Raw genomic sequence first — 86,685 nt, forward strand, 5'->3', positions numbered from 1 at the left:
CTCTTCGGCAGGGGCGTCGGTGGCGGCGGGCACGGGTTCCCGCGAGGTATCCAGCATCTCGGGGGGATGATGACGCACCCCGGACCCGGCGAATCCCGCAACACGCCCCGGCGCGGGGGCCCTTCACCCCTTCCCGTGGATGAGGGAACGGGGACGGACACCGGAATCGCCAGAAGTGATCAGATTCCGTGCTTCTTCAGAATCGCCTCGATGTCGCTGAAGTCCTCACCCGCGGACTGACCGGCCTGCGGCTTCGCCGTCACGGCGCGGGAGGGCGCCGAGGCCCCCGGGGCCACGGCTCTCGTCCCCGCTTCCCCGGTGGTGGTGGTGGTCACCTCACGGCCGGCCCGGCGCCGCTCCACGGCCCGCGTCGACAGGAAGAGCAGCCAGGCGACACCGAGCACGCCGAAGCCGGCCCAGGCCACCGGGCTGAAGGCCGTGTCGGCGATCCACTCGACCGCACCCGTCATCACCAGGCCGAGGGGCACCAGGGCATAGGCCGCGATCCGGGCGGCGGACAGGAACTTCTTCCGGTACGCCGAAATCGCGGCGATGCCCAGGCCCGCCGCGGACACCGCGGAACAGATGGTCTCGGCGAGCATGCGATCCTCCAGGTGCCGGGCGATACGTCCCTTCCATCCTGCACCGCCGGGCCGGTCCGGGGCCATGGGCCGGGCCCGGTCTCAGGGTGATCTCCGGGTCGCCCCCGCCGGGATCTCCTCCCCAGGTCCCAGTGGGAGACTGCTGTCATGAACGACTCCACCACCGCACCCGCCTCCTCCGTCGTCCTGGAGGCGTGGTTCGACCTCCAGTGCCCCGACTGCTTCCAGGCCCTCGACGACGTCCGCGCGCTCCGGGAGAAGTACGGCGACCGGCTCGACGTACAGCTGCGTCACTTCCCGCTGGCCAAGCACAAGCACGCGTACGCCGCCGCCCAGGCCGCCGAGGAGGCCTTCGAGCAGGGCAAGGGCTGGCCGTACACGGAGGCGCTGCTCGCCAGGACCGCCGAGCTCGGCGACCGGGGCGAGCCGGTCCTCCTGGAGGTGGCGGGCGAACTGGGCCTGGACGCCGAGGAGTTCGACACCGCCCTGATCGACGGCCGGCACCTGCTGACGGTCGACGCCGACGAGGCCGAGGGCAAGGCGATCAAGGTCACCGGCACCCCGACCTACATCATCGGCGGCGAGCGCCTGGACGGCGGCCAGAGCCAGGAGGGCCTCCGGGAGCGGATCGAGCAGATCGCCGACCGGCTTCTGGGCGCGTAGCGCGGCTCAGACCAGCGGCTTCGCGCTGTTGTAGAGGGTCGTGCGGTAGCCGAGCGACTCGTAGAGCCGGATCGCCGGGGTGTTGCCCGCGAACACGTGCAGTTCGATGAGGCGCTCCCCGGCCTCCAGGGCGATGTGCTCGGCGAGCAGCATGAGGGCCCGGCCGTACCCCTTCCCGCGCTGCCCCTCGACGACCTCGATCTCGAAGACGAAGCCCGTCGCCCTGCCGGGCTCGCGCTCCAGCCGGCCCACCCACAGATAGCCGACGACCTGTCCGTCGCACAGGGCGACGGACACGGTGACGCCCGGGGTCGCGAGGCCCTGCGGCAGGAAGCGGCGGCGGCCGTCCTCGGCCTTGGCGAGCGCCTGCTCCTCCGGGACGCCCCGGTCGATCCAGCTCTGCGCGAAGGCGGCCATGGACTTCGCCGACCACTCGGCGAACTCCGCCTCGGTCGCCGGCCGGTGCGCGAAGCCCTCCGGCAGCGGCGGCGGATCGGCCGGGAGTTCCTTGACCATGTTCCGGCTGCGCTCGGTGTACCCGAGGGAGCGTGCCATCCGCAGGGCCGCCTCGGCGTCGGCGGGCACGGAGATCTGCACCTCGCCGCACCCCCAGCTCCGCAGGACCTCCTCCGCGGCGAGCGCCGCCACCGTGCCCCGGCCACGGCCCCGGTCGGGCTCGTCGACCCGGAGGCGGTCGATCAGGCCGGAGGCGGTGCCGAAGGCCTGGTCGGTGGCGACGTGGACGGACCCGACCCGGCGGCTGTTCACGCAGATGTCGTAGCTGCGGGAACGGCCGCCATCGGCGGACTGCTGGAGCGGCTCGGACGGCCGCAGTGTGGTGGTCATCAGTGGTGTTCTACCCACGCGGCCGCCGCCCGTCATCCGGTTTTACCGGAGGCTCGGGTCCCGGTCCGCGGCCGCCCGCTCGTCGAAGATCCGCATCGCCTTGGCGGTGACGGGACCGGGCGCGCCCGCGAGCGCACGGCCGTCGACCCGGTGCACGGCCTGGACGTCGCGGAGGGTCGAGGTCAGGAAGATCTCGTCGGCGCTCTCCAGGACGTCCAGCGGCAGGTCGGTCTCCTCGGCGCCGGTCCACTCCACGGCGAGGGCCCGGGTGATGCCCGCGAGGCAGCCGGAGGAGACGGGCGGGGTGAGGATCCGGCCGTCGACCACGACGAAGACGTTGGAGCCGGTGCCCTCGCAGAGCCGCCCCACGGTGTTGGCGAAGAGCGCCTCGGAGGCCCCCTGCTCGCGCGCCCTGGCGAGGGCGACGACGTTCTCGGCGTACGAGGTGGTCTTGAGCCCGGTGAGGGCGCCCCGCTCGTTGCGCGTCCAGGGGACGGTGATCACGGCGGTGGAGTCGGGGCGGCGGCTCGTCTCGCCGAGGGCTACGACCAGGCTGGTGCCCGCGTCGCCGCGCTCCGAGCCGAGCGGGGAGAGTCCGCCGGTGTACGTGATGCGGAGCCGGCCGAGCTCCATCGGGTTGGCCTCCAGGACGGCGGCGCAGGCCCGGCGGACCTCGTCGAGGTCCGGGTCGGGCAGCCCGAGGCCGCGGGCGGAGCGGGTGAGGCGCTCCAGGTGAAGGGTGAGCGCAAACGTTTCGCCGCGCTCCGCCTTGACCGTCTCGAAGATGCCGTCGCCGACGGTCAGTCCGTGGTCCAGTACGGAGACCAGGGCGGTCTCCGCGTCGTGCAGCCCGCCGTTGACCCAGAGTTTCATCGAGAAGTGGCCTTTCCGCTCGCCTCACGGGCGCCCGCCTCATGGGCGTCCGACGTCTCGTAGGCGCCCGACGCTATCGCGACGAGCCGGGCCGCCTTCAGTTCGGTCTCCGCCCACTCGCGCTCCGGGTCGGAGCCCCAGGTGATCCCGGCGCCGGTTCCGAAGCGGAGCACACCCTCGGGGCGGTCGATCCAGAAGGTGCGGATGCCCACGGCCAGCTCGCCGGTGCCCGCGTCCGCGTCGACCCAGCCGATCCCTCCGCAGTACGGACCGCGGGGCGCGGTCTCCAAGGCCTCGATGATCCGCAGCGCGCTGGACTTGGGCGCGCCGGTGACGGAACCGGGCGGGAAGGTGGCGGCGAGCAGCTCGGGCCAGCCGGCGTCCTCGCGCAGCCGGCCGGTGACCGTGGAGACGAGGTGGACGAGGCCGGGGTGCTCCTCGACTGCGCAGAGCTCGGGGACGGCGACGGTGCCGGTCTCGCTGACGCGGCCCAGGTCGTTGCGGACCAGGTCGACGATCATCACGTTCTCCGCGTGGTCCTTCGGCAGGAGGTCGGCGGCGGTGCGGCCGGTCCCCTTGATGGGGCCGGAGGAGATCAGGGCCCCTTCCCTGCGCAGGTAGAGCTCGGGGGACGCGGTGGCGATCTCCACGCCGTGGGCGGGCAGGCGGATCGTTCCGGCATAGGGAGCGGGGTTGCCCCGGGCGAGGAGCGCGGTGAGGGCGTCGACGTCGGCGGCGGCCGGGTCGGGCAGCGGCGCGGTCAGCACCCGGCAGAGGTTCGCCTGGTAGACCTCGCCGCGCGCGATGTGCTCGCGTACGCGCCGTACGCCCGCGACGTACGCGGCGCGGTCGAGCGAGGACGTCCAGTCACCGGCGGCGGGCCCGCGCCAGGCGCCCGGGACGGGCGCGGGGACCGGGTCGGGCCGGACGTCCCCGAAGCGCGCGCAGGTGAGGCGCCCTTCGAAGTCCGCGCAGACGGCCCAGAAGCCTGCGGAGTCGAGTGCCTCGGGGTCGTGGGTGACGTCCCGGAGATCGGTCGCGACGAGGCCGCCGAAGCGGGCCAGGGGAGCAAGGTCGTGCACGCATCGAGTCTAGGTCGGGCGGGGCGGGGACACGGGGTCCTGCGCGGAGCGGGCGGGAGGGGCGCGTGGGACGGAGGCTCCGCGCCACCCCGGGGACACGGCGAGTGAACGCCACGCGAACCCTCCGGGAGGCCCGGCCGGGCACGCTGAAGGGCGCGCAGGTCAGCACGCTGCGGAAACGCGTTTTTGTACTGGCCCAGGAATCCGCTAGAGTTCAACACGTCGCCGGGACGCGCAAGCGGAACGGAAACGACAAGCGGACGTGGCTCAGTTGGTAGAGCATCACCTTGCCAAGGTGAGGGTCGCGAGTTCGAATCTCGTCGTCCGCTCGATGTGGGGGATCTTCCCGAACCCCCGTATTCACTCCTGGTGGAGTGGCCGAGAGGCGAGGCAACGGCCTGCAAAGCCGTCTACACGGGTTCAAATCCCGTCTCCACCTCCAAGGACGATTAGCTCAGCGGGAGAGCGCTTCCCTGACACGGAAGAGGTCACTGGTTCAATCCCAGTATCGTCCACTGGATCTTCGGATCCCGGGTCCTCGGATCCCCCGCGCGATTAGCTCAGCGGGAGAGCGCTTCCCTGACACGGAAGAGGTCACTGGTTCAATCCCAGTATCGCGCACCACATTTCACGCACCCTCGGGTGTGCCCGCGCGATTAGCTCAGCGGGAGAGCGCTTCCCTGACACGGAAGAGGTCACTGGTTCAATCCCAGTATCGCGCACGCAGTACGAGCACCTTCGGGTGTGCCCGCGCGATTAGCTCAGCGGGAGAGCGCTTCCCTGACACGGAAGAGGTCACTGGTTCAATCCCAGTATCGCGCACCATCGGGAAGCCCCCGGTCGCAGCTCGCGGCCGGGGGCTTCCTCTTGCCCGAACGGGACGGGGCGGGACCGGGCGGAGCCGGTCCCGTGCGGTCAGGAGGAGAAGAGCATCCGCCCGAAGCCGCCCTTGCGGTAGTGGCCGCCGTGACCACCGTGGTGGCCGCCGTGGTGCGGAGCGCCCCAGGCGGGCGCGGCGGGGGCGGGCTGCGCCGGGTAGGCCGGCGGGGCGGGCGGGGCCTGCTGGACCCACTGGGACTCCAGGCGGGTCAGGGCCTCCAGCTCGCCGTAGTCCAGGAATATGCCCCGGCAACCGCTGCACTGCTCGATCTGGACGCCGTTGCGGTTGTACGTGTGCATGGCCGCATGGCACTTGGGACACTGCATGCTCGGCTCAACTCCCTGACGTTGCCGTTCGAATGGTGGCTTCACCTTACGTGGACGCCGGAAGGGCCTACCCGGTTCGATGCCCGGCGATGCGGGCGCAGGTGTCGATCATCACTTCCTCGACCTCGTCGAGCGGCCGGCGTTCGGCGGTGGACTTCGCGAGCGCGAGCGCGGCGGTCTGAACCGTCAGCGCCCGTGCGGGCACGTCGAGCCGCTCCCATGGATCGGCGTCCACGGCGGGACCGCCCGCCTCCCGGTACGCGCCGAGGAAACGGGACCAGACCTCCGGCGGCAGGATCCCGGCCGCGAACCAGGCGGCGGGCCGGCCCAGATCCCACGCGGGGTCGCCGAGGCCCATGTCGTCCACGTCTATGAGCCGCCAGGGCCCGTGGCGCCCCGGGCGGGTGTCGCGGACCAGCTGCCCCAGGTGGAAGTCGCCGTGACAGAGGAGCCGGTACGCCGCGGGGGCCTCCGGGACCGTCCGCCAGGCGTCCAGGACGGTGGCGGCCGCCGGGTGGTCCGGGGCCGTGCGGCGCATCCGGTCCACGGCCAGGGCCGCCTTCGCGGGGGCCCGCATGTCCGGAAGCCGCTCGGCCAGGCCGGGCGGGGGCGGGGTGCGGTGCAGCAGCGCGAGGAGTCGCGCCGCCTCCTCCCACGGTGCGGCGTCGGGGTCCTCCGGGGCGACCGGCGGACCGTACGGCCAGAGCGTGACCGGGCGGCCGTCGAGCGCGTCGGGGCCGGACCGCGGCAGCGGGAGCGGCGGCAGGAAGACGCCGCCGACGTCCTGGTGCGCGGCCAGCGCGAGCCGTACGCGATGGGCGTCGGGATCCGTGCCGGGCGCGTGCGCCTTCGCGACGAGACCCCCGTGTCGTACGACGGTCCCGTCGTCCCGGTCGGCCAGCACACCGACCTGTCCGCCCGCGCAACGGCAGGGAGCGTCCGCCGGGTGGACCGCCGCGTGGGCCAGGGCGGCGAGGCGGTGGAGCGGGGGTGCGCTCGGGGTGGGGAGCTTCCGGGGTGCTGAGTCCACCCCCGGAGCGTACGGGGTGGCCCGGGTACCGCTGTCGGCCGGACCGGTCCGGGGAACGGCTCCGCGGTCGGCCGGACCGGTCCGTGGAACGGTTTTCCGGGGAACGCGCGAGGGCCGGTCAGCTCCCCAGCTGACCGGCCCCACGCTGCCGTCCGCCGCACCCCCGTCCCCACGGGGTTGATGGCCGGATGTCCCGACCCGGGCCGCTCTCCCGGGTCCGGGGCGCCGCTCAGCGCCCCAGCATCACGCCCACGGACGACGCCTGTGTGACCACCGCTTCCCAGCCGCCGAAGACGACCACGAGCAGGGCCGCGAGAGGGAGGACCATGGCCGTGGCCACCAGGGGGTGACGGCGGCTCGAGGGCCGGGTGGTCGTCCGGTGCGCCGTGTAGGCCATGGTTCCTCTCCTGTCGTGTCTGACGCGGCGGGTGCGTGACCTCGGGGGACGAGTGCTGCACCCGCCGCTTGACCTCAACACTAGGGAGCGGGAAGCGCCGGGACGTCATGCCCGCGTATCGACTTCCGGGCCTCCCGGAGGATGACGCCCCGCCGTGCGGCGTACTCCCCTGGGTGGAGACGGGCACCCGGAACCCGGGGTCTTCCCGGAAGGGTCGCCCGGAGACGGCGTGGCGACGTGACTTCGCTCACTTCCCCGGGTCCCGTGGTCGCGGGTGGGGCCGGTCCCCTCGGAGACCGCCCTCCCGGGAGTCCTGCCCGTTCTTGGACGGCTCGTCAAATGGGTTTCCGGGGGCGGGGGTTGGGGCGCTTCCGGCGAGCCGCCCCTCCCCCGGTGTCCCCCTCAGCACTGACAATCGATCCCGCTGCGAGGGCGCGGCCTATGAGCGCGTACGGGCGCCACTACGTAAGCTGTGCCACGTCGAACGGACGAGGGGACGGACATGGCGATGATGCGGCTCCGGCGCGAGGATCCGCGGATCGTCGGGTCGTTCCGGCTCCACCGCAGGCTGGGGGCCGGCGGGATGGGCGTCGTATACCTGGGATCCGACCGGCGCGGCCAGCGGGTGGCGCTGAAGGTCATCCGGCCCGACCTCGCCGAGGACCAGGAGTTCCGGTCCCGCTTCGCCCGCGAGGTGTCGGCGGCCCGGCGCATCCGGGGCGGCTGCACCGCCCGGCTCGTCGCGGCCGACCTGGAGGCCGACCGTCCCTGGTTCGCCACCCAGTACGTCCCCGGCCCCTCCCTGCACGACCGGGTCGCCGAGGAGGGCGCGCTGCGCGCCGCCGACGTGGCCTCGATCGGAGCGGCGCTCTCGGAGGGCCTCGTCGCCGTCCACGAGGCCGGGGTCGTCCACCGCGACCTCAAGCCCTCGAACATCCTGCTGTCGCCCAAGGGACCGCGGATCATCGACTTCGGCATCGCCTGGGCGACGGGCGCGAGCACCCTCACCCACGTCGGCACCGCCGTCGGATCGCCCGGCTTCCTCGCGCCCGAGCAGGTGCGCGGAGCCGCCGTCACGCCGGCCACCGACGTCTTCTCGCTCGGTGCCACCCTTGCGTACGCGGCCATGGCCGACTCCCCCTTCGGGCACGGCAGTTCCGAGGTCATGCTCTACCGCGTCGTGCACGAGGAGCCGCAGCTCCACGGGGTGCCGGACGCGCTCGCGCCGCTGATCCGGGCCTGCCTCGCCAAGGACCCGGAGGACCGTCCCAGCACCCTGCAGCTGTCCATGCGGCTCAAGGAGATCGCGGCGCGCGAGGCCCAGGGGCTGCCCGTGTCCCGGCCGCCCGTGCAGCGGGAGCGGGCCGAGGAGCGGAGCACCGTCCGGCCCACCGAGCGGTACACCGACCGCGATGTGCCCGGCGGGCGCGGGCCGGAGCGGGGATCCGAGCGCGGCGGGGAGCGCGGGCCCGAGCGGGGGTCGGGGCGTGCGCCCTCCTCCCGTCCTACGGCGGGGCCCCGGACCGGGGGTTCACGCGGGCCTCAGTCCCGGCCCGGGACCCGGCCCGGTGCGCGCTCCACGTCGACCGGCCGCAGGCCCGCCAACCCCCGGCTGCTGCGGCAGCGGCTCTTCGTGTTCGTGGTCGTGACCCTGGTCGTGGCCCTCGGCATCGCCGCCGCCCAGGCCCTCCAGGGGTAGTACCCCGAAGGTCAGGCCTCCGGGCGGCCCGTCGCCACCGCGTAGAACGCGACCGCCGCCGCCGCGCCCACGTTGAGCGAGTCGACGCCGTGGGCCATCGGGATCCGGACCCACTCGTCCGCGGCCCGCAGGGCCTGCGTGGACAGGCCGTCGCCCTCGGCGCCGAGCATCAGCGCCACCCGCTCCAGGCGGTGCGGGGCTGCCTCGTCGATCGAGGTCGCCTTCTCCGCCGGGGTCAGCGCGAGCAGCTTGAAGCCCGCCTCCCGTACCGCTTCCAGGCCTCGGGGCCAGCTGTCCAGGCGGGCGTACGGCACCGAGAACACCGCACCCATCGACACCTTCACCGAGCGGCGGTACAGCGGGTCCGCGCAGTCCGGCGACAGCAGGACCGCGTCCATGCCGAGCGCGGCGGCGCTGCGGAAGATGGCGCCGATGTTGGTGTGGTCGTTCACCGACTCCATGACCACCACCCGGCGGGCGCCGGCGAGGAGCTCGCCCGCCTCCGGGAGCGGCTTGCGCTGCATCGAGGCCAGCGCGCCCCGGTGCACGTGGTAGCCGGTGACGCGTTCCGCGAGGTCCGGCTGGATCGCGTACACCGGCGCCGGGACCTCGTCGATGACGTCCCGCATGACGTCGACCCACTTGGCGGAGAGCAGCATCGACCGCATCTCGTAACCGGCCTGCCTCGCGCGGCGGATGACCTTCTCGCCCTCCGCGATGAACAGGCCCTCGGCCGGCTCGCGCCTGCGGCGCAGCTCGACGTCGGTCAGGCCGGTGTAGTCGCGCAGGCGCGGGTCGTCGGGATCGTCGATCGTGATGAGTTCGGCCACGAGGTGATACTGCCTTGTCCGGGGTGTGGTGCCAATGTGTCCGAGGGGTTCGGTTACCCCTGGTTACGCTGTGGGGTCGTTCGGGTGGTCACTTCAGCAGCTTGTCGGGGCCCTCGGTGACCACGTCGCCGATGACGATGACCGCCGGCGGGCGGACCTCCTCCGCCTTCACGGTCTCCGCGACCGTCGCCAGCGTCGCGTCCACCCGGCGCTGCGTCGCCGTCGTGCCCTCCTGGATCAGGGCCAGGGGCGTCTCCGGGCTCTTGCCGTGGACGATCAGCGCCTCGGCGATCTTGCCGATCTTGTCCACGCCCATGAGGATCACGAGCGTGCCCGTCAGCTTCGCCAGCGACGCCCAGTCGACCAGCGAGCGCGGGTCGTCCGGAGCCACGTGGCCGCTGACCACCGTGAACTCGTGCGCCACCCCGCGGTGCGTCACCGGGATGCCGGCCGCTCCGGGGACCGAGATCGAGCTGGAGATGCCCGGGACCACCGTGCAGGCGATGCCCTCGGCCGCCAGGGCCTGGGCCTCCTCCATGCCCCGGCCGAAGACGAACGGGTCGCCGCCCTTGAGGCGCACGACCGACTTGCCCTGCTTGGCGTGCTCGATCAGGGCGTTGTTGATGGCCTCCTGCGCCATGAAGCGGCCGTACGGGATCTTCGCCGCGTCGATCACCTCGACGTGCGGCGGCAGCTCGTCCAGGAGGTCCCGGGGGCCGAGCCGGTCCGCGATGACGACGTCCGCCTCCGTGAGGAGCCTGCGTCCCCGGACGGTGATGAGGTCCGGGTCGCCGGGGCCGCCGCCCACCAGGGCGACGAAGGGGGTACGGGCGCGGTGCGCCGGCGCGGCGATCGAACCGTCGCGCAGGCCCTCGACGATCGCGTCCCGTACGGCGGCGGAGCGGCGGGGGTCGTGGCCCGTGAGCACCGCGACGGTCACGCCCGCGTCGCGGCCCGTCGCCGGGGTCCAGGCCGTCGCCGCCTCCGCGTCGTCCGCTCGTACGCACCAGGTCCTGGTGCGCTCCGCCTCGGCCGACGCCGCCGCGTTGGCGGCCGGGTCCGTCGTCGCCACCAGGGCGTACCAGGCCTCCGCCAGGTCGCCCTCCTCGTACCTGCGCTTGATCCAGGTGATCTCGCCCGTCTCCGCCATGGCGTCCACGGACGGGGTCGCGGACGGGGAGATCAGGGTGATCTCCGCGCCCGCCGCGATCAGGGCGGGCAGTCGGCGCTGGGCCACCTGGCCGCCGCCGAGCACGACGACGCGGCGGCCGGCGAGGCGCAGTCCGACGGGGTAGGCGGGGTGCTCGGCGTTCTCTGCCATGGGTGAGCGGCTCCTCGGAGAGCGTGCGGTGCGGGCGAGGGTGCCGCTGCTGCGGTGGAGCGGCTCGTTCATGGTCACGATAGCGGTGACCTGCACGTTGCTGGGTGTGACGGATGTCCCCCGGGCGGTGGTTCGGTGCGTGGGGGACGCTCCACAAGGGCGCGTCCCCCGCTCCCGTTCGTGGGCAGGGGACGCGCCGTGGTGCTACTTCTCGGTGACCCCTGCGGAGTCGAAGGTCGCGACCTCGTGCATCGCGCGGGCCGCGCTCTGTACCAGCGGGAGCGCGAGCAGCGCGCCCGTGCCCTCGCCCAGGCGGAGGTCCAGGTCGACCAGCGGGCGCAGGCCCAGCTTGTTGAGCGCCGCCACGTGGCCCGGCTCGGCGCTGCGGTGGCCCGCGATGCACGCCGCGAGCGACTCGGGCGCGATGGCGCGGGCGACGAGGGCCGCCGCGCCCGTGGACACGCCGTCGAGGATCACCGGGGTACGGAGCGAGGCCGCGCCCAGGATCAGGCCCACGAGGGCCGCGTGCTCCAGGCCGCCGATGGCCGACAGGACGCCGATCGGGTCCGCCGGGTCCGGCTTGTGCAGGTCCAGGGCGCGACGGACCACGTCCACCTTGCGGGCGTGCGTCTCGTCGTTGATGCCCGTGCCCCGGCCCGTGACCTCCGCCGGGTCGACCCCGGTGTAGACCGAGATCAGCGCGGCGGACGCCGTGGTGTTCGCGATGCCCATCTCGCCCGTGAGCAGGGCCTTGTTGCCGGCCGCCACCAGGTCGCGGGCCGTCTCGATGCCCACCTCGATCGCCGCCAGGACCTCTTCGCGGGTCATCGCCGGACCCGTGGTGAAGTCGCCCGTGCCAGGGCGGACCTTGCGCGGAAGGAGACCGGGCGTCGCCGGCAGGTCCGACGCCACGCCCACGTCGATGACGCAGACCTCGGCGCCCACCTGGTTCGCGAAGGCGTTGCAGACCGCTCCCCCGCCGAGGAAGTTGGCCACCATCTGGCCCGTGACCTCCTGCGGCCACGGGGTGACGCCCTGGGCGTGGACACCGTGGTCGCCGGCGAAGATCGCCACGGCCGCCGGCTCCGGGATCGGGGGCGGGCAGACGCGGGAGAGACCCGAGAGCTGGGCGGAGATGATCTCCAGCATGCCCAGGGCCCCGGCGGGCTTCGTCATGCGCTTCTGGCGTTCCCACGCCTCGCCGAGCGCCTTCGCGTCCAGCGGGCGGATGTTCGCGACGGTCTCCTGGAGGAGGTCGTGCGGCTCCTCGCCCGGGAGGGCGCGGCGGCCGTACGTCTCCTCGTGGACCACCCAGGCCAGCGGGCGGCGCTTCGACCAGCCCGCCTGCATCAGCTCGGGCTCGTCGGGGAACTCGTCGACGTAGCCGACACAGAGGTACGCGACCACTTCGAGGTGCTCGGGAAGTCCGAGGGCGCGGACCATCTCGCGCTCGTCGAAGAAGCTGACCCAGCCGACGCCCAGGCCTTCGGCGCGGGCCGCGAGCCAGAGGTTCTCGACGGCGAGCGCCGAGGAGTACGGGGCCATCTGCGGCTGCGTGTAGCGGCCGAGCGTGTGGCGGCCGCCCCGGGTGGGGTCGGCGGTCACGACGATGTTCACCGGGGTGTCGAGGATCGCCTCGATCTTCAGTTCCTTGAACTGCTTCGCCCGGGCCTTCGGCAGCGACTTGGCGTAGGCCTCGCGCTGACGCTGGGCCAGCTCGTGCATCGTCTGCCGGGTCTCGGCCGAGCGGATCACGACGAAGTCCCAGGGCTGGGAGTGGCCCACGCTGGGCGCCGTGTGGGCCGCCTCCAGGACGCGGAGCAGCACCTCGTGCGGGATCGGGTCGCTGCGGAAGCCGTTGCGGATGTCGCGGCGCTCGCGCATCACGCGGAGGACGGCCTCGCGCTCGGCGTCGTCGTAGCCCGGGGCCGGAGCGTCCGGGCGGGGCTCCGCCTCGCTCTCCGCGGATTCCTGCGGCTCCGTCTCGGCCTCCGGCTGTGCCTGGACCTCCGCCGGCGGGGCCTGGAGCTCCGCCTCGGGCTCCGGCTGTGCCTGGACCTGGATCTCGGGCTCGGCGTCCGGCTGGACCTGGGGCTCCGCCGCGGGGGCTGCCTCGGGCTGTGCCGCCGCGGGCTGGTCGGTGAGGTCCTCGGCCACGACCGGGACCTCCTCGGCCACGGCCTCCACGGGCGCCTCGGTCGGCGCTTCGGCCTGGGGCTGGGCGGGGGCTTCGGCCGGGGCCTCGGCGGGGACCTCCGCGTTCGCCGGCTGTTCGGGGACCGCCGCCTCCACCACGGGCTCCACGGCCTGCTCGGCCGGGGCCTCCACGGGTGCGACCTCGACGGCCTCGGCCTGCACCGGCTCCTCGACCGGCTGTGCGGCCTCGGGAGCCGCCTCGGCCTGGACGACCTCGACGGGGGCGACCTCGACCGGAGCGACCTCGACGGGCGCCGCCTCGACGGGCGCGGCCTCGACCGGTGCCTCGGCCTGCACCGGCTCCTCGACCGGCTGCGTCGGCTCGGCCGGCGCCTCGGCCACCGGCGGCTCGGCCGCCTCGACCGGCACGGCCTCCTCGGCCTCGCGCGGGGCGGGGACAGCGGCCTCGGGGGTCGTCGCCTCCTCGGGAGCCGGGGCCGGCTCCACGACGGCCTCGGGCGCCTCGGGGGCCTCCTGCGGCTCGACAGGCTCCGCCACCTCGGCGACCGGGGCCTGCTCGGCGGCCTGGGGTGCCTCCGGCGTCGGGACCGGGGCCAGGTTCGGGGTCGTCGGGACCGAGCCCTCGACCTGGACGAACTGGGCCGCCGGCGGGACGACCGTTTCTGCGGGCGCCACCTGCTCCTGCGGCTGCGCGACCCACGGCTCGGCGCCCTGCGGGGCGAGCTGCTGGTCCTGCGCGATCTCGAAGTACTCGGGGCCGGTGGTCGGCGGGCCCGGGTTCCGCACCGGCATCGGGGCGGGGGCCGTCGCCACGACCGGCTCGGGGGCGGGCGCGGGCTGCGGGGCGGGCGCCGGGGCGGCGGCCGGGCCGCGGTCGGCGAGGGAGAGCACGACGCCGCCGGTGGCGTCGGGCACCGGCGGGCCCATGTGCAGCGGGCGCCGCGGCGGGGTCGCGGCCGCGGCGGGCGGGGGCACGCGGACGCCGCCGAGGTCGACGGAGCCGGAGTCGCGGCCGGCCGCCTCGTGGGCGCCCGTGTCGAGGATGCCCGGCTCGTAGCCGTGGTCGGTGACGACCGGGACGCCGTGCGCCGGGGTGCCCAGCGGCACGCCCTGCGGCGGGGTCTGGTTCTGCGGGGCCGTCAGCACGTCGGCGAGCGCGACGCCGTCGGGGAGCGGTCCCGTGAGCGGGTCGGTGAGCGGGTCCGGCAGCGGGTCGGTGAGCGGGTCGCCCATCGGGACCTGCGTCTCCGGAACGGCCGCGTGCGGCACGCCCTGGTTCGGGACCACGGGGGCCGGCGGCGGTACGGCGACCGGCGGCGCGGGCACGACGCCCGGCGGGTGCTCGCTCCAGGCGCCCTGGGCGCCCGGCATCAGGAGCAGGTCGTCGTCCTCGGTGCTGTGCTCGGAGGGGTCCAGGAAGGTGTACGCGCCCGGAGCGGGGATGCCCGGCTGCTCGACCATGCCTGCGTTCTCCGGCAGTCCCTCGCCCGGGACCTGGCCGGTGTCCGTCATGCGTACCCCTCGCCCATCGCTTGTGCTCCTTCAGACCTGCGCCCGTCGACAAGAACGAGCGCGCGCGCCGCGCGGCACGAAGCACACGCGGACACCCACACATTGTCGCGGCCCTCGGCCATCGTGGCAGGGAGATCTGCCACGGTGCGCTGTGGACTGCGCCACGTCGCGCGGTCCCCCCTTGTCAGGTACCACATCGGCGGCACAAAGCAGCCACCAATTCGGGACATTGACGAACAGAGCGCCGAACGTCCCGGTGCGGTACAACAATCGGCCAGCCTACCCTGCCCCGGTGGGGCGACCGGGTCACGGGGCTCGGTCGATCCTGCGTCCGGACAGCAGGAACACGACCGAACGCTCGCGTTCCGACCAGTCGTCCGGGTCGAGTCCGACGGTCTGGAGGAGCAGGCTCTCGACGGCGTAGCCACCGTCGGCGAGGGCGGCGCCGATCGCCTCCGCCTCGTCGCGGGTGGAGGCGTGGGCGACGATGCGTTCCGGGCGCCGGTCGGTGCAGGCGGTGACGACGGGGACGCCGCCGGCCGCGATCCGTACGACGTCGGGCTCGGGCAGGCTCTCCAGGACGTGCGGGGCGCGGCCCTGGACGGTCTGGAGCGGTACTCCGTGGCGGCGGGCGGCCCGTTCGGTGCGGGCGCAGGCGGCCGGGTCGGTGTCGACGGCGATGACGGCGGCTCCGAAACGGGCGGCCTCGACGGCGAAGGCGCCGCCCGCGCAGCCGATGTCCCAGACGAGGTCGCCGGTGCGGGGGCCGAGACGGGCGAGTTGGGCGGCTCGGAGGGCGGGGTCCGCGCCTGCGCCCGGGTGCGCCGGTCCGGTTCCCGGGCTCTCGCCCTCGGAGTCGTACTCCTCGGTGGGAAGTCCCCAGCCGCGGACCGTGCGGGCGGCCGGGTCCTGGCCCATCAGCCAGGGGGCGGTGGGGGTGCCGCCGACCGCGCCGCCGATGACGAGGACGACGTTCGGGTCGCGCCAGGTGTGGTCGGCGGCCTTGTCGGAGGTGAGGACGGAGACCTGTTCGCGGTCGGTGCCGAGCTCCTCGCAGACGACGAAGGTGCGGTGCACGCCTTCGAGGAGGAGCGCGAGTTCGGCGGGTCCGGCGCCCGGGGAGGTGAGGACGGCGACCTTGGGGTGGGCGCGGCAGACGTTGACGGCGCGACGAAGGGTGCGCTGGTGGGCGACGACGATCCGGGCGTCCTCCCAGGGCATGCCGGCGCGGGCGAAGGCGGCGGCGACGGAGGAGACGGCCGGGACGACCTCGACCTCCAGGCCGTGTTCGGGGGCGCGCAGGGTGCGGACGACGCCGAAGAAGCCGGGGTCTCCGTCGGCGAGGACGACGGCGGTGCCGCGGTGGGTCGCGATGCGTCGGGCGGCGAGGTCGACGCTGCCCAGGCGGATGCGTTCGGCGGCGGGCGGCACCTCGGGCAGCGCCAGGTGGTGGGCGGCGCCGGCCACGAGGGTGGCGGCGGAGAGCGCGGACCGGGCCGCCGCGGTGAGGGGCGAGCCGTCCCAGCCGATCACCGTGACGCGGTCGGCCATCGTCGTCTGTCTCCCTGTGGTGTTGTCGCAGGTCGGGGGCGTGCCGAGCGTACCCCGGGATCGTTCCGGGGGGTCAGCTCCAGTCGGTGTACGAGGAGTAGCCGGCCTCGGCCATCTGGTCGGCGACGCCGTCGAGGTCCTCGGGGAGGAGGCCCCAGACGATGAAGTCGGTGCGCAGTTCGGCCCAGGTGCCGTCCTCGGTGCGGGTGCGGGCTATGCAGGCGTTGCGGAGGACGCCTTCGCTGATGCAGCCGATCTTCTGGGCGACCTGCTGGGAGGCGGTGTTGTCGGCGGCGGTGCGCAGTTCCAGGCGTTCGAACTTCTGGTCGCCGAAGAGCCACTGGGCGGTGGCGAGCGCGGCCTCGGAGGCGTAGCCCTCGCCGCGGGCCCAGGGGGCGATGATGTAGGACATCTCGGTGGAGCGGACGCGCCAGTCGGTGTTGCTGAGCTGCACGATGCCGACCAGACGCTGGGTCAGGAACTCGGTGACGGCGAGGTCGAGGCCGCGGCCCGCCGTGCGTTCGGTGGGGGCGTAGCGGGTGATCCAGCCGCGTGCGGCGTCCTCGGTGTAGGGCTGGGGCACGGCCGTCCAGGCGGCGACCATCTCGTCGTTCATCATCTCGGCGAGGGCGGGGGCGTCCGCCTCCTCGAGCGCGCGCAGCACCAACCGGTCCGTGTTGATGGAGATGTCCGGAAAGGTGGTAGTCATGCGCAGCTCCATGCCGTGGACCGTCCGAATCGACCGTGAACGCACAGCATGCAGCATGCGGGCGCCGGTGCGCATGGCCGGGTCGGGTGTGCCGGGGGTTCGGGGGGCGGGTGTGGCGAAGGCCCCGCGCACCGGACGGGATGCGGGGGCCTTCTGCTCAAGGACTGTACGGGGAAACCGGCCTGACGGTCCCTCGGACGTCTTTCGGCGGTGCTGCCTTACTTGGCGGCGCCGAAGGCCGGGGTGACCGAGCCCTTGTAGGTGTCCTCGATGTACTTCTTCACCTCGGGCGAGTTGAGGAGCTCGGCGAGCTTCTGCACGCGGGCGTCCTTCTCGTTGCCGGCCTTGACGGCGAGGAAGTTGGCGTACGGGTTGCCCTCCGCCTTCTCCAGGACGAGGGCGTCGTTCGCCGGGGAGAGCTTGGCCTCGATGGCGTAGTTGCCGTTGATGACGGCGGCGTCGACGTCGTTCAGGGCGCGGGGCACGGTGGCGGCCTCCAGCTCCTTGAACTCCAGGCCCTTCTTGTCGGTGATGTCGGCGAGCGTGGCGTCGGTGCCGACGCCGTCCTTGAGGGCGATGAGGCCGTTCTCCGCGAGGAGGTGGAGCGCGCGGCCCTCGTTGGTGGTGTCGTTCGGGACGGCGACGGTCTGGCCGGCCTTGATGTCCTTCACCGTCTTGAGGCTCTTGGAGTAGAGGCCCAGCGGCTCCAGGTGGACGTTGACCACCGGGACGATGTGCGTGTTGTTCTTCTTGTTGAAGTCGTCGAGGTACGGCTTGTGCTGGAAGAAGTTGGCGTCGACCTGGCCGGACTCGGTGGCGGTGTTCGGCAGGACGTAGTCCGTGAACTCCTTCACCTCCAGCTTCAGGCCGGCCTTCTCGGCCAGGTTGTCCTTGACGAAGTTGAGGATGTCGGCGTGCGGCGTCGGGGACGCGGCGACGACGAGGGCCTTGTCGGCGGAGCCGGCCGAGTCCTTGGAGGAGGACGGGTCCGAGGAGGTGCCGCAGGCGGTGAGGCCGAGGGCGAGGGCGGAGGTGGCGGCGATGCCGGCGGCGAGCTTGATGTTCTTACGCACGAAGAGTGCCTCTTTCCGGTGGAGCGGTGGACGCCTGGACAACAAGTCCGGGCTGTTCTTCGAAAACGAAGTCTTGGGGTGGCCGGGGGCCGTTACGCGGTACGGCCCCGGCGGGCGAGGAGTCGGACCACTCCGTCGCCGATGAGCTGGACGACGGTCACGACGGCGACCAGGACGACGACGGTGACCAGCATGAAGGTGGTGTCGAAGCGCTGGTATCCGTAGGTGACGGCCTTGGAGCCGAGGCCTTCGCCGCCGACCGCGCCGGCCATCGCCGAGTACCCGATGAGCACGATCACGGTGGTGGTGACGGCCGAGACCAGCGAGGGCAGGGCCTGCGGGAGCAGGACCTTGCGGACGATGGTCGGGATGCCGCCGCCCATGGCCTGGACGGCCTCGACGAGTCCGTGGTCGACCTCGCGGATCGCGGTCTCGACGAGGCGCGCGAAGAAGGGGATGGCGCCGATGGCGAGCGGCACGATCATCGCGGTCGGACCGATGAAGGTGCCGACGACGAAGGTCGTGAAGGGGATCAGGGCGATCAGCAGGATGATGAACGGCAGCGAACGCCCGACGTTCACGATCGCACCGACGACCTTGTTCACCGGCCGGTTCTGCAGCAGTCCGCCCTTGTCCGTGAGGACGAGGAGGATGCCGAGCGGCAGGCCGCCGACGACGGTGACGACGGTGGCCCACAGGACCATGTAGAGGGTGTCGACGGTGCCCTGCTCCAGGAGGGGCTGCATCTCCGACCAGGTCACTTGGCACCTTCCTTCACCAGCACGGGCGCGATCTCTTCCACGGTGTCCTCCACGAGCTCGACCTGCAGGCCCTGCTCGCGCAGGAAGCCGACCGGGACGACGTTCTCCTCGTACCGTCCGGGGAGTTCGATCCGCATCCGGCCGATCTGCTTCCCGCCGACGGTGTCCATCGCCGCCCCGAGGATCGAGATGTCGATGTTGTACGTGCGGGAGAGCTGCGAGATGACCGGCTGGGTCGCGGCCTCGCCGTGGAAGGTGACGTCCACGACGGTCCGGTCGGGGCCGGTGGGGGCGCCGCTGACCGGGAACAGCTCGGCCGCCAGCTGGGAGCCGGGCGTGGCGAGCAGTTCGCCGACGGTGCCGGACTCGACGACGCGCCCGTGCTGCATGAGGGCGGCGGAGTCGCAGATCGTCTTGACGACGTCCATCTCGTGCGTGATGAGCAGGACGGTGAGGCCGAGCTGCTGGTTGAGGTCGCGCAGGAGCTGGAGGATGGAGCGGGTGGTCTCCGGGTCCAGGGCGCTGGTGGCCTCGTCGGAGAGCAGGACCTTGGGCTTGCCGGCGAGGGCGCGGGCGATGCCGACGCGCTGCTTCTGGCCGCCGGAGAGCTGGCCGGGGTAGGCCTTGGCCTTGTCGGCGAGGCCGACGAGGTCGAGGAGTTCCAGGGCGCGGCGGGAGCGCTCGGCGCCGGAGACGCCGAGGATCTCCAGGGGGAGCTCGATGTTGTCCTTCACCGTGCGGGAGGACAGCAGGTTGAAGTGCTGGAAGACCATGCCGATGCTGCTGCGTGCCCGGCGCAGGTCCTTGCCCGCGCGGCGGCTCTTCCCGGCGAGGGCGGTGAGGTCGACGCCGTCGACGGTCACGGTGCCGGAGGTGGGGCGCTCCAGGAGGTTGACGCAGCGGATGAGCGAGGACTTGCCGGCGCCGCTCTGGCCGATCACGCCGAACACCTCGCCCTCGCGGACGTGGAGGTCGACGCCGTCCAGAGCGGTGACCTTCCGGCCGCGCGACTCATAGACCTTGGTCAGGCCCGAAGTGGTGATCACAGGGGTTTCCGTCACTGTCGAGTGCGCGACGCGGGGTCCGTCGTGCACGGGGCATTCGTCATTTCGGACAGTCAGGCGCACGGGGAGGCTGCTCCGGCTGGTGGCCGGGCGGCAGCGGTGCGCGGGGCAGGCACGGTCCGGCGCCGGATGGCGGTCGGATCGGCTCGGCCGTCGGGGTCTCGCTTCGGGGCGCGAGTCCCCCAGCCTTCGGCCGGGGGTGCCCCCACAGGCGGTTGCCCTCAGATGGCGCACATTCGACACATACAACGAGCACCGGGCGTCGTGTTCGCCTCGGTCGCAAGGGTGCGGCTGCTCGTCGTGGTCATGTCTGCAAGTAAAACATGCGCAGGTGCGAAGGGAAGGGAGCTGTCCGAATAGCGGACGCCGTTGAGACGCCATGCGGACGCGCCGGAGTCTGCCGCCGGCACGTGTTTCCGTGCGTGGCCTGGAGGGATCCGGCCCTCGGCCGGGCCCCGGCGGGGAGGGTGATCGGGTACGGGATGTGGCCAAGGCCACGCCGTGGGCGCCGGTGCCGAGGGGGTGGGGGTGAGCGCACCGGGCCATTCGGGCCGTAATACCCTCGGGCGCATGCTTGACGCCCTGACGGTCACGGTCTCCGTGGCCGCGCTCGCCCTCGCCGCCTGGTGCGGCTTCGCCGCCTTCCGTGACCAGTCCACCAAGGACTGGCACTTCATCGGCATGGCCGTGGTGACCTTCCTGGTCCTGGTCCAGCTGATCGTCGGCATCGTGCAGCTGGCGCGCGGCGAGAAGGCCGAGGAGGGCACGACGATCTTCGTCGCCTATCTGCTCGGCGCGCTGTGCGCGGTGCCCATCGCCGGTTTCATGTCGCTCGCGGAGCGCAGCCGGTGGGGTTCGGCGACGGTGGCGGCCGGCGCGGTCGTGCTGGCCGTGCTCGAAGTGCGTCTCTACGACATCTGGACGGTGGGCTGACCATGACCGTGACCGAGGGAACGACCCGTCTGGTCAAGGGCCCGGGCATGCTGCTCGTCTGGCTGTACGGCGTGATGTCGGTCGGCGCGGTCTCGCGCTCGATCTACCAGATCGCCACCGAGTTCGACCGCGCGCCGCTCGCATACAGCCTGTCGGCGGTGGCTGCGGTCGTCTACGTCTTCATCACGTACACGCTGGTACGCGGTGGGGAGAAGGCCCGCAGGGCGGCGCTGGTGTGCTGCGCCGCCGAGCTCGCGGGCGTGCTGATCGTGGGCACCTGGACGCTGGTGGAGCCGTCCGCCTTCCCGGACGCGACCGTCTGGTCGGACTTCGGATACGGCTACGTCTTCATTCCGGTGCTGCTGCCGCTGACCGGGATCTGGTGGCTGCGGCGGGCGGCCAAGGCCGCCTAGGCGGCCTTCTCCAGGGTCACCAGGGTGAGCCTCGGGCCCAGCTCGCGGGTGCCGACCTGCGCGTACCCCTTGCTGCGGTAGAGGCGGAGGTTGCCCTCGCTGCGGTGGCCGGTGAAGAGCTGGAAGCGCTTGGCCGACGCCGTCGCCTCGGCCTCGGAGGCGAAGTGCCGCTCGATGCCGTCGAGGAGGCGGCCGCCGAGGCCGTGCCGCTGCATGCGCGGGTGGACGATGAGCTTGGCGATCCGTACCGTGCCGTCCTCGTCGATACGGGCCCGCACGGAGGCGACGACCTCGTCACCGAGCCGGGCCACGAGCCCGTACCCCTCGTCGAGTTCGGCGCGCAGGGCGTCGAGCGACTGGGTGAGCGGTTCGATGGACCAGTCCCCGTACAGCTCCGCCTCGCTCTGGTAGCAGAGGTACTGCAGCTTCAGGATGTGCTCCGCGTCGTGCGGTTCCGCTGCTGAGATGGTCACACTCAGGCCCATGTGTGCACGCCTCCCGCTCATCTGGTCGATCATCGGTTTACCGCACCCTTCCCCGTCGGCCGGGGGCAGGAACCTCTGCAGCCAGCATTCTGCGCAGGCATCCCAGGCAACGGGAACGCATCGGCCCCAGACTGCCCTGTGAGATACCCAACTCTCCTGCGATTTCCCGGTAGGTGGGGTCCTCCGGGTCGAGCATCGCGGTCAGCACCTTCGGGCAGCGGCCGGGCGTCCTGGTGACGGCGGCGCGCAGGGTGCGGCGCCCCTCGGCGACGAGCAGGGAGTGTTCCGGGGAGCCGTGGGGCTCGGCGCCGCCCGGTTCGTGGACGGGTTCGTCCCGGTAGGGGCGTTCGCGGTCGTGGGTCCTGCGGGCCCGGCGGGCCTCGGCGCGGACGGCGCGCCGCAGCCATTCGGCGGGCCGCTCGGGGACGGTCCCGGTCTCCTGGAGCTGCTCCAGGAGGCGGAGCCAGACGGCCTGTTCGAGGTCGCCCGGGTCGACGCCGGCGGCCGGTGCCTCGGCGTCGGACTCGGCGGAGAGCAGCGGGGCGAGGGCGGCGAGGAGACCGGGGGCGTGCGCTTCCGGGGCGGGGGTGGCCTCGGGGAGCGCGTCGGGGCGGGTCTCGGAGAGGGACTCGGGGAGCGCTTCGGGAAGGGTCTCGGGGGAGGTCATGACCGGCACGATGCCGGGGTGCGCGGGCGTGGTTGCGGTACGGGGCGTAAACCACCCGGGAGGGGGTCGTACGGTCCGGCGGTGCGGCCGTACGGCCCCTTCGGTCCGGCGGTGTTCGCCCGTACGACCCCTTCCGTCCTGGTCTGTTCGTCGGTACGGCCCCTCAGGTCCGGGCCTGTTCGCCGGCACGGCCCCCGTCGGGCCGGCCGGGTCAGCCGGGGTAGCCGGGCCAGGTCAGGCGTCGACGGCAAGGTCCGCGGCGGCGAGCAGGGCGGTGTCCGGGTTGTCGGAGAAGATGCCGTCGATCCCCGTCTCCAGATAGCGCTTGAGGGCTCCGAAGGCGTCGCCGTACGCCGTCGGGTCCGTGCCCTTGCGGAAGTCCGCGGGCAGGAACGCGTTCTCGTTGCGGTGCGTGTACGGGTGGAGGATCAGCCCCGCGGCGTGCGCGTCGCGGACCAGGGTGGTCGGCGTGCCGAGCCGGCCGCTCGCGTCCTTCGGGATGACCAGGTCGAGCGTGGGGCCGATGCCCTGCGCGTACGAGGCGATCCAGCGCAGGCCCTCGGGCGTGACCAGGTCGGCGACCGTGCGCGGGTCCCCGGCTTCGACGAAGTCCCAGGGGCGGCTGCTCGCGCCGGAGAGCAGGACGACGCCCGGGGCGTCCACCAGCTTCGCCAGCCGCTGGATGCTGCTGGGCTCGAAGGACTGGAGGAAGACCGGGGAGTTCGCGCGGTGGCGTCCGTACCGGCGCAGCAGCTTCGCGAGGCGCTCCTCCAGGCCGAGGCCGAGGGAGCGGAAGTAGCTGGGGTGCTTGGTCTCGACGTGGAGCCAGATCTCGCGGCCCCGGCGGCGGCCCTCCTCCTCGGCCCACTCCAGGACCTCCTCGAAGGTGGGGACCGTCCAGCGGCCGTCGTAGAGGGTGTTCTCCTGGCGGGTGCCGGGGATGCGCTCCTTGGCCCGCAGGGTCTTGAGCTCGGCGAGCGTGAAGTCCTCGGTGAACCAGCCGGTGAGGGCGGTGCCGTCGACGGTCTTGGTGGTCTTGCGGGAGGCGAACTCGGGGTGGTCGGCGACGTCGGTGGTGCCGGTGATGTCGTTCTCGTGACGGCAGACCAGGTGGCCGTCGCGGGTGGGCACGAGGTCCTGCTCGACGACGTGGGCGCCGAGGTCGAGGGCGTGGCGGTAGGAGCCGAGGGTGTGCTCGGGGCGGTAGCCGCTGGCGCCCCGGTGGCCGATGACGGTGGGGACGGGGAGGGAGCGGTAGCCGTGGCCGCGGCCGGGCGTGCCGTCCGGGGCGGCGGCCTGCGCGGTGCCGGTGGCCGCGAGGGCCGCGGAGGCGCCGAGGACGGTGGCGCCCGCCGCTCCGAGAACCGTCCGCCGTGCCGGGGTCCGGCGTTCGCCCTGGGTCATGAGGATCCTCCTGTGTGAGCCGCGGTGTGATGTCCCGCACCTGTCAACTGTTGTCCCCGACGCTAGGCAGCGGGCCCCTACGGGCGGCAGACCTCGGCCGAACATGGCGGAAACACGCGTCAACACTGCGTATCCACTCGGTGAACCCGATGTGCGCGTGAGGGTGACCCGCGAGTATCGTCGCCAGCTGCAACCGTCGTCTCGACAACTCGACCGACCCGCGTCCCACCGGAGGAACCGTTGTCCCGTCATGCGATCATCAAGGCAGTGCTCGGGCCGGTCATGCGCCTGATGTTCCGCCCCCGCGTGGAGGGCGCCGAGAACATCCCCGGGACGGGTCCCGTGATCCTCGCCGGCAACCACCTGACCTTCATCGACTCGATGATCATGCCGATCTGCCTGGACCGTCCGGTCTACTTCATCGGCAAGGACGAGTACGTGACGGGCAAGGGCCTCAAGGGCCGCGCGATGGCCTGGTTCTTCACCAGCGTCGGCATGATCCCGGTGGACCGGGACGGCGGCCGCGGTGGTGTGGCGGCGCTGATGACGGGCCGTCGCGTCCTGGAGGAGGGCAGGATCTTCTCGATCTACCCCGAGGGCACCCGCTCCCCCGACGGCCGGCTCTACCGGGGCCGTACGGGCATCGCGCGGCTGACCCTGATGACGGGGGCGCCGGTGGTGCCGTTCGCGATGATCGGCACCGACAAGATCCAGCCGGGCGGGGCGGGCTTCCCGCGCCCGGGCCGGGTGACGGTCCGCTTCGGCGAGGCGATGGAGTTCTCGCGGTACGACGGGATGGACCGCGACCGCTATGTGCTGCGCGCGGTGACGGACTCGGTGATGGCCGAGGTCATGCGGCTCTCCGGGCAGGAGTACGTGGACATGTACGCCACCAAGGCGAAGGCGGCGTAGGCGCTCCGCTTCGGTTCGGCGGTACTCGAGGGCGGCGTCCTGGACAGGGCGCCGCCCTCGTGTTCCTACTTCTCCAGCTTCTGGCCCCTGAGGAGGAACCAGGCCGCGACCGCCGTCGCGAGGAGGACCGCCGCGCCGACGCCCGCGGCGATCCGCAGGCCGTCGACGAAGGCCTCCTGGGCGGAGGCCACCAGGGCGGTCGCCGCCTGCGGGTCGAGGCCGCCGGCGGCCTCGACCGCGCCGCCGAGGGACTCGTGGGCGGCCGACGCGACGTCCGAGGGGACACCGGCCGGGGTGGCGAAGCCGCGGTAGACGCCGGTCACGATGGAGCCGAGGACGGCGATGCCGAGCGCGGCGCCCAGTTCGTACGCGGTCTCGGAGACGGCGGAGGCGGAACCGGCCTGCTCCTTCGGGACGCTGGAGAGGATCACGTCCGCGGTCACGGTGAAGGCGAAGCCCGCGCCCACGCCGACGACGAGGAGGCTGGCGCCGAGCAGCGCGTAGCCGGTGTGCTGGTCGAGGGTCGTCAGGACGGCGAGGGAGAGGCCGACCGCGGCGAGACCGCCGGCCACCACGGAGCGTACGGAGAAGCGGCGGGCCACGACGCCGGCGACCAGACCGGCCGTCACGGCGCCGATCGCGGCGGGCAGTTCGGCGAGTCCGGCCTCCAGGGGCTGGCGGCCCTGGACCAGCTGGAAGAACTGGGACAGGAAGAACACCAGGCCGGAGAGGCCGAGGATGGTCAGCAGGTCGGCGAGGACGGCGCCGGAGAAGCCGCGGTGGCGGAAGAGCCGCATGTCCAGGAGCGGCGCGGGCAGGGTCAGCTGCCTGCGGACGAACCAGGTGAGGGCGGCGACGCCGAGGAGGGCGGCCATGCCGGCGTCCAGGGAGAGGCCGTGGGAGGCCAGTTCCTTGACGGCGTACACGACTCCGATGACGCCGACGAGGGAGAGGGCGACGCTGGGGAGGTCCCAGGGGCCGTGGTTGGGGTTCTTCGACTCGGGGATCAGCTTGATGCCGACGAGGACGAGGACGGCCATGACGGGCAGGTTGATGAGGAAGACCGAGCCCCACCAGAAGTGCTCCAGGAGGAACCCGCCGACGACGGGTCCGACGGCGGCGCCGGCCGAGGCCATGGCGCCCCAGATGCCGATGGCGAGGCTGCGCTCGCGGGGGTCGTGGAAGAGGTTCCGGATGAGCGCCAGGGTCGAGGGCATCAGGGTCGCGCCGGCGACGCCGAGGAGGGCGCGGGCGACGATCATCATCTCGGGGCTGCTCGCGTAGGCGTTCAGGACCGAGAGGGCGCCGAAGGCGGTGGCCCCGATCAGCAGGAGCTTCTTGCGGCCGATGCGGTCGCCGAGGCTGCCCATGGAGACCAGGAGTCCGGCGATGACGAAGGAGTAGACGTCGCCGATCCAGAGCAGCTGGCTGCCGGTGGGCTTGAGGTCCTCGGAGAGGAAGGGGGTGGCGAGGCCGAGCACCGTGGCGTCGACCGCCACGAGGAGGACGGCCAGGACGAGCACGGAGAGGGCGAGCCACCGGCCGGGACGGTGCGCGCCCTCGGTATGGCTCTCGGTCCTGATGCCGCTGATGGTCACTTCTCCACGCTCCTGCGCGCTCCGCCGAGCAGCAGCTCGACGATCATGTACTGGAAGTCCTTGGCGGCGACCCGGCCGTCCTGCACGGCCCAGGCGCCGGAACCGATGAGCCCGTAGAGGGCCTCGGTGAGCCAGGCGGGGGTCAGGTCGATGCGGAAGACGCCCTGTTCCTGGCCGCGCCGGAAGAGGGCGGAGACCCGGGCGTCGAGGCGTTCCCAGCCTTCGTTCTGCTGGTCGCCCTCGAAGAGCTGGTTCTCGGTGACGAGGAACGAGAGCAGCGGCGCGACGGGTTCGACCTCGGCCACGAGCCGGCGTACGGCCTCGTCGGCGGGCCCCTCCTCGGTGCGGGCCCGGTCGTGGGCCGCCTCCAGCTCCTGCAGCCCGAGCTCCTCGAGCGCCCGCACCAGCGCGTCCCGCCCGGCGAAGTGGCGGTGCAGCGTGGCCCGCCCGATCCCGGCGGCCCTGGCGACCTCGTCCATGGTGGCGGTCGCCTTGCGGGTGAGCAGGGCGGCGGCGGCGCGGAGCACCTGGGTGCGATCGACTGACATGAGACAACCATACACCCGATGAGACATCGGTGTCTCATTCGATAAATCGACGCCTCACGGGAGGCGGGAACGGAATGCTGTGGTGATGACGAAGCCGCTACTGCTGATCGACGTCGACGGGCCGCTGAATCCGTACGCGGCGCAGCGCGAGCGGCGTCCGGAGGGGTACGCGACGCACCGGATGCGTCCGGGCGGCTGGTTCGAGACGAAGCCGCTGCGGGTGTGGCTCAACCCGGACCACGGGAGCGAGCTGCTCGCGCTGGCGGAGGCGTACGAGCTGGTGTGGGCGACGACCTGGAAGGCCGAGGCGAACGAGTGGATCGGGCCACACCTCGGGCTGCCCGAACTGCCGTTCGTCGACTGGCCGAAGATGCACGGGGCCGCCCCGCGCGGGACCTTCTGGAAGACCCAGTACATCCTGGAGTACGCGGCGGGGCGGCCGTTCGCATGGGTCGACGACGACATCACGTCGTACGACCACGAGTACGTGGAGCAGAAGCACCTCGCCGCCGCCCTGTTGCTGCACGTCGACCCGCGGATCGGGCTGACCCGGCCGGACTTCGACGCGCTCGCGGAGTGGGCGGCGGCGCTGTGACGTGCTGAGGGCTACTTCTTGGCCTCGGCCCAGGCGTGCTGGATCACCAGGTCCGCCTTGACCTCGACGAGCTGGGTGGCGACCGCCGAGGGGGCGGTGCCGCCGCGGCCGTTGCGGGAGGCGAGGGCGCCGGGGACGTTGAGGACGGTGCGGACCTCGGGGGTGAGGTGCTCGGAGATCTTGCCGAACTGCTCGTCCGTGAGCTCGTCCAGCTCCTTGCCCTCGGACTCGGCGACCTTCACGCACTCGCCGGCGACCTCGTGCGCCACCCGGAACGGCACGCCCTGCTTGACCAGCCACTCGGCGATGTCGGTGGCGAGGGAGAAGCCGGCCGGGGCCAGTTCCTCCATGCGCTCCCGGTTGACGGTGAGGGTGGCCATCATGCCGGTGAAGGCCGGAAGCAGGATCTCCAGCTGGTCGCAGGAGTCGAAGACCGGCTCCTTGTCCTCCTGGAGGTCCCGGTTGTAGGCGAGCGGGAGGGCCTTCAGGGTGGCCATCAGGCCGGAGAGGTTGCCGATGAGGCGGCCGGACTTGCCACGGGCCAGCTCGGCGATGTCCGGGTTCTTCTTCTGCGGCATGATCGACGAGCCGGTGGAGAAGGCGTCGTGCAGGGTCACGAAGGAGAACTCCTTCGTGTTCCAGATGATGATCTCCTCGGCGATCCGGGAGAGGTTGACGCCGATCATCGCCGTGATGAAGGCGAACTCGGCGACGAAGTCGCGGGAGGCCGTGCCGTCGATCGAGTTGCCGGCCGAGCCCCGCTCGAAGCCGAGGTCCTTCGCGACCGCCTCCGGGTCGAGCCCGAGGGAGGAGCCGGCGAGGGCGCCTGAGCCGTACGGCGAGACGGCCGTCCGGGTGTCCCACTGGCGCAGCCGCTCGGCGTCCCGGGAGAGCGCCTGGGCGTGGGCGAGGACGTGGTGGGCGAAGAGCACCGGCTGGGCGTGCTGGAGGTGCGTACGACCGGGCATGGCGACGTCCGGGTGGGCCTCGGCGAGGCCGACGAGGGCGTCCTGGAGGTCGGCGATGAGGCCGCCGATGATCCGGGCGTGGTCGCGCAGGTACATCCGGAAGAGGGTGGCTACCTGGTCGTTCCGGGACCGGCCGGCGCGCAGCTTGCCGCCGAGCTCGGCGCCGAGGCGCTCCAGGAGGCCCCGCTCCAGGGCGGTGTGGACGTCCTCGTCGGCGATGGTGCCGACGAAGGAGCCGTCGGCGACGTCCGCCTCCAGCTGGTCGAGCCCGGCGAGCATACGGGTCAGCTCGTCCTCGGTGAGCAGGCCGGCCTTGTGCAGCACGCGCGCGTGGGCACGGGAGCCGGCGATGTCGTACGGCGCGAGCCGCCAGTCGAAGTGGACCGAAGCGGAGAGCTTCGCCAGGGCCTCGGCGGGGCCGTCGGCGAACCGTCCGCCCCAGAGCCGGACGTCACCGTTGTTGCTGCTCACTGCTGCTCCTCGATCGAACGTGGGCGGATGACGCTAGGTCGACGTTGATAGGCATAACTATGCGGATGGCCGTATGTTTTGTCAATCGCGGTCCTCGGTGCGCACGCCTTCGGTCCGTGGGCGACGAAAACCGGAGGCGTCTGCGTACACCCTGTCCCTACGCTCCGCCCATGGAAGACAGCGACACCGCCGCAGCCGCCCGACTGGCCCGGGGAACGGCGCTCGCCTCGGCGATCGACACCTCGGACGCCTCCGCCTGGACGGGTCTCGACCGCGCCGTGCGGGAGCTCGCCCGCATCCGCCCGTCCGCGCTGCCGGACCTCGCCTGGGCGACCGGCCGCCGCCTCACCTGGTCGTGGAACGCGCCGCCGCCCACCCTGCACCTCACACGCCGCGAACCCGACGAGCGTGCACTCGCCCTCGCGCTCTGCCACCCCGACGGCCGGATACGCGAGGCGGCGCTGCGCCGCGCGGCCCGACTTCCCGCGCCGGCTCTGGGGCCGCTGCTGCCCCTCGTGGCGATCCGCTGCGCGGACTGGGCGGAGCCGGTGCGCGAGCCGGCCCGCGACCTGCTGCGGGCCGCGCTCCCGGGTGTCGCGCCCGACGCCGTCGTCGTCCTGGCCGCCGTCGTCCTGCGGACGGCGGCGCGCCGGCGCGGGGACGCCGCCCTGACCCTGCTCGAAGCGGCCCTCCGGGAGTGCCCGGGACCCGTCCTCGACGCCGTCCTCGTCGGCCCGGACCGGGCGACCCGGCGCCTCGCGCACCGGATCGCGGTCGAGCGCCGGCACCTCTCCCCCGCGCGGTTCGCCTCGGCCGCGGCCGCCGACCCGGACGTGGTGGTCCAGGACGTCTGCGCGGACGGTGCGGTCGCCGGAGTCGGCCCCGAGAGCGGGGACGGGGTACTGCTCCCGCTCCTGCGCTCCCGCCACTCCCGGGTGCGCGCCGCGGGGGTGACGGCGCTGCGCCGGGCCGGGCGGCCCGGGGAGGCCGAGGCGTACCTGGCGGACCGGTCGGGCCTGGTGCGGGCCTGCGCGCGGTACGTGCTGCGGCAGCACGGCGTCGACGTCGCCCCGGTCTACCGGGACCTGTGCGCGGGGACGGCGGTGCCGCCGGCCGCGCCGCTCGGTCTCGCCGAGTGCGGCGCGGGCGAGGACGCCGCCCTGCTGTGGGATCTCACGGAGCACCCGCACCCGGGCGTGCGCGCCCACGCCGTGGCCGGGCTGCGCGTACTGGACGCGACGGACTGGGCGCGCCTGGTGCCGCTGCTCGACGACCCCGCGCCCGGGGTCGTACGGGAGACGGCGACCGCCCTCGTACCGTGGACCGATCGGCTGCCGAGGGAGGAGCTGTCGGACCGGCTCGGGACGCAGCGGCCCCGGCACGTGCGCGTGGCGGCGTTCCGGCTGCTGGTGGCGCACGGTGGTCCGGAGTTGCGGGAGGTCGCCTGGTCGCTGATCGACGACGCCGAGCCGAAGCTGCGCGCCAACTCGCGGGCGCTGCTCCGGAACTGACGCACCCCGTGCCGGGTGCCTTCCGGTCGGCGAGACGCTGCTGCGCCGGGCGCCCGCGAGGAGAAGAATCGGGCCATGGGAAAAACGTATGAGCGTATCGACGGGCGGCTTCGGGCCTTCATCGAGGAGCAGCCGGTGTTCTTCACCGCCACTGCTCCCCTGGCCGGCGACGGGCACGTCAACCTCTCCCCCAAGGGCCGCAAGGGCACGCTCGTCGTGCTCGACGAACTGACCCTGGCATACGTCGACTTCGGTGGCAGCGGCGCCGAGACGATCGTGCATCTGCGGGAGCCGGGGAACGGGCGGATCACCCTGATGTGGACCGCGTTCTCCGGGCCGCCGACCGTCGTGCGGGTGCACGGGACCGGCGAGGCCGTGCTGCGGGACGATCCGCGGTGGGCCGAGCTGTTCGCGCGGTTCCCCGCCGAGGCCGTCGAGGGGCAGGGCAGTGCCCGGGCGATCGTCCTCGTGCACGCGCGGCGGGTCAGCGACGCCTGCGGGTACGCCGTCCCGCTCATGGAGTACCGGGAGGACCGGACCCTGCACGCCGAGTACTTCAACCGGAAGACGGACGAGGAGTTCAACGCGTACTGCGCGCGCAAGGAGCACATCGCCAGCAGCCTCGACGGGCTGCCCGCGCTGCCGCTCCCGCTGCCGCCGCTGCCCGCCGAATAGCCCTTCACGACGGGCGGGGGCGTCTGGACGGCCCTAGCGTCGCGGGCATGCGTACTCTGCTCGTCCTCGGCGCCGCCCTGCTCTCCCTCGGCTCCGCGCCCGCACCCGCGCCCGTACCGCTGCCCGAGCGGATGGCCGACACCGGCGGGGGTTCCCAGCTGATCACGGCCGAGGCCCCGGACACGGACTCCACCACGGGCACGCTGACCTGGTGGGACCGGCGGGGAGGGCGTTGGGTCGTGGCCGGCTCGGCGCCCGCCCGGTTCGGGGCGAACGGGCTCGCCGAGGGCGGATCGCGCCGCCAGGGCACGAACACGACGCCCACCGGCCTCTACCGGCTGCCGTACGCCTTCGGGGTGCGGGACAGGCCGGCCGGGACCCGCTTCCCGTACGCCCGCGTCACCGAGCGCTCCTGGTGGTGCCAGGACAACGCCTCCCGCGCGTACAACCGCTGGGTCGAGGGGCTACCCCGGGACTGCCGGGCGGAGGAGGCCGAGCATCTCGCCTCGTACGGTACGCAGTACGCGTACGCGCTCGTCATCGGCTTCAACTACGAGCGTCCGGTACGCGGGCGCGGAGCCGGGATCTTCCTGCACGTCAACGGGCGCGGGGCGACCGCCGGTTGCGTCTCCGTGCCGGCCGGCACGATGCGCGCGGTCCTCGCCTGGGCGGATCCCGCGCGCCGGCCGCACATCGCCGTCGGAACGCGGGGCGGTCCGACGGCGATCACACGGTACTGAGTCCCAGGACTACTTCTGGGCCAGCTTCAGGAGGTGGTCGGCGAGCGCCTGCCCGCCGACCGGGTCGCGGCTGATGAGCAGCAGCGTGTCGTCACCCGCGATCGTGCCGAGGATGGCGTGGAGTTCGGCCTGGTCGATGGCCGACGCGAGGAACTGGGCGGCGCCCGGCGGGGTCCTCAGCACCACCAGGTTGGCCGAGGCCTCGGCGGAGATCAGCAGTTCGCCGGAGAGGCGCCGCATGCGCTCCTCCTTCGCGGACTCGCCGAGCGGCGCCTGCGGGGTGCGGAAACCGCCCTCGCTGGGCACGGCGTAGATCAGCTCGCCGCCCGTGTTGCGGATCTTCACCGCGCCGAGCTCGTCGAGGTCGCGGCTGAGCGTCGCCTGGGTGACGCTCAGTCCGTCGTCCGCGAGCAGCTTGGCGAGCTGGCTCTGCGAGCGCACCGGCTGCCGGTTGAGGATGTCGACGATCCTGCGGTGGCGTGCGGTGCGGGTCTGCGGAACGGACGGCCCTCCCCCAGGCTCCGCCTGGGGGGACCCCCAGTGCACGTTCTCCTGCGCGTCGGTCATCGTCGTCTCATTCTCCGGTTCGTCCTTGCCCGTTCGCCTCGTCCAGGACGCCGGGCAGCGCCCGGAGGAAGGCGTCCGCCTCGGCGTCGGTGAGGACCAGCGGAGGCATGATCCGTACGACGTCGGGTGCGGGCGCGTTCACCAGGAGGCCCGCGTCCTGGGCCGCCTGCTGCACCTGGGGTGCGAGGGGCCCGGTGAGCACGATACCCAGCAGGAGGCCCGCACCACGGACGTGGGAGACCAGCGGGTGGCCCAGACCCTCGATTCCCTGGCGCAGCCGCTCCCCCACCGACTTCACGTGGTCGAGGGCCGCGTCGGCGCCGAGGGTGTCCAGGACGGCGAGTCCGGCGGCGCAGGCGACCGGGTTGCCGCCGAAGGTGGTGCCGTGGTGGCCGGGCGCGAAGAGCTCCGCGGCCTCCCCGAAGGCGACGGTCGCGCCGAGCGGGAGGCCGCCGCCGAGGCCCTTGGCGAGGGTCACGACGTCGGGCTCGACGCCCTCGTGGGCCTGGTGCTCGAACCAGTGGCCGCACCGGCCGATGCCGGTCTGCACCTCGTCGAGGACGAGGAGGGTGCCGGTGGCGCGGGTGATCTCCCGGGCGGCCTTGAGGTAGCCGGCGGGCGGCACGACGACGCCGTTCTCGCCCTGGATGGGCTCGATGATGACGAAGGCGGTGTCCTCGGTGACCGCGGCCCGCAACGCCTCCACGTCCCCGTACGGCACGTGCGTGACGTCGCCGGGGAGCGGCAGGAACGGGGTCTGCTTGCCGGGCTGGCCGGTGAGCGCGAGGGAGCCCATGGTCCGGCCGTGGAAGCCGCCGTCGGTGGCGACCATGTGGGAGCGGCCGGTGAGCCGGCCGATCTTGAACGCGGCCTCGTTGGCCTCGGCGCCTGAGTTGCAGAAGAAGACCTTGCCGGGGCGGCCGAAGAGGCCGAGGAGCCGCTCGGCGAGGGCGACGGGCGGTTCGGCGACGAAGAGGTTGGAGACGTGGCCGAGGGAGGCGATCTGCCGGGACACGGCCTCGACGACGGCCGGGTGGGCGTGGCCGAGGGCGTTGACGGCGATGCCGCCGACGAAGTCCAGGTACTGCTTGCCGTCGGCGTCCCAGACCTTGGCGCCCTCACCGCGGACGAGCGGCAGCCGGGGGGTGCCGTAGTTGTTCATGAGCGATCCCTGCCACCGCTGGGTCAGCTCGGTGTTGCCGGTCATCGGTCCCCCTGTCCGTCCGGCACGACCATCGTGCCGATGCCCTCGTCGGTGAAGATCTCCAGCAGGATCGAGTGCGGGACCCGGCCGTCGATGACGCGGGCCGTGGTGACCCCGTTCCGTACGGCGTGCAGGCAGCCCTCCATCTTGGGGACCATGCCGCTGGAGAGCTCGGGCAGCAGCTTCTCCAGCTGGCTCGCGGTGAGCCTGCTGATGACCTCGTCGCTGTTCGGCCAGTCCTCGTAGAGGCCCTCGACGTCGGTGAGGACCATCAGGGTCTCGGCACCCAGCGCCGCAGCGAGTGCCGCAGCCGCCGTATCAGCATTGACGTTGTAGACATGTCCGTCGTCCTGGGAGCGGGCGATGGAGGAGATGACCGGGATCCGGCCGTCCTCCAGGAGCGCTTCGATGGCGCCGGTGTCGATGGCGGTGATCTCGCCGACGCGGCCGATGTCGATCGACTCGCCGTTGATCACCGGCTGGTGCTTGGTGGCGGTCATGGTGTGGGCGTCCTCGCCGGTGAGACCGACGGCGAGCGGGCCGTGCTGGTTGAGCAGGCCGACGAGTTCGCGCTGGACCTGGCCCGCGAGCACCATCCGGACGACGTCCATCGCCTCGGGGGTGGTGACCCGCAGGCCCGCCTTGAACTCGCTGACCAGGCCGGCCTGGTCGAGGGCGGCGTTGATCTGGGGGCCGCCGCCGTGCACGACGACCGGCTTGAGGCCGGCGTGGTGCAGGAAGACGATGTCCTGGGCGAAGGCGGCCTTGAGGTCGTCGTCGATCATGGCGTTGCCGCCGAACTTGATGACGACGGTCTTGCCGTGGTGGCGGGTGAGCCAGGGCAGTGCCTCGATGAGGATCTGGGCCTTCGGGAGGGCGGTGTGCTTCCGCGCGGTGTGGGTCATGACGAGTACGCGCTGTTCTCGTGGACGTAGTCGGCGGTGAGGTCGTTCGCCCAGATGACGGCGGACTCCGCGCCGGCCGCGAGGTCGGCGGTGATCGTGACCTCCCGGTAGCGCATGTCGACCAGGTCGCGGTCCTCGCCGACGGAGCCGCTCTTGCAGACCCAGACGCCGTTGATGGCGACGTTGAGCCGGTCGGGCTCGAAGGCGGCCTTCGTGGTGCCGATGGCGGAGAGCACCCGGCCCCAGTTGGGGTCCTCGCCGTGGATGGCGCACTTGAGGAGGTTGTTGCGGGCGATGGAGCGGCCCACCTCGACGGCGTCGTCCTCGGTCGCGGCGTTGATCACCTCGATGCGGATGTCCTTGCTGGCGCCCTCGGCGTCGCCGATGAGCTGGCGGGCGAGGTCGTCGCAGACGGTCCGTACGGCCTCGGCGAACTCGTCCTGCCCGGGGGTGACGCCGGCGGCGCCGGAGGCGAGGAGGAGGACCGTGTCGTTGGTGGACATGCAGCCGTCGGAGTCGACCCGGTCGAAGGTGAGCCGGGTGGCGGTCCGCAGGGCGGCGTCGAGGCCCTTGGCGTCGACGTCGGCGTCGGTGGTGAGGACGACGAGCATGGTGGCGAGGCCGGGGGCGAGCATGCCCGCGCCCTTGGCCATGCCGCCGACCGTCCAGCCGTCCTTGGTGACCACGGAGGTCTTGTGGACGGTGTCGGTGGTCTTGATGGCGATGGCCGCCTTCTCGCCGCCGTGCTCGGAGAGTTCGGCGGCGGCCTTCTCGACGCCGGGGAGCAGCTTGTCCATGGGGAGCAGGACGCCGATGAGGCCGGTGGAGGCGACGGCGACCTCGCCAGCGCCGATGCCGAGGACGTCGGCGACCTTCTCGGCGGTGGCGTGGGTGTCCTGGAAGCCCTGCGGGCCGGTGCAGGCGTTGGCGCCGCCCGAGTTGAGGACGACCGCGGTCAGCTCGCCGTCGGCGAGGACCTGCTGGGACCAGAGGACGGGGGCGGCCTTGACGCGGTTGGAGGTGAAGACTCCCGCGGCGGCGCGGCGGGGCCCGGTGTTGACCACGAGGGCCAGGTCCGGGTTGCCGTTCGCCTTGATCCCGGCGGCGATGCCCGCTGCCGTGAATCCCTTCGCTGCGGTGACGCTCATGGAGCGACTCCAATCGTGGAAAGTCCGGTGGCCTCGGGAAGCCCGAGGGCGATGTTCATGCTCTGCACCGCGCCGCCGGCGGTGCCCTTGGTGAGGTTGTCGATGGCGCTGATGGCGATGATCCGGTTCGCGTTGGCGTCGTACGCGACCTGCACCTGAACGGCGTTGGAACCGTAGACGGACGACGTGGCCGGCCACTGCCCCTCGGGCAGCAGGTGGACGAAGGGCTCGTCCGCGTAGGCCTTCTCGTACGCGGCCCGTACGGTCTCGGCGGTGACGCCGGGCTTCGCGGTGGCCGTGCAGGTGGCGAGGATGCCGCGGGGCATCGGCGCCAGGGTGGGCGTGAAGGAGACGGTGACCCGCTCCCCCGCCGGTCCGCTGAGGTTCTGGATCATCTCGGGCGTGTGGCGGTGGCCGCCTCCGACGCCGTACGGGGACATGTTGCCCATGACCTCGCTGCCGAGCAGGTGCGGCTTGGCGGCCTTGCCCGCGCCGGAGGTGCCGGAGGCGGCGACGATCACGGCCTCGGGCTCGGCGAGCCCCTCCGCGTACGCCGGGAAGAGCGCGAGCGAGACGGCGGTCGGGTAGCAGCCGGGGACCGCGACGCGCTTGGACCCCTCCAGGGCGGCGCGGGCGCCGGGCAGTTCGGGGAGGCCGTAGGGCCAGGTGCCGGCGTGCGGGGAGCCGTAGTACGTCTCCCAGTCGGCCGGGTCCTTGAGACGGAAGTCGGCACCCATGTCGATGACGAGGACGTCGGGCCCGAGCTGCTCGGCGACCGCGGCGGACTGGCCGTGCGGCAGCGCGAGGAAGACCACGTCGTGTCCGGCGAGCTCCTCGGCGGTGGTGGGCGCGAGGACGCGGTCGGCGAGCGGGAGCAGGTGGGGCTGGAGGGCCCCGAGTCGCTGGCCGGCGTTGGAGTGGCCGGTCAGTGTCCCGATCTCCACGTGGGGGTGGGCGACGAGGAGACGCAGGAGCTCTCCGCCCGCGTATCCGCTCGCACCCGCCACTGCTACTCGTACCGTCATCGAAACCCTCCTCATGGATGGCATGACTATACGTCTCGCCGAACTTTTATGCAACGACCTGGTCCCGGCGGCCGAGGGTCCACCTTTCAGCGCACCACATATCCGGTCGCCCGGCGCGGCACGACCCTGACAGGGTGTCCCCCATGCGTTCCGAGCCCGTACGTCCCGGACCGGCCCGTCACCACGACCACGGCATCTGGCTCGCCGGATTCACCCGAAGAGTGCTCGTCGTCTGCCCGAGGTGCGGTGGCCGCGCGCTCGTCACGCCCCGGCCCGACCTGCCGGCTCCGGGGAATCCGCTCTTCGAGCCACGCCGCCTCACCTGCGGCGGCTGCGGCGCGGTCGCCGAATGGACCGCCGAACAAAGGGGCCGCGCTCTGGTCGGAGTGGTGCCCGGCGGCACCGAGGACCCCTTCTTCCGCCGGCCGCTCTGGCTTCAGACCCGCTGCGCGGGCCGGATCCTCTGGGCCTACGACGAGGAGCACGTCGACGCGCTCGCGGCATACGCGGGGGCCCGGCTCCGCATCCGCCACGCCTCCCCGACGCTGGGGATGTTCGCCCGGCTGCCGGCCTGGATGAAGTCCGCGAACCACCGCGACGAGGTCCTGGCCGGCCTGGCGACCCTCCGGACCCTCGCCGGACTCTCGGCCCCCGCTGACCGCTCCGACGCGGCCCACGAACGGGGCGACCGGCCGCGCCACCACGGCAGTCTGATGTTCCGGGGCGGGGCGTACTAGACGGCGGGCCGTTCCGGGGGGGGGCGTACGGGACGGCAGGCCGTTCCGGGGGTGGGGCGTACGGGACGGCAGGCCGTTCCGGGGGTGGAGCGTGGGGGCGTGCCTGGGCGGAGGGCTGTGCCGGGTGGGGCGTGCCGGGCGGAGGGCCGTCCTGGGCCGCGCCGTCCAGACGTACGCTCCTGACGGACGTACGGGGAACGGTGGACGGGGGATCCCATGGCGGCGGCACATCACGCGGTGGACGGGCTCGCGAGCAACCCGGCGGCTCCGGCCGACGTCCTGCTGCGGCTTCTCGCACTGGACGGCGGCGACGAGTGGATCGCGCGGCGGCTGGCCTGGCGCACGTCGCTGCCCGACAGCGTCGCCGAGGCCATGCTCCACCACCCCGAGCGCAGGGTGCGGGCCCGGCTCGCCGAGAGCGGCGCGGCCGACCCCGAACTGCGCGCCCGGCTCCTCGACGGTGCCGCGTCGGACGCGATCCTGGTCGCCGTCGGCCCGACCCTCTACCGCACCCAGGTGCCACCCCTGCCCGATCGGGCGTACGAGCGGCTGCTGAACCACGAGCGCGGCACCGTCCGGCACGAGACCGTGGAATCGGCCAGCGTGCCGGCGCACGTCCTGGTGCCGCTCGCCGGTCATGAGGACCCGATGTTCCGGCTGGCCGCCTGCCGCCGGGTCTGGAGCGAGCTCACCGACGACACGCGCGCCGCACTCCTCGCGGACCCCGACCCGGCGGTGCGCACCGCCGCGTCCCTGCAGGTCATGCACGAGGACGAGGAGCGCACGGCCGAGCTCGTCGAGACGCTGGACCAGAGCTGGCGTCTCGGGGAGGTGATGGAGCGCGGCCGACTGGGGCGAGCCCTCGCCGGACGCCTGCTCGCCGAGGGGACGCGGCTCGCGCAGCTCGTACGGAACCCGACCTTTCCCGCCGATCTGGCGGCGGGGCTCGCCTCCCACGAGGACCCCGCGGTGCGGCTCGCCGTCTCCGCCCGCCCCGAGCTGTCGGAGGAGGAAAGGGCCGCGATCGACTGGGAGGTCGCCCCCGAGGACCGGCTCGACACCCTGCGGTGGGTGTGGGACGCGCGCGAGGACCCGGACGTCCTGCGCCGCTGCGCGAGGTCGGCGCACACCTGGCTGCGGCGGAGCGCCGCGGTGTGCAGGGGGCTGCCGGAGGACTGCGTGGAGCTGCTGGCGGGGGACGAGGACTTCGCCGTACGGCTGCTGCTGGCCGAGTACCACCCGCTGGCGCCGCCGGAGCTGCTGCTCGACCTGTACCTGAACGGCACCCACCGGGCCGTCGGCATGCTGGCGTCCCGGCCGCGGTTCCCGGCGGAGGGGCTCGCGGCGCGGTTCGCGGACGCGCCGGATCCGGAGGCCCGCGCGCTGGCCCTGCGTGATCCGGCGGCGACTCCCGCGCTCGTCGAGCGGCTGAGCCGGGATCCGGAGGCGCGGGTGCGGGAGAGGGCGGGCCTCGACCGGCGGCTTCCGGTGGCCCGGCTGGTGGAACTGTTGGACGATCCGGACGTGGGCGCGGCCGCGGCCTGCAACCCCGCGCTGCCGGTCACGGAGATGCGGGCGCTGCTCGACCGGGTGGGCGTTCCCGACCTGGGCGCCTGAGCGGGCGGGCCGGAGCGGCTCCGCAGGCAGGCCACCGGTCGCGACACCGGGGGAACCACTGGGAGCCTCGGACAGAGCAGCCTTTGCATGACCATGCGAGATGATGCATACTCTTCCCATGTCCAAGGTCCTCACCTCCCTGCCCGCCGGCGAGCGCGTCGGCATCGCCTTCTCCGGCGGCCTCGACACGTCCGTCGCCGTCGCATGGATGCGCGACAAGGGCGCCATCCCCTGCACCTACACCGCCGACATCGGCCAGTACGACGAGCCCGACATCGCCTCGGTGCCCGGCCGCGCGAAGACCTACGGTGCCGAGATCGCGCGCCTGGTCGACTGCCGCGCCGCGCTGGTCGAGGAAGGCCTGGCCGCGCTCACCTGCGGCGCGTTCCACATCCGTTCGGGCGGCCGTGCCTACTTCAACACCACCCCGCTCGGCCGCGCCGTCACCGGCACCCTCCTGGTGCGGGCGATGCTCGAGGACAACGTCCAGATCTGGGGCGACGGCTCGACCTTCAAGGGCAACGACATCGAGCGGTTCTACCGCTACGGCCTGCTCGCCAACCCGCACCTGCGGATCTACAAGCCCTGGCTGGACGCGGACTTCGTGACCGAGCTCGGCGGCCGCAAGGAGATGTCGGAGTGGCTCCTCGCCCACGACCTCCCCTACCGGGACAGCACCGAGAAGGCGTACTCCACCGACGCCAACATCTGGGGCGCCACCCACGAGGCCAAGACGCTCGAGCACCTGGACACGGGCGTCGAGACCGTCGACCCGATCATGGGCGTCAAGTTCTGGGACCCGTCGGTCGAGATCCCCACCGAGGACGTCACGATCGGCTTCGAGCAGGGCCGGCCCGTCTCGATCAACGGCAAGGAGTTCCACTCCGCCGTCGACCTGGTCATGGAGGCCAACGCCATCGGCGGCCGCCACGGCATGGGCATGTCCGACCAGATCGAGAACCGGATCATCGAGGCCAAGAGCCGCGGCATCTACGAGGCTCCGGGCATGGCGCTGCTGCACGCCGCGTACGAGCGCCTGGTCAACGCGATCCACAACGAGGACACCCTCGCCCAGTACCACAACGAGGGCCGCCGCCTCGGCCGGCTCATGTACGAGGGCCGGTGGCTGGACCCGCAGGCCCTCATGGTCCGCGAGTCGCTGCAGCGCTGGGTCGGCGCGGCCGTCACCGGCGAGGTCACGCTGCGGCTGCGGCGCGGCGAGGACTACTCGATCCTCGACACCACGGGCCCGGCGTTCAGCTACCACCCGGACAAGCTGTCCATGGAGCGCACCGAGGACTCGGCCTTCGGCCCGGTGGACCGGATCGGCCAGCTCACCATGCGCAACCTCGACATCGCCGACTCGCGCGCCAAGCTGGAGCAGTACGCCGGCCTCGGCCTGATCGGCACCGGCAGCCCCGCCATCGGTGCCGCCCAGGCGGCCGCGACCGGGCTGATCGGCACCATGCCGCAGATGCCCGAGGGCGGCGCCGAGGCCATCGCCTCCCGCGGCGAGGTCTCCGGCGAGGAGGAGATGCTGGACCGCGCCGCGATGGAGTTCGGCACGGACTGACGCACGGCACCCCAGCCACGGAAGGCCGGTTCGACACCTTTGTGTCGAACCGGCCTTTCCGCTGATCAGAGGGGTCGGCGGGGCCCGCTACTGTCTCCCCGAAACGAACGGGGCGGGCCGAGGGCGGAACGCCGGGGTGGGGAGTACGGAATGACGGAGACGGCGGACACGGTCCGGACGGCGGAGAGAACCTGCCCCGAGTGCGGGGCGCCCGTGGACGAAGGCGGGCGGTACGTCACCTGGTGCGCCGCGTGCGACTGGAACGTCGACCCCGAGACGCGGGACGAGGAGCCGCCGGGGCGGATCGACCGTATACGGCGGCGGCTCGCGCAGCGGTACGGGGAGCAGCTGCTCGCCGACCTCGCGGACCCGGACGACGGGGCCGCGCCCGGCGCGGCGGCGGACCGCCCCAGGCCGCGGACCCGGCTCGGGGTGGCCGGCGGGTTCGCCACGGCGATCGCGCTGGCGGTCCACGGCGTGACCGTCGCCCTGCTCGCCGGCGGCCTCTGGCTGCTCGTCCGAGGGCACGGCGGCCTGCCCGTGGTCGGGGGTCTTCTGATCGGCCTCGCCATCGTGCTCCGGCCCCGGTTCGGCCGCCTCCCGAAAGAGGAGGACCACCGGCCGGTCCTGCGGCGGGGCGACGCGCCCCGGCTCTTCGCCCTGCTCGACGAGGTCGCCGGGGCCGTCGGCACGACGGGCGTGCGGACCGTGGTGATCGACTGCGACGCCAACGCCTCGGTCAGCACGTACGGCATCCGCCAGCACCGCGTGCTCCGCATCGGCCTCGCCCTCTGGGAGACCCTGCCCCCGCAGGAGCGGATCGCCCTCCTCGGCCACGAGTTCGGACACTACGCCCACGGGGACACCCGCCACTCGCTGCTCGTCGGCGGCGCGTTCCAGTCGCTCGGCACCTGGCGCTACACCCTGGCCCCGCAGCCCGCGCACGGTCTGATGGAGCACTTCGTGAACCTGGTGACCGCCCTGCCCCGACTGCTCGTCGGGGGTGTCCTCGTCGTCCTGGAGCATCTGACCCTGCGCCAGTCGCAGCGCGCCGAGTACCTCGCCGACTCCACCGCGGCCCGGGCAGCGGGCGCGGAGGCCGCGGCCGGGCTGATGGACCGGCTCCTCGTCACCGGGAGCGTCGTCGGCGAGCTGCGCCGGGAGTGCGTGGCGGCCCGGACCCGGATCGGTGGCGCGGCGCGCCGCGACGATCCGTCCGAGGGCCTGTGGGAGCGTCTCGCCGCGCATGCCGCGTCGGTCCCCGAGCGCGAGTACGAGCGGCTGCGCCGGGTCGCCGAGCGGCGCGGTCACCAAGTGGACTCGACGCACCCGCCCACCCATCTGCGGCACCGGCGGCTGACGCGGGGCGCCCCGGGCGGGGCCCTGATCGTCCTGGACGCGGCGAGGGCCGCGGAGATCGACGCGGAGCTCGCCGAGGCGAAGCGGAGCGTGGCGCGGGAGCTCGTACGGGGCTGATCCCGGGCTTCGGGGTGGGCGCTGTCACATCCGCGGGGGTCCTCTCGTCAACGCGGTGACGGAACCGACGAGGAGTGAGGCGCCATGCACGACGACACGTTTCTGACCGCCCTGGCCGGGCGGTTCGACGCTCACGAGGAACAGTTGCGGGCCGTCGCCCTGCGGATCACGGGGTCGGGGGCGGACGCCGCGGAGGCGCTCGCGGCGGCTCGGGCGGGGCTCCGGCAGGACGACGGTGCGACGGTGCGCGCGTGGCTGACGGCGGCCGTGGGGCAGGCCGCCCTGCGAAGGCTTCAAAAGCGCGGGGGCGGTGGCGCCGGGAATTTCAGTGAGGTGCCCGAGGCGGGTGGGGCCGACTGCCTCGGCGAGATCGACTCCCTGTGGCTGGCGTTGCTGGTGATGCTGGAGAGGCTCGGGAGCGAGGAGCGGCTCGCCTATGTGCTGCACGACGCGTTCGGGCTGCCGGCGGACGAGACCGCGCGGATCGTCGGCGGGTCGCCCGAGGGGGCGGCGCGGCTGGCCCGGCGGGCGCGCGAGCGGATCCGGGGCGGCGGGGCGGCCCGCACCGAGGGCGAGCAAGGACGGCAGCGGGCGGTGGTGGACCGGTTCCTCGCGGCCGTACGCGCGCGTGATGTCCGCCGACTGGTGGCCGTGCTGGACCCCGACGTCGTCGCGTACTCCGAGGGCGGCCCGGTGCACGGGGTCGCCGCGGTCGCCGAGACGGCCGTCGCCTTCGCGCGCGGCGCGGACGTGTCCCGGCCGGCGCTGGTCGACGGGGCCGTCGGCGCGGTCGGGTTCGCCGCCGGCCGTCCGGTCTCGGCGCTCGCGGCGACCCTCCGGCGGGACCGGATCGTCGCCCTCTCGCTCACCAGCGGGGAGGACCGGGTGCGCGGTCTCGACCTGGCCTTTCCCGACTCCTGACGCGCGGCCGGGCGAAATTCCGGTGCGTCCGGAGGCCGACGCCGTTAGCCTCGATGGCATGTCTACGCCCCGAATCTCCTAGCTGAGGACCCGCACTCACGTCACCCGTGTGTCCTCAAGCTTGTTCGGAGCGTAATCCCATGATCACCGTTCGTGGTGCCGACGTGCGCGTCGGCGCCCGGCTCCTGCTGTCCGACGTCTCCTTCCACGTCGCCCCCGGCGACCGGATCGGCCTGGTCGGCCGCAACGGCGCCGGCAAGACCACCCTCCTCGACACCCTGGCCGGGCTGCGTGCCCCGGCCGCCGGCGGCATCACCCGCACCGGCTCCGTCGGCCATCTCGCGCAGGACTCGCGGGCCGCCGACCCCTCCGTGACCGTCACCGACCGGATCCTGTCCGCGCGCGGCCTCGACCGGGCGGTCCGGCGGCTCGCGGAGGCGGCCCGGCGGCTCGGCGAGGCGCCCGACGCCCGGGCGCTCGCCGCGTACGACGCGGCCGAGACCGCCTTCGAGGCGGGCGGCGGGTACGCGGCGGAGGCCGAGGCGGCCCGGGTCGCCGCCGGTCTCGGCCTGCCCGTCGAGCTCATGGACCGGCCCGTCGGCCGGCTGTCCGGCGGCCAGAAGCGCCGGGTCGAGCTGGCCCGGATCCTCTTCGCCGGTCACGGCCACGACGGCACGCTGCTGCTCGACGAGCCGACCAACCACCTGGACGCCGACTCGATCGGCTGGCTGCGCGGCCATCTCGCCGCCCACCGGGGCGGACTCGTCCTGATCAGCCACGACGTGCGGCTGCTCGCCGACACCGTGAACCGGGTCTTCCACCTCGATCCGCAGCGGGCCGCGCTGGACGTCCACAACACCGGCTGGGACGCGTACCTCGCCCAGCGGGACGCCGACGAGCGGCGCCGGGTGCGCGAGCGCGCCAACGCCGAACGGAAGGCGGCCGCCCTGCACGCGCAGGCGGACCGCATGAAGTCCCGCGTGGCGACGGCGACGACGGCCCGCAGCATGGCCCGCCGGGCCGACCGCATGCTCGCCGGGCTCGACCCGGCACGGCAGGCCGAGCGGGTCGCCCGCATCCGGCTGCCCGAGCCCGCCCCCTGCGGCCGGACACCGCTGGGGGCCGTGTCTCTCAGCAAGGCGTACGGGCAGGGGCCGGTGCTCGACGGGGTGGACCTGGCCGTCGACCGGGGCAGCCGCCTCGTCGTCCTCGGGCTCAACGGCGCCGGCAAGACGACCCTGCTGCGGCTCCTCGCCGGCCAGGAGGCGCCCGACGCGGGGCGGGTCGTGCACGGGCACGGGCTGCGGCTCGGCTACTTCGCCCAGGAGCACGAGACGCTCGATCCGGAGCGCACGGTCCGGGAGAACCTCGCGGCGGCCGCTCCCCACCTGACGGACGGTGAGGTACGGAGGGTGCTCGGCGCGTTCCTGTTCCGGGGCGACGACGCCGACAAGCCGGCCGGGGTGCTCTCCGGCGGCGAGAAGACGCGGCTGGCCCTGGCCGCCCTGGTCCACTCCGGTGCGAACGTGCTGCTCCTGGACGAGCCCACCAACAACCTGGATCCCGCCTCTCGCGACGAGGTCCTGGCCGCCGTGGGCACGTATCCGGGCGCGATCGTGATGGTCACGCACGACGAGGGCGCGATCGACGCGCTGCGCCCGGAGCGGGTCCTGCTGCTGCCTGACGCCGACGAGGACCTGTGGAACGCCGAGTACCGGGAGCTGGTCGCCCTGGCGTGAGCGCCCGTCAGCCGGTCGCGGTGGCGGGGGTGTCCGGGTGCGGCGGCGAGGCAGTACGGGCCGCCAGTTCGTCGCGCTGACGCGTGAGGCGGGCGATCTCCGTGTCGAGGGCCGCGAGCCGGCGGCTCACGACCGGGGACGCCCGCACGCAGACGCCCTCGGGGACCCGGCGGGAACGGATCGCGTCCACGTCGAGAAGCGAAAGACGGTCCACGCACGCGCGTACGTCCTCGATCGTCAGGCCGAGGGCGAGGAGTTCCCGCACGACGCGGACGCGTGCGACGTCCTCCGGGCCGTAGCGCCGCTGGCCGGTGGCGGTGCGGTCCGGGGGCGGGAGGAGGCCCCGCTGCTCGTAGAGGCGCAGGGCCCGGGGTGTGGTCCCCGCCGCTGCCGCCGCGTCGCCTATCCGCATGCCGTCCGCCCTTCGCTTCGTCGCGGGGACGGTCGCGACCGTGAACCGTGGCCATGGGTGCCGCCCTGACCGGGCCGGCCGCCGGGGCCGCGCCGGCCGCCGGGGCCCGCGCCGACTGCCGGGGCCAGCGCCGGCCGCCGGGGCCCGCGCCGACTGCCGGGGCCGCGCCGGTTGGTGGCCGCGGCCATCGCCGTGGCCACGACCAGGGCCAGTCGCCGCCACCGTCCGCGCCCCCGCCCCAGTCGCCGTCACCGTCCGCGCCCCCATCACCGCCCCGCTGCCGTCGCCGTCGCCGTCGCCGTCGCCGTCAGGGCAACTCGACCACGACCGCGCCGAGATGCCGTCCCTCCATCACCTCCCGCAACGCCTCGGCGGCCCGATCCATGCCCGACACCCTGACGTGCGGGAAGGTGATCTCCCCGGCACGCAGCCAGTCGCCGAACCTGCTGTGCCACTCGGCCTCCGCCTCCGGGTGGTCGAGCGGGCTGAAGCCACGCAGGGAGACGCGTTTGAGGACGAGCGGGTACGAATCGAGCTCCACGCGCGCGGTGGCGCCGGTCCCCTCCGGATCCAGCTGGCCGGACAGGGCGCCGACGAGGACGGCTCGCGCACCGGGGCGGGCAGCGGCGACCGCCGCGCTCAGCTGCTCGCCGCCGACCGTGTCGAGGAGGACGTCGATGCCCTCGGGCGCGGCTTCGGCGAGCTGCGCGGCGAAGGGTGCGTGGGCCCCGCGGACGACGGCGGCGTCGTAGCCGAGTTCGGTGACGAGCCGCTCGGCCTTGGCCGGGGAGCCGGTGGTGCCGATCACCCGGCCCGCGCCGAGGAGCCGGGCGATCTGCCCGGCCATCGTGCCGACCGCGCCGGCGCCGCCGGTGACCAGGACCGTGTCCCCCGCGCGCACCTCGGTGCCGCGGGTGAGGGCGGCATACGCGGTCCGGCCCTGGGAGAGGTGGGCGACGGGGTCGGGCAGGGTATCGCCGAGGGGCGTGCAGCCGGCCGCGGGCACGGTGGCGTACTCGCGCCAGCCCTGCCAGTGGGAGACGAGGTCTCCGGGGCGCAGGCCGCTGCCGTCCGGGGCGGAGACGACCTCGCCGACGGCCGCGCCGATGAGGGGGTCGCCGGGTTCGACGGGCGGGAACGGGGCCCCCTTGAGTCCGCCCCCGATCAGGGTCCGCAGTGCGGCGGAGACCGCGAACCAGCGGTTTCTGACGAGGACTTCGCCGGGGGCCGGGACGGGGAGGGCGGCGTGGACGAGTGCGAGGTGCTCGGGTGCCGGGAGGCCGCGCTCGGGTCGGGTGCGCAGCCGGATCTCGCGGTGGGTGGCCATGAGGGCGCTCCAGGAGGAGTTCGGTCGGGTCGGCGGGACCGTAAACCCTGACCCGCGGGTCAGGGTCAAGTCCGTGCCGGGCCGGGGAGATCCCTGAGGCCGGCCGCGGCCGGGCGTCCTAGCGTGGAGGCATGATCACCGATGCGCGGAACTCCTGCCCGAGCCCACTGCGAACCGTCGACGATCCGTTCGTCGTCCACCTTGGCGCGCCCGCCGGGGCTACGCCTTGCGTACGGCGCGCAGCACCACGAACTTCGAGTCGCTGGCCACGAGTTCGCTGTTGCCGAAGATGCGGCGGAGGGTGACGTGGTACCCGAGGTGCCGGTTGCCGATGACCCACAGCTCGCCGCCGGGACGCAGCGCGCGCCGCGCGTCCGAGAACATCCGGCGGGCGGTGCGGTCGGTGGTGGCCTGGTGGCTGTGGAACGGCGGGTTGTTGAGGACGAGGTCCATCGAGCCGGGGGCGAGCCCGGTGAGGCCGTCGCCGACGAGAAACTCGGCCTTGCGGTCCGGTCCCACATGGGCGCGGAAGTTCTCCTCCGCCGAGGCGACCGCCGGGTACGACTCGTCGGTGAAGACCAGTTCCGCCTCGGGTTCGTGGAGGGCGATGGCGAGGCCGACGACGCCGTTGCCGCAGCCGAGGTCGGCGACGCGGGCCCGGCCGAGGCCGCCGGGCAGGTTCGCGAGGAAGAAGCGGGTGCCGATGTCGAGGCGGTCGGCGCAGAAGACGCCGGCGTGGTTGGTGACGGTGAGCCCGGGGAGTCCGGGCGCGGGGGTGTCCGGAGGGAGGGCGTACCGGAGGGGCCACGGGCTCGGCCCGGGCGTGAGGGACGAATCGGGGGTGGTGTGGATCAGCCGGGCCTTCTTCACCGCGAGCGAGGTGCGGGTGGGGCCGAGGATCCGCTCGAAGAGCTTGAGCGTGGAGGTGTGGATGTCCTTGACCATGCCCGTGCCGACGATCACGGTGCCTTCGTGCACGGCGGGCGCGAGCCGGTGGAGCTGGTCCTCCAGGAGAGCGAGGCTCTTGGGGACGCGGACGAGGAGCACGTCGATCCGCTCGGGGGGCGGGTCCTGGGTGGTGAGGAGCCGGACGGCGTCCGGGGCGGCCCCGGCGCGCGCGAGGTTGGCCCGGGTGGCCTGACCGCCGAGGTACGAGTCGGTGATCTGGACGAGTTCGCGGGGTCCCGCGGCCTGGAGCGCGGTGACGAGGGCTCCCCAGCGGTCGCCGAGGACGGCGACGGTGCCGGAGAGGTCGGTCCCGGCCTCGGCGAGGTGCCCGAGGAGGTACTCGTCGGACGCGTCCCAGGCGCGGAGCTGGTCGCGCGGGTCCTCGGGGTAGCGGGTCAGCGTGAAGGCGCCCCATGACGTGCTCAAACGGTTCATCGTGGTCTCAGGCTAGCCGGTCGGGCGCCCGGTTCCCCACCTTCGGGCGCGGCCGGAGAGCCGTCAGCGCGGTGCGGTGGCGAGCTGGAGGTGCCAGAGGCCGGGCCGGCCGGTGAGGGTGATCGTGGAGAGGGGGCGGACGTCGACGTTCCAGTAGGTGGCGGGGGGTGCCTTGAGGGCGTACACGAGGGCGGCCCGTACGACGGAGGGTTCGGCGACGGCGACGATGGAGCCGTCCTCGGCGGGACGGGTGTCGAGCCAGTTGCCTATCCGGGTGATGAAGGCGAGGAGGGGTTCGCCGCCGTGCGGGGCGGTGCGGGCGTCGGTGAGCCAGGCGTCGACGGCGGCCGGTTCGAGGGCGGCGACCTCGGCGAGGGTGAGGCCCCGCCAGCGGCCCATGTCGCAGTCGCGGAGGGCGGGCTGGGCGAGCGGCGCGTAGCCGAGGGCGGTGCCGGTGGCGCGGCTGCGCGGGGTCGGGGAGCAGTAGCGCAGTTCGGCCGCGCCGAGCGGGATGAGCGCGGGCGCGGCCTGCTGCACCTCGTACCAGCCGGCCTCGTCGAGCGGCCGGTCGTCGTCGAAGCGTTCGGCGAGCAGGGAGGAGCTGCGTGCCGCCGTGACGAGCGTCACCCGAAGACTCATGGCCGCGATGGTGAGGCCGGTGGCTCCGCTGGTCAAGGGGTTGTCGGCGGGGCCGGAGGGGGGTGGGCTCACTGCTGTCCGAGTGCCATCCACTTGTCCGGATTCTGCAGTGGCGTGAAACCCACCTTCTCGTACACGCCGTGCGCGTCGGCGGTGGCGAGCATGACGCGGCGCAGGCCGTAGGGGGCGAGGTGGTCGCGGACGGCGGTGACGAGCGCGGTGCCGAGTCCGGTGCCGCGGGCCGGGCGGTCGACGTAGACGTCGCAGAGCCAGGCGAAGGTGGCGTAGTCGGTGACGACGCGCGCGTAGGCGCTCATCTCGCCGGTCTCCCGGTGGTAGGCGCCGAGGTTCAGCGAGCCCGCGATGGCGCTGTCCTGCTTCTCCCGAGGTCGGCCGAGCGCCCAGTAGGCGTCGGTGGAGAGCCAGTGGTGGACGCGGGCCGCGTCGATCCGGGCGGGGTCGGCTGAGATCTCGTACGCCCCGTGCATGACGGGGGTGTCGGGGGTGTCGGGGTTGATGCCGTCGCTCATGGGAGAAGGCTTCCAGGGGGCGCGGGGCTTGTCAGGCGAATTTGCCCCGGGCCATGGACGAGGGGGGCGGGCCGCGCCGGGTTCCGGTGCGGCCCGCCTCCGGGTCAGCCGGTGAGCTCGTCGACCGCCGTCCGCAGGCGGCGGACGCCCTCGGCGATCTCCGTGGGGCCCGCGACACCCGCGAAACTCAGCCGGATGTGGCCGGCCGGGGGTTCTGCGCAGAAGTACGGGCGGCCGGGGGCGGCGGCGACCCCGGCGCGCAGGGCGGCGGCCAGGAGGGAGGCCTCGGGGAGGGTGTCGGGGAGGCGCAGCCAGAGCTGGTATCCGCCGGAGGGGATGTGCGGGAGGGCGAGTTCGGGGAGGCGGAGGGCGAGGGCGCCGGTCATGACCTCGCGGCGGCTCTTGAGCTCCTGGGCGACCGCCCGGAGGTGGCGGGGCCAGGCCGGGGAGCCGACGAGTTCGAGCGCGGCCTCCTGGAGGGGCCGGGGGACGAAGAAGCTGTCGACGACCTGGATGGCGCGCAGTCGTTCCAGGACGGGCCCGCGGGCGGCGAGGGCGCCGACGCGGAGGCTCGCCGAGGTGATCTTGGTGAGCGAGCGGACGTGGACGACGACGCCGTCGGGGTCGTCGGCGACGAGCGGTGCGGGGAGCGGCGCCGCGTCCGCGTGGACGAGGCGGCGGGCGAAGTCGTCCTCGACGACGAAGGCCCCGGCGGCGCGGGCGATGCGCACGACCTCGCGCCGGCGCTCGGGGCTCAATGTGGTCCCCATCGGGTTCTGGAAGAGCGGCTGGCAGACGAAGACGCGGGCGCCGGTGGCCCGGAAGGCGGCTTCGAGGAGTTCGGGGCGGACCCCGTCGACGTCGGCGGGCACGGGGACGGGGCGGAGTCCGGCGGCGCGGGCGACGGCGAGCATGCCGGGGTAGGTGGGCGACTCGACGAGGACGGGGGTGCCGGGTGAGGCGAGGGCGCGCAGAGCGGTGGCGATCGCGGACTGGCCGCCGGCGGTGACGAGCACGTCGGCGGCGGTGATGCTGCCGCCGATCTCGCGGGCGAACCATTCGCGCAGTTCGGGCAGGCCGTCGGTGGGCGGTCTGCCCCAGGCTCCGGGGCGGCGACCGGCCCGGGCGAGGGCGGCGGCCAGGGCACTCTCGGGCTGGAGCGAGGGGTGGAGGTAGCCGCCGTTGAACTCGATCACGCCGGGCGGGGGTGCGGAGAGGGTGACGAGGACCCCGGAGGCGTCGACGGCCCGGGGGACGAGGTCGGTGGCGGTGTCGGCACTGAGGGCGACCTCCTGCCAGGAGGTGTCCCCGGCGACCGGGGTGGCGGTGCGCGGTGCGGCGCGGAAGGCACCGGCGCCGGGGCGGGTGACGACGAGACCTTCGGCGGCGAGCTGGGCGAGGGCCCGGGTGACGGTGACCGGGGAGACGTGGAAGCGCTCGACGAGCGCCCGGCTCGATGGCAGTTTCCCACCGGGAGAGTAGCGGTCGAGTTCCGCTCTCAGGGATTTCGCCAGTTCCGCGACACTGCTACGCTCATGCATGAGAACACAGGATAGCGCTACTGCCCTGACCGCGATAGCGGTCACGACCACCGGATCCCCCAGGACCGGGTCCACCGGCACCACGGCCCCGGCCGCCTCCACCCCCCGGACCAGCGGCACCCTGCTCGCCGGGCTCGGCGTGATCTCCTTCTCCCTCACCTTCCCCTCGACCGTCTGGGGCCTGGAGAGCTTCGGCCCCTGGTCGCTGGTGGCCGTGCGCTCCACCCTCGCCGCGCTCATCGCCGGCGCCTTCCTCCTCGCCGGCCGGGTGCCGCTGCCCGAGCGCCGCCACTGGGCGGGCCTCGCGGTGGTCGCCTGCGGTGTCGTCATCGGCTTCCCGCTCCTGACCACGCTGGCCCTGCAGACCTCCACCACCTCGCACGCCGCCGTGGTCGTGGGCCTCCTGCCGCTCACCACGGCGAGCCTCGCCGCCGTGCGGACCGGCCGCCGGCCCTCCCGTACCTTCTGGATCGCGGCCGTCTCCGGCGCCCTGGTGGCGCTGGGCTTCACGCTCAAGGAGAGCGGCGGCACCTTCTCCACGGGCGATCTGTACCTGTTCGGCGCGCTGCTCGTGTGCGCGGCCGGTTACACCGAGGGCGGCCGGCTCGCCGCGCTCATGCCGGGCTGGCAGGTCATCGGCTGGGCCCTGGTCCTCTGCCTGCCGCTGATGGTGGCCGCCTCGGCCGTGACGCTGTCGATCGAGCCGGTCCACCTGAACGCGCACGGCGTCATCGGCCTCGCCTGGGTCGCCGCCGGCTCCACCTTCTTCGGCCTGTACGTCTGGTACCGCGGCATGGCCGCGATCGGCATCCCCAAGGCCAGCCAGCTCCAGCTCGCCCAGCCGCTCCTCACCCTCTTCTGGTCGGTCTTCCTCCTCGACGAGACCCTGCCGCTCGCCGCCCCGGTCGCAGCGGTGGCGGTCCTGGTCTGCATCGCGGTCACTCAGCGGGCGAAGAGCTGACGCGACGAATCCGGGCGAAGCGGGTCACAATGACAGAGAGACCCTGCGCAGTACAGGACAGGACAAGCCCGGTCGCGAGGAGGTCAGCCCGATGCAGGCGAGCAAGGGCGACAAGCTGCTGGTACACGGCCGGACCGTCGGTCATCACGACCGCACGGCCGAGGTCCTTCAGGTATTGGGGGAGAACGGCGCTCCCCCGTACCGCGTGAAGTTCGACGACGATGGTCACGAGGCCCTGGTGTCGCCTGGCCCCGACTCCGTCGTACGCCATCGCCCGGAGCCGGGGACGGGCTGAGTCCCTACTTCGGAGGACGGACCCCGGTCGGGTAGTGATCGGCCACCACGGTGGTCATCGCCCCGATCGGGTCCGCCGCGACCTCCTTCGCGGAGAAGAAGCAGTGACCGCCGACGGAGGGGTACGTGTGCGCCAGGGCCAGATGGCGTGAGAGCTCCCGCGGGTCCTGCCAGGCCGCGGGCTGGGCGGGATCGCCCGCCTTGTAGAGCGCCTCGCCGATGTAGAGGCCGACGCCCGTGTCCCGGACCACCGTGTCCCACCAGGGCAGCAGCTTGGCGTAGTCGGCCGCGGGCAGCCCGATGTTCCAGTACAGCTGCGGGATCACGTAGTCGATCCAGCCTTCCCGGATCCACTTCCGGGTGTCGGCGTACAGGTCGTCGTACGTCTGGACCCCGGCGCGGGTGTCCGAGCCCGCCGGGTCGGTGGCGATGTTCCGCCAGACCCCGAAGGGGCTGATCCCGAAGGCCGTGTGCTTCCTGGTCTCCTTGATCCGGACGGCCATCTCGGAGACCAGCAGATCGGTGTTGTTCCGCCGCCAGGACGCCTTGTCGGGGAAGTCCCCGCCGTACCGCGCGTACGCCTCGTCGTCGGCGAAGACCTGCCCGGCCACCGGGTACGGATAGAAGTAGTCGTCCCAGTGCACGGCGTCGATGTCGTAGCGGCGCAGCGCGTCCAGCATCGCGTCCTGGACGAAGCTCCGGACCTCGGGCAGCCCCGGGTTGTAGTAGAGCTTCCCGCCGTGGGGCAGCACCCAGTCCGGGTGGAGCCGGGCCGGATGGTCCGCGACGAGCCGGCTCGGGTCCGTGTGATTCGCCACGCGGTACGGGTTGAACCAGGCGTGCAGTTCGAGCCCCCGCGCATGGGCCTCGTCGACGGCCGTCCCCAGCGGGTCCCAGCCGGGATCCCGGCCCTGCGTCCCTGTCAGGTACTGCGCCCAGGGCTCGTACGGCGAGGGCCACAGCGCGTCGGCGGTGGGCCGGACCTGGAGGACCACCGTGTTGAGCCGGCGCTCGACCGCGGTGTCCAGGTGGCGGAGGAGTTCGGCGCGCTGCCGTTCGGCGGGCAGGCCGGCCCGGGAGGGCCAGTCTCGGTTGGCGACCGTGGCCAGCCACATGCCGCGGAACTCCCGCCCGCGGTGCGGCTTCCCGCGTCCGGACCGCGGCTTCTCCCGTAACGACTGCTCGGCGTCGGCCGCCGACGCCACTGTCGTTCCCGTCACGGCGAGCGCCGCTCCGGTGGCGCCGGCGACGAACCCTCTTCTGCCGATAGGCCGCACTTGTACCCCTCCTCTGTCGGATACGTCACACGCACCCGGACAGCATGCCCGCCCCGGACGATCGATCATCGGTTAATGAGCGGTAACGTCGTGGGGGTAGAGGCGGACGCACCCGGAATCACACGGGCCCCCGCCGCCGGAGAAGAGCGAAAGGCACGAGGTGACGGACTCCATGGCCGACATTGAGCGCGTCGGAGTGGTGGGCTGCGGCCAGATGGGCGCGGGCATCGCAGAGGTGTGTGCCCGGAGCGGGCTCGAGGTGAAGGTCGCCGAGACCACCGGCGAGGCGCTGGAGATCGGCCGCACGCGGCTCTACAACTCGCTGAACAAGGCCGCCGAACGCGGCAAGATCAGCGAGGAGGAGCGGGACGCGACGCTCGCCCGTCTCAGCTTCACCACCGACCTGGGCGAGTTCGCCGACCGCGACCTCGTCATCGAGGCGGTCGTCGAGAACGAGCAGGTCAAGACCGAGATCTTCCAGGTCCTCGACCAGGTGATCACCCGGCCGGACGCGATCCTGGCCTCGAACACCTCCTCCATCCCGCTGGTCAAGCTGGCCGTGGCGACCTCCCGCCCCGACCAGGTCATCGGCATCCACTTCTTCAACCCGGCCCCGGTGCAGAAGCTCGTCGAGCTGATCCCGGCGCTCACCACCTCCGAGGGCACGATCAGCCGGGCCCAGGCCTTCGCGGAGAAGGTGCTCGGCAAGCACGCGATCCGCGCCCAGGACCGCTCCGGCTTCGTGGTCAACGCGCTGCTCGTGCCGTACCTGCTCTCGGCGATCCGGATGTTCGAGTCGGGCATCGCGAGCCGCGAGGACATCGACAACGGCATGGAGTTCGGCTGCGCCCACCCGATGGGCCCGCTGAAGCTCTCCGACCTGATCGGCCTGGACACGATCGCGTCGATCGCCGACTCGATGTACTCCGAGTTCAAGGAGCCCCTGTACGCCGCTCCCCCGCTGCTCCAGCGCATGGTGGACGCGGGCCGGCTCGGCCGGAAGACGGGCTCGGGCTTCTACCCGTACTCCTGAGCCGTACTCCTGCCCAGGAGTCCGCACCAAGACCCGGAGTGCGGCGTCCGACCCCTGACGCCGCCACTCCGGCCGGACGGCCCGCACCACCGCACAGGTACGGGCCGTCCGGCACTTCGCTCCCCCGCGTCTCAGCCGAAGCGCAGATGGTGGAGCATCAGCAGTCCGGCGGCCATGTTGGCGGCCGGGATCTCGCCCCGGGCGATCATGTCGGGGATCTGTTTCAGCGGGACCCAGGCCCGCCGTGAGGACTCGAACGCGTCCTCGGGCGGTCCCGTGTACGTGGCCTGCTCCGCCCAGTAGAGGTGGTGGCGGGCGTCCGTCAGGCCGTTCGAGGGCTCGACGGTGAGGAGATGGCGCAGCGGCCCCGGCCGCCAGCCGGTCTCCTCCTCCATCTCACGGGCGGCGGCGGTTTCGAGGTCCTCTCCGTCCTCGACGACGCCGGCGGCCAGCTCCCAGCCCCAGCTGTCGGTGATGAAGCGGTGGCGCCAGAGCATCAGGACTTCGTCGGCGTCGTTGACGGCCGTCGCGACGGCGACCGGGCGGAGCCGGATCAGATAGTGGTCGAGGTGGCGGCCGTCCGGGAGTTCGACGTCCGCGAGGTTCACTCGGAACCAGCGATTCTCATAGACGGAGCGTTCGCTCAGTTTCGTCCACTGCACGTTCTTGCCACCTTCCGATCGGTCGGTGCTTGTTTGGTGGCAATATCGCAGCAGTTTGCGACTCATAGGGGAACGCGCAGTGCCCCTTCGATGAGAGCGGCCGCCTCCCGGGCGTCCCCGCCGCCGCTCGCGAGGAGATGCTCCCGCACCTGAGTGAGCCGGTCCCGCAGCCGCCGCGACTCCATCCCCCGCGCCCGCTCCGTCATCTCCACCGCCGTGCGCGCCGCCCCGTCCGCCTCCCCCTGCCGCAGTTCGATCTGGCACAGCATGGCGAGCCGGTGCACCCGCCCCCGGTCGTGCGAGGGCGTCCCGACCGCCGCCGACGCGTGCTCATGGGCCGCGTCGAGTTCACCCAGACCGAGGAGGGCCTCCGCCACCTGCACATTGACGAACCCCGGCTGGACGTAGCCGGTCTCGACCGGCTCCTCCCCCGGGCTGATCCGCTCCGCGGCCGACTCGGCCCGCCGGATGCAGGCCAACGCGGCCGTCCCGTCGCCCAGATGCGCGTACGCCTTCGCCTGCATCGCCGTCAGATCGGCGGCGAGCGCCGGGGTGATCTGCGGCCCCGCCGCCCGCAGCGCCGCCTCCGCGAACGCCACCGCCTGCCGGTACTCCCCCATGAACAGCGACTGGTTGACGAGGAGTGCGATCACGTACGCGCCCAGCCCCCGGTCCCCGCTCGCCTTCGCGAGCCGCAGCGCCTGGTGGAAGTAGCGCTGGGCCAGGCCGTGCGCGTCCGCGTCGTACGCGCAGATCCCGGCCACCGCCACCAGCCCGCCGGCGGCCCGGTGCAGCCGGCGGCCGAGCGCGTCGCTGTACGCGCCCCGGAGCAGCGGCGCGGTCTCGGTGTTGAGGAAGCCGACGATCCGGGCCCGGGTCGCGATGCCGCCGGTCCTGCGGTACATCTGCTCGTAGTGCGAGCGGGCGGCGGTCAGGACGGTGATGTCGGCCGCCGAGACCGTGGTCCGTCCCGTACGGGAGACGTCCACGTCCTCCGGCGGGTTCTCCCACTCCCACACCGGCATCACCGCCGGAGTGCCGGTCACGGCCGGGGCGGCGACGATGTGCGGCCGCTGCTGCTCGTCGGAGCGCCACAGCGCCGCCGCCCGCTCCACGAAGCCGGAGAGCGGCGAACCGGCCGCCGGCGGCGGGCCGCCCGGCACCCCGAGGCCGATGTCGTCCAGGGTCACCTGCCGGCGCAGCCGGGCGGCGAGCACCTCGCAGATCAGGTCCGGCACCTGGCCGCGCGGCCGCTGGCCCTTCAACCAGCGGGCCACGGCGGTGTGTTCGTACCGCAGGGCGAGGCCCCTGGCCCGGCCCGCCCTGTTCACATGGGCGGCCAGGCCGGCGTTCGACACACCCGCTTCGTCGAGCAGGGCGTCGAGCAGGGTGTTGGGCTGCATGACCGCTCCGGTCGCTCGCATCGCCGCTCCGCTCACTCGTGTGGCCGCTCCGCTCGCTGGGGGAACTCAGCGTAGCGGCGGCCGATTTCGCACGGGGTGTGAACGAAGTACCCGTTCTCCCGGTCCGCGTACTCTGCCACGCTCGTCCCGGCCCCGGTTGACTGTGCTTCTCGCCGCAAGGCGACGACCGGGCCGCCGGCTCCCCCTCGTACAGTGCGGCCGCCCGGTCCGCGTCGCCCGCCCCGCTGATCTGCCCGACACTCCGTGGCGGGGCGGGCGGCGCCCGTCCCGGTCCCCTCCGCTCAACAGTGGGAGGAGGGGGCGGGCCGGGGACGGCGCAGCCCGGGTTCGGCGGGCTGCGCCGGCACCCGGACACGGTCGTTGCGTACGACGAGGAGCGCGATGTCGTCCGCGAGCCGGCCGCCCGTGTGGTCCAGCAGCGCCGCGTGGACCCGGTGGACCAGGGCGGCGGGCGCCTCGCCGGGCAGACCGGCGAGCGCGGCGTCGAGCGCGAAGAACCGGCCCCGGTGGTCACGGGCCTCCTCCGCGCCGTCGGTGTGCAGGACCAGCGTCTCGCCGGGCAGCAGCCGGGCCGCCGTGTACGGCGCGATCCCGGCGGGCAGCGGCAGCACCCCGAGCGGGGGCAGCGGGTCCCCGACCGGGAGCCGCTCCACGCGGTGTCCGAGGCGGTACGGGCCGGGGTGACCGCAGTTGAGGACGGCGAGGCGGCCGTCGGACCGGACCTCCACGAGCAGCAGGGTGACGAACTCCTCCGCCGCCGGATGCTCGGGCTCCGCCCCGGCCCGCGCCGGGTGCTCGTCCCGCGCCCGCTCCCGCAGATGGCGTTCCAGGGCGCGCTCCAACCTCCGGAGCACACCGCCGAGTTCGGGCTCGTCGTGGGCGGCCTCGCGGAAGCTGCCGAGCACCGCGACGACCGCGCCGAGCGCGGCGAGACCGTGGCCCCGGACGTCCCCGATGACGATCCGTACCCCGTAGGGGGTGGCCACCGCCTCGTACAGGTCCCCGCCGACGGAGGCGCCCCGGGAGGCCGACAGCTGCCCGGCGGCCAGCGCGAGACCGTCGAGCCGGGCCGGCGGCGGGCGCAGCAGGACCCGCTGGGTGGCGGCCGCGACGGCCCGGGCCCGCGCCAGTTCCTGTACGAGGCCGTGGCGGATGCCGAGGACCAGGCCGATGCCGACGGTGAGGAAGACGACGCTGGTGGCGATCCGCATGGGCAGCCCCGGCTGCCGGGCCAGCGGACAGCCGAACTTCCACGCCACGGCCACGGCGCCCCAGGCGACGGGAAGAACGAGCGAGGCCGGCCGGCGGAGCCGGGAGCCCTCGGCGAGCAACGACCTGGTACGGATCATGCACGGCCCTTCCCGAGCCCCGACAGCGCCCGAAGGCCCTGCGGCACACAGGTCCGCCCCTGCGGCCGCGTCGATTCTGCCGACGGGGCCGGTCACGGGGGAACATCCGCCAGACATCTCACCCGAAGGAGTGAGCGCCACGCCCACGCCGCCCCTCGCCACGGTCGCGCCATCCGCACGGACGTGGGAGTCCCGTACGCAGAGGCGGGAATCGGCCGGCCGCGGCCATCGCGTACGGCTGTGCGGCCGGTCGGGCCGGCGGGCCGGCCGCGATGCCCATGACCCGTGCGTAGAGCCGCTCGGCGCCGGTCAGGTCGCCGCGCCGTTGCCGGACCGCGCCCAGCGCGTTCAGCGGCGCAGCGAGGCGCGGATCGTCGGGCCCGTACGCGCGCTCGTACAGGTGCAGCGCGAATCGCAGGGTCTCCTCCGCCTCCGAGGGCCGGCCCAGCGCTTCGAGCAGGATGCCCAGCGCGGCTGCCGCCTCGGCCGCCTCGGCAGAAGCGGGGCCGGCCGCGCTGCGGGCGAGCCGGAAGGCCGCGCGCAGCTCGCGCTCGGCCTCGGCGTACCGGCCCTCGGCCCCGTACCGCCGTGCCCGGGCCAGGTGCCGGCGCACCCGGCACCGCCGTGTCATCGTGTCCACGATGCCCGCCCCGCCAGGGCTACGCGGGGACCTTCGCTGAGGCCGGCCGGTCCACGGCGCCGTCCGCGAGGTGCTTCACCAGGTGGTTCACGACGTGCTCCGCGTCCCGGCCCGCGCCGCCGACGAGCATCGACGCGAAGGCGTACTGGAAGGCCAGGCCGACGAAGTACAGCCCGGGCGACGAGGTCACCACACCGCGCCGCTCCAGCGGCCAGCCGTCCTCACCGGTGACCGGGAGGTCGATCCAGGAGAAGTCCTGCCGGAATCCGGTGCACCAGACGACGTTCGCGACGTCGAGGACCCGGCCGCCGTCGAGGACCGGGAGGCCGTCGCGCGCGGCGACGGTCCGCTCCGAAGCCGTCTCGACGCCGACGCGGGCGAGATCGGCCCGCTTGACGCGGATCAGCGGCCCGCCGTGGGCCCTGACGTCGGGCCGGATCCGGCGGCCGAGGGGCGTCCGCAGGGTGAGCACGTGCCGCGCCACGAACCACAGCACGGGGTAGACCGCGTGCGCCGGGCGGCCCTCGATGTCGAAGGGGATCTCGCCGTGGATCGTGCCGCTGAGCACGGTCGGGTGGCCGGCCGCGCCCACCTCGTAGGCGATGTCCCCGCCGGAGTGCGAGGCGCCGACCACCAGCACGCCGCCGGGCCGCAGCTGGTCCGGGTTCTTGTACGCGCTGGAGTGCAGCTGGGTGAGGCGCGGGTCGAGCGCGCCGGCGAATCCGGGGACGTACGGGGTCCGGCCGAACGTCCCCGAGGCGATCACGACGTGGTCGCACACATAGGTCGACGTGCCGGTCTCCACGACGTACTTCCCGTCCTCCCGGCCCACCCGGGTGACGCGCGTACCGGTGCGGACGGGCAGGCCGAAGGTCTCGGCGTACGTCTCCAGGAAGTCGGCCATCTCGTCCTTGGTGGGAAAGGACATCGGCGGCGCCGGAAAGCGCATGCCGGGCAGCGAGGCCACCCGCGCCGGGGTGAACAGCCGCAGCGAGTCCCAGTGGCACCGCCAGTTGTCGCCGACCCTGGCCATGCCGTCCAGGATCACGAACGGCCGGCCGCGCCGGGAGAGGTGGTACCCGGTGGCGAGACCCGCCTGACCGGCTCCGACGACGACCGTCTCGATGTGTTCCGTCCTGTCGGTGGGGTTCATCGCCGGCCTCCTCGTTCGGTCCCGGGACCGACGCCGGGTGTCGGTCCCGAGTTCCACGCTAGGCGGCCGACAGGAGTGCGTGCTTCGGGAGAACGCCCCAATCCCGCGGCGCGACGGCGGTGGGTCATTCTGCCCATCGCCGTTCGACCAGGTCGTGCTCGTAGGCGTACGCCGTGGCCGCGGACCGGGAGGAGAGGCCTAGCTTGCCGAAGATGTTGCTCAGGTGCCGGGCCACCGTCTTCTCGCTGAGCACCAGCTCGGCTGCTATCGCGTGGTTGGTCCTGCCGGTGGCGACGAGCCGCAGGACCTCGATCTCCCGGGGGCTGAGCCCGGCGTCGTCCCGTGGCCGCCCGCGGGTGAGCCCGTCGAGCCGGGCCAGGTCGGGGGCCGCGCCGAGCCGCCGGAGGACCTGGCGCGCCGCGTCCAGCTCCAGCTGCGCCGTACCCGAGTCCCCCAGCCGTTCCCGGGCGAGGCCGAGCAGCACGAGGGAACGCGCCCGGTCGTAGGGGGCTTCGAGTTCGCCCCAGGTCCGGCAGGCGTCGAGCAGCGCGTCGACCGCCGCCGCGGCGTCGCCCTCGGCCAGGAGCACCGCCCCGCGCGCATGGGCGGCGACGGCGCGCAGCAGCGGCGCGCCGATGGCGTCGGCGGTCCGCGACAGCTCGTCCGCGGCGGCCCGGGCCGCGGCCGCGTCGTCGGCGGCCAGCATGATCTCCACGTACGCGGCCAGCACCCTAGCCCGGCGCAGCCGGTCGGGCCGCTCGTCCGCCGCGCCCCGGATCGCCGCGGCCGCGTCGTCGACCCGGCCCTGCGCCAGCCACAGCAGTGCCAGGCCCGGCTGCGCCGGGTTCCCGTACTCGCCGGCCCTGCGGTAGCCCTCCTCCGCCGTACCGAGGGCGCCGCGCACCCGGTGCAGCTCGGCCTGCTGGTAGAGGGCCATGCCGAGCACGGGCCGATTCAGCGGTTCGGAGAGCCGTTCGCACGCCCGCCGTGCCTCGTCCAGCGCGTCGGGCCACGCGCCGCGTGTCTGCAGGACCTGGGAGCGGTGGACCAGGCACTGGCCCCGGTAGGGCACGAGATCCGGCTGGGAGGCACACCAGTCGGACAGCGCCGCCGTCCACTCCTGCGCGCGGCGCAGATCGAAGAGCTCCTGGCAGGCCTCGATGACGCTGCAGTAGATGATTCCCGTGACGAGCGGGGACAGCTCGCCGGACGTGACCGCGATCATGATCTCGTCGAGCAGGTCCACCCCGGCGGCGGCCTCGCCTCCGGCGATCAGCGCCCGGCCCTGCCCGTGCCGGGCCAGGGCCACGAGGTCCGGATCCCCGAAGCGTTCGCCGATCGCGGCGGCCTCGGTGAAGAGTGCGTACGCCGATGCGTGGTCGCGCTTGTAGACGAGCCGGATTGCCTGCGGGACCAGCAGATAGCCCCGTTCCACGCAGTCGAGCCGGCCCTCGTCGAGGAGCCGATGGGCCCGGGCGAGCCAGCCGCCGCCCCGGGCCGTCTCGCCCCGCAGGAGCAGGGGCAGGGCCAGCCAGAAGGCACACCGCACCGCGCGCGCCGTCTCGCCGAGGCTCAGGTACGCCTGATGGGCACGCTCGGTCGCGGCCCCGCACTCCGTGTCGTGTCCGGTCAGGTAGGCGGCGGTGGCCAGGCGCACGAGGTCGTCGGGGCCGAGCGGCTGCTCGCCGTCGGCGTCCGAGAATCCGGTGTAGGCGTCCGACCATGCCTGGCGGGCGAAGGCTTCCCGGGCCCTTTCGAGTTCCGCAGCCACGTCCATGACGCCTCCCACGACCATTCCACCTCACGGCCGCGGGCTTGTCAGGCGGGCGGGAAGCCGGTGCGGGAAACGGCGGAGGGCCGCCGCCGGGACTCCCGGCGGCGGCCCTCCGGCCGTGGGTGTGCCTTACGCGCCGCGCAGGACGGCGCCCGTGCGCTCGGCGGCCAGGGCCACCGCGGCGTCGCGGGCCGCGCTGGCCTCGTCGACGGTCAGGGTGCGGTCCGTGGCACGGAACTTCAAGGCGTACGCCAGGGACTTGCTGCCCTCGCCGAGCTGGTCGCCGGTGTAGACGTCGAACAGCCGGATGGACTCCAGGAGTTCACCCGCGCCCTCGACGAGGGCGGCCTCGACCTCGGCGGCCGGGACGTCGGAGGCGACGACCAGGGCGACGTCCTGGGTGGCGACCGGGAAGGAGGAGATCCGGGGGGCCTTCACCGGGCCCTCGTTCGCCTTCTCCAGGAGGTCCAGGTCGATCTCCATCGCGCAGGCGCGGGCCGGGAGGCCGAACGCCTTGACCACGCGCGGGTGGAGCTCGCCGGCGTGGCCGACGAGGACCTTCTCGCCGTCCACCTCGACGTGGAACGCGGCGCAGCGGCCCGGGTGCCAGGGCGCGTGCTGGTCGGCGCTGATGATCAGCTCGACCCCGGCCTCGGCGGCCACGGTCCGGCCGGCCTCGATCGCGTCCGCCCAGTCGGACGGGCGGCCCTTGCCCCACCAGCCGGCCTGCTCGCGCGCACCGGCGAGGACGACGGCGGCGCGGCGCGGCTGCTCGGGCAGCGCGGCGTTGACGCGGGCGATCTCCTCGTCGGAGGGGCGGCGGTCGACGCCCAGACGGACGGCCTGGCCCGGCTGACCCTCGGTGGGACGGAAGACCAGACCGGTCTCGAAGAGCGCCAGGTCGTGGCTGCCGCGGCTGTCGTTGCGGCGGAGCGCACCGAGCAGACCCGGGAGCAGGGTCGTACGGAGCGCGGGCTCCTCGTCGGAGAGCGGGTTGACCAGCTTCACGAGGCGGCGACGGGCGTCGTCCGCGTCGAGACCGAGCTGGTCGAGGGCCTGCTCGCCGATGAACGGGTAGTTCAGCGCCTCGACGTAGCCGGCGCCGGCCAGGGCACGGCCCACCCGGCGGTGGGTGCGCTGGCGCTCGGTGAGCCCGCGGCCGGCCGGGGGCTTCGGCAGCGTGGAGGGCAGGTTCTCGTAGCCCTCCAGGCGGATGACCTCTTCGGCCAGGTCGTTCGGCACGTAGAGGTCGGGACGCCACGACGGGACGGTGACGACGAGCTCGTCCTGGCCGTAGACGTCGCAGCCGACCTCCTGGAGGCGGCGGACGACGATCTCACGGCCGTAGTCCACGCCCGCCACCTTGTCGGGGTGGTTCGCCGGCATGGTGATGGTGTGCGGCGCGGACGGGGCGGCGATCTCGGTGACGCCGGCCTCGGCGGTGCCGCCCGCGAGGAGCACGAGGAGGTCGACCGTGCGCTGCGCCGCCGCGGCGGCGGCCTGCGGGTCGACACCGCGCTCGAAGCGCTTGGACGCCTCGGAGGCCAGCTTGTGGCGGCGGGCCGTGCGGGCGATCGAGATCGCGTCGAAGTGCGCGGCCTCGATGACGACCTCGGTGGTGCCGGTGACGATGCCGGTCTCCGGGTCGGTGACCGGGTCGGCGATCTCGGTGTTGGCACCGCCCATGACACCGGCGAGGCCGATCGGCCCGCGGTTGTCGGTGATGACCAGGTCCCCGGAGTCGAGGACGCGCGGGGTGCCGTCGAGGGTGGTGAACTTCTCGCCGGCGGCGGCGCGGCGGACCCCGATGGGGCCGTCGATGCGGCTGCGGTCGTAGGCGTGCAGCGGCTGGCCGAGCTCGATCATCACGTAGTTGGTGATGTCGACGGCGAGCGAGATCGGGCGCATGCCGACCTTCTGCAGGCGGCGCTGCAGCCAGATCGGGCTGCGGGCCTCGGGGTCGAGACCCACGACCGTGCGGGCCGTGAAGCGGTCGCAGCCGATCGGGTCGGCGATCCGGACCGGGTAGCCGTACGAGTTGGGCGCGGGCACGTCGAGGAGCGCCGGGTCGCGCAGCGGCAGGCCGTAGGCGGTGGCCGTCTCGCGGGCGACACCGCGGATCGAGAGGCAGTAGCCGCGGTCCGGGGTGACGGCGATGTCGAGGACCTCGTCGAAGAGCTCGAGGAGGACCGTGGCGTCGGTGCCGACCTCGTGCTCCGGCGGCAGCACGATGATGCCGTGCGTGCCGTCGTCTCCCATGCCGAGCTCGTCGCCGGAGCAGATCATGCCCCGGGAGACGCGGCCGTACGTCTTGCGCTCGGCGATCCGGAAGTCCCCGGGGAGCACGGCGCCGGGCAGGGCCACGACGACCTTGTCGCCCTCGGCGAAGTTCCGGGCGCCGCAGATGATCTCCTGGGGCTCGCCGGTGCCGTTGGCCTGGCCGACGTCGACGGTGCAGAAGCGGATGGGCTTCTTGAACTCCGTCAGCTCCTCGATGGTGAGGACCTTGCCGACCACCAGCGGGCCGGTCAGGCCGGCGCCGAGCTGCTCGACCGTCTCGACCTCGAGGCCTGCCGAAATGAGCTTGGCCTGGACGTCACGCCCGGTCTCCGTCGCCGGCAGGTCGACGTACTCCCGCAGCCAAGAAAGCGGGACCCGCATCAGATCTCCATCCCGAACGGCCGGGTGAACCGGACGTCACCCTCGACCATGTCTCGCATGTCTTCGACGTTGTGGCGGAACATCAGCATCCGCTCGATGCCGAACCCGAAGGCGAATCCGCTGTACTTCTCGGGGTCCACACCGCAGGCGACGAGCACCTTCGGGTTGACCATGCCGCAGCCACCGAGCTCGATCCAGCCCTCGCTGCCGCAGGTGCGGCAGGGACGGTCCGGGTTGCCGACGGACTCGCCGCGGCAGACGTAGCAGAGCATGTCCATCTCTGCGGACGGCTCGGTGAAGGGGAAGAAGTTCGGCCGCAGCCGGGTCTTCATGTCCGGGCCGAAGAGCGCCTGGACCATGTGGTCGAGGGTGCCCTTGAGGTCGGCCATGGTCAGGCCCTCGTCGACGGCGAGCAGCTCGATCTGGTGGAAGACCGGGGTGTGCGTGGCGTCGAGCTCGTCGGTGCGGTAGACGCGGCCGGGACACACGACGTAGACCGGGGGCTCCCGGTCGATGAGGGTGCGGGCCTGGACCGGCGAGGTGTGGGTACGGAGCACGACGCCGGACTCGTCACCGGTCGTCGCTGTCCCCTCGGCGGAGGTTCCCTGGACGAAGAAGGTGTCCTGCATCTGCCGGGCCGGGTGGTCCGGGACGAAGTTGAGGGCGTCGAAGTTGAACCACTCCGCCTCGACCTCGGGGCCCTCGGCGACCTCGTAGCCCATGGAGACGAACACGTCGGCGACGCGCTCCATGAGGGTGGTCAGCGGGTGCCGGGCACCGGCCGGGACGCGGTCGTACGGCAGGGTGACGTCGACGGCCTCCTCGACGAGGACGCGCGCGTCGCGCTCGGCCTCCAGCTCGGTCTGCCGGGCGGCGAGCGCCTTGGAGACGATGCCGCGGGCCTGGCCCACGAGCTTTCCGGCGGCGGCCTTGGCCTGCGGCGGCAGGGCACCGATCTCCCGGTTGGCGAGCGCCAGCGGCGAGGTGCCACCGGTGTGCGCCGTCTTCGCGTGCGCGAGCGCGTCGAGGTCGCCCGCGGCGGCGAAGGCGGCGAGCGCCTCGTCCCGCATGCGCTCGATCTCTTCCGGTTTCAGTGCCTCGACCTCAACCGGGTCGTACGACTTATTGGGTGCGGACATCTCTTCCCGTGCTTCCGTTGGCTGGCTGGGCGGCCCCGCTCGACGTCAAGGGCGCAAACGTGCCAAAGGACGAGTCTAACGGGGCGCGGGGACGCGAATGAGCCCGTGGGCAGGCCGGGCGGCCACTGATCTCGTACGGTCTCGACTGCTGAGACGTCAGAGGAGGTGGGCCGGGGTGCCGACGGGCAGGATAAATCGGAACTCGGCCCCGCCACGGGGACCGCGTCCGACGGTGATGGTGCCGCCGTGGGCCTCGACGACTCCCTTGACGATGTAGAGGCCGAGGCCGGTGCCGCCGCGCTTGCTGCCCCGCCAGAAGCGGGTGAAGACGCGGCTCATCGACGCTTCGGGGATGCCGGGTCCCTCGTCGCTCACGGTGACCTCCGTCCCCTGTTCTCCGTCGTCGCCCAGCGTGGTGGGTGCCACCTCGATGGTGACGGTTCCCTCGCCGTGGCGCACCGCATTTTCGAGGAGGTTCCCGAGGATCTGGTCGATCTTGTCGGGGTCGGCCCAGAGCGCGGGCAGCTGTGGCCTGATCCGTACGAAGAAACGGTCCGGGGACTGGCCACCGGTGGTGTGCACCTGGATGTGCCGGCCGACGGCGGCGGCGATGTCGACGGGCTGGCGGCGCACTTCGAGCCGGCCGGAGTCGATCCGGGAGATGTCGAGGAGTTCGGCGATGAGCCGCTTGATGCGGCCCGCGTCGGCGTCGACGGTCTCCAGCATGAGCCGCTTCTGCTCGTCGTTGAACCGCTCCCACTTGTCGAGGAGGGTGGCGGTGAAGCCCTTCACGGAGGTGAGCGGGGAGCGCAGTTCGTGGGCGACGGTGGCGATGAGCTCGGCGTGGCTGCGCTCGGTGCGGCGGCGCGCCTCGGTGCCGCGCAGGGAGACCACGACCCGGCGGACGGGTCCGGTGGGGTGCTCCCGGACGTACCGGGCGGAGACGAGGACCTCGCGGCCGCCGGGGAGCAGCAGGTTGCGCTCGGGCTGGCCGCGGCGGATGGAGAGGCCGCCGTACGGATCGGTCAGGGCCCACCAGCGGCGTCCCTTGAGGTCCTCCAGGGGCAGCGCCTGGTCCAGGGGGAGGCCGAGGGCCCGTGCGGCGGGGACGGCGGTGATGCGGCCGGCCGCGGCGTTGAAGCAGACGACCCGGCCGGTCTCGTCGGCGATGACGAGACCGTCGGGCAGGTCGTCGGGATCGACCCCGGCGAATCCGGCCGCGGCCGTGAGGCCGGGCTCGGGCGGCTCCGGGGCGTGCGGCACGGCGCTCCGTGCCTGTGCGGGACTGTCCGTGCCGACCGTCATCCCCGTTCCCCACCCCTTCGTGCCGTGCAGTGGGCCCCCGAGTGCGTCACTCTACTGGGCGGGGAGGGCGGAATGGACCGTTCAGGCGGAGGTTCGGGGGCGCTGGGCGCGGGCGGAGGCGTACAGGCAGACCGCGGCTGCGGTGGCGAGGTTGAGGCTCTCGGCCTTGCCGTGGATCGGGACGCGGACGACGGCGTCGGCGAGCGCCCGGGTCTCCTCGGGCAGCCCCCAGGCCTCGTTGCCGAAGATCCAGGCGGTGGGTCCGCCCATGGTGCCGGCGTCGAGCTCGTCGTCGAGGTCGTCCTGGCCGGCCCCGTCGGCGGCGAGGATCCGTACCCCCGCGTCCTTGAGTCCGGCGACGGCCTGCTCGACGGGGACGCCGACGGCCACCGGAAGGTGGAAGAGGGAGCCGACGGAGGCGCGGACGGACTTGGGGTTGTACAGGTCGACGGAGGCGTCGGTGAGGACGACGGCGTCGGCGCCGGCCGCGTCGGCGCAGCGCAGTACGGTGCCGGCGTTCCCGGGGTCGCGGACGTGCGCGAGGACGGCGACCAGCTTGGGCTTGGCGGCGATGATCTCCTCGAACGGCGAGTCGAGGAAGCGGCAGACGCCGACGAGGCCCTGCGGGGTGACGGTCTGGGAGACCTCGGCGAGGACGGCGTCGGAGGCGAAGTGGACGCGGGCGCCGGCGGCACGGGCGGCGTCGACGATGGCGGCGTAGCGCTCGGCCGCCTCGACGGTGGTGAAGAGCTCGACGAGGGTGGGCTCTCCGGTGCTGCCGCGGTGCTCGACGGCCTCGCGGACGGCCTGGGGGCCCTCGGCGATGAAGAGGCGGTCCTTGCCCCGGAAGTTGCGCTTGGCGAGCCGCCGGGCGGCGACGACGCGCGGGGAACGCGGGGAGATCAGCTCGGGGGTGGACATGTGCCTGCGGCTCTCTGACTCGTCGGGTACGGCGGCGGGAAGGCGCGCCCGGAACGGATGGCCCGGAAGGGACGGCGGCCCGGGGAGGGCGGTCCGGAAGGGGCGGTCAACGCGCCGGACCCGCAGGCGCGAGGCCTGCGGGTCCGGGCAGAAGTACTGCGGCCTGGAAGATCAGGCGGCGGCCTTCGGAGCGTTGACGTCGGCCGGGAGGGCCTTCTGCGCAACCTCGACCAGCGCGGCGAACGCGTTGATGTCGTTGACGGCCAGCTCGGCGAGGATCTTGCGGTCCACCTCGATGTTGGCGGCCTTCAGACCCTGGATGAGGCGGTTGTACGTCATGCCGTTCTGGCGGGCAGCGGCGTTGATGCGCTGGATCCACAGCTGACGGAAGTCGCCCTTGCGCTTCTTGCGGTCGTTGTAGTTGTAGACCAGCGAGTGGGTGACCTGCTCCTTGGCCTTGCGGTACAGGCGCGAACGCTGACCACGGTAGCCGGAGGCCTGCTCGAGGATCGCCCGGCGCTTCTTGTGGGCGTTGACTGCCCGCTTGACGCGTGCCACTTCTTAACTCCTTGTAGCGGGGTCGTGGGGGTCCTCACACGACCCGAAAAACGGATGGGTCCCGGTCTGTGCCGGATGCCCTCGTCGCCGAGGGCGGGAGATCAACTCAGATGCCCAGCATCTTCTTGATCTTGGCGGAGTCACCCGGGGCCATCTCGGCGTTGCCGGTGAGGCGACGCGTCAGCTTGGACGACTTGTGCTCGAGCAGGTGGCGCTTGCCGGCGCGCTCCCGCAGGATCTTGCCGGAGCCGGTGACCTTGAAGCGCTTCTTGGCACCGGAGTGCGTCTTGTTCTTCGGCATAGCGCCGTTCTCTCCTCGTCAGTGGCGCTCCCCCCGGTGCGGGCACCGGGTCGAACGGGAGCGTCATTCTTCGATTGGGTGGGACCGGACGGAACCCGGGGGCTGCCGGGAGGCAGCCCCCACGGATCACGCCTCGGCGTTCTCGGCCGGGGTCTCGGTCGAGGGCTCGGCAGCGGCGGCGGGAGCCTCGGACGTACCGCCCTGGCGCTCCGCCTTGCGCGCGGCCTGGGCCTCGCGAGCCTCGGCCATGGCCTCGGTCTTCTTCTTGTGCGGACCGAGAACCATGATCATGTTCCGGCCGTCCTGCTTCGGGTTGGACTCGATGAATCCAAGCTCCTGGACGTCCTCGGCGAGGCGCTGCAGAAGTCGGTAACCGAGCTCCGGGCGGGACTGCTCACGACCACGGAACATGATCGTGATCTTGACCTTGTCGCCCTGCTTGAGGAACCGGACGACGTGACCCTTCTTGGTGTCATAGTCGTGCGGGTCGATCTTCGGCCGGAGCTTCATCTCCTTGATGACCGTGTGCGCCTGGTTCTTGCGCGCCTCACGGGCCTTCATGGCCGACTCGTACTTGAACTTCCCGTAGTCCATGAGCTTGCACACGGGCGGGCGGGCGTTCGCCGCGACCTCGACCAGGTCGAGGTCGTACTCCTGAGCGAGCTCCAGGGCCTTGGCAAGGGGGACGATGCCCACCTGCTCGCCGCTGGGGCCGACAAGACGCACCTCGGGAACGCGAATCCGCTCGTTGATGCGGGGCTCGGCGCTGATGGATCCTCCTCGGTAGCACCACGCGACCGCCTTGGCGGACGGACACGTCACGTGAAACAGTTGAGACCAACCGGCCCGGTACATGAAAAATGCCCCGGACGGTACACAGGCGGGGCTCCACGGAAAACCGGAGCACCACCACGGTGAACCGCGGGGCGCACATCGGGCGGCTCCATCGTCCGTACGGAACGATGGGCGCCACCTGACCGGTGACCCGCCACCCGTGAGGGTGGTCAGGTGGGAGTACGGAGCCTCCACTTGTGGGCCGGACACAGAGATGTCCAGCCGGTCGTTACACAAGGTTAGCAGGACCCGGCGGTCGGCGCGAACCGTAGGTCCGCTTATCGTGTGGGCATGAGCGAGACGCCCCAGAACGAGTCCACCGACACCCCCGACTTCGAGAGCATGACCCGCGACATCGCGGAGGTCCCGGCGGTCGAGGTGATCGTGACGGTCGCCGTGAACCTGATGAGCGCCGCCGCGGTGAAGCTCGGGCTCACCGAGGAGGGCGAGAAGCACAAGGACCTCGACGAGGCGCGCAAGCTGATCCACGCGCTCGCGGGCCTCCTGGACGCCGGCGCGACGGAGGTCTCCTCCTTCCACGCGGCTCCGCTGCGGGACGGCCTGAAGTCCCTGCAGCTCGCCTTCCGCGAGGCGTCCCTGATCCCGGACGAGCCGGGCCAGGGACCGGGCGAGAAGTACACGGGGCCGGTGTACGGCTAGGACCCGACCGGGCCCGCCAGGGCTATTACCGCTTTACGTAGAAGGGCTCGCCCGGAGGCGTGGCCGAGGCCGGCAGGAGTGCCAGGTCGAGGCCCCGCACCAGGCGGGCCCTCAGTGTTTCGTCGGCGGCCAGGGCACGGGCCACGCGCTGGGCGGCCTCCGCCGGGGCGGCGTCCTCGGCGAGGACCAGGGCGACGGTGCCGTCGGCGGTGCCGGGGCCCAGATGGGCGCGGAGCACGGCCGGCTCGGCGGCGACGACGGCCCGCACTGCCTCCCGTACGGCCGGGTCGTCGAGCGGGTCGGCGCTGGAGCGGCCCTCGGCGAGGGCGAGCAGGGCGGAGCCGGTCACCTGGTACGGCACGGGTCCCGCCAGGTCCAGGACCAGGGTGTCGGCCTTCTCGTGGACGAGGGCGGCGAGCGCCTGCCGGGTGGGGACCGCCACGGGGCGGGCCTCCGGGTCCCAGAGGGCGAGCGAGGCGATCGAGGTGAAGGCCGGCAGGGCCCGCCGGTCGCCGGCGGTCAGGGTGGGGACGGCCATGTCGCTCGTCTTCTCCTGCTTCAGGCCCGTCTCGGGGTCGATCTCGACCTCGCCGAGGACGGCGACCACGGGGACGAGGAGCCGGGCCTCCTTCAGGGCTTCGAGGACGGGGCCGTGAGCCGTGCGGTCCTCGGCCCAGGCCGCGAGGGCCGCGGCGAGGCGCGGGTCGGCGGTGCCGTCGTCGTCGGAGAAACCGGGGTCCGGAATGTTCTTGAGCTCCACGCACCGAGCCTAACCGCCGGGCCGGGGAGGCCGGACCGGGGGACCTAGGGACTCCGGTGGGCGCGGCGGAGCATCACCGCGGTGAGGAGCAGCAGGGCGCCGAGTCCGCCGGCGGCGGGGGCGAGCAGGCCGAGCGGGTGGCTCTCCTCGGCGGCGGGGACGGGGCCGGTCCCGAAGTAGCGGCCCCGGTAGCCGGTGGCGACGGCCTTGGGGTCGGCGCCCTTGATCCTGCTGCCCGCCTCGATCGCGGCGGCCGGGTCGACCGTCCCGTACCCCTTGGCGTCGCTGCGGCCGCCCTTCGGCCGGTTGCGGGCGGTGTCGATGAGGAGCCGCTTGACCTGTGCGGGGGTGAGGTCGGGGTGCGCGGCGCGGACGAGGGCGACGGCCCCGGAGACGAACGCGGCGGCGGCGCTGGTGCCCCAGCCCTCGTAGTAGCGGCGGTCGGGGTCGGCGATGACGATGTCGTCGCCGGGGGCGCTGACGGTGGCGTACCAGCGGCGGGTGGAGAAGGAGGCGTGGGTGCCGTAGCGGTCGACGGCGGCGACCGCGATGACGCCGGGGTAGGCGGCGGGGTAGGAGATGTGGTCGCCCTTCTCGCCGCCGTTGCCGGCGGAGGCGACGACGGAGACGCCCTTGGCGAGGGCGTACTGGACGGCGGCGTCCTCTCCCGCGTCGGGGTGGGCGGACTTGGAGTCGTCGCCGAGGGAGAGGTTGATGACGTCGGCGCCGTGGTCGGCGGCCCAGCGGATGCCCTCGGCGAGGGCCGAGCCACGGGTCTTGCGGGCCTTGTCGCGCGCCTTGTCGGTGGACTCCAGGATGACCCGGACGGGCAGGATCCGGACGTCGGGGGCGACACCGAGGACGCCGTCCTGGCCGCCCGGGCCGTGGCCGTGTCCGGCGATGATGCCGGCCATGGCGGTGCCGTGCCGGGCCCAGGCGCGGTCGCCCCTCGACGCGCCGAAGCCGACGAGGTCGCGTCCGGTGAGGACGGAGCCGGCGAGGTCCGGGTGGTCGGCGTCGACGCCGGTGTCGAGGACGGCGACGGTGACTCCCCTGCCCTTGGTGGTGCGCCAGGCCTCCGTGGTGTGCAGGGCTTCGAGGCCCCATTGGCGGGCCCGGATGGTGTCGGCGTGCGCGGGGACGGTGGTGGCGGGCAGCACGGAGAACGCGGCGGCGAGCAGGGCGACGGCGCCGGAGCGGGCCCGGCGGGTGGACGGGGTCACCGGGCGTTCTCCTTGGCGGCCGAGGTGGCGGCCGTGCGCAGCAGCCGCACGAGGCGTTCGGTGATGCCCTTGGCCTCGTGGCCGAGGCCGGACTGGGCGGTGGCGTCGGTACGGTTCGCGGTCATGGCCTGGTCGGCGGGTACGGGGCCGGCGTCGGTCTTCCGCCCGTCGGCGAAGCCGGAGACGGCGGTGACGACCACGGGGAGGTCGGTGGGGGCGTTCAGCCACCAGGCGGCGCGCTGGGGGGCTCCGAAGCGGGCGGCGACGGTGCCGGGGCCTGCGAGGGCCGGCGGGACGTCCGCCCCGAGGCGGGCGGTGAGGCCCTGACCGAGGGTCCGCTGGGTGTCGGCTTCGGCCCGCGTGAACACGAGACCGACGGTGATGACGCTGGTGGCGGTGGCGTCGGTGTACGTGGCACGCAGGACGCGCTCGCAACCGAGGGGCTGGACGGTGGCGAGGAGGCCCTTGGCGAGGACGGCGGGCGTGCAGGGCGCATCGGGGGCGACGACGATCCGGGTCCAGGTGCGGTCGGCGCCGCCGGGTCCTGCGCCGGGACCCGCGAGGGTGCGGGGGAAGAGGGCGTCGACGGGGGCGTTGTGCCACAGCTCCTTCGTCTCCGCGTACCCGACGGGCTCGACGGGCTTCCCGGGCTCGGCGGCGGCCAGCCACACACCGGCGAGGGCCCCGCCGATCAGCCCGAACCCGAGCACGGCACAGACACCGACGACGACACTCCGCCCACGCCGCCGCGCCCGAACGGGCCGCAGGCGCGTGGTCACTTCGAGGGGCATCTCGGGGGGCAGGGCACCGGGAGGGAAGGAGTGGCGGTACGGGGGCGGGGCGTGCGACGGCGAGGGGGCGGGGCCGCCTGCGGAGGGCGAAACGAATCCGGCGCGACCGCCGGCGGGCGGTGCGGGGACGGTGGGGCCGTCGCTGGGCTCTTCGGGAACGGCCGCCGACCAGGCGGGGGCGGCCGCGGGCCGTGTGGGGCTGTCCAGAGGCCCTGCGGGCGCGGGCGCGGGCGCGGGCGCCGGCCGCGCCGGAGCGCGCGTCGCCCCGCCGGGGGCCGTTGTGGGCCGGGGCGGCACGGCCGTCGCGCCGGAAGCGCCGACCACGGAACGGGCGGGACCGCCCGTGCGCCCGGCGGGTGCGGCCACAGGCCGGGGCGGCTCGGACGGCACGGCCGCGGACCCGGACGGCGCGGGCGCGACGGAGACGGCCGGCGCCGCCGTGGGCGCCGGGAGGCCGGGCGCGGACGGGACAGGCGCTGTGGCAACCGAGCCGGGGAGGGCGGGCGCGGCAGGAGCGGACGGCGCGGGCGTCGGCGCAGGCGCGGCGGGGGCGGCCGAGGCAGACGGTGTGGCCGTCGGCGCAGGCGCGGCAGGGGCGGACGGCGCGGACGTCGGCACCGGCGGTGCGGCAGAGGCAGAGGCAGACGGTGTGGCCGTCGCACCGGGCGGCGCGGGCTCAGCGGGGGCGGACGGCGCGGACGTCGGCATCGGCGGTGCGGGCGCGGACGCCGGCGCTGTCGGGGCCGGTGCTGCGGCCGCCGAAGCACTCGGGGGCGCGGTCGCCGGGATTCGGCGGAGGCGCGTCGTCGTTTCCGTCGGTGGCGGGTGCGACGGGAGCAGGGCGTCCGTGATGCGGGAGGTCGTGGGGCCGTGCTCGCCCGTCATCCCCGCCCCCTCGTTCGTGTCGACAATGGCCGTCACTCTACGGGCTGGGGCTACCCACCCGTAAACCGGTCTGGCAAGCTCGGGCCATGACTCCCCGTGCCGCCGATCGGGCCCGATACGACCGGGCCACCGCTCATCTCGACGCGCCCGTGGCGATCGTCGACCTGGAGGCCTTCGACGCGAACGCGGCGGACCTCGTGCGCCGGGCCGGGGGCAAGCCGATCCGGGTGGCGAGCAAGTCCGTTCGGTGCCGGGCGCTGCTGGAGCGGGTCCTCGCGCGGGACGGCTTCGCCGGGGTCATGTCGTTCACGCTCGACGAGTCGCTGTGGCTGGCCCGGGCCGGGTTCGAGGACGTCCTGCTCGCGTATCCGTCGGCGGACCGCGCCGGCTTCGGCGAGCTGGCCAGGGATCCGAAGCTCGCCGCCGCCGTCACCGTGATGGTCGACGACGTCGCGCAGCTCGATCTGATCGACGCCGCCCGCGCCGGCGGGACCGAGGAGGTGCGGGTCTGTGTGGAGCTGGACACCGCGCTGCAGCTGTTCGGCGGGCGGATACGGGTCGGCGCCCGGCGCTCCCCGCTGCGGACCCCGGCCGACCTGGCCGAGCTGGCCCGCTCCGTCGTGCGGCGGCCCGGTTTCCGGCTCGTGGGGATCATGGCGTACGAGGGGCATGTCGCCGGGGTCGGGGATGCCGTGGCCGGCCGGCCGCTGCGTTCGCGGGCGATCCGGCTGATGCAGTCCGCCGCCCGCAAGGAGCTCGCGGAGCGCCGCGCGGCCGTGGTGCGGGCCGTCCGGGCGGTCGCGCCGGACCTGGAGTTCGTGAACGGCGGCGGGACCGGCAGCGTGCAGCACACGGCCGCCGAGGACGCGGTGACGGAGATCGCCGCCGGTTCCGGCCTCTTCGTGCCGCGCCTCTTCGACAACTACACGTCCTTCAGCGGCCGCCCCGCCGCGCTCTTCGCGCAGCCGGTCGTCCGCCGTCCCGGTGTGGGCGTGGTGACGGTGCTCGGCGGCGGGTACCCGGCGTCCGGTGCCGCCGGCCAGGACCGGCTGCCCGTCCCGTACCTGCCGGAGGGCCTCCGGTACGACCCCCAGGAGGGTCCCGGCGAGGTGCAGACCCCGCTGCTCGGCTCCCCCGCCGACGATCTGCGGATCGGCGACAAGGTCTGGTTCCGGCACGCGAAGGCCGGGGAGCTGTGCGAGCGGTTCGAGAGCCTGCACCTGGTCGAGGGCGACCGCGTCACGGCGACCGTGCCCACGTACCGGGGCGAGGGGCTCACCTTCCTCTAGGCCGAGCTAGAACACCGTGTCCAGCTGGTCCGGGACGATGCTGCCGTCCGTGCGCCGGACCGGCTGTGCCGTGCCGTCGCTCGCCGTGTAGCCGGTCGTCGCGCAGGGGTACGCGCTCGTCTTCCGCTTCTTCGGCTCGATGAACATGGGGTTCACCAGCCAGCGACCGTCGCCGTTCTCGTACGCCCGGCACATGAGTTCGTTCTTGTTGCGGTTGAGGACCAGGCGCAGTCCGGTGGCGTCCCGCAGGAACGAGACGTCCGTGTCGGAGTCGCCCGCGGCGAAGACCTGGCGGCGGGCGGCGGGCTGGACGCGCTCGGCGGCGGGGCCCCGGACACCGAAGATCTCCTGGTTGATCCAGCAGCGCTTGCCGTCGATGTAGGTGATCATCGCGTCCTCGCCGTCCCGGACGCCGCCGCAGCCCTCGAGGTGGCTGGTGAGGCGGCCGCGGGAGGTCGTGTTGCGGATGCCGACGGCGTGCGACGGGTCGACGCCGGCGCCCTTCGCCCAGACGTCGACGACGGGTTCGGGCGAGGCGGAGACGATCCAGACGTCGAAGCCGCCGTCCTGGAGGGTGCGGACGAGGTCCCGCTGCTGGTCGTAGTAGCGGACCCAGCCGGTGACCTGTCCCGTACCGACCTGCTGGGTGGCGCCCTGCCGCGCGGCGAGGTTCTCGGCGCGGGCGGCGGCCGCGAAGGAGGCGGCCTCGCGGGTGGTCCAGCCGTGCAGGAGCTGGGCGAGCCAGGCGTACTGCGGCTCCATGCGGCGGTGGTCGTAGCCGGTGAAGGCCGTCTTCCCGCCGGTGGTCACGCCCGGCCCGTACACCGAGAGCAGTTCGTCGGCGCAGACCGTGTCGGTGGACGTGGGGAGGGTGCGGACGCCGGTGGGACAGGCCTCGCCGAGGGCGGTCGCGGCCTCGGGGGTGAGGTACCGGCTGGTGGTGGACCAGTCGCCGTCCTTCGGGGGCCGGACGCGGTCGTTGCGGAGGAGCCAGTAGAAGGTGGCGTCGCCGACGTCGTTCTTGACGACGGTGTTGTCCCAGTCGAAGACCGCGACGGGCTTCCGGCCGCCCTTGTCGTCGCAGTGGGCGGCTATCAGGGCGTCGATGCGGGCCTTGTTGTCGCCGTACCAGCCCTCGGAGCTCTTCAGGGTGGGGCAGGCGCCGGGTCTGGCCTCGGCGTTCGGCGCGGGAAGGAGGCCGGTGGCGGCGAGGGCGAGCGCGGCTGCCGCGGCCGAGGTGCGTAGTTTCATGAACGTTCTCCTGTCGATACGCGCGACAGCCGGGCGCCTTGCGACGCCCGGCTGTCGGGTGGGGGTGGTGCGGGTGGCGGCGGCGAGGGCCTAGAGGGGGGTCACGTACGCCCCGGAGATACCGCCGTCGACGAGGAAGTCGCTGGCGTTGACGAAGGAGGAGTCGTCGCTCGCGAGGAAGGCGACGGCGGCGGCGATCTCCTCGGCCTCGGCGAAACGGCCGACGGGGATGTGGACGAGGCGGCGCGCGGCCCGCTCGGGGTCCTTGGCGAACAGCTCCTGGAGCAGCGGGGTGTTGACCGGCCCGGGGCAGAGGGCGTTGACGCGGATGCCCTCGCGGGCGAACTGCACGCCGAGCTCGCGGGACATGGCGAGGACGCCGCCCTTGGACGCGGTGTACGAGATCTGGCTGGTGGCCGCGCCCATGATGGCGACGAAGGAGGCGGTGTTGATGATGGAGCCCTTGCCCTGGCGGCGCATGTAGGGGAGCGCGGCCTTGCAGCAGAGGTAGACGGAGGTGAGGTTGACGTCCTGGACGCGCTTCCAGGCCTCCAGGCCGGTCTCCAGGATGGAGTCGTCGTCGGGGGGCGAGATGCCGGCGTTGTTGAAGGCGATGTCGACGGAGCCGTACGTGTCGAAGGCGGTCTTGAACAGCGCCTCGACCTGCTCGGGGTCGGTGACGTCGACCTGTACGAAGGTGCCGCCGACCTCCTCGGCCGCGGCCTTCCCGGCCCGCTCGTCGATGTCGGCGCAGACGACGTTGGCGCCCTCGGAGGCGAGGCGGCGGGCGGTGGCGAGGCCGATGCCGCTGCCGGCTCCGGTGATGACGGCGGTGCGGCCGACCAGACGGCGGCAGATGATCTCTTCGGTGGTCATGCGGGTCAGGCCTCCGTGCTGAGGAAGACGTTCTTGGTTTCGGTGAAGGCGGTCAGGGCGTCGGGGCCGAGTTCGCGGCCGAGGCCGGACTGCTGGTAGCCGCCGAACGGGGTCCAGTAGCGGACGCTGGAGTGGGAGTTGACGGAGAGGTTGCCGGCCCGGACGGCGCGGGAGGCGCGCAGGGCGCGGCCGACGTCGCGGGTCCAGATCGAGCCGGACAGGCCGTACTCGGTGGCGTTGGCGAGGCGGATCGCGTCGGCCTCGTCCTCGAAGGGGAGGACGACGGCGACGGGTCCGAAGATCTCCTCGACGGCGCAGGGGGCGGTCTCGGCGACGCCGGTGAGGACGGTCGGCGGGAACCAGAAGCCGGGTCCCTCGGGCGCCTTGCCCCGGATCCCCTGGAGGTCGTCGGTGACGTAGGAGCGGACGCGGTCGAGCTGGGCGCGGGAGATGAGCGGGCCCATCTGGGTGCGCTCGTCGGCCGGGTCGCCGACGACGATCTCCTCGACGGCGGGGGTGAGGAGCTCCAGGAAGCGGTCGTACGCGCTCCGCTGGACGAGGATGCGGGTGCGGGCGCAGCAGTCCTGGCCGCTGTTGTCGAGGAAGGACATCGGGGCCGCGGCCGCGGCGGCTTCCAGGTCCGCGTCGGCGAAGACGATGTTGGGGCTCTTGCCGCCGAGTTCGAGGGTGACCCGCTTCACCTGGTCGGCGCACTTCGCCATGATCGACTTTCCGACCCGGGTGGAGCCGGTGAAGACGATCTTGGCGATGCCGGGGTGTTCGACGAGGGCGTTGCCGGCGACGGGGCCGGTGCCGGGGAGGACCTGGAAGAGGCCTTCGGGGAGGCCCGCCTCCAGGGCGAGTTCGGCGAGCCGGAGCGCGGTGAGGGGGGTGGTCTCGGCCGGCTTGAGGAGGACGGCGTTGCCGGCGGCGAGGGCGGGTGCGGTGGCCCAGGCCGCGATCGGCATGGGGAAGTTCCAGGGTGCGATGACGCCGACGACGCCGAGCGGTTCGAGGATCGTGATGTCGAGGCCGCCGGCCACCGGGATCTGGCGGCCGTTGAGCCGCTCCACTCCCCCGGCGGAGAAGTCGAGCAGGTCCCGGACGTTGCCTGCCTCCCAGCGGGCGTTGCCGATGGTGTGGCCCGCCTCGGTGACCTCCAGGCGCGCCAGTTCCTCGATGTGGTCGTCGACGACGGCGGCGAAGCGGCGGAGCAGCCGGGCCCGGTCGGCGGGCGCGGCGGCGGCCCAGCCGCGCTGGGCGGCGGTGGCGCGGGCGACGGCGGCGTCGACGTCGGCGGGAGTGGCGGCGGGGACGGTGGCGACGAGTTCTTCGGTCGCCGGGTTCAGTACCTGGAGCAACTCTCTTCTCTCTTCTGTCACAGGCGTTCGAAGGAGCGGCGCAGCTCCCAGTCGGTCACCGCCGCGTCGAAGGCGTCGAGTTCGACGCGGGCCATGTTGCGGTAGTGGGCGACGACCTCGGCGCCGAAGGCGGCCTTGGCGATCTCGCTGGTCTCCCAGAGTTCGGCGGCCTCGCGCAGGGTCGTGGGGACGTGCGCGTACTCGGCGGTGTACGCGTTCCCGGTGCACGGCGGGGGCAGTTCGAGGCGCTGCTCGATGCCGTACAGGCCGGCGGCGACCAGTCCCGCGACGGCGAGGTACGGGTTGACGTCGCCGCCGGGGAGGCGGTTCTCGAAGCGGGTGGAGCGGCCGTGGCCGACGACCCGGAGCGAGCAGGTGCGGTTGTCGTGGCCCCAGGCGACGGCGGTGGGCGCGAAGGAGCCGGGCTGGAACCGCTTGTAGGAGTTGATGTTGGGGGCGTAGAGGAGGGAGAAGTCGCGGAGGGCGGCGAGCTGTCCGGCGAGGAAGTGCCGCATGGTCTCGGACATGCCGTGGGCGTCGTCCCCGGCCATCACGTTGTGTCCCTCGGCGTCCTGGAGGGAGAGGTGGATGTGACAGGAGTTGCCCTCGCGCTCGTTGTACTTCGCCATGAAGGTGAGCGAGCAGCCCTCCTGGGCGGCGATCTCCTTGGCGCCCGTCTTGTAGACGGCGTGCTGGTCGCAGGTGACGAGGGCCTCGTCGTACTTGAAGGCGATCTCGTGCTGGCCGGGGTTGCACTCGCCCTTGGCGGACTCGACGGTGAGTCCGGCGCCGGTCATCTCGTTGCGGATGCGGCGCAGGAGGGGTTCGATGCGTCCGGTACCCAGGACGGAGTAGTCGATGTTGTACTGGTTGGCGGGGGTGAGGCCGCGGTAGTCGGCGTCCCAGGCCTGCTCGTAGCTGTCCTTGAAGACGATGAACTCGAGCTCGGTGCCGACGTGGGCGGTGAGGCCGAGCTCCGCGAGGCGCTCCAGCTGGCGGCGGAGGATCTGGCGGGGCGCGGCGACGACGGGGGTGCCGTCGGCCCAGGCGAGGTCGGCCGTCACCATGGCGGTGGCGTCGTTCCAGGGGAGGCGGCGGAGGGTGGTGAGGTCGGGGTGCATCGCGAAGTCGCCGTAGCCGCGGTCCCAGGAGGACATCTCGTAGCCGTCGACGGTGTTCATCTCGGTGTCGACGGCGAGGAGGTAGTTGCAGCCCTCGGTGCCGTGGCCGAGGACCTCGTCCAGGAAGAAGGGTGCGGCGAACCGCTTGCCCTGGAGTCGTCCCTGCATATCGGGGAAGGCCAGGACGACGGTGTCGATCTCGCCGCTCGCGACGAGGGCTCGGAGCTCCTCGACGGTGAGCGGGGGTGTGCGGTCTGCCACGGGATTGCTCCTCCTTCGGCCTGCCGGGAGCCATAAGGTATTGCGGAAGACCATTGCTTGGGAAGTGCTGGAGAGAGGAAAACGAGAACGTGGCCAGTACGAGTGACTCGGCGGACCGGCTGACGCCCGTGCTGCGGCCGGTGCGGGCGGGCAACGGATTCGAGGAGGCCCTGGAGCAGATCCTCCAGGTGGTACGGCTCGGCCTGGTGCCCGGCGGGGAGCGGCTGCCCGCCGAACGGGAGCTCGCCGACCGGATGGGGATCAGCCGGGTGACCCTGCGCGAGGTCCTCAAGGTCCTCCAGGAGCAGGGGCTCGTGGAGAGCCGGCGCGGCCGGTACGGCGGGACGTTCGTGCTGCCCAGGCCACAGACGGCGGACGAGGACGAGCTGCGCCGCCGGATCGCCACGGTCGACATGGAGGACACCCTGCGCTTCCGTGAGGTCCTGGAGGTGGGGGCCGCCGGTCTCTGCGCGGCCCACGGTCTCGACACGGCGGGCGCCGAGCGGCTGCGGACGGCCGTGGCGGCGACGCATGACGCCCCGCTGGACGATTACCGCCGCCAGGACACCCTGCTCCACCTCACGCTCGCGGAGCTCTCCGGCTCGCCGACGCTGACCGCCCAGTACGCCGCCGTCCGGGCGACGGTGAACGACCTCCTGGACTGCATCCCCCTGCTCGTACGCAATCTGGAGCACTCCCAGCACCAGCACACGGCCCTGGTGGAGGCGGTCCTGGACGGGGACGCGGACGCGGCGCGCGAGGTGATGCGGGAGCACTGCGCGGGCACGGCGGCGCTGCTGCGGGGCTTCCTGACGTGACTCCAGGGCGGCCGGGCGCGTAACCCGAAAGTAACGCAGGGGGGTTGCGCTCCCCCGTCGGGCACCGCAAAGGTATGGATCCGATCCATTGGGCCCGTTGCGGGGAGCTGACGCTGCCATGACGCTGGAAGACATCACACCGCCGAAGGACGATTACCTGGAACGCCGGGCCCTGCGCCGCGGCAGCGCCGGCTGGCTGCTGCTGACCGGCCTCGGCGTGGCGTACGTCGTGTCGGGGGACTTCTCCGGCTGGAACATCGGTCTGTCGAAGGGCGGCTTCGGCGGGCTCGCCGTCGCCACCCTCCTGATGGGCGCGATGTACGCCTGTCTGGTCTTCGCGCTCGCCGAGCTGTCCGCCATCCTGCCCACCGCGGGCGGCGGCTACGGCTTCGCGCGCCGGGCGCTCGGCACCTGGGGCGGCTTCCTCACCGGCACCGCGATCCTCATCGAGTACATCCTGGCCCCGGCCGCGATCTCCATCTTCATCGGCGACTACGTGGAGTCCCTCGGGCTCTTCGGCCTGGAGTCCGGCTGGCCGGTCTATCTGGTCTGCTTCGCGCTCTTCATCGGCATCCACCTGTGGGGCGTCGGCGAGGCGCTGCGTTTCAGCCTGATCGTGACGGCGATCGCGGTCGCGGCCCTCGTCGTCTTCGCCCTCGGCGCGTTCACCGACTTCCACGTGGACGGCCTGAACGACATCCCGGTCGACGGCGAGGCCCTCGGCTCCAACTCCTGGCTGCCCTTCGGGCTCCTCGGGATCTGGGCCGCGTTCCCCTTCGGCATGTGGTTCTTCCTCGGCGTCGAGGGCGTGCCACTGGCCGCCGAGGAGGCGAAGGACCCGGTGCGGTCCATGCCGAGGGCGCTCGCGATCTCCATGGGGATCCTGGTGCTGCTCGCCGTCATGACCTTCTTCGCCACCACCGGGGCGCGCGGTGCGGCCGCCGTGCAGGAGGCCGGAAACCCGCTGGTCGTGGCGCTCCAGGGCGACGGGGAGCCGACCGCGCTCAGCCGCTTCGTGAACTACGCGGGCCTCGCGGGTCTGGTCGCGTCCTTCTTCTCGCTCATCTACGCGGGCTCGCGCCAGCTCTTCGCGCTCTCCCGGGCGGGCTACCTGCCCCGCTTCCTGTCCCTCACGAGCCGCCGCAAGTCGCCCTACCTGGGACTCCTCATCCCCGGCGCCATCGGCTGCGCGCTCGCCGCCGGGACCGGGAACGGGGCGCGGATGCTGAACATCGCGGTCTTCGGCGCCACCATCTCGTACGCCCTGATGGCGCTCTCCCACATCGTGCTCCGCCGCCGCGAGCCGGGCCTGCACCGGCCGTACCGCACGCCCGGCGGGATCGTGACCTCCTCGGTGGCCTTCGTCCTGGCCCTCTCGGCGCTGGTCGCGACCTTCCTGGTGGACCGGACGGCGGCGTTCATGGCGCTCGGGGTGTACGTGATCGCACTCGCCTACTTCGCGTTCTACAGTCGGCACCATCTGGTGGCCAGTGCGCCCGAGGAGGAGTTCGCGGCGCTCGCCGCGGCCGAGGCCGAGCTCGAACGCGACTGATCCACCCGACTCTCCGCACCCCTGGAGGAAGTTTCCGTGACCAAGCCGCTGATCGGCGTGACCACCTATCTGGACCAGGCGCGCTGGGGCGTGTGGGACATGACCGCCGCGCTGCTTCCGGCGCAGTACCCCCGTCTCGTACGGGAGAGCGGCGGGCTCCCGGTGATGCTCCCGCCGGGCGGGCCGGAGGACGCGGCGGCGGTCGTGGCCCGGCTCGACGGCCTGGTCGTCGCGGGTGGGGCGGACGTCGAGCCCGTACGGTACGGGGCCGAGCCCGACCCCCGTACCGGACCGCCGGCCCGGGCCCGGGACACCTGGGAGCTGGCCCTGATCGACGCTGCCCTGGCCTCCGGCACTCCGCTGCTCGGCATCTGCCGGGGCATGCAGCTCCTGAACGTGGCCCTCGGCGGCTCGCTGATCCAGCACCTGGACGGGCACGTGGAGGCGGCCGGGGTGATCGGCCGGCACGCGGTGAAGCCCGTGCCGGGCACCCGCTACGCCTCCCTCGTGCCCGAGCTCGCCGAGGTCCCGACCTACCACCACCAGGCCGTGGACCGCCTGGGCAGCGGCCTCACGGCCTCGGCCCACGCGGAGGACGGCACGGTGGAGGCGGTGGAGACGGACGGCACGGGCTGGGTCCTCGGTGTGCAGTGGCACCCGGAGATGGGCGAGGACCTGCGGGTGATGCGGGGCCTCGTGGAGGCGGCGCGCTAGGAGCGCGCGGGAGAAGGGGCGGGGCGGCCGGGGTGGGCGTCCGGCCGCCCCGCCGGTCAGTGGCTCGTCGCCGCCACCGCGCGGCGGCCGAGGAGCACGTACAGGCCCGAGGCGACCAGCATGCCGACCGGCATCGACAGGTCGATCCCGCCGAGCGCCGTGGCGACCGGGCCGGTGTAGACGGTGTTGACGCAGAGGGCGGCCGAGGCCACGCCCACGATCAGGGCCAGGGCGCCCGCCCGGTTGACGCCGCCGGTGAACCAGAAGGGGCTGCCGGGGGTCTCGTCCGAGAGGGTCCGGCCGTCGTACCGGTTCCGGCGCAGCACGATGTCGGCGGCGTACACGGCCATGAGGGGGCCGATCAGGACCACGATCACCTGGAGGGCGTTGCTGACGGTGTCCAGGAAGTTGGAGACCAGCAGACCGTACAGGGTGAGCGCGACCGCGACGGTGCCGTCGAAGAGGACGCTGACGGTGCGTCGGATGCGCAGGCCGACGGCCTGGAGGGCGAGTCCGGCGCTGTACGCGGTCAGGGCGTTGATGGCGATCGTGCCGAGGACGAGCGCGAGCAGGAAGACGGGCACGAACCAGCCCGGCAGGATCCCCTGGAGGGCGGTCTGGGGGTCGGTCATGTCGACGGCGGTGGCCGCGAAGGCGCCGAGCGCGGTGACGATGACGCTGGGCAGGAAGGCGCCGAAGGCGGTCCAGCCGAGGATCGCCTTCTTCGAGGCCGTACGCGGCAGATAGCGGGAGAAGTCGGCGCTCGTGGTGTACGAGAGCGGGCCTGAGGCGATCATCGTGGTGCCCGCGGTGATCAGCGCCCAGAGATCGACGCCCGAGAGCGGCTCGGCCGGCGCGTAGGAGAAGTCGGCGTGCCGGAAGACGGCGAGGGCGACGACGGTGAACGCACCGGACAGGGCCAGGGTGATCGGCAGGTACAGCTTGATGATCAGGGCGTGGCCGTAGACGCTGATGGCCAGCGTGAGGGCGGCGATCACCACGATGACCGCCACCTTGACGGGGGTGTTCGCGGTGATGCCGGCCTTCTCGACGAGCGCGAAGGCGGCGGTCGCGGCGGCGGCGAGGTTGAGCGCGAAGTAGCAGACGGAGACCAGCCAGCCGCCTATCGCGTTGTTCACGCGGTTGCCGATGACGCCGTACATGGCCCGGGTGATCACCTCGCTGGGCGCGCCCGCCGCCGGTCCCGAGGTGGCCAGGAGGCCGGTGATCACCCAGAAGAGATTGCCGACGACGATCACGGCGACGGCCTGCCAGAGGCTCAGGCCCATCAGGACGAGGGCGCCGCCGATGACGAGGCTGAGGTAGTTGACGCTGCCCGCGGCCCACACGGAGAAGAGCTCCCGCGGGTGGCCGTGACGCTCGCTGTCGGGGATGTGATCGATGCCGTGGGCCTCGATGCGGCCGGGCCGGTCGGCGGCCGGTGAGGTGACCTCGGCGCGGGCGGCGCCGGGGTCGGGGATCGTGGAAGCCATGCGGCCCTCCGGATGCTGTCGTGCCCACCTGGTTGCTTATTGGTCGCACACTCAATAGCATCACCGGTATGCCGTCAAGCGTTCAGCGCAAGAGAATTCGGAAAACTCCCGAGGCCCGTAGGGCGGAGATCGTCGAGACCGCGGCCCGGGTCGCCCTGACCGAGGGCCTGGAGTGCGTCACGCTCCGGCGCATCGCCGACGAGCTCGCCGTACGACCCGGCCTGATCAGCCACTACTTCCCTTCCGCGGAGGATCTGGTGGCCGAGGCGTTCAGCGTCGCGTCCACCGGCGAACTCGACGCGCTGCTGCCCGCGGACCGTCCCGACGGGACCCCGACGCAGTACCTCGCGCGGTACTTCGCCCTTTCGGCCGGAGAGGCGTACGACGACATCAGCCGCCTGTGGATCAACGCCCGGCACCTCAGCCGCTACCGGCCGGTGCTCCGCGACCGGGTCGCGGAACAGGAACTCGCCTCCGACGACCGGCTCGAAGGCCTCATCCGCGAGGGCGTGGAGCGGGGCGAGTTCCGGACGGACGACCCGCGCACGACGGCGATCCAGATCCTGGTGGCCCTCGACGGCCTGGCGGCCCACGCCAACACGGACCGCAGCAACCGCCCGGAGGCGGTGACGCGGATGGCGGTGACGACGGCGGAGCGGGAACTGGGGCTGCGGTACGGGGCTTTGACGGAGGTGACGCTGCCGGGGGCGGCGACTCCGCAGGGGGTGGCGCGCGCCGAGGCTCCCGGGCGCGCGGAGGCGGCCGGGCCGGACGAGGCGCCGGAGCGGGCGGGGGCGGCCGGGCCGGACGAGCGCCCGGAAGCGGTCGGGGCCGCCGAAACGCCGGATCCTGCGGAACCGGCGGAACCGGCGGCCGAGCCGCGCTGACGCGCGCGGATCCTTGCGTTGTGTGGGGGGCGCATCGCGTCGCGCCGGGGGCACGTCGGGTAGGGCGCCACATCGTGGGGGGTGTGGGGTGTGGCGTCGTGTGGGGTGTGGCGTCGTGTGGGTGCCACGCACCCGGAGGCCCCGCCTATGGCGGCCACCCGGGCAGCGGCCTCAAGCCACCCGCCCCAACGGCTCTGGCCACCCCGCGCGGAGGGCCGGGCGCCGGCCCGCCCGACGGTCTCCGCCACCCACTCGAAGAGCCAGGCCCCGGCTCGCCCGCCGACCTCAAGTCACCCGCCCGAAGCGCCGGGCGCCGGAACGTCCACCGACCTCGGACACCCGCCCGACGGGCCGGACGCCGGCCCGCCCACCGACCATGAGCCACCCGCCCCAAGGGCCAGGCGCCGGCCCGCCTTCACCGGCCTCAAGCCGGCCGGCCTCCACCGACCTCGACCTCCCCCTACAGCCATCCGCACTCTTTCTGGAGCCACCCGTGCGCACCCGACTCGTCCTGCTCTCCGCCCGACTGCTCGACCCCGGCACGGGGGCGTTCCTTCCGGAGAGCGCGCTCGCCGTCTCCGAGGACGGCCGGATCTCCGCTCTCGGCGACGACCGCGAGATCCGGGCGCTGGCCGGTCCGGCGACCACGGTCGTGGACCTCAAGGGGTCCGTCGTCACCCCCGGCCTCGTCGACGGCCACCTGCATCCGGTGTCGGGTGCCGAACTCACCCACGGTCTCGACCTGTCGTACTGCGCCGACCTCGACGACGTGCGGGAGGCGCTGGCCCGCGAGGTGCGGAGTCTGGACCGCGGCAAGTGGCTGTTCGGCTGGGGTCTCGACCCGAACGCCTTCGGGGGCCTGCCGGTCGGCACCGCGCCGTTCGACGCGGTGCTCGACGGCGTGCCGGCCTTCCTGCTGCTGTTCGACGCGCACTCGGCCCTGGCCAGCCGGCGGGCCCTCGAACTCGCCGGGGTCGACGGCCCCCGCACCTTCGACCAGGCGTCGGCGGAGATCGTCTGCGACGCCGACGGACGTCCGACCGGGCTGCTCCAGGAGGACGCGGCCTGTGAGCTCGTCGAGCGGGTCGCGCCCCGCCCGACGCGTGAGGAGAGCCGGGAGCGGCTGGCGGCGGCGCTGCGGTCCATGGCGGCGGCGGGCCTCACGGGCGGTCACGCCATGGACGCCAACGGGGACAGCCTCGCGCTGTACGGGGAGCTCGACGCGGCGGGCGAACTGCCGCTGCGACTGCGGGTCGCGCCGTGGTGCCAGCCGGGGACGGACGAGCTCGGGGTACGGGAACTGATCGCGCTGCAGGGCACGGGCGGCGAGCTGTGGCGGGTCGCGGGCGTGAAGCTGTTCATGGACGGGACGATCGACAACGGAACGGCGTGGCTGGAACGGCCGGACCGTCACGGCGAGTCGACGCACGCGTTCTGGCCGGACCCGGAGGCGTACACCCGGATCGTCGGGGAATTGCACCGCGCGGGGGTGGCGACGGCGACGCACGCCATCGGTGACGCGGCGGTACGTCATGTCCTCGACGCCGTCGAGAAGGCGCGGAGCGGCGGGGGCGAGGTACGGCACCGGGTGGAGCACATCGAGACGGTGCCGGACGACACGCTGCGGCGGTTCGCGGAGCTGGGGGTGCTGGCGTCGATGCAGCCGACGCACTGCTGCGACTTCACGCGTGCCGACCACACGGACAACTGGTCGCGGCGCCTCGGTGAGGAGCGCGCCGCGCGCGCGTGGCGCTGCCGGGACCTGTCGGAGTCGGGCGCGACGGTGGTGCTCGGCTCGGACTGGCCGATCGCGCCGTTCCCGCCGCTGGGGGTGATGGCCGGGGCGCGGCACCGACGGCCGAGCCGTGACCTGGGGCAGGCGCCGCACGGACCGGAGCAGGCGCTGACGGCGCTGGAGGCGCTGCGGGGGATGACGACGGCGGCGGCGTATGCGGCGGGCGAGGAGAGTGTGGCGGGGCGGCTCGGGGTGGGGTACCGGGGGGATCTGACGGTTCTGGGGGCGGATCCGCTGACGACGCGGGCGACGGAACTTCCGGAGGTTCCGGTGCGCTTGACGGTGGTGGCGGGGCGGGTGACGTTCCGCGCGACGGAGCTCTGACGGGTCCGCTCCTCAGGGACGGCGCCCACCCCGTTGTGGGCATGCGTTCCTCCCCCAGACTTCGTCCGGGAGGTGCCCCCAGGGCGGAACGGGCGGGCACAACGGAACGGCGCCCTTGCCGGCGCCAGAGGCTCCCGCCCTGACCCGCACCACCAGTGCACTGCGCACGGGGTGCGGGCCCAGGCTCGGAACGCGGAGGCGCCGCTAGTGCTCTGACCGCATAGGTTCACCGGGTTCCGTTCTGGTTCGAGCGTTGCGGAGAAGTCGGATGCAGCCGCATCGTGTGTCTGCGAGCATG

At 73.3% G+C, this 86,685-nt stretch carries 79 protein-coding genes, 6 tRNA genes and 1 pseudogene (1 of these 86 running past the window's edge); 31 read left to right on the plus strand and 55 right to left on the minus strand.

What is annotated here, in order from left to right:
- Both ABT041_RS25505 and ABT041_RS25510 read right to left on the minus strand, forming a co-directional pair.
- Nucleotides 1-57 carry the 5' end (the start) of a hypothetical protein gene (locus tag ABT041_RS25505; protein ID WP_177181792.1) on the minus strand. The gene continues 108 nt to the left of window position 1, outside the view, so only the first 57 of its 165 coding nucleotides appear in the window; the start codon lies at nucleotides 55-57; its stop codon lies off the left edge, out of view.
- Nucleotides 58-179: 122 nt separating this feature from the next.
- Nucleotides 180-602, minus strand: a complete 423-nt coding sequence (locus ABT041_RS25510; RefSeq protein ID WP_351188165.1) for a hypothetical protein — start codon at nucleotides 600-602, stop codon at nucleotides 180-182.
- A 147-nt stretch (nucleotides 603-749) separates the two neighbouring features.
- On the opposite strand from ABT041_RS25510, the gene ABT041_RS25515 reads away from it, so the two are divergent.
- Nucleotides 750-1,265 carry a DsbA family protein gene (locus ABT041_RS25515; RefSeq protein WP_351188167.1) on the plus strand — a complete coding sequence of 172 codons (516 nt, stop codon included), beginning with the start codon at nucleotides 750-752 and terminating at the stop codon, nucleotides 1,263-1,265.
- Nucleotides 1,266-1,271: 6 nt separating this feature from the next.
- Here the strand turns inward: ABT041_RS25515 and ABT041_RS25520 are convergent, their stop codons facing one another.
- From ABT041_RS25520 to ABT041_RS25530, 3 genes are read right to left on the minus strand one after another with little or no spacing between them, the layout of a single operon-like run.
- Nucleotides 1,272-2,111: a GNAT family N-acetyltransferase gene (locus ABT041_RS25520; protein ID WP_351188169.1), complete on the minus strand. Its 840-nt coding sequence runs from the start codon at nucleotides 2,109-2,111 to the stop codon at nucleotides 1,272-1,274.
- A gap of 42 nt (nucleotides 2,112-2,153) precedes the next feature.
- The gene (locus tag ABT041_RS25525) at nucleotides 2,154-2,984 is read right to left on the minus strand and encodes an aminotransferase class IV (RefSeq protein WP_351188171.1); all 831 of its coding nucleotides are present in this window, start codon (nucleotides 2,982-2,984) and stop codon (nucleotides 2,154-2,156) included.
- Nucleotides 2,981-4,066 (minus strand): chorismate-binding protein, encoded by a 1,086-nt coding sequence (locus ABT041_RS25530; protein WP_351188173.1) that lies wholly within the window; start codon nucleotides 4,064-4,066, stop codon nucleotides 2,981-2,983. The genes ABT041_RS25525 and ABT041_RS25530 overlap by 4 nt, the downstream gene beginning before the upstream one ends.
- Before the next feature lie 256 nt (nucleotides 4,067-4,322).
- Between ABT041_RS25530 and ABT041_RS25535 the strand changes: the two genes are divergently transcribed.
- From ABT041_RS25535 to ABT041_RS25560, 6 genes are all read left to right on the plus strand, one after another.
- A tRNA-Gly gene (locus ABT041_RS25535) sits at nucleotides 4,323-4,395 on the plus strand.
- A 39-nt stretch (nucleotides 4,396-4,434) separates the two neighbouring features.
- A tRNA-Cys gene (locus ABT041_RS25540) sits at nucleotides 4,435-4,508 on the plus strand.
- Nucleotide 4,509: 1 nt separating this feature from the next.
- Nucleotides 4,510-4,581 (plus strand) — tRNA-Val (locus ABT041_RS25545).
- 34 nt (nucleotides 4,582-4,615) lie between these two features.
- Nucleotides 4,616-4,690, plus strand: a tRNA-Val gene (locus ABT041_RS25550).
- Between the two features lie 26 nt (nucleotides 4,691-4,716).
- Nucleotides 4,717-4,788, plus strand: a tRNA-Val gene (locus tag ABT041_RS25555).
- Between the two features lie 28 nt (nucleotides 4,789-4,816).
- Nucleotides 4,817-4,891, plus strand: a tRNA-Val gene (locus ABT041_RS25560).
- A 90-nt stretch (nucleotides 4,892-4,981) separates the two neighbouring features.
- On the opposite strand, the gene ABT041_RS25565 is transcribed toward ABT041_RS25560, so the two are convergent.
- The 3 genes from ABT041_RS25565 to ABT041_RS25575 all read right to left on the minus strand — a co-directional run bounded on the left by ABT041_RS25565 (nucleotide 4,982) and on the right by ABT041_RS25575 (nucleotide 6,699).
- A complete protein-coding gene (locus ABT041_RS25565; RefSeq protein WP_351188175.1) occupies nucleotides 4,982-5,272 on the minus strand; it encodes a TFIIB-type zinc ribbon-containing protein in 291 nt (96 codons plus the stop codon).
- A gap of 67 nt (nucleotides 5,273-5,339) precedes the next feature.
- The gene (locus ABT041_RS25570) at nucleotides 5,340-6,302 is read right to left on the minus strand and encodes a phosphotransferase family protein (RefSeq protein ID WP_351188177.1); all 963 of its coding nucleotides are present in this window, start codon (nucleotides 6,300-6,302) and stop codon (nucleotides 5,340-5,342) included.
- 229 nt (nucleotides 6,303-6,531) lie between these two features.
- On the minus strand, nucleotides 6,532-6,699 hold the full coding sequence (locus tag ABT041_RS25575; protein ID WP_351188179.1) for a hypothetical protein: 168 nt from the start codon (nucleotides 6,697-6,699) through the stop codon (nucleotides 6,532-6,534).
- 502 nt (nucleotides 6,700-7,201) lie between these two features.
- Here ABT041_RS25575 and ABT041_RS25580 point away from each other — a divergent pair.
- Nucleotides 7,202-8,398, plus strand: coding sequence for a serine/threonine-protein kinase (locus tag ABT041_RS25580; protein ID WP_351188181.1), 1,197 nt, complete (start codon nucleotides 7,202-7,204; stop codon nucleotides 8,396-8,398).
- Nucleotides 8,399-8,409: 11 nt separating this feature from the next.
- Here the strand turns inward: ABT041_RS25580 and ABT041_RS25585 are convergent, their stop codons facing one another.
- From ABT041_RS25585 to ABT041_RS25620, 8 genes are all read right to left on the minus strand, one after another.
- Entirely contained in the window at nucleotides 8,410-9,228 is an 819-nt protein-coding gene (locus ABT041_RS25585; protein ID WP_351188183.1) for a TrmH family RNA methyltransferase, read from the minus strand.
- An 88-nt stretch (nucleotides 9,229-9,316) separates the two neighbouring features.
- On the minus strand, nucleotides 9,317-10,549 hold the full coding sequence (gene cobA / locus ABT041_RS25590; protein WP_351188185.1) for a uroporphyrinogen-III C-methyltransferase: 1,233 nt from the start codon (nucleotides 10,547-10,549) through the stop codon (nucleotides 9,317-9,319).
- Between the two features lie 204 nt (nucleotides 10,550-10,753).
- On the minus strand, nucleotides 10,754-14,218 hold the full coding sequence (gene cobT / locus ABT041_RS25595) for a nicotinate-nucleotide--dimethylbenzimidazole phosphoribosyltransferase (protein ID WP_351188186.1): 3,465 nt from the start codon (nucleotides 14,216-14,218) through the stop codon (nucleotides 10,754-10,756).
- Between the two features lie 306 nt (nucleotides 14,219-14,524).
- Nucleotides 14,525-15,769: a precorrin-6y C5,15-methyltransferase (decarboxylating) subunit CbiE gene (cbiE, locus tag ABT041_RS25600; RefSeq protein ID WP_351188188.1), complete on the minus strand. Its 1,245-nt coding sequence runs from the start codon at nucleotides 15,767-15,769 to the stop codon at nucleotides 14,525-14,527.
- Between the two features lie 73 nt (nucleotides 15,770-15,842).
- Nucleotides 15,843-16,478, minus strand: coding sequence for a GNAT family N-acetyltransferase (locus tag ABT041_RS25605; RefSeq protein WP_351188190.1), 636 nt, complete (start codon nucleotides 16,476-16,478; stop codon nucleotides 15,843-15,845).
- A gap of 218 nt (nucleotides 16,479-16,696) precedes the next feature.
- A complete protein-coding gene (locus tag ABT041_RS25610; RefSeq protein ID WP_351188192.1) occupies nucleotides 16,697-17,551 on the minus strand; it encodes a MetQ/NlpA family ABC transporter substrate-binding protein in 855 nt (284 codons plus the stop codon).
- Between the two features lie 92 nt (nucleotides 17,552-17,643).
- Complete coding sequence (locus ABT041_RS25615; RefSeq protein WP_351188194.1) at nucleotides 17,644-18,312, minus strand: methionine ABC transporter permease; 669 nt, start codon at nucleotides 18,310-18,312, stop codon at nucleotides 17,644-17,646.
- Nucleotides 18,309-19,358, minus strand: coding sequence for a methionine ABC transporter ATP-binding protein (locus ABT041_RS25620; protein WP_351188196.1), 1,050 nt, complete (start codon nucleotides 19,356-19,358; stop codon nucleotides 18,309-18,311). Before ABT041_RS25620 ends, ABT041_RS25615 begins: the two co-directional genes overlap by 4 nt.
- A gap of 588 nt (nucleotides 19,359-19,946) precedes the next feature.
- Here ABT041_RS25620 and ABT041_RS25625 point away from each other — a divergent pair.
- Both ABT041_RS25625 and ABT041_RS25630 read left to right on the plus strand, forming a co-directional pair.
- Nucleotides 19,947-20,309, plus strand: a complete 363-nt coding sequence (locus ABT041_RS25625) for a hypothetical protein (RefSeq protein ID WP_351188198.1) — start codon at nucleotides 19,947-19,949, stop codon at nucleotides 20,307-20,309.
- A gap of 2 nt (nucleotides 20,310-20,311) precedes the next feature.
- Nucleotides 20,312-20,722 (plus strand): hypothetical protein, encoded by a 411-nt coding sequence (locus ABT041_RS25630; protein WP_351188200.1) that lies wholly within the window; start codon nucleotides 20,312-20,314, stop codon nucleotides 20,720-20,722.
- On the opposite strand, the gene ABT041_RS25635 is transcribed toward ABT041_RS25630, so the two are convergent.
- From ABT041_RS25635 to ABT041_RS25645, 3 genes are all read right to left on the minus strand, one after another.
- Entirely contained in the window at nucleotides 20,719-21,207 is a 489-nt protein-coding gene (locus ABT041_RS25635) for a GNAT family N-acetyltransferase (protein ID WP_351188202.1), read from the minus strand. The genes ABT041_RS25630 and ABT041_RS25635 overlap by 4 nt on opposite strands.
- 37 nt (nucleotides 21,208-21,244) lie before the next feature.
- Nucleotides 21,245-21,874, minus strand: a complete 630-nt coding sequence (locus ABT041_RS25640) for a sigma-70 RNA polymerase sigma factor region 4 domain-containing protein (RefSeq protein ID WP_351188204.1) — start codon at nucleotides 21,872-21,874, stop codon at nucleotides 21,245-21,247.
- Between the two features lie 234 nt (nucleotides 21,875-22,108).
- On the minus strand, nucleotides 22,109-23,278 hold the full coding sequence (locus ABT041_RS25645) for a glycerophosphodiester phosphodiesterase (protein ID WP_351188205.1): 1,170 nt from the start codon (nucleotides 23,276-23,278) through the stop codon (nucleotides 22,109-22,111).
- A gap of 240 nt (nucleotides 23,279-23,518) precedes the next feature.
- Between ABT041_RS25645 and ABT041_RS25650 the strand changes: the two genes are divergently transcribed.
- Complete coding sequence (locus ABT041_RS25650) at nucleotides 23,519-24,190, plus strand: lysophospholipid acyltransferase family protein (protein ID WP_351188207.1); 672 nt, start codon at nucleotides 23,519-23,521, stop codon at nucleotides 24,188-24,190.
- Between the two features lie 65 nt (nucleotides 24,191-24,255).
- On the opposite strand, the gene ABT041_RS25655 is transcribed toward ABT041_RS25650, so the two are convergent.
- Entirely contained in the window at nucleotides 24,256-25,782 is a 1,527-nt protein-coding gene (locus tag ABT041_RS25655; protein WP_502976592.1) for an MFS transporter, read from the minus strand.
- A 2-nt stretch (nucleotides 25,783-25,784) separates the two neighbouring features.
- A complete protein-coding gene (locus tag ABT041_RS25660; RefSeq protein WP_351188211.1) occupies nucleotides 25,785-26,336 on the minus strand; it encodes a TetR/AcrR family transcriptional regulator in 552 nt (183 codons plus the stop codon).
- 85 nt (nucleotides 26,337-26,421) lie between these two features.
- Between ABT041_RS25660 and ABT041_RS25665 the strand changes: the two genes are divergently transcribed.
- Entirely contained in the window at nucleotides 26,422-26,931 is a 510-nt protein-coding gene (locus ABT041_RS25665; RefSeq protein ID WP_351188213.1) for an HAD domain-containing protein, read from the plus strand.
- 11 nt (nucleotides 26,932-26,942) lie between these two features.
- Here the strand turns inward: ABT041_RS25665 and argH are convergent, their stop codons facing one another.
- Nucleotides 26,943-28,370, minus strand: coding sequence for an argininosuccinate lyase (gene argH, locus ABT041_RS25670; RefSeq protein ID WP_351188215.1), 1,428 nt, complete (start codon nucleotides 28,368-28,370; stop codon nucleotides 26,943-26,945).
- 170 nt (nucleotides 28,371-28,540) lie between these two features.
- Between argH and ABT041_RS25675 the strand changes: the two genes are divergently transcribed.
- The 3 genes from ABT041_RS25675 (at nucleotide 28,541) to ABT041_RS25685 (ending at nucleotide 31,296) form a co-directional block, all read left to right on the plus strand.
- A complete protein-coding gene (locus tag ABT041_RS25675; protein WP_351188216.1) occupies nucleotides 28,541-29,881 on the plus strand; it encodes a HEAT repeat domain-containing protein in 1,341 nt (446 codons plus the stop codon).
- A gap of 75 nt (nucleotides 29,882-29,956) precedes the next feature.
- Nucleotides 29,957-30,556, plus strand: a complete 600-nt coding sequence (locus ABT041_RS25680; RefSeq protein WP_351188218.1) for a pyridoxamine 5'-phosphate oxidase family protein — start codon at nucleotides 29,957-29,959, stop codon at nucleotides 30,554-30,556.
- 47 nt (nucleotides 30,557-30,603) lie between these two features.
- Nucleotides 30,604-31,296, plus strand: coding sequence for a L,D-transpeptidase family protein (locus tag ABT041_RS25685; protein WP_351188220.1), 693 nt, complete (start codon nucleotides 30,604-30,606; stop codon nucleotides 31,294-31,296).
- A gap of 9 nt (nucleotides 31,297-31,305) precedes the next feature.
- On the opposite strand, the gene ABT041_RS25690 is transcribed toward ABT041_RS25685, so the two are convergent.
- The 5 genes from ABT041_RS25690 to argC are packed head-to-tail and all read right to left on the minus strand — an operon-like array spanning nucleotide 31,306 to nucleotide 36,145.
- A complete protein-coding gene (locus ABT041_RS25690; protein ID WP_351188222.1) occupies nucleotides 31,306-31,863 on the minus strand; it encodes an arginine repressor in 558 nt (185 codons plus the stop codon).
- A 7-nt stretch (nucleotides 31,864-31,870) separates the two neighbouring features.
- Nucleotides 31,871-33,070 (minus strand): acetylornithine transaminase, encoded by a 1,200-nt coding sequence (locus ABT041_RS25695; RefSeq protein WP_351188224.1) that lies wholly within the window; start codon nucleotides 33,068-33,070, stop codon nucleotides 31,871-31,873.
- Entirely contained in the window at nucleotides 33,067-33,972 is a 906-nt protein-coding gene (gene argB, locus ABT041_RS25700) for an acetylglutamate kinase (RefSeq protein ID WP_351188226.1), read from the minus strand. Before argB ends, ABT041_RS25695 begins: the two co-directional genes overlap by 4 nt.
- Nucleotides 33,969-35,120 (minus strand): bifunctional glutamate N-acetyltransferase/amino-acid acetyltransferase ArgJ, encoded by a 1,152-nt coding sequence (gene argJ / locus ABT041_RS25705; RefSeq protein ID WP_351188228.1) that lies wholly within the window; start codon nucleotides 35,118-35,120, stop codon nucleotides 33,969-33,971. Before argJ ends, argB begins: the two co-directional genes overlap by 4 nt.
- Nucleotides 35,117-36,145, minus strand: a complete 1,029-nt coding sequence (gene argC, locus ABT041_RS25710; RefSeq protein WP_351188230.1) for an N-acetyl-gamma-glutamyl-phosphate reductase — start codon at nucleotides 36,143-36,145, stop codon at nucleotides 35,117-35,119. The genes argJ and argC overlap by 4 nt, the downstream gene beginning before the upstream one ends.
- 143 nt (nucleotides 36,146-36,288) lie before the next feature.
- Between argC and ABT041_RS25715 the strand changes: the two genes are divergently transcribed.
- The 6 genes from ABT041_RS25715 to ABT041_RS25740 all read left to right on the plus strand — a co-directional run bounded on the left by ABT041_RS25715 (nucleotide 36,289) and on the right by ABT041_RS25740 (nucleotide 44,208).
- The gene (locus tag ABT041_RS25715) at nucleotides 36,289-36,882 is read left to right on the plus strand and encodes a hypothetical protein (protein ID WP_351188232.1); all 594 of its coding nucleotides are present in this window, start codon (nucleotides 36,289-36,291) and stop codon (nucleotides 36,880-36,882) included.
- Between the two features lie 216 nt (nucleotides 36,883-37,098).
- Nucleotides 37,099-38,499 carry a hypothetical protein gene (locus ABT041_RS25720; protein ID WP_351188234.1) on the plus strand — a complete coding sequence of 467 codons (1,401 nt, stop codon included), beginning with the start codon at nucleotides 37,099-37,101 and terminating at the stop codon, nucleotides 38,497-38,499.
- Between the two features lie 118 nt (nucleotides 38,500-38,617).
- Entirely contained in the window at nucleotides 38,618-40,072 is a 1,455-nt protein-coding gene (gene argG, locus ABT041_RS25725; protein WP_351188236.1) for an argininosuccinate synthase, read from the plus strand.
- 150 nt (nucleotides 40,073-40,222) lie between these two features.
- Nucleotides 40,223-41,548 (plus strand): M48 family metallopeptidase, encoded by a 1,326-nt coding sequence (locus tag ABT041_RS25730; RefSeq protein ID WP_351188238.1) that lies wholly within the window; start codon nucleotides 40,223-40,225, stop codon nucleotides 41,546-41,548.
- Between the two features lie 84 nt (nucleotides 41,549-41,632).
- Nucleotides 41,633-42,469 carry a sigma factor-like helix-turn-helix DNA-binding protein gene (locus tag ABT041_RS25735; protein ID WP_351188240.1) on the plus strand — a complete coding sequence of 279 codons (837 nt, stop codon included), beginning with the start codon at nucleotides 41,633-41,635 and terminating at the stop codon, nucleotides 42,467-42,469.
- A gap of 140 nt (nucleotides 42,470-42,609) precedes the next feature.
- The gene (locus ABT041_RS25740) at nucleotides 42,610-44,208 is read left to right on the plus strand and encodes an ABC-F family ATP-binding cassette domain-containing protein (RefSeq protein WP_351188242.1); all 1,599 of its coding nucleotides are present in this window, start codon (nucleotides 42,610-42,612) and stop codon (nucleotides 44,206-44,208) included.
- Between the two features lie 7 nt (nucleotides 44,209-44,215).
- Here the strand turns inward: ABT041_RS25740 and ABT041_RS25745 are convergent, their stop codons facing one another.
- From ABT041_RS25745 to ABT041_RS25770, 6 genes are all read right to left on the minus strand, one after another.
- Nucleotides 44,216-44,620, minus strand: a complete 405-nt coding sequence (locus ABT041_RS25745; RefSeq protein ID WP_351188244.1) for a MerR family transcriptional regulator — start codon at nucleotides 44,618-44,620, stop codon at nucleotides 44,216-44,218.
- Between the two features lie 307 nt (nucleotides 44,621-44,927).
- The gene (locus ABT041_RS25750; RefSeq protein WP_351188246.1) at nucleotides 44,928-45,947 is read right to left on the minus strand and encodes an MDR family NADP-dependent oxidoreductase; all 1,020 of its coding nucleotides are present in this window, start codon (nucleotides 45,945-45,947) and stop codon (nucleotides 44,928-44,930) included.
- 219 nt (nucleotides 45,948-46,166) lie between these two features.
- The gene (locus ABT041_RS25755) at nucleotides 46,167-47,330 is read right to left on the minus strand and encodes a methyltransferase (protein WP_351188248.1); all 1,164 of its coding nucleotides are present in this window, start codon (nucleotides 47,328-47,330) and stop codon (nucleotides 46,167-46,169) included.
- A 63-nt stretch (nucleotides 47,331-47,393) separates the two neighbouring features.
- Nucleotides 47,394-47,969 carry a histidine phosphatase family protein gene (locus ABT041_RS25760; RefSeq protein ID WP_351188250.1) on the minus strand — a complete coding sequence of 192 codons (576 nt, stop codon included), beginning with the start codon at nucleotides 47,967-47,969 and terminating at the stop codon, nucleotides 47,394-47,396.
- 68 nt (nucleotides 47,970-48,037) lie between these two features.
- On the minus strand, nucleotides 48,038-48,499 hold the full coding sequence (locus tag ABT041_RS25765; protein ID WP_351188252.1) for a GNAT family N-acetyltransferase: 462 nt from the start codon (nucleotides 48,497-48,499) through the stop codon (nucleotides 48,038-48,040).
- Nucleotides 48,500-48,603: 104 nt separating this feature from the next.
- A complete protein-coding gene (locus tag ABT041_RS25770) occupies nucleotides 48,604-50,040 on the minus strand; it encodes an aminotransferase-like domain-containing protein (protein ID WP_351188254.1) in 1,437 nt (478 codons plus the stop codon).
- On the opposite strand from ABT041_RS25770, the gene ABT041_RS25775 reads away from it, so the two are divergent.
- Entirely contained in the window at nucleotides 50,039-51,001 is a 963-nt protein-coding gene (locus ABT041_RS25775; RefSeq protein WP_351188256.1) for a DMT family transporter, read from the plus strand. The genes ABT041_RS25770 and ABT041_RS25775 overlap by 2 nt on opposite strands.
- A gap of 91 nt (nucleotides 51,002-51,092) precedes the next feature.
- Nucleotides 51,093-51,296: a DUF1918 domain-containing protein gene (locus tag ABT041_RS25780; RefSeq protein WP_351188258.1), complete on the plus strand. Its 204-nt coding sequence runs from the start codon at nucleotides 51,093-51,095 to the stop codon at nucleotides 51,294-51,296.
- A gap of 4 nt (nucleotides 51,297-51,300) precedes the next feature.
- Here the strand turns inward: ABT041_RS25780 and ABT041_RS25785 are convergent, their stop codons facing one another.
- Complete coding sequence (locus ABT041_RS25785; RefSeq protein WP_351188260.1) at nucleotides 51,301-52,572, minus strand: glycoside hydrolase family 10-like protein; 1,272 nt, start codon at nucleotides 52,570-52,572, stop codon at nucleotides 51,301-51,303.
- Between the two features lie 172 nt (nucleotides 52,573-52,744).
- Between ABT041_RS25785 and ABT041_RS25790 the strand changes: the two genes are divergently transcribed.
- Nucleotides 52,745-53,605, plus strand: a complete 861-nt coding sequence (locus ABT041_RS25790; protein ID WP_190160426.1) for a 3-hydroxybutyryl-CoA dehydrogenase — start codon at nucleotides 52,745-52,747, stop codon at nucleotides 53,603-53,605.
- 131 nt (nucleotides 53,606-53,736) lie between these two features.
- Here ABT041_RS25790 and ABT041_RS25795 read toward each other — a convergent pair whose 3' ends face one another.
- From ABT041_RS25795 to infC, 13 genes are all read right to left on the minus strand, one after another.
- Complete coding sequence (locus ABT041_RS25795) at nucleotides 53,737-54,267, minus strand: NUDIX hydrolase (protein ID WP_351188263.1); 531 nt, start codon at nucleotides 54,265-54,267, stop codon at nucleotides 53,737-53,739.
- Nucleotides 54,268-54,329: 62 nt separating this feature from the next.
- A complete protein-coding gene (locus tag ABT041_RS25800) occupies nucleotides 54,330-55,670 on the minus strand; it encodes an NsdA family TPR-like regulatory protein (RefSeq protein ID WP_351188265.1) in 1,341 nt (446 codons plus the stop codon).
- A 302-nt stretch (nucleotides 55,671-55,972) separates the two neighbouring features.
- Nucleotides 55,973-57,040 carry a PP2C family protein-serine/threonine phosphatase gene (locus ABT041_RS25805; protein WP_351188267.1) on the minus strand — a complete coding sequence of 356 codons (1,068 nt, stop codon included), beginning with the start codon at nucleotides 57,038-57,040 and terminating at the stop codon, nucleotides 55,973-55,975.
- Between the two features lie 118 nt (nucleotides 57,041-57,158).
- Nucleotides 57,159-57,671, minus strand: a complete 513-nt coding sequence (locus ABT041_RS25810) for a tetratricopeptide repeat protein (RefSeq protein ID WP_351188269.1) — start codon at nucleotides 57,669-57,671, stop codon at nucleotides 57,159-57,161.
- A 28-nt stretch (nucleotides 57,672-57,699) separates the two neighbouring features.
- Nucleotides 57,700-58,833: a flavin-containing monooxygenase gene (locus ABT041_RS25815; RefSeq protein WP_351188271.1), complete on the minus strand. Its 1,134-nt coding sequence runs from the start codon at nucleotides 58,831-58,833 to the stop codon at nucleotides 57,700-57,702.
- Between the two features lie 124 nt (nucleotides 58,834-58,957).
- Nucleotides 58,958-60,610 (minus strand): LuxR C-terminal-related transcriptional regulator, encoded by a 1,653-nt coding sequence (locus tag ABT041_RS25820; protein ID WP_351188273.1) that lies wholly within the window; start codon nucleotides 60,608-60,610, stop codon nucleotides 58,958-58,960.
- Between the two features lie 126 nt (nucleotides 60,611-60,736).
- Nucleotides 60,737-63,268, minus strand: coding sequence for a phenylalanine--tRNA ligase subunit beta (pheT, locus tag ABT041_RS25825; RefSeq protein WP_351188275.1), 2,532 nt, complete (start codon nucleotides 63,266-63,268; stop codon nucleotides 60,737-60,739).
- A complete protein-coding gene (pheS, locus tag ABT041_RS25830) occupies nucleotides 63,268-64,407 on the minus strand; it encodes a phenylalanine--tRNA ligase subunit alpha (protein ID WP_351188277.1) in 1,140 nt (379 codons plus the stop codon). Before pheS ends, pheT begins: the two co-directional genes overlap by 1 nt.
- Before the next feature lie 156 nt (nucleotides 64,408-64,563).
- The gene (locus ABT041_RS25835) at nucleotides 64,564-65,712 is read right to left on the minus strand and encodes a sensor histidine kinase (protein ID WP_351188279.1); all 1,149 of its coding nucleotides are present in this window, start codon (nucleotides 65,710-65,712) and stop codon (nucleotides 64,564-64,566) included.
- Nucleotides 65,713-65,793: 81 nt separating this feature from the next.
- On the minus strand, nucleotides 65,794-66,633 hold the full coding sequence (locus ABT041_RS25840) for a TrmH family RNA methyltransferase (protein ID WP_351188281.1): 840 nt from the start codon (nucleotides 66,631-66,633) through the stop codon (nucleotides 65,794-65,796).
- A gap of 171 nt (nucleotides 66,634-66,804) precedes the next feature.
- Entirely contained in the window at nucleotides 66,805-67,191 is a 387-nt protein-coding gene (gene rplT / locus ABT041_RS25845; RefSeq protein WP_030493496.1) for a 50S ribosomal protein L20, read from the minus strand.
- A gap of 106 nt (nucleotides 67,192-67,297) precedes the next feature.
- Nucleotides 67,298-67,492: a 50S ribosomal protein L35 gene (gene rpmI, locus ABT041_RS25850; protein WP_041128339.1), complete on the minus strand. Its 195-nt coding sequence runs from the start codon at nucleotides 67,490-67,492 to the stop codon at nucleotides 67,298-67,300.
- Between the two features lie 126 nt (nucleotides 67,493-67,618).
- A complete protein-coding gene (gene infC, locus ABT041_RS25855) occupies nucleotides 67,619-68,347 on the minus strand; it encodes a translation initiation factor IF-3 (protein WP_502976591.1) in 729 nt (242 codons plus the stop codon).
- Between the two features lie 270 nt (nucleotides 68,348-68,617).
- Here infC and ABT041_RS25860 point away from each other — a divergent pair, with 270 nt between their 5' ends.
- Complete coding sequence (locus tag ABT041_RS25860) at nucleotides 68,618-68,986, plus strand: DUF1844 domain-containing protein (RefSeq protein ID WP_041128341.1); 369 nt, start codon at nucleotides 68,618-68,620, stop codon at nucleotides 68,984-68,986.
- A 25-nt stretch (nucleotides 68,987-69,011) separates the two neighbouring features.
- Here the strand turns inward: ABT041_RS25860 and ABT041_RS25865 are convergent, their stop codons facing one another.
- The 3 genes from ABT041_RS25865 to ABT041_RS25875 are packed head-to-tail and all read right to left on the minus strand — an operon-like array spanning nucleotide 69,012 to nucleotide 71,679.
- Nucleotides 69,012-69,746, minus strand: coding sequence for an SseB family protein (locus ABT041_RS25865; RefSeq protein ID WP_351188286.1), 735 nt, complete (start codon nucleotides 69,744-69,746; stop codon nucleotides 69,012-69,014).
- Nucleotides 69,747-69,790: 44 nt separating this feature from the next.
- Complete coding sequence (gene mycP, locus ABT041_RS25870) at nucleotides 69,791-70,969, minus strand: type VII secretion-associated serine protease mycosin (RefSeq protein ID WP_351188288.1); 1,179 nt, start codon at nucleotides 70,967-70,969, stop codon at nucleotides 69,791-69,793.
- Entirely contained in the window at nucleotides 70,966-71,679 is a 714-nt protein-coding gene (locus ABT041_RS25875) for a hypothetical protein (RefSeq protein WP_351188290.1), read from the minus strand. Before ABT041_RS25875 ends, mycP begins: the two co-directional genes overlap by 4 nt.
- Before the next feature lie 1,052 nt (nucleotides 71,680-72,731).
- On the opposite strand from ABT041_RS25875, the gene ABT041_RS25880 reads away from it, so the two are divergent.
- Nucleotides 72,732-73,934 (plus strand): amino acid deaminase/aldolase, encoded by a 1,203-nt coding sequence (locus ABT041_RS25880; protein ID WP_351188291.1) that lies wholly within the window; start codon nucleotides 72,732-72,734, stop codon nucleotides 73,932-73,934.
- Nucleotides 73,935-73,940: 6 nt separating this feature from the next.
- On the opposite strand, the gene ABT041_RS25885 is transcribed toward ABT041_RS25880, so the two are convergent.
- The 4 genes from ABT041_RS25885 to ABT041_RS25900 form a co-directional block, all read right to left on the minus strand.
- On the minus strand, nucleotides 73,941-75,185 hold the full coding sequence (locus ABT041_RS25885; RefSeq protein ID WP_351188293.1) for a haloacid dehalogenase-like hydrolase: 1,245 nt from the start codon (nucleotides 75,183-75,185) through the stop codon (nucleotides 73,941-73,943).
- Between the two features lie 90 nt (nucleotides 75,186-75,275).
- Nucleotides 75,276-76,061, minus strand: a complete 786-nt coding sequence (locus ABT041_RS25890; RefSeq protein WP_351188295.1) for a 3-oxoacyl-ACP reductase — start codon at nucleotides 76,059-76,061, stop codon at nucleotides 75,276-75,278.
- 5 nt (nucleotides 76,062-76,066) lie between these two features.
- Nucleotides 76,067-77,422: an aldehyde dehydrogenase family protein gene (locus ABT041_RS25895; protein WP_351188296.1), complete on the minus strand. Its 1,356-nt coding sequence runs from the start codon at nucleotides 77,420-77,422 to the stop codon at nucleotides 76,067-76,069.
- Nucleotides 77,423-77,439: 17 nt separating this feature from the next.
- Nucleotides 77,440-78,804 (minus strand): glutamine synthetase family protein, encoded by a 1,365-nt coding sequence (locus ABT041_RS25900; RefSeq protein WP_351188298.1) that lies wholly within the window; start codon nucleotides 78,802-78,804, stop codon nucleotides 77,440-77,442.
- An 89-nt stretch (nucleotides 78,805-78,893) separates the two neighbouring features.
- Here ABT041_RS25900 and ABT041_RS25905 point away from each other — a divergent pair, with 89 nt between their 5' ends.
- The 3 genes from ABT041_RS25905 to ABT041_RS25915 all read left to right on the plus strand — a co-directional run bounded on the left by ABT041_RS25905 (nucleotide 78,894) and on the right by ABT041_RS25915 (nucleotide 81,888).
- A complete protein-coding gene (locus ABT041_RS25905; RefSeq protein WP_351188300.1) occupies nucleotides 78,894-79,622 on the plus strand; it encodes a FadR/GntR family transcriptional regulator in 729 nt (242 codons plus the stop codon).
- A 118-nt stretch (nucleotides 79,623-79,740) separates the two neighbouring features.
- Nucleotides 79,741-81,174 (plus strand): ethanolamine permease, encoded by a 1,434-nt coding sequence (gene eat, locus ABT041_RS25910; protein WP_351188302.1) that lies wholly within the window; start codon nucleotides 79,741-79,743, stop codon nucleotides 81,172-81,174.
- Nucleotides 81,175-81,210: 36 nt separating this feature from the next.
- A complete protein-coding gene (locus ABT041_RS25915) occupies nucleotides 81,211-81,888 on the plus strand; it encodes a gamma-glutamyl-gamma-aminobutyrate hydrolase family protein (RefSeq protein ID WP_351188304.1) in 678 nt (225 codons plus the stop codon).
- A gap of 56 nt (nucleotides 81,889-81,944) precedes the next feature.
- On the opposite strand, the gene ABT041_RS25920 is transcribed toward ABT041_RS25915, so the two are convergent.
- Nucleotides 81,945-83,381, minus strand: coding sequence for a purine-cytosine permease family protein (locus tag ABT041_RS25920; RefSeq protein WP_351188306.1), 1,437 nt, complete (start codon nucleotides 83,379-83,381; stop codon nucleotides 81,945-81,947).
- 68 nt (nucleotides 83,382-83,449) lie between these two features.
- Here ABT041_RS25920 and ABT041_RS25925 point away from each other — a divergent pair.
- Nucleotides 83,450-84,070 (plus strand): annotated as a pseudogene (locus ABT041_RS25925) (TetR/AcrR family transcriptional regulator); the annotation flags it as partial.
- Between the two features lie 691 nt (nucleotides 84,071-84,761).
- The gene (locus ABT041_RS25930) at nucleotides 84,762-86,387 is read left to right on the plus strand and encodes an amidohydrolase (protein ID WP_351188308.1); all 1,626 of its coding nucleotides are present in this window, start codon (nucleotides 84,762-84,764) and stop codon (nucleotides 86,385-86,387) included.
- Nucleotides 86,388-86,685 lie beyond the last annotated feature (298 nt).

The sequence above is a fragment of the Streptomyces sp. NPDC002825 genome, assembly GCF_040295385.1.
GTDB lineage: Bacteria > Actinomycetota > Actinomycetes > Streptomycetales > Streptomycetaceae > Streptomyces.

Excerpts from the sequence above, each read along its gene's own strand:
- ABT041_RS25510 (WP_351188165.1), bottom strand. The coding sequence starts at position 602 with ATGCTCGCCGAGACCATCTGTTCCGCGGTGTCCGCGGCGGGCCTGGGC.
- ABT041_RS25515 (WP_351188167.1), top strand. The coding sequence starts at position 750 with ATGAACGACTCCACCACCGCACCCGCCTCCTCCGTCGTCCTGGAGGCG.
- ABT041_RS25520 (WP_351188169.1), bottom strand. The coding sequence starts at position 2,111 with ATGACCACCACACTGCGGCCGTCCGAGCCGCTCCAGCAGTCCGCCGAT.
- ABT041_RS25525 (WP_351188171.1), bottom strand. The coding sequence starts at position 2,984 with ATGAAACTCTGGGTCAACGGCGGGCTGCACGACGCGGAGACCGCCCTG.
- ABT041_RS25565 (WP_351188175.1), bottom strand. The coding sequence starts at position 5,272 with ATGCAGTGTCCCAAGTGCCATGCGGCCATGCACACGTACAACCGCAAC.
- ABT041_RS25575 (WP_351188179.1), bottom strand. The coding sequence starts at position 6,699 with ATGGCCTACACGGCGCACCGGACGACCACCCGGCCCTCGAGCCGCCGT.
- ABT041_RS25580 (WP_351188181.1), top strand. The coding sequence starts at position 7,202 with ATGGCGATGATGCGGCTCCGGCGCGAGGATCCGCGGATCGTCGGGTCG.
- cobA (WP_351188185.1), bottom strand. The coding sequence starts at position 10,549 with ATGGCAGAGAACGCCGAGCACCCCGCCTACCCCGTCGGACTGCGCCTC.
- cobT (WP_351188186.1), bottom strand. The coding sequence starts at position 14,218 with ATGACGGACACCGGCCAGGTCCCGGGCGAGGGACTGCCGGAGAACGCA.
- cbiE (WP_351188188.1), bottom strand. The coding sequence starts at position 15,769 with ATGGCCGACCGCGTCACGGTGATCGGCTGGGACGGCTCGCCCCTCACC.
- ABT041_RS25605 (WP_351188190.1), bottom strand. The coding sequence starts at position 16,478 with ATGACTACCACCTTTCCGGACATCTCCATCAACACGGACCGGTTGGTG.
- ABT041_RS25625 (WP_351188198.1), top strand. The coding sequence starts at position 19,947 with ATGCTTGACGCCCTGACGGTCACGGTCTCCGTGGCCGCGCTCGCCCTC.
- ABT041_RS25630 (WP_351188200.1), top strand. The coding sequence starts at position 20,312 with ATGACCGTGACCGAGGGAACGACCCGTCTGGTCAAGGGCCCGGGCATG.
- ABT041_RS25635 (WP_351188202.1), bottom strand. The coding sequence starts at position 21,207 with ATGGGCCTGAGTGTGACCATCTCAGCAGCGGAACCGCACGACGCGGAG.
- ABT041_RS25640 (WP_351188204.1), bottom strand. The coding sequence starts at position 21,874 with ATGACCTCCCCCGAGACCCTTCCCGAAGCGCTCCCCGAGTCCCTCTCC.
- ABT041_RS25645 (WP_351188205.1), bottom strand. The coding sequence starts at position 23,278 with ATGACCCAGGGCGAACGCCGGACCCCGGCACGGCGGACGGTTCTCGGA.
- ABT041_RS25660 (WP_351188211.1), bottom strand. The coding sequence starts at position 26,336 with ATGTCAGTCGATCGCACCCAGGTGCTCCGCGCCGCCGCCGCCCTGCTC.
- ABT041_RS25665 (WP_351188213.1), top strand. The coding sequence starts at position 26,422 with ATGACGAAGCCGCTACTGCTGATCGACGTCGACGGGCCGCTGAATCCG.
- ABT041_RS25675 (WP_351188216.1), top strand. The coding sequence starts at position 28,541 with ATGGAAGACAGCGACACCGCCGCAGCCGCCCGACTGGCCCGGGGAACG.
- ABT041_RS25680 (WP_351188218.1), top strand. The coding sequence starts at position 29,957 with ATGGGAAAAACGTATGAGCGTATCGACGGGCGGCTTCGGGCCTTCATC.
- ABT041_RS25685 (WP_351188220.1), top strand. The coding sequence starts at position 30,604 with ATGCGTACTCTGCTCGTCCTCGGCGCCGCCCTGCTCTCCCTCGGCTCC.
- ABT041_RS25690 (WP_351188222.1), bottom strand. The coding sequence starts at position 31,863 with ATGACCGACGCGCAGGAGAACGTGCACTGGGGGTCCCCCCAGGCGGAG.
- ABT041_RS25695 (WP_351188224.1), bottom strand. The coding sequence starts at position 33,070 with ATGACCGGCAACACCGAGCTGACCCAGCGGTGGCAGGGATCGCTCATG.
- argB (WP_351188226.1), bottom strand. The coding sequence starts at position 33,972 with ATGACCCACACCGCGCGGAAGCACACCGCCCTCCCGAAGGCCCAGATC.
- argJ (WP_351188228.1), bottom strand. The coding sequence starts at position 35,120 with ATGAGCGTCACCGCAGCGAAGGGATTCACGGCAGCGGGCATCGCCGCC.
- argC (WP_351188230.1), bottom strand. The coding sequence starts at position 36,145 with ATGACGGTACGAGTAGCAGTGGCGGGTGCGAGCGGATACGCGGGCGGA.
- ABT041_RS25715 (WP_351188232.1), top strand. The coding sequence starts at position 36,289 with ATGCGTTCCGAGCCCGTACGTCCCGGACCGGCCCGTCACCACGACCAC.
- ABT041_RS25720 (WP_351188234.1), top strand. The coding sequence starts at position 37,099 with ATGGCGGCGGCACATCACGCGGTGGACGGGCTCGCGAGCAACCCGGCG.
- argG (WP_351188236.1), top strand. The coding sequence starts at position 38,618 with ATGTCCAAGGTCCTCACCTCCCTGCCCGCCGGCGAGCGCGTCGGCATC.
- ABT041_RS25730 (WP_351188238.1), top strand. The coding sequence starts at position 40,223 with ATGACGGAGACGGCGGACACGGTCCGGACGGCGGAGAGAACCTGCCCC.
- ABT041_RS25735 (WP_351188240.1), top strand. The coding sequence starts at position 41,633 with ATGCACGACGACACGTTTCTGACCGCCCTGGCCGGGCGGTTCGACGCT.
- ABT041_RS25740 (WP_351188242.1), top strand. The coding sequence starts at position 42,610 with ATGATCACCGTTCGTGGTGCCGACGTGCGCGTCGGCGCCCGGCTCCTG.
- ABT041_RS25745 (WP_351188244.1), bottom strand. The coding sequence starts at position 44,620 with ATGCGGATAGGCGACGCGGCGGCAGCGGCGGGGACCACACCCCGGGCC.
- ABT041_RS25750 (WP_351188246.1), bottom strand. The coding sequence starts at position 45,947 with ATGGCCACCCACCGCGAGATCCGGCTGCGCACCCGACCCGAGCGCGGC.
- ABT041_RS25755 (WP_351188248.1), bottom strand. The coding sequence starts at position 47,330 with ATGAACCGTTTGAGCACGTCATGGGGCGCCTTCACGCTGACCCGCTAC.
- ABT041_RS25760 (WP_351188250.1), bottom strand. The coding sequence starts at position 47,969 with ATGAGTCTTCGGGTGACGCTCGTCACGGCGGCACGCAGCTCCTCCCTG.
- ABT041_RS25765 (WP_351188252.1), bottom strand. The coding sequence starts at position 48,499 with ATGAGCGACGGCATCAACCCCGACACCCCCGACACCCCCGTCATGCAC.
- ABT041_RS25775 (WP_351188256.1), top strand. The coding sequence starts at position 50,039 with ATGAGAACACAGGATAGCGCTACTGCCCTGACCGCGATAGCGGTCACG.
- ABT041_RS25770 (WP_351188254.1), bottom strand. The coding sequence starts at position 50,040 with ATGCATGAGCGTAGCAGTGTCGCGGAACTGGCGAAATCCCTGAGAGCG.
- ABT041_RS25780 (WP_351188258.1), top strand. The coding sequence starts at position 51,093 with ATGCAGGCGAGCAAGGGCGACAAGCTGCTGGTACACGGCCGGACCGTC.
- ABT041_RS25790 (WP_190160426.1), top strand. The coding sequence starts at position 52,745 with ATGGCCGACATTGAGCGCGTCGGAGTGGTGGGCTGCGGCCAGATGGGC.
- ABT041_RS25800 (WP_351188265.1), bottom strand. The coding sequence starts at position 55,670 with ATGCAGCCCAACACCCTGCTCGACGCCCTGCTCGACGAAGCGGGTGTG.
- ABT041_RS25805 (WP_351188267.1), bottom strand. The coding sequence starts at position 57,040 with ATGATCCGTACCAGGTCGTTGCTCGCCGAGGGCTCCCGGCTCCGCCGG.
- ABT041_RS25810 (WP_351188269.1), bottom strand. The coding sequence starts at position 57,671 with ATGACACGGCGGTGCCGGGTGCGCCGGCACCTGGCCCGGGCACGGCGG.
- ABT041_RS25815 (WP_351188271.1), bottom strand. The coding sequence starts at position 58,833 with ATGAACCCCACCGACAGGACGGAACACATCGAGACGGTCGTCGTCGGA.
- ABT041_RS25820 (WP_351188273.1), bottom strand. The coding sequence starts at position 60,610 with ATGGACGTGGCTGCGGAACTCGAAAGGGCCCGGGAAGCCTTCGCCCGC.
- pheT (WP_351188275.1), bottom strand. The coding sequence starts at position 63,268 with ATGCGGGTCCCGCTTTCTTGGCTGCGGGAGTACGTCGACCTGCCGGCG.
- pheS (WP_351188277.1), bottom strand. The coding sequence starts at position 64,407 with ATGTCCGCACCCAATAAGTCGTACGACCCGGTTGAGGTCGAGGCACTG.
- ABT041_RS25835 (WP_351188279.1), bottom strand. The coding sequence starts at position 65,712 with ATGACGGTCGGCACGGACAGTCCCGCACAGGCACGGAGCGCCGTGCCG.
- ABT041_RS25840 (WP_351188281.1), bottom strand. The coding sequence starts at position 66,633 with ATGTCCACCCCCGAGCTGATCTCCCCGCGTTCCCCGCGCGTCGTCGCC.
- rpmI (WP_041128339.1), bottom strand. The coding sequence starts at position 67,492 with ATGCCGAAGAACAAGACGCACTCCGGTGCCAAGAAGCGCTTCAAGGTC.
- infC (WP_502976591.1), bottom strand. The coding sequence starts at position 68,347 with ATGTACCGGGCCGGTTGGTCTCAACTGTTTCACGTGACGTGTCCGTCC.
- ABT041_RS25860 (WP_041128341.1), top strand. The coding sequence starts at position 68,618 with ATGAGCGAGACGCCCCAGAACGAGTCCACCGACACCCCCGACTTCGAG.
- ABT041_RS25880 (WP_351188291.1), top strand. The coding sequence starts at position 72,732 with ATGACTCCCCGTGCCGCCGATCGGGCCCGATACGACCGGGCCACCGCT.
- ABT041_RS25885 (WP_351188293.1), bottom strand. The coding sequence starts at position 75,185 with ATGAAACTACGCACCTCGGCCGCGGCAGCCGCGCTCGCCCTCGCCGCC.
- ABT041_RS25890 (WP_351188295.1), bottom strand. The coding sequence starts at position 76,061 with ATGACCACCGAAGAGATCATCTGCCGCCGTCTGGTCGGCCGCACCGCC.
- eat (WP_351188302.1), top strand. The coding sequence starts at position 79,741 with ATGACGCTGGAAGACATCACACCGCCGAAGGACGATTACCTGGAACGC.
- ABT041_RS25920 (WP_351188306.1), bottom strand. The coding sequence starts at position 83,381 with ATGGCTTCCACGATCCCCGACCCCGGCGCCGCCCGCGCCGAGGTCACC.